The organism is Rhizobium sp. BR 314 (assembly GCF_047445805.1).
Lineage (GTDB): Bacteria > Pseudomonadota > Alphaproteobacteria > Rhizobiales > Rhizobiaceae > Rhizobium > Rhizobium lusitanum_B.
This window is the reverse complement of the sequence record NZ_JARWLA010000027.1, coordinates 1-89,420: the sequence shown is the minus strand read 5'-3', so window position 1 is coordinate 89,420 and position 89,420 is coordinate 1. Positions and strand designations below refer to the sequence as shown.

General features: G+C 56.7%; 63 protein-coding genes and 2 pseudogenes. 34 read left to right on the top strand and 31 right to left on the bottom strand.

Features of this window, described 5'->3' with window-relative positions:
- Positions 1-285, bottom strand: a pseudogene (locus QD461_RS26390) (iron ABC transporter substrate-binding protein); the annotation flags it as partial.
- A 181-nt stretch (positions 286-466) separates the two neighbouring features.
- Here QD461_RS26390 and QD461_RS26385 point away from each other — a divergent pair.
- The 6 genes and pseudogenes from QD461_RS26385 to QD461_RS26360 all read left to right on the top strand — a co-directional run bounded on the left by QD461_RS26385 (position 467) and on the right by QD461_RS26360 (position 7,371).
- On the top strand, positions 467-1,480 hold the full coding sequence (locus QD461_RS26385; protein WP_414090300.1) for a substrate-binding domain-containing protein: 1,014 nt from the start codon (positions 467-469) through the stop codon (positions 1,478-1,480).
- Positions 1,481-1,549: 69 nt separating this feature from the next.
- Positions 1,550-2,079, top strand: a pseudogene (locus QD461_RS26380) (NUDIX hydrolase).
- 337 nt (positions 2,080-2,416) lie between these two features.
- The gene (locus QD461_RS26375) at positions 2,417-3,259 is read left to right on the top strand and encodes an inositol monophosphatase family protein (protein ID WP_414090299.1); all 843 of its coding nucleotides are present in this window, start codon (positions 2,417-2,419) and stop codon (positions 3,257-3,259) included.
- A gap of 65 nt (positions 3,260-3,324) precedes the next feature.
- Positions 3,325-3,930, top strand: a complete 606-nt coding sequence (locus QD461_RS26370; RefSeq protein ID WP_414090298.1) for a protein phosphatase — start codon at positions 3,325-3,327, stop codon at positions 3,928-3,930.
- Entirely contained in the window at positions 3,927-5,615 is a 1,689-nt protein-coding gene (locus QD461_RS26365; protein ID WP_414090297.1) for a metallophosphoesterase, read from the top strand. The genes QD461_RS26370 and QD461_RS26365 overlap by 4 nt, the downstream gene beginning before the upstream one ends.
- A gap of 112 nt (positions 5,616-5,727) precedes the next feature.
- On the top strand, positions 5,728-7,371 hold the full coding sequence (locus QD461_RS26360; protein ID WP_414090296.1) for a Na/Pi cotransporter family protein: 1,644 nt from the start codon (positions 5,728-5,730) through the stop codon (positions 7,369-7,371).
- Here QD461_RS26360 and QD461_RS26355 read toward each other — a convergent pair.
- Complete coding sequence (locus QD461_RS26355; RefSeq protein WP_414090295.1) at positions 7,368-8,351, bottom strand: LacI family DNA-binding transcriptional regulator; 984 nt, start codon at positions 8,349-8,351, stop codon at positions 7,368-7,370. The genes QD461_RS26360 and QD461_RS26355 overlap by 4 nt on opposite strands.
- A 522-nt stretch (positions 8,352-8,873) precedes the next feature.
- On the opposite strand from QD461_RS26355, the gene QD461_RS26350 reads away from it, so the two are divergent.
- The 8 genes from QD461_RS26350 to QD461_RS26315 all read left to right on the top strand — a co-directional run bounded on the left by QD461_RS26350 (position 8,874) and on the right by QD461_RS26315 (position 16,964).
- Complete coding sequence (locus QD461_RS26350) at positions 8,874-10,727, top strand: ABC transporter permease (protein ID WP_414090294.1); 1,854 nt, start codon at positions 8,874-8,876, stop codon at positions 10,725-10,727.
- Positions 10,727-11,860 carry an ABC transporter ATP-binding protein gene (locus QD461_RS26345; RefSeq protein ID WP_414090293.1) on the top strand — a complete coding sequence of 378 codons (1,134 nt, stop codon included), beginning with the start codon at positions 10,727-10,729 and terminating at the stop codon, positions 11,858-11,860. Before QD461_RS26350 ends, QD461_RS26345 begins: the two co-directional genes overlap by 1 nt.
- Before the next feature lie 40 nt (positions 11,861-11,900).
- On the top strand, positions 11,901-13,028 hold the full coding sequence (locus QD461_RS26340; protein WP_414090292.1) for an ABC transporter substrate-binding protein: 1,128 nt from the start codon (positions 11,901-11,903) through the stop codon (positions 13,026-13,028).
- A gap of 43 nt (positions 13,029-13,071) precedes the next feature.
- Entirely contained in the window at positions 13,072-14,196 is a 1,125-nt protein-coding gene (locus QD461_RS26335) for an ABC transporter substrate-binding protein (RefSeq protein ID WP_414090291.1), read from the top strand.
- Between the two features lie 62 nt (positions 14,197-14,258).
- Positions 14,259-15,143, top strand: coding sequence for an inositol monophosphatase family protein (locus QD461_RS26330; protein ID WP_414090290.1), 885 nt, complete (start codon positions 14,259-14,261; stop codon positions 15,141-15,143).
- Between the two features lie 99 nt (positions 15,144-15,242).
- Entirely contained in the window at positions 15,243-15,863 is a 621-nt protein-coding gene (locus tag QD461_RS26325; protein ID WP_414090289.1) for a dual specificity protein phosphatase family protein, read from the top strand.
- Positions 15,850-16,200 (top strand): MurR/RpiR family transcriptional regulator, encoded by a 351-nt coding sequence (locus QD461_RS26320; RefSeq protein ID WP_414090288.1) that lies wholly within the window; start codon positions 15,850-15,852, stop codon positions 16,198-16,200. Before QD461_RS26325 ends, QD461_RS26320 begins: the two co-directional genes overlap by 14 nt.
- 230 nt (positions 16,201-16,430) lie before the next feature.
- On the top strand, positions 16,431-16,964 hold the full coding sequence (locus tag QD461_RS26315; RefSeq protein WP_414090287.1) for an NUDIX hydrolase: 534 nt from the start codon (positions 16,431-16,433) through the stop codon (positions 16,962-16,964).
- Positions 16,965-17,173: 209 nt separating this feature from the next.
- Here the strand turns inward: QD461_RS26315 and QD461_RS26310 are convergent, their stop codons facing one another.
- The 3 genes from QD461_RS26310 to QD461_RS26300 form a co-directional block, all read right to left on the bottom strand.
- The gene (locus tag QD461_RS26310) at positions 17,174-18,268 is read right to left on the bottom strand and encodes a porin (RefSeq protein WP_414090286.1); all 1,095 of its coding nucleotides are present in this window, start codon (positions 18,266-18,268) and stop codon (positions 17,174-17,176) included.
- Positions 18,269-19,254: 986 nt separating this feature from the next.
- Positions 19,255-20,109 (bottom strand): 5'-nucleotidase, lipoprotein e(P4) family, encoded by an 855-nt coding sequence (locus QD461_RS26305; protein ID WP_414090285.1) that lies wholly within the window; start codon positions 20,107-20,109, stop codon positions 19,255-19,257.
- A 653-nt stretch (positions 20,110-20,762) separates the two neighbouring features.
- The gene (locus tag QD461_RS26300; protein ID WP_414090305.1) at positions 20,763-21,758 is read right to left on the bottom strand and encodes a LacI family DNA-binding transcriptional regulator; all 996 of its coding nucleotides are present in this window, start codon (positions 21,756-21,758) and stop codon (positions 20,763-20,765) included.
- 196 nt (positions 21,759-21,954) lie between these two features.
- Between QD461_RS26300 and QD461_RS26295 the strand changes: the two genes are divergently transcribed.
- From QD461_RS26295 to QD461_RS26275, 5 genes are read left to right on the top strand one after another with little or no spacing between them, the layout of a single operon-like run.
- Positions 21,955-23,202 (top strand): ABC transporter substrate-binding protein, encoded by a 1,248-nt coding sequence (locus tag QD461_RS26295; protein ID WP_414090284.1) that lies wholly within the window; start codon positions 21,955-21,957, stop codon positions 23,200-23,202.
- Between the two features lie 58 nt (positions 23,203-23,260).
- Positions 23,261-24,217 carry a carbohydrate ABC transporter permease gene (locus QD461_RS26290; RefSeq protein WP_414090283.1) on the top strand — a complete coding sequence of 319 codons (957 nt, stop codon included), beginning with the start codon at positions 23,261-23,263 and terminating at the stop codon, positions 24,215-24,217.
- Complete coding sequence (locus QD461_RS26285; protein ID WP_414090282.1) at positions 24,217-25,086, top strand: carbohydrate ABC transporter permease; 870 nt, start codon at positions 24,217-24,219, stop codon at positions 25,084-25,086. Before QD461_RS26290 ends, QD461_RS26285 begins: the two co-directional genes overlap by 1 nt.
- Positions 25,087-25,114: 28 nt before the next feature.
- Complete coding sequence (locus QD461_RS26280; RefSeq protein WP_414090281.1) at positions 25,115-27,058, top strand: glycoside hydrolase family 127 protein; 1,944 nt, start codon at positions 25,115-25,117, stop codon at positions 27,056-27,058.
- A gap of 9 nt (positions 27,059-27,067) precedes the next feature.
- The gene (locus tag QD461_RS26275; protein WP_414090280.1) at positions 27,068-28,174 is read left to right on the top strand and encodes an ABC transporter ATP-binding protein; all 1,107 of its coding nucleotides are present in this window, start codon (positions 27,068-27,070) and stop codon (positions 28,172-28,174) included.
- Positions 28,175-28,659: 485 nt separating this feature from the next.
- On the opposite strand, the gene QD461_RS26270 is transcribed toward QD461_RS26275, so the two are convergent.
- The 3 genes from QD461_RS26270 to QD461_RS26260 form a co-directional block, all read right to left on the bottom strand.
- Positions 28,660-29,358, bottom strand: coding sequence for a hypothetical protein (locus QD461_RS26270; RefSeq protein ID WP_414090279.1), 699 nt, complete (start codon positions 29,356-29,358; stop codon positions 28,660-28,662).
- A gap of 173 nt (positions 29,359-29,531) precedes the next feature.
- Positions 29,532-30,347 (bottom strand): hypothetical protein, encoded by an 816-nt coding sequence (locus QD461_RS26265; protein WP_414090278.1) that lies wholly within the window; start codon positions 30,345-30,347, stop codon positions 29,532-29,534.
- Entirely contained in the window at positions 30,344-32,869 is a 2,526-nt protein-coding gene (locus QD461_RS26260; protein ID WP_414090277.1) for a hypothetical protein, read from the bottom strand. Before QD461_RS26260 ends, QD461_RS26265 begins: the two co-directional genes overlap by 4 nt.
- Before the next feature lie 893 nt (positions 32,870-33,762).
- On the opposite strand from QD461_RS26260, the gene QD461_RS26255 reads away from it, so the two are divergent.
- The 4 genes from QD461_RS26255 (at position 33,763) to dhaL (ending at position 39,035) form a co-directional block, all read left to right on the top strand.
- On the top strand, positions 33,763-34,707 hold the full coding sequence (locus QD461_RS26255; protein WP_414090276.1) for a substrate-binding domain-containing protein: 945 nt from the start codon (positions 33,763-33,765) through the stop codon (positions 34,705-34,707).
- A 74-nt stretch (positions 34,708-34,781) separates the two neighbouring features.
- Positions 34,782-36,281 (top strand): sugar ABC transporter ATP-binding protein, encoded by a 1,500-nt coding sequence (locus tag QD461_RS26250; RefSeq protein ID WP_414090275.1) that lies wholly within the window; start codon positions 34,782-34,784, stop codon positions 36,279-36,281.
- Positions 36,271-37,236 carry an ABC transporter permease gene (locus tag QD461_RS26245; RefSeq protein ID WP_414090274.1) on the top strand — a complete coding sequence of 322 codons (966 nt, stop codon included), beginning with the start codon at positions 36,271-36,273 and terminating at the stop codon, positions 37,234-37,236. Before QD461_RS26250 ends, QD461_RS26245 begins: the two co-directional genes overlap by 11 nt.
- 35 nt (positions 37,237-37,271) lie before the next feature.
- Positions 37,272-39,035 carry a dihydroxyacetone kinase subunit DhaL gene (dhaL, locus tag QD461_RS26240; protein ID WP_414090273.1) on the top strand — a complete coding sequence of 588 codons (1,764 nt, stop codon included), beginning with the start codon at positions 37,272-37,274 and terminating at the stop codon, positions 39,033-39,035.
- A gap of 27 nt (positions 39,036-39,062) precedes the next feature.
- On the opposite strand, the gene QD461_RS26235 is transcribed toward dhaL, so the two are convergent.
- The 4 genes from QD461_RS26235 to QD461_RS26220 form a co-directional block, all read right to left on the bottom strand.
- A complete protein-coding gene (locus QD461_RS26235) occupies positions 39,063-40,019 on the bottom strand; it encodes a sugar-binding transcriptional regulator (protein ID WP_414090272.1) in 957 nt (318 codons plus the stop codon).
- A 487-nt stretch (positions 40,020-40,506) separates the two neighbouring features.
- On the bottom strand, positions 40,507-41,469 hold the full coding sequence (locus QD461_RS26230; RefSeq protein ID WP_414090304.1) for an ornithine cyclodeaminase family protein: 963 nt from the start codon (positions 41,467-41,469) through the stop codon (positions 40,507-40,509).
- 118 nt (positions 41,470-41,587) lie between these two features.
- Complete coding sequence (locus tag QD461_RS26225; RefSeq protein ID WP_414090271.1) at positions 41,588-42,640, bottom strand: threonine aldolase family protein; 1,053 nt, start codon at positions 42,638-42,640, stop codon at positions 41,588-41,590.
- 270 nt (positions 42,641-42,910) lie between these two features.
- Positions 42,911-43,831, bottom strand: coding sequence for a LysR family transcriptional regulator (locus QD461_RS26220; protein WP_414090270.1), 921 nt, complete (start codon positions 43,829-43,831; stop codon positions 42,911-42,913).
- Positions 43,832-44,009: 178 nt separating this feature from the next.
- Between QD461_RS26220 and QD461_RS26215 the strand changes: the two genes are divergently transcribed.
- Positions 44,010-45,734 carry an aconitase X gene (locus tag QD461_RS26215; protein ID WP_414090269.1) on the top strand — a complete coding sequence of 575 codons (1,725 nt, stop codon included), beginning with the start codon at positions 44,010-44,012 and terminating at the stop codon, positions 45,732-45,734.
- Positions 45,735-46,252: 518 nt separating this feature from the next.
- Here QD461_RS26215 and QD461_RS26210 read toward each other — a convergent pair.
- From QD461_RS26210 to QD461_RS26185, 6 genes are all read right to left on the bottom strand, one after another.
- Complete coding sequence (locus QD461_RS26210; RefSeq protein ID WP_414090268.1) at positions 46,253-46,618, bottom strand: nuclear transport factor 2 family protein; 366 nt, start codon at positions 46,616-46,618, stop codon at positions 46,253-46,255.
- Positions 46,615-47,655, bottom strand: a complete 1,041-nt coding sequence (locus QD461_RS26205) for a Glu/Leu/Phe/Val dehydrogenase dimerization domain-containing protein (protein WP_414090267.1) — start codon at positions 47,653-47,655, stop codon at positions 46,615-46,617. Before QD461_RS26205 ends, QD461_RS26210 begins: the two co-directional genes overlap by 4 nt.
- Before the next feature lie 118 nt (positions 47,656-47,773).
- Complete coding sequence (locus tag QD461_RS26200) at positions 47,774-48,505, bottom strand: amino acid ABC transporter ATP-binding protein (RefSeq protein WP_414090266.1); 732 nt, start codon at positions 48,503-48,505, stop codon at positions 47,774-47,776.
- Positions 48,483-49,142 carry an amino acid ABC transporter permease gene (locus QD461_RS26195; protein WP_414090265.1) on the bottom strand — a complete coding sequence of 220 codons (660 nt, stop codon included), beginning with the start codon at positions 49,140-49,142 and terminating at the stop codon, positions 48,483-48,485. The genes QD461_RS26200 and QD461_RS26195 overlap by 23 nt, the downstream gene beginning before the upstream one ends.
- Positions 49,139-49,804 carry an amino acid ABC transporter permease gene (locus tag QD461_RS26190; RefSeq protein WP_414090264.1) on the bottom strand — a complete coding sequence of 222 codons (666 nt, stop codon included), beginning with the start codon at positions 49,802-49,804 and terminating at the stop codon, positions 49,139-49,141. The genes QD461_RS26195 and QD461_RS26190 overlap by 4 nt, the downstream gene beginning before the upstream one ends.
- A 41-nt stretch (positions 49,805-49,845) precedes the next feature.
- Positions 49,846-50,751 carry a transporter substrate-binding domain-containing protein gene (locus tag QD461_RS26185; RefSeq protein WP_414090263.1) on the bottom strand — a complete coding sequence of 302 codons (906 nt, stop codon included), beginning with the start codon at positions 50,749-50,751 and terminating at the stop codon, positions 49,846-49,848.
- 423 nt (positions 50,752-51,174) lie between these two features.
- Here QD461_RS26185 and QD461_RS26180 point away from each other — a divergent pair, with 423 nt between their 5' ends.
- Positions 51,175-52,419 (top strand): M20 metallopeptidase family protein, encoded by a 1,245-nt coding sequence (locus QD461_RS26180; protein WP_414090262.1) that lies wholly within the window; start codon positions 51,175-51,177, stop codon positions 52,417-52,419.
- Position 52,420: 1 nt separating this feature from the next.
- On the top strand, positions 52,421-53,239 hold the full coding sequence (proC, locus tag QD461_RS26175) for a pyrroline-5-carboxylate reductase (protein WP_414090261.1): 819 nt from the start codon (positions 52,421-52,423) through the stop codon (positions 53,237-53,239).
- Positions 53,240-53,537: 298 nt separating this feature from the next.
- Here proC and QD461_RS26170 read toward each other — a convergent pair whose 3' ends face one another.
- The 4 genes from QD461_RS26170 to QD461_RS26155 form a co-directional block, all read right to left on the bottom strand.
- A complete protein-coding gene (locus QD461_RS26170; RefSeq protein ID WP_414090260.1) occupies positions 53,538-55,349 on the bottom strand; it encodes an esterase/lipase family protein in 1,812 nt (603 codons plus the stop codon).
- A gap of 82 nt (positions 55,350-55,431) precedes the next feature.
- Entirely contained in the window at positions 55,432-57,159 is a 1,728-nt protein-coding gene (locus QD461_RS26165; RefSeq protein ID WP_414090259.1) for a hypothetical protein, read from the bottom strand.
- A gap of 169 nt (positions 57,160-57,328) precedes the next feature.
- Complete coding sequence (locus QD461_RS26160; RefSeq protein WP_414090258.1) at positions 57,329-59,116, bottom strand: CHAP domain-containing protein; 1,788 nt, start codon at positions 59,114-59,116, stop codon at positions 57,329-57,331.
- Between the two features lie 19 nt (positions 59,117-59,135).
- Positions 59,136-60,392 carry a hypothetical protein gene (locus QD461_RS26155; protein ID WP_414090257.1) on the bottom strand — a complete coding sequence of 419 codons (1,257 nt, stop codon included), beginning with the start codon at positions 60,390-60,392 and terminating at the stop codon, positions 59,136-59,138.
- A gap of 399 nt (positions 60,393-60,791) precedes the next feature.
- On the opposite strand from QD461_RS26155, the gene QD461_RS26150 reads away from it, so the two are divergent.
- On the top strand, positions 60,792-61,496 hold the full coding sequence (locus tag QD461_RS26150; RefSeq protein ID WP_414090256.1) for an outer membrane protein: 705 nt from the start codon (positions 60,792-60,794) through the stop codon (positions 61,494-61,496).
- A gap of 140 nt (positions 61,497-61,636) precedes the next feature.
- A complete protein-coding gene (locus QD461_RS26145) occupies positions 61,637-61,942 on the top strand; it encodes a hypothetical protein (protein WP_414090255.1) in 306 nt (101 codons plus the stop codon).
- Between the two features lie 1,541 nt (positions 61,943-63,483).
- Here the strand turns inward: QD461_RS26145 and QD461_RS26140 are convergent.
- The 8 genes from QD461_RS26140 to QD461_RS26105 all read right to left on the bottom strand — a co-directional run bounded on the left by QD461_RS26140 (position 63,484) and on the right by QD461_RS26105 (position 71,263).
- Complete coding sequence (locus tag QD461_RS26140; protein WP_414090254.1) at positions 63,484-65,403, bottom strand: sensor histidine kinase; 1,920 nt, start codon at positions 65,401-65,403, stop codon at positions 63,484-63,486.
- A gap of 11 nt (positions 65,404-65,414) precedes the next feature.
- Positions 65,415-66,104: a response regulator gene (locus tag QD461_RS26135; protein WP_414090253.1), complete on the bottom strand. Its 690-nt coding sequence runs from the start codon at positions 66,102-66,104 to the stop codon at positions 65,415-65,417.
- A 205-nt stretch (positions 66,105-66,309) separates the two neighbouring features.
- Positions 66,310-66,804, bottom strand: coding sequence for an acyl-CoA thioesterase (locus QD461_RS26130; RefSeq protein WP_414090303.1), 495 nt, complete (start codon positions 66,802-66,804; stop codon positions 66,310-66,312).
- Between the two features lie 26 nt (positions 66,805-66,830).
- Entirely contained in the window at positions 66,831-67,781 is a 951-nt protein-coding gene (locus tag QD461_RS26125) for a class I SAM-dependent methyltransferase (protein ID WP_414090252.1), read from the bottom strand.
- A gap of 228 nt (positions 67,782-68,009) precedes the next feature.
- Complete coding sequence (locus QD461_RS26120) at positions 68,010-68,288, bottom strand: cation transporter (protein WP_414090302.1); 279 nt, start codon at positions 68,286-68,288, stop codon at positions 68,010-68,012.
- Positions 68,289-68,307: 19 nt separating this feature from the next.
- The gene (locus QD461_RS26115) at positions 68,308-69,120 is read right to left on the bottom strand and encodes a DeoR/GlpR family DNA-binding transcription regulator (protein WP_414090251.1); all 813 of its coding nucleotides are present in this window, start codon (positions 69,118-69,120) and stop codon (positions 68,308-68,310) included.
- Complete coding sequence (locus tag QD461_RS26110) at positions 69,117-70,133, bottom strand: hypothetical protein (RefSeq protein ID WP_414090250.1); 1,017 nt, start codon at positions 70,131-70,133, stop codon at positions 69,117-69,119. The genes QD461_RS26115 and QD461_RS26110 overlap by 4 nt, the downstream gene beginning before the upstream one ends.
- A gap of 134 nt (positions 70,134-70,267) precedes the next feature.
- Positions 70,268-71,263 carry an extracellular solute-binding protein gene (locus QD461_RS26105; protein ID WP_414090249.1) on the bottom strand — a complete coding sequence of 332 codons (996 nt, stop codon included), beginning with the start codon at positions 71,261-71,263 and terminating at the stop codon, positions 70,268-70,270.
- 117 nt (positions 71,264-71,380) lie between these two features.
- Here QD461_RS26105 and QD461_RS26100 point away from each other — a divergent pair, with 117 nt between their 5' ends.
- Together QD461_RS26100 and QD461_RS26095 are read left to right on the top strand one after the other, a co-directional pair.
- Positions 71,381-72,436, top strand: a complete 1,056-nt coding sequence (locus QD461_RS26100) for an ABC transporter ATP-binding protein (RefSeq protein ID WP_414090248.1) — start codon at positions 71,381-71,383, stop codon at positions 72,434-72,436.
- A gap of 3 nt (positions 72,437-72,439) precedes the next feature.
- Positions 72,440-74,080: an ABC transporter permease gene (locus QD461_RS26095; RefSeq protein WP_414090247.1), complete on the top strand. Its 1,641-nt coding sequence runs from the start codon at positions 72,440-72,442 to the stop codon at positions 74,078-74,080.
- Positions 74,081-74,424: 344 nt separating this feature from the next.
- Here the strand turns inward: QD461_RS26095 and QD461_RS26090 are convergent, their stop codons facing one another.
- Entirely contained in the window at positions 74,425-75,981 is a 1,557-nt protein-coding gene (locus QD461_RS26090) for an ISL3 family transposase (protein ID WP_414090246.1), read from the bottom strand.
- A 697-nt stretch (positions 75,982-76,678) separates the two neighbouring features.
- On the opposite strand from QD461_RS26090, the gene QD461_RS26085 reads away from it, so the two are divergent.
- The 4 genes from QD461_RS26085 to QD461_RS26070 all read left to right on the top strand — a co-directional run.
- Positions 76,679-77,362 carry an invasion associated locus B family protein gene (locus tag QD461_RS26085; protein ID WP_414090245.1) on the top strand — a complete coding sequence of 228 codons (684 nt, stop codon included), beginning with the start codon at positions 76,679-76,681 and terminating at the stop codon, positions 77,360-77,362.
- A 19-nt stretch (positions 77,363-77,381) separates the two neighbouring features.
- Entirely contained in the window at positions 77,382-79,157 is a 1,776-nt protein-coding gene (locus tag QD461_RS26080) for a ShlB/FhaC/HecB family hemolysin secretion/activation protein (protein ID WP_414090244.1), read from the top strand.
- Between the two features lie 5 nt (positions 79,158-79,162).
- Positions 79,163-79,768, top strand: coding sequence for a hypothetical protein (locus tag QD461_RS26075; RefSeq protein ID WP_414090301.1), 606 nt, complete (start codon positions 79,163-79,165; stop codon positions 79,766-79,768).
- A gap of 67 nt (positions 79,769-79,835) precedes the next feature.
- The coding region (locus tag QD461_RS26070; protein WP_414090243.1) for a filamentous hemagglutinin N-terminal domain-containing protein at positions 79,836-89,420 on the top strand (9,585 nt) is incomplete at its 3' end.

The following is an 89,420-nucleotide window of genomic DNA, read 5'->3' as shown; positions in this document are numbered from 1 at the left end:
GCCCTCGGTTGCCGCCTGCAGGTGGGGATCGCCGGTTCCCGCCCACCAGATGTCCGTCTTCGGATTGCGTGCTTCGGCACGGATCTTGGCATAGGTTTCGCCGGCAGAAAGCCGAACCATGTTGACCTTGATGTCGCTCTGCTGTTCGAAACGCGCTTTCATCAGGTCGCAGACCTCCGGGTCTGCCGAGCAGATTACGTTGAGATCGCCTGCCGCGTGTGCCGACCAGGTAATAGAAGATATCCCCGCGGCAAGGGCTGCCGCGGCCAAACTGACCAATCTCATCATGTCCTCCTGGTTTTGCGACGCCTCCACGCCGCGCGCTTCTTGCAAGCGTGTGCAAATGCTGCATTGGTTATCAGGGCTTGTCAACCGCGACTGTCACAAAAGTGTTATAATGAACTCCTGAACGTGCACTTGCACACAATTGCAAATTTGGGCACAGTGACCGCAAAGGGAGTTGCAAGTGGTTACAAAGGATTTCGTCAGTGCGCAGGAGGTCGCGGAGAAGGCCGGCGTGTCGCGATCGGCCGTCTCGCGAGTTTTTACCCCGGGTGCCAGTGTCTCGGCGGCGACGCGCAGGCGCGTGATGGACGCAGCCGAGGCGCTTGGCTATCATGTCAATCACCTGGCTCGCGGGCTGATGACAAACGAAAGCGGGATCGTCTGCCTCATCGTGTCGGAGCTCGGAACGCCTTACCGATCATCGTTGATCCAAGCCCTTACCCAGCAGCTTCAGCTCGCGGGAAAGATCGCGATGCTGATCAATACGGACCGTTCCGACGGCAGCGTGGATCGAGCGCTGCGCCAGGCGATTCGCTACCGTGCCGATGCATCGATCATCCTGTCCGGGCTGCCCGACAAGTCCATTACCCAACTCTGCCTGAAGAGTGGTCAACGCCTGGTTCTCATCAACCGCGATGACGACCAGCCGGGGCCGCTCCGCATCAATCTCGACGATCAGGAGGCTGCTGGTCGCATTCTGACTGCATTTCTGCGCGCCGGCTGCCGCCAGCTCGCGTTCGCGAATTCCGAGGTTGGCACGCCGAGCCTCATGGCCCGAGAGCGCGGTTTCGTTGCTGCCGCCTCAGCCCTTGGCATCGAGGTAGCTGTCGAGCGTCACGGCTCTACGGGATATGAGGCAGGAAAGGTGGTTGCGCAGAGACTTTTGACGCGCAAGGAGCGGCCAGACGCGATCTTTTGCGCCAATGATCTGATGGCCTGCGGCGTCATGGATGCGGCGCGCCATCAGTTCAACATGTCCATTCCCGATCAGCTTTGTGTGGCCGGCTTCGATGATATCGAGCAGGCTTCGTGGTCTTCCTATGATCTGACGACGTTCGCGCAACCAGTTGAGACGTTGGCGCGCGAGGCAGTTGCCTTTCTTGCTGCTGCCGCTTCCACGATTGACATGGGTGAGGTTGAGACACTCAAACTCCATGCCAAGCTCGTGTGGCGTGGATCGATCCGCGGCGGCTGATGCCTTCCCGCCGTCAAACCTTCGTGCCTGATGAGTTGGAACGGCTTCACAAGCTCGATTGGCAAAGAGATGACGAACAACGACAAGCGGACGAAAGTCAAGGCTCGCGGAGTGTTGCAACAATTGGCACTCGTTCCTGAGACTCTGTTCAAGGGCGCCTTTCCGCACCAATATGGGGCTATCTACTTCCGCTATGTCGGGAATGAGGATCGGGTCGAGATCTTGATGATGACCTCGCGTAGAGGCCGTTGCTGGGTCATTCCCAAGGGTTGGCGATCAAGAAAAAGAGGCCGTTCGATACAGCTGCCATCGAAGCCCTTAAGGAAGCTGGCGTTGAAGGGAGCGTGCACAAGAAACCGATTGGCCGACATACCTACCTCAAAGAACTCGGACCTGATGCAGCGTCTCCCTGCATCGTTGAACTGTTTCAGATTGAGGTCCAAGGCTTGGCAAGCGATTTCAAGGAACGCGGCGAGCGAGTTCTCGCCTGGGTCTCTCCTGATTAGGCCGCCCGGCGTGTACGCGAGCTCGAACTCAAATCGCTCCTCGCATCCTCTCGACCGCATCGGTTGAAGGCAAAGATAATATTCAGGGGATGAGAGGTCAGGGCTCGCGCGGTTCATACACTGATTTGCCGGCATGATGCGGCCGATACAGATTGAACTTGGGTGGATTATTTTCCCCAGACATCGCGTCTGCCAAAGACAGGGAGCGCGAGGTTTTGAGTTCATCTTCGATCGAAAGACGTCTGAACGAGGCATGAGGTCGGGTGAGCAACCCAATGGCGGGTAAAGCGAAAAACCCCCGAGCGCGCTTGCATCTCGAGCGAAATCGCATCGCAGATTGGCAATTCAAATCCAAAGAATACTGGGCTTGACCAGATTGCACGCGCGTGCAATTGTATTCGTGTTTAGAAGGCGCCCAAGGGGGAATCACGTGCGTCCAGCATCCGACGTTGTCTTGCCTGAAACGCGCGCGGAATATTGCGGCGCCATCATCCGCGCTGCCGGAGATCTGGTTCTCGAGGGGTTTCATGCAGGAGTGGGGGCAGGCCTGTCGATGAAGGGTCCACAAGATTACCTGACGGAAACCGACGCCGCATCCGAGGCCCTGATCCGCGAAGGCATCCTGGCTCGCTTTCCGGACGACAGTTTCTTCGGGGAAGAGGGCGGTGGCGCGATCGGTGAGCGTGTCTGGGTCGTCGACCCCGTTGACGGTACCGCCAATTTCGCGCGCGGAATCCCGCATTTCTGCATCTCGATCGCTTATGTCGAGAAGGGGGTGACGGAGTTCGGCGCCGTTTACAATCCAGCACTCAACGAGTTCTATTTTGCAGAGCGAGGCCGTGGCGCCAGCTTGAATGGCAAGGCGATCCGGGTCGCTGCAACAAATCGTTACGATGCCACCACAATCGAAATGGGGTGGTCGACGCGTGTCGCGAATGAAACCTATCTCGACGTGGTAAAGGGGATGCTCAATCTCGGGACCAATGTCCGCAGAGCAGGTTCGGGTGCGCTGGCTTTGGCCTATGTCGCGGACGGCCGTTTGGATGGCTATGTCGAACTGCACATGAATTCCTGGGATTGCCTTGCCGGTCTTCTCCTCGTCAGCGAGGCGGGTGGTGATGTCTGCCCTTTCCTGGACATCGGCAGCCTGGAAAAGGGCGGTCCTGTCCTTGCTGTCGCTCCGGCGATCGCTGCCGGAATCAGTGAAATTGCAAACATCCCGCTCTCTTCAGTCGGCAACCGGATTGAGTCGGCGTGTCGGGCTGGCCAGTAGCGGCCACAAGAACGTGATTATAAGCCGCTCTTGCTGCGACAGGCGTATGCGCGCGGAGGATTGACATGGACGGACCTGTCTACGCTTGCCCGGCGATCACCTTGATTGCACAAGTCCTCGGACCCTTCGAGGCGGCCCTGTTCATTGACGGAGGTGCCAGCGCGAGCGATATCGGTCTTCTGCGCCAGCACCAGATCACGACCGTGTTGAACCGTGCTGTCAATCTCGACATCAATCATGTGCAGGCGCATCGGGCAACCGCCGAGGTACGGGCGTCGGGTTACGGTGACATCCGCATTAACAAGGTTGGTATCATCGACGGCGAGGGCAGCCCTGGCGCAATGGTGCTCGACGCCTGCCATATCCTCGACGGCGCTCTGCGCCAGACCATACCGAAGCGCGAGATCTATCCCTTTCCCGACGGCGGCAATGTCCTCGCCAGTTGTCGAAGCGGGCGCAGACGCTCGGTTTCGCCGGTTGCGTCTCTTCTTCACAAGCAACCGCCGCATTTCTATCAGACCTTGGACCATGCCCTTGCCGCTATTGGAGAGCGGCGCGAGTTGGCTCCGGACGACCGGTTCGAAACGCCGAAGTCGATGCTCTACGATGCGATCAGGCGTGCGTCGGATTGGATCGAGCTAATCGAAGCACGAAAGCAGCGCCATTCATGACACTTCGAGCCTTCCCCGAAATTGCCGTTATCGCGGACGCGCATTTTCACGATATCGACGCCGATTTCGGCTTTTCCGGCATCAGGATCGGCGGCCAGGCGCTGACGATGCGCAGTTGGTCGGACACACGCCACTCCACGCGGGTTTTCAACGAGAGTGGCGGCGCGCTCCATGCAGCGCTCGAAAGTGTACAGAAGCGCGGTATCCGCCATGTCGTGCTGCTTGGTGACTATAGTGACGACGGCCAGCGGGCGACGACACAAAAGCTTGCCGACATTTTGGAGCAACACAGCCGCGATCATGGCACTGCCTTCTTTGCCCTGCCTGGAAATCATGACATTTACGGTTTGCGTGGCCGCCATCACACCAAAGAGTTTCTGACGGACGCCGCTCAGGCGATCCTCGTCTCCAGTGATGCCGGGCTTGCCGGCGACGGCGTTGTCTTCAGCGACAGGATATATTGCGAAGGGTATCCCTACGGACTTCGCCCGATGGCGAATTTTGGCTTCTTTCGCAGGCCGGAGTACATCCATTGGGAAAGCCCCTTTGGATCATCCGATGCTGCTCAGGAGCGGCTCTACGAGGTGACCTCGCCGGATGGCCACAATCGCTATCGACTGACGGATGCCTCCTATCTCGTCGAACCGGTTCCCGGCATCTGGCTGTTGATGATCGACGCGAATGTCTTCGAGCCGCGCGATGGCAGCTTCAGCCATGGGGAAGAGGCCGCCTTCATCGACAGCACTGCCCGCGGCTGGAACGCCATGCTGCGCTTCAAGCCTTTCATCCTTTCGTGGATCGGCGACGTTAAGCGCCGGGCTCGCCGTCTCGGAAAGACCTTGTTGGCGTTTTCCCACTATCCCGCGCTCGACCCGTTCGATGGCGCTTGCGAGGCCGAAAAAGCCCTCTTCGGCGAGACCGATCTGGTGCGTCGCATACCACGGCACGAGGTCGAGGACGCCTTCTTGACGGCAGGTTTGCACGTTCATTTCAGCGGCCATCTGCACGTCGAGGGCGTCACACGGCGAGGTCGCGACGGCGGCTCCTTCACCAATGTTGCGGTCCCGTCACTGGTCGCATTTCCTCCAGCCTTCAAGGTCATCCGGCCTTCGCATGACCGCGTGGCGGTCGATACGGTCGAATTGGCGGCTATGTCCGTCGATCCTCGGCTCCTTGCGGGCTATCGGTTGGAAACCGCCGCCCGCCTCGAACCCGGTGACGCGGCCCACGCGGCAGAAACCTATGGCGGTTTCCTTCGAGCCCACAAGCGGGCGCTTGTCCGCTACCGTTATCTGCCGAAGGAATGGCCAGCCGACCTGGCCGCTGTAGTCGTGCAGATGAGTGTCGCACAGGCGGTGCAATGCGTTGCCGGGGGAGGTGAAGGCCTAAAGCCATCGAGCATGGCCTTGTCCGAGGGGCTCCCGATGGTCGAGCTGATTGCCGATTGGTACTGCCTGCGGCAGGGCGCTCATCTGGCGATCGCGCATATCGAACCGGAACGGCTGGCGCTCTACCGGTTGCTGGCACAGCAATTCGGACTTGCGCCTGGCGCCCACGATGGATCGCGTGAGCGGTTTCTCCGCATTTTCCTTGGAGCGCTCGGAGCGTTTCTCGATCGCGCCGCAGAGGGTCGAAGCAGCGTTGTCGTCCGTCTTGAAGAAGACCTGTGGGATGAACCGGCTTAGCGGAGATATCGACTAGGAACGGCGTTGCATCGGCAAGACGATAGTCTGACGGCGCAACTTGATGACGATGAATGCCGGATGTGCGTCCGGTCAACAGGCAACAGGTGATGGTATGGAATCGACTATCGTCAGCGTCAATCTGTTCGGTGCGATTGCGCTGCTTCTCTTCGGCCTCGCCCAGGTCAAGGATGGAATGACGCGCGCCTTCGGCACGAAACTTCGTGCGGGGCTCGCGAGAAGTACCAGAAGCGGCGCAAGATCAATCTTTGCGGGCTTTGTTGCCACCATCGCTCTGCAAAGTTCAACGGCAACCGCCTTGATTGTCGCCTCCTTCGTGGAGAGAGACATGATCGTACCGGCAATGGCGCAGATCGTGCTTCTCGGAGCAAATGTCGGGACCGCTGCGACTGCGTGGATCGTCGCCCTTGGTCTTGGCTGGCTTTCACCGCTGCTCATCCTTGTCGGGGCGGTGCTGTTGCGTGCAAAGTCCTCCGCGCGCCAGGGTGGGGGCGCCGCCCTTGTGGGCGTCGGTCTGATGCTGCTGTCATTGCATCTGCTTTCCGGCGCGACCGATCCCATACGCCAGTCGCCTGCCCTCAGCCTCTTCATCACCATGCTCGGAAATGCGTGGCCCGTTGCACTGTTTTTTTCGGCCGCTCTGGCGATCGCGGCATCGTCCAGTCTCGCGGTCGTCGTTCTCATCCTGTCGCTCGCCGCCGGTGGCGGCATCGACACAGGGCTTGTGATCGTTCTTGTCCTTGGCGCCAATCTTGGAGGAGCAGTTCCCCCTGTCCTTGCGACCCTGCATTCACCAACGCGCGCCCGCCGCGTCACGCTCGGGAACCTGATCGTGCGAGCGATCGGCGTTTCTATCGCCCTACCGTTTGCAGGTTATGGCGCCGACTTTCTTGAGCTGTCGCCGTTGCCGCATCAGAATTTCGCAGTCGATGCACATCTCGTCTTCAATCTTGTCGTCGCTCTTTTCGCCTGGCCACTGTCGCCATTCGTCCTGTCGCTGACGTCTCGCCTCCTGCCGGAGAAAAAGCAGGATCTTGAGGAGAGCAGCTACCTGGACAACAATGATCTCGCTCGTCCGCTCTCCGCTCTTGCAGGGGCAACTCGCGAGGTCATGGTCGCCGGCGATCTGGTCGAGCGAATGTTGTCACACGCCGCTGACGCAATGAATCGAAACGATTCCTCGGCTCTTACCGATGTCGCAATGCTTGAAGGACGGGTTGATCGGATCCAACACGCAATCAAGGTCTATATTTCCAAGCTCGGTCATAACGGCTTGAGCGCAGAAGAACATCGCCGCTCGATGGACATCGTTGAGTATGCTATCAATCTGGAGCATGTCGGCGACATTATCGAAAAAGGCATTCTCCCGGAAATCACTAAAAAGATCGATCGTGGCCTGCAATTCTCGCGCGATGGGCAAGAGGAAATCGCGGGCCTATTCAATGTGACGCTGGACAGCATCCGCATGGCGCAGACTGTCTTTGCGACACAAGACGCCAAGCTGGCGCGCCAGCTTGTGGAAATCAAGGAGGATGTGCGACGGCTCGAAAAGCAGTCGGCCGAACGGCACCTGCAGCGCCTGCGCGAAGAGCGGCCCGAAAGCATCCAAACGAGCTCGCTGCATCTTGATATTCTGCGCGACCTGAAGCGCGTTCATGCCCATATCGCTGCCGTGGCCCATCCGATCCTTGACCAGAGCGGTCTTCTGATCGAAAGTCGGATCCGCCAGGCGAACTAGCGCGCCGTTGCCCTCTCCACAATTGCAACCGGCACGACCTGAAGCCTTGTCTCGGCTTCGTCGCTGTCGAGGGCCGTCAGTACTTTTTCGGTCAAGTCCTCAAGCGGCTGGGCGATTGTGGTCAACTGGTAGCTCTTCCAGCCCGCCTGCGCGATGTCGTCGAAGCCGACGATCGACAGATCCTCAGGCACGCGGCGGCCCATCTCCAGGCGGGCAGCGTCTAGGAAACCGAGCGCCATGAGGTCTGTGACGCAGAATGCGCCGTCGATGGTTTTGTCCAAGAGCACTTCGCAAGCGGCGCTGTAACCACTGTCGTAGCCCGTCGGACCGCCCAACCAAGTCACGACTTCTACGCCTTCAATCCTCATGCGCTGGCTGAAGGCACTCGCCCGGCGAACCTGTGACGGGGTCTGGCTGCTACTTGAAACGACAGCGACTTTCTTGCAACGGGCTTTGACGAGCCGCGTGGCGGCAAGCTCGGCTCCGTGAGAATCGTCGCTCAAAACCATGCTGGTATCGGTTCTATCGATGCGCTGGTTGATCAAAATGAGACGTACGCCATTGGCAATGCATTGGTCGATGATCGAGGTGGGCGGCTCCCCGGACAGTACGATGATAGCCTGCGCGCGAAACTCGAATAGAAGCTCGATCAGAGGCGCAATGTCCGTGCGCGCATCGGCTGCGTTAAGCAGCAGGCATTGCAGGCCCCTCCGCAACAGGCCGATGCTTAAGAGATCAAGCTGCCTGGAAATAAATGGGGCACTCAGATTGGCGCCGACCACGCCGATGAGATTGGAGCGATCGCTCATCAATCCCTGCGCCAGGCGATTGACGCGATAACCAAGATCGCCTGCGGCTTTCAGCACCTTGTGGCGCACCGATTTCGATACGCTGCCGCCATTGAATGTGCGCGATACGGCTGAGCGCGATACGCCCGCGCGTTTTGCGACTTCCTCTGCCGTCACAAATGTTTGTGCCATCAAACTTCCCACCTGAACCAGATCGCATATCACAGGGCATAAAGCGTAGGTTTTTCCAATCGAAAAATTTCGCGCATCTGCCAGGCGGACTGGATTTGCCGATGTCGATCCTGACGAAGGATGGGAGGAAAAATGCCAGTGATTTCCGCCCTTGGCCAACATGGATGCAATGCTGTTCGAAAAACCGGATGCATTGACAAAAAAGAGATAATAAAAACAATATATTATGATATTGATCGCGCGTGCATTTTGTCGTTGACAAAACTGCCGTTTCGATGAATCATGAATTCCAGAAAGAGGAAAAATGGAATGATTATTCCATTGCTCTTGCTGATGGTAGATGCCGGGAGGAGCCGTCCGTTTGCCAGCACGCCGGGCTGTGAAGGCCTGTCGATGGAGGACTAGTTTTCTTTCTCGCGCTTAATGCGCCAGGGCTGCCTGCTTGGCGGATGCTCCGCCGTGACTGATTTTGCCCGGTTCAAGCACGTCAAGCGCAGAAATGAAGCTCGATTGGGAGGTACGATGGCTCATCTAAGCGATACGGTGAAGGCGCAAGCGCCCGGCGAAAGGAGCGCTGCAAGGCCATCCGGGTGGCAGGCATGGAGGTATCGGCTCAAGGTCGCAATGCGCGAGCCAACGACACTGATCGGTATCATGACGGCGCTGCTCTTTACCTACCTAATCGTCGTCCCCATCATCTCGATCATTTTCGACGCCGTTCGTGTTCAGTTTGGCCACGAGCGACGGCTCGGCAAAGAGGTGGGGGCTTTCACCTTCTACTATCTTGATCGGACATTCTTCTCGCCGGTGGCAACCGACCTCTTCTGGCACCCGCTTCTCAACACGTTGACCGTTGCGTTGGGCGCAATCATTCTTTCTTTAGCGATTGGCACGATCCTGGCCTGGTTGATCAGCCGCACAGACATGTTCGGGCGTCGGTGGTTCGCAACCGCCCTGATCGTTCCCTACATGCTGCCGGCCTGGACCTTTGCGCTTGCCTGGACAACCCTTTTCAAGAACCGCACGATCGGTGGACAACCGGGCTGGTTAGAGGCGATGGGAATGACACCGCCCGACTGGGTCGCTTATGGTCGTTTCCCGATCACAATCATCCTTGCTTTGCACTATACGCCGTTCGTGATCCTGCTTTTCGGGTCGGCGCTCCGCCGCTTCGATTCCCAGCTTGAAGATTCCGCCCGTATCCTTGGCGCCCGGCGTCATCAGGTTGCCCTGCAAGTGATCCTGCCCTTGATGCGGCCGGCGCTCCTGTCGTCGATGGTCCTGATATTCGCAAAGTGCCTTGGCGAATTCGGCGTTCCTTACGTGCTGGGTCTGCCTGTGAACTTCGACGTGCTGTCGACGTCGTTGTTTCGCAGCATCGCATCTCGCCAGACGGGGGTTGCCGGCGTCGTTGCGGCCTCGATCATGGTGATCGGTATCATCACCTTGATAATTGACGCACGGCTGGTACGCGAAGCCCGCCGTTTCGTCACCATCGGTTCGAAGGGCTCGATGAACCGTCAGAACCGCCTGGGCAACATGCGCCTCCCGGCCACGGGCTTTGCAGCGGCGATCTTCCTGCTCAGTGTCGGATTGCCATTGCTGACGCTCGCTTTGTCGACCGTCATGAGAATTCCTGCCCAGTTCACGCTTGACAACTTCACGTTCGATTACTGGATCGGCACGCATCTCGATACGGTCGCGCTGCAGACAGGCATCCTCTTGAGCCCCGATCTTTGGGCGGCGGCCGGCAACACGTTGATGATCGTCGGCCTTGCGTCCTTGACATCGGGAATTCTCGGTCTTTTTGTCGGTTATGTCGTCATCCGCACACCGGTGCGTTCGCTGTCGGTCTATCTCCGTCAGGTGACGTTTCTACCCTATCTCGTGCCGGGTATCGCGTTCGCGGCCGCTTACCTCTCACTGTTTGCCGTTCCGCGTGGGCCTATACCGGCGCTCTACGGCACCGTGACGATCCTTGTGCTCGCCCTCATCGCTGATCAGATGCCCTATGCTTCCCGCGCTGGAATTTCCGCGATGACGCAGCTCGGCAAGGATCCGGAAGAGGCTGCCCAGATCGCTGGGGCAGGGTGGTTGCGCCGCATGATCTCGATTGTGATCCCCATCCAGAAAGGCTCCCTGGTGGCCGGCGTACTTCTGCCCTTCATTGCCGGGATCAAGGGCCTCAGCCTGTTCGCGATCCTCGCCGTCCCGAGCACCGACGTGCTGACCACCTATTCCTTGAGGCTGGTCGATTATCGCTACACCCAGGCGGCCAATGCCGTGGTCCTGATCATCGCCGGCATTGCCTATTTCGGTACGCTGATGGCCCAGAAGCTAACCCGCACAAATCTCGCAGAAGGACTTGGAAGCTGATGCCTACGATCAACCTGCGCGGTGCGCAAAAGAATTATGGTGTGAATTCGGCAAACGCGGTCTCCGACCTCGATCTGGAAATTCGCGACGGTGAATTCATGTGCCTTCTCGGCCCTTCGGGCTGCGGGAAGACGACAACGTTGAGGATGATCGCCGGGTTGGAAAATCTGTCCGGTGGTGAAATTCGCGTCGGAGACAGGTTGATCGATTCCGTCGTCGAAGGCGTTTTCGTTCCACCCGAAAAGCGCGAGATGGGTCTCGTCTTCCAAAGCTACGCGCTCTGGCCTCATCTGACGATCGAGCGCAACACCGATTTCGGTCTGCGGCTGCGCAAGTTGCCGAAAGCGGAACGGGAGGCACGCGTCGAGCGCGTGATGCAAGCGCTCGATATCGCCAAGTACCGTGATCGCTACCCCTCCCAGCTTTCCGGCGGCCAACAGCAACGCGTCGCGCTCGCACGAATGCTCGCCGTCAATCCAGGTGTATTGCTTCTCGATGAGCCCCTGTCCAACCTCGATGCCCGACTTCGGCTGGAAATGCGCGCCGAACTCAAGCGGCTGCACAAGGAGTTCAAGACGACAATCGTCTTCGTCACCCATGATCAATGGGAAGCAATGACGCTCGCGACCACGATTGCTGTCCTGAACGAGGGCACGCTCCAGCAGATGGGCACGCCCAACGATATCTACGACCGTCCGGCCAATCGCTTCGTTGCCGAGTTCGTAGGCAGCCCGCCGATCAACATCCTGACATTCAGACAGCCCGGAATTTCCGATATCGCCGACGAGGCTGAACGGTACTTCTCGTTCCGATTCCCGGCTCTTTCCGGCATCGGCTCGGTCGGCATACGGCCCGAGGCGATGGGCTACGTGTTGAAGCTCGAGGATGTGCCTCAGGGTGACTTCTTCAGCGAGATGACAGTCACCGGTGTTCTGCCGACCGGCGGCAGCTGGATTCTCGAATTGCGCAGCGCAAAACACACCCTGTTTTTGACCACCCACGCTCTGCCGCGGCTCGATGGCTGCGAACGCGTGTTCTTTCATGCGCCGCCCGAGGCGCTGCATGTCTTCGACTTGCATGGAGAGAGAATTTTGGAGGCCGACAGAGTGTTGAGGGCGGAAATCTACAACTGAAGACCACGACGAAGGCGACGTATTCTGACGGAGGAGCAGTATGAGGCGGACTTTGATCGACGGCGTGAGCCGTCTGCTTTGCGCGACCGCGGTTGCGGCCACATTCGGTGGGGCGGTACGGGCCGACGAGCCTTTCGATCTCGAGGGATTGATTGCCGCCGCGAGGAAAGAAAAACCGATCACGGTGTATGACAGCACCGGCAAGATCGTGGAGATGGCAAAGAACTTCGCCAAGAAGTACGGCCTATCCGCGGAAGGCTCCAAGGTCAAAGTGTCCGAACAGATCGAGATGATCATCCGCGAGGCGCGCGCTAACAACGTCCAGGGCGACGTTTCGATCGTCAGCGATGCGCCCGCCGCCGTAGCCCAGCTGATCCCGCAGGGTTTTGCCGAAAGCTGGCTTCCACCGGATCTCTCAGCCAAGATCCCGTCCGAATATCAGGATCCTTTGACGGTCGTCACGAGCGCCAACGTCTGGGCCTATAACACCCAGATCTTCGCCAAGTGCCCCGTCAGTAATATCTGGGAACTGACTGAGCCGAAGTGGAAGGGCAGGGTCGCGATGCAGGATCCGCTCGGAAAGGCGTCCTACGTCGACTGGTTCAATCAGATGGCCAAGCATGGCGACGACAAGGTCGCGCAGGCCTACAAGGAATATTTCGGCAAGGATCTAAATACGAAGGAAGACAGTGCGACTGCCGCATGGGTCAAGGCAATCGCGGCAAACGGCCCCCTCTTGACGGATGCGGATGCGGCTGCAGCGGAAGCTGTCGGTGCGCCTGGTCAGTCCGAACCCTTCATGGGTCTCATCAGCTCGGCCAAATTCCGTGACAACGCCGACAAGGGGATGAAACTCGGTCTCTGCAAGGGCCTGAAGCCCTGGCCCGGCTGGCTCTACCCTGGTGTTGGCCTTATTACAAAGGGAACAGATAGCCCGAACGCCGCCAAGCTTTTCGTGCACTACATCATGACAGAGGAAGGCATCGCTCCCCAGGCGATCGACGGCAAGATGTCGACAAACAAGGACGTCCGCCTTCCGGCAGACGAACCATCCGGTATTGGCAAAGTTCTCGATCAGCTTCTGCCCTACGCGATGACGACCAGCCTCGACGACTGGGATACCCGCGAGACGTGGCAGGACTTTTGGCGCATGAACTACAAAAAGTGAAACGTAGAGACGGGAGCCTTGATGCCATTCCTGGGAGGGAACAATGAACAGAAACGCAGTTTTTTTCGCAGCGTTGGCAACTGCAACCATCGGATCTCTGGCCTTGGTTGCGCCGGCTGTCGCCGATGATGACGCCAGTCTTGACGCACTCGTTAATGCGGCCAAGAGCGAGAGGCCGATCACCGTCTATGACAGCACCGGCAAGATCGTCGAGGTGGCCAAGAATTTCAGCGCCAAATACGGCCTGAAAGCCACCGGGATGAAAGTTTCAGCCAACAGCCAGCTCGAGATGATCATCCGCGAGACCCAGTCGAACAACGTCCAGGGCGATGTCGTCCTGATCACTGACGCTCCGGCTGCGTTGGCGCAGCTTCTGCCGGACAAATTCGTCAAGAACTACCTGCCTGCTGACATGATCACGAAGATTCCGAAGCAGTTTCAGAATCCTCTAGCGATTTCCACCAACGCGAACGTCTGGGCCTATAACACCGAGGCCTACCACAAGTGTCCTATCGCCAATATCTGGGAGCTGACAGAGCCGAAGTGGAAGGGCAAGGTCGCTATCATCGACCCGCTAACGAAGGGCAATTATACCGATTGGTTCAATCAGCTCGAGGCCCATGGCAGCGATGCGCTCGCTGCCGCTTACAAGGCACATTTCGGCAAGTCGCTTGAGACAAACGAAAAGAGCGCTGCGGCCGCCTGGATCAAGGCACTGGCGCAAAATGCTCCCTTGGCGACCGACAGCGACGACCGCATTTCTGAGGCCGTTGGAGCACCGGGGCAGAAGGAGCCGTTTATCGGGCTTTTAAGCTCGGCCAAATTCCGAGACAACAAGGACAAGGGTTATAAGCTCGGCATTTGCACGACCCTCGACCCTTGGGTCGGATGGAACTACATCAAGCTTGGCCTGATCGCGACGAAGTCACAGAGCCCAAATACGGCGAAGCTCTTCATTCATTACATCCTGACTGAAGAGGGTATAGCGCCTCAGATGAAGGACGGCAAATTGCCGACCAATATCGAGATCAAGATGCCCGAAGACGAACCTTCCGGTTTGATGAAGGTTGCTGAGAAACTGGAGGCCTATGACTCTTCGACCGGTCTTGATGACTTCAACCGGCGCGAAGAATGGCAGGATTTCTGGCGCGTGAATTACTCGAAATAAACCACGTCCAATGCGCTTAAGCGCCAGGTCCCATTCCTTGAAACGACAGACTGGACATGTCCATGCAAAGCTCCACCCACCGCAAACGTGAGCATCAGACCGACGAGCTGATCCTGAGCTCTCGCCGACTGATGGATATCGCAAGAGGCGCGGCGCTTGCCGTTCGCGAACCGCTGCTCGCTGCCTTTCGATCCAATATTGCGGTCGATTACAAGGTCGATCTTCACGATGTCGTCACCATTCATGATAAACAGGCCGAGCAAACCATCCGTGCCTTCATCCTCGACCATCAGCCCAATTCGGCCATCATGGGTGAGGAAGGCGGACAGACAGGAAGCGGCAGCATTCAGTGGTATGTCGATCCGATCGACGGGACGGCGAATTTCGCCCGCGGGCTTGCATTCTGGTGCGTGTCCATCGCTGCGGTGATCGAGGGAAAGGTGGTTGCCGGTGCGATCTACGACCCGGTCACCGGAATGATGTTCAGTGCAGACGTCTCGACTTCCAGCTTGAACGACATGCCTATTCGATCGAGATCTGTCGAGAACGAGGTACACGCGACGCTCATCACCAGCTATCCGGTGGCGCGGGATTTCCGCCGCGACGGGCGCGAGATCGCACTCGCCAACATGGGCGAACTGGTCGACACCTTTTCCACACTGCGCCGTCCCGGAAGCGCGGCTCTGAGCATCGCGCATGTCGCTGCAGGTTGGGTGGATGCAACTGCCGGATTTGGTGTCAACGCATGGGATGTCGCCGCGGCGACGCTGATCCTCAAGAACGCCGGTGGGCGATATGAGCCGCTCACTCTTGGCAAGGTTCCAGAAGGGGCGACTGATTTCCTTTGTCCCGGATACATCGCAACAGGCGAGGGCGCTCACTATCCCACCCTGGAACGGGTAGCACGATCCATCAGCGAAGCCAGAAAAGCAAAGGTAGCTGCTTAACAGGATTACTGACAGCGACGCACTAGCCCAGGCGGGAGTTGTCAACGATCAAAGTTTGAGTGGCACGTGCCTGACCGATTGTCGCCTCGGAGAAAACTTATGCAAAAATCTAAAATCGCGATTGAACAACAAGATCGGGATCTGCCCAAACTCAGTCTCATCTATGAAGCGCATCCGCATTATGGGGTTGATATCTTCATTTCTGGAAAGGAAGGGGCGAGTAATCTAGGGCTTTTGCGCCGAAACGACATTACGACCGTGGTCAATTGCGCAGTCAATCTCGACTTCAATTTTGTCCAGCAAGACAAGATCGTTTCCGATCACGAGGGAAGCATCTATGGGCCGGGCGAGATCCGCTACTACAAGATCGGGCTGATAGATGGCGTCGGCAATCCGGAAACACAGATGGTGGCCGCGCATTACATCCTGCGCGCCGCACTCGAACAGATCTTACCAAACAAACCATCCTATCCGTGTCGCGACCGGGGCAGCATTCTCGTCAATTGCCGCGGTGGACGTTCTCGATCCGTCGCGGTCGTCTCCCTATTCCTGCATCTTACGTTGCTGGATGAATTTCCAACACTGGATGATGCGATCGATTTCGTTCGGCGAAAGCGCGCGTTGCCTGTCGGCGAATACTACAAGGCGCCGAAACCGGTTCTCGCCGAGGCGGCGCGCCGTGCAGCCGAGTGGATCAGGATGATCGATGCGGCTCAATGACCCCACTTATTATCGCGAGTGTCGGCCGCAATTTGCCGATGGGTGCATCATGAAACGTCAAACATCGAACAGCAGACCAAGGGATTTGGGCGACCTTAAGAAGTTGATCGCAGCGCGTGCAATCGTTTTCACCCGCCAATCAGAGCGCGTCGCGCGCCTGGCGATTGAGAAGCCGGAAGTGTTCGCCTTCGGCACGCTTCAGTCGATCGCCGCAGAATGTTGCGTAGGACCGACAACAGTGGCAAGGGCGGCCAAAATGGCAGGTTTCGAAAGCTTCGCAGATTTCAAGGATTTGGTTCGAGAACATTTCAAAGCAACGCCGCCGCGGCGATCTTGAGCGCCTTCGAATTTTATTCCCAAATGTTCGCATTTGGATTTGATAGCGCCGCCGCGTGTTCGTCTCTATTCGAGAGAAAAAGTTCCCGTACTCGCCTTAGGTCCCAAGCTAATATGGAAGGCTCATTTATATGATGACAGCTTCGCGTCCCTCTGTTTGCAGTCCAGTGGCGCGACCGCGACGTCAGGATCTGGCGTCGGGTATCGCCCCGGTCGCGCATCCAATCATGGATGGGCATGGCGTCCTCATCGAAAGCAGGTTGGGTGATGTCGATTGAGAAGAGCAAACACTGCAAGACAGCAAAATTGTTACCGACCGAGAAACAATATGCTGCTCTATGTTTCAGGTACGTTGCCGGCTCAGAAGATCCTGTCCAGCTATTGTTGATTACAAGTCGCGATACCGGGCGTTGGGTTGTCCCAAAAGGTTGGGGCGACGCGGAGAGTAAGCCATGTGAGACGGCTCAGCGTGAGGCTTGGGAAGAGGCGGGGGTTGTTGGTCGAGTCCGCAAGAAGCCTTTTGGGTACTATACCCACACCGAAAAGCTTAGCGACGAACACAGTGTAATGGTCGTGGTTCAGGTACACCTACTTCACGTGCTCGACGTCAAAGGAGATTTTCCTGAGAAAGGGCAACGAACATTGCGGTGGTTTTCTCCAACAGCGGCAGCGTCTGCCGTACTGGAGCCGGACCTGAAGTATCTCATTGGGAGACTTCCCGGGGTTGCTATGCAGTTACTAACTTTAACGCCGAGTGTCTGGTAGTGCCACCGGAAGAGCGCACACTCAGCGATCAAAATCCGCCATGTTCGTGCAAACAGTCATGCTGCAATGAGTGGCACTTGCTCTCAACGAAAGACCCGGCAGGGAAACCGGGTCTTCGTTTTTGATCGGAGATCAGCCGGTTAATGAACGAAGCCCGACGGATTGGAGTGTCAGGCCTCGTTGCCCGGCAATTGCCAGATAAGCGATGATTAGAAGCTGCGTTGGAAGCGCAGGATACCGGCCCACTGATCCTGGTTCACAGAATCGAAGTTGGTATAGGTGACTTCCGGCTCGACGAGAAAGCCCTTGACCGGGGTGAACTTGAGGTTCGTGGTTGCTTCGAAGATCTTCGAGTCGGTGTAGGCGAGCTGAACGTTCCACTTCAGCTTTTCATTGATCGGAACGCCAACGCCGCCCCAGACTGCCCAATCGCCCCAGCCGCAGAGATCGCCGTGGCCAGCCGGGCAAGCAGATGCGTTCAGGTTCGAGCCAGCATACTGGTTCAGTTTGCTACCGTCCGTGTTGTAGCCGCCCATCAAAAAGGCCGTGAAGGCGCCGAAGTCAGCGTCGATACGAGCCTTGACTGCACCTTCTTCGACGATCGAGTCATAACCGCCGACGACCTTGAAGCCGAAGCCGCTAGCCTTGTAGCCAACACCAGCAACGAGGTTTGGAGCGTAATGGTCGGCCTTCGACTGAACCCAAGCGCCGCCATAGGTCGTCGTATCGGCACCGGAGTTGCTGTCCTCGAGCGAGACGACAGCCGTAAAGCCGTTGCCTGCATCGTAGTTGTAGGTCAACTGGTTCAGTTCGTACGGACCGTCATAGATCACGTCATCGTTCATGACGTCGCCGGCGTAGCCTGTGAACAAGTTGTATTGCGAGTCCTTTTTGCCAACCGTGAAGCCGCCGAGGCTGATGTTTGCCCAGACCAGTTTTGGGGTGGTAGCGCCGCCATCCTGCCAGTCCCACCGATAGATAGTGTTGGTCTTCAGCGGACCGTATTCGGTATCATTCGCGGTCTCGACACTCAACTGAGCGCGGGTGTGCCACAGCGTGCCATAGTTGCCGCCCGGTCCTGGATTGTAGGCGTTGTACCATTTTCCTTCGGTACGAACCAATCCGCCGACCTTGAGGCAAGTTTCGGTACCCGGGATGAAGAAGTAGCCCGCACCGTATGCGTCACAGATGCGAACGTATTCCAGCGGCTCCGGTTCTGCAGCAACGATCGCGTCGGCTGCATGCGCGCTAGAGACCACACCTAATACCGCAGCTGAACTTAACAGTAATTTTGTAAACTTCACGTGAAATTACTCCCTCATAAGGCAGGTATGATCGGATCAATCCCGCCAACAATGTAACTTGAATAGCTTCAAGCTATAGAACGCTGACAAGAGTGCTGCGATTGTGCAAATGGTGAATTGAATTCAATCGTTATACAAATATCTTTATTCCCAGGTGGCTGCGATCAGCACACACATACACCTCTGTGCGATGCAGGATTGCCACGTTCGCTAACAAAGTGTTACTCGAATATGACACAAAATCAATTTGCAGAGATGCATGTTATGGAGAAGTCGCGCGTGGTAAATTTTGATCTCGCTTTAATAGCGAATCCCTTGCGGTCTGCTGGTCGTGGATTAGACTACTTTGTAGTCAGCTCCTGGAAATCATACTTGTAACATCAGTTGATCGTGAATGCGGAATAGATAACCGAGCTTGCGGCAACTACATTCAATAAGACTTTTACAACAAGGGAGACGAGACTGGGCAGCTATCGACCGGACGGCAGCCAGCAAAGCCGTATTGCGGCGTTCTCTTCCACTTATGATTTGCATCCGGGCCGCGTATGCGTCGTTGGTGTTCAGCAATCCGGGTGATCCGAAGGCAATGTCATGTCTCTGCTCGGCGGTATGACCTTGATGCGGAACTCGAGCGTGTCCTGTCCGAACATATAGCCGACGAAACGCGGCACGAAATTTCGCCGCAGCTCAATCCGGTGGAGCAGTCGCAATAATATATTTCGAGTTGCTGAAATACAAGGTGGGCGATCATCCTCCGGCCGCCCCGATGGGGTCTGGCGAGTTCGACGGCAACGTAATGCCCCCCGTCGCCGATCAGCTTGCCTTCGGCAAGAATCACGGTCGCAGATGCTGGTGGATGAAGGTTAGGTGAAGCTGAAACTCAAGAAGAGCTGAATGGGAGCGACCGCGGCCTCTCAGTTTGAGGAAGCGTTGATACCCTCTGTCGGGTCGCGACAGGGGGTATTGCACCTCCGCGAGTTCAGCCGTCACTTCCCATCCCAAGGCTTCAGGGCATCCTGCTTCATCTTGCGCTGCTCTTCCGGCGGCAGCTTGTAATCGGCCTTGTAGGGCGCACTTTCGAAGGAGCCGTAGGTTGGGTTGGCGATGGCGATCCAGTCGTGGCCGAAATGGGCCGCATTGGCTTCAAATGCCGTTTGCCGTTCCTCGACCGTGCCTTTGTAGTCGTCGGTGAAGTCGCCGAAATTGTCGCCGAACATCAAAAGGATGCGATAGTTCTTGGCGATGAAGGCGCGCCGTGTGCCCTTGGCGGCCCCCCAGTCCGGCTGTTCCTTGACACTCAGGAACGTATCGACATTGTCGCCCATCGGAAAGCCAAACCGCTTCAACTCCTCGACGGTCGGCTTTTCCTCATCGATAATGCGGTTGCTGACGTAGAAGACTTTCACGCCCTTCGAAGCGGCATATTGGGTGAATTCCACAGCGCCTGGGATCGGCTTGCCCTGCTGGGCATTTACAAACCGCGTCCAGGTTTCCGGCCTGAAGCTGATGCCTGTCTTGATGTTGTGCGCCTGGTAAGGTGAGGTGTTGAGAATGGTGTCGTCGACATCGAGAATGACGGCCGGCGGAAAGTCCTGGAAATTGCCGGTTTGCTCGACGGGAGCGGCTGTCCAGTTCTTGTCGGCCAAGGCTTCATCGATGCGGATGCGGCCGAGCGCATAGGCGCCAAGCGCATTGGCCTGGGCTTCGACCGAGGTCTGATCCCAGAGAACGGCGTTGAGGTTGTCGTCAGGCATGGCGGCCGGCAGGTCCGCTGCAAATACCGGCAGGGCCGAGGCAACACCGAGCATCAAAGTCAGGTGTCCAAAATATCTTTTTTGCACTTCTCTCTCCTCCATGAAATTCCCGAGAATCAATCGCGACGTCAACGATTTGAAGCAGGCGTCGAAGTCCTGACCCGGATCAGCACAGCTTGTGTGCGAGTAGAATGTGTCAAGTACTCCCTCGTAGGGCAGGCATGACCGTATCAATCCTGCACAACAATGTAACTTGATTAGCTTCAAGCTATAGAAGGCTGACAAAAGCGCCGTGAATGCACAAATGTTGAATTGAATTCTATCGCTACTCAAATGGCGTTATTCGCTGGTGACTGCAGCCAATACACATATACAGCTATAAATGATGCATGATTGCCACATTCATTTATCAGGTGTTACTGTAATGTAACGCAAGCCCCATTTGCCGACGGCCGGCTCGACGTTTCATGATGTGCGCGACGAATCAACCCAGCTTTGCGTCTCGTCATGACCCGTCCTGATATTCGAACTATCGACCCTATCAAGATGTTAGATCCAGCTCGAGGGTAGTGCGAGATTGCGATTGGAGTCAAAATCTCGCAAAACTCAATATGCTCTGGAACATCGGTTGCAGGTCCTCCCTTATACAAAGTAACGCGACCAAGCTGAGCGGTCTACGAACCAGATGCCGCCGTCTGTCTTCCGAGCGATTTGCCGGGATGGCACGTCCGACGGCCCGGTCAGTCAGGCGTTCCACCGCAGGACTGGCGGACAACCAATCGGCATGGCAAGCGGGTAATTCCTGCAGGAACAGCTTCGCCTTTTGTCAGGCTGAGAATAGCAAGACCCGCTTGATGGCCGATCTCTTTCAGCTCCATATCTATCGTTGTCAGTGGCGGCCTGGTTTGTCGGGAGATGACCTCCCAGTTGTCGAAGCCGACGACTGCGATATCTTTGGGAGCGGCCAGGTCCTTATCGCGCAGTGCGTCTATCACGCCACGGGCAATTTCATCGTTTCCGCAAAAGATGGCGTCGGGTCTTTTTTCCCCGCGTGAAAGTATCTGCTCGATGGCTTCGTGGCCCCATTCTTCCGACCAGTCGCCATAGAAAACCTCAGCGTCAGGGCCGACGCAGTCGCGATAGGCTTTTGCGCGGATGCGCACGGCAAGATAATCCTCCGGCCCAGTTATGTGGAGAATGCGCGAACGGCCCAGAGCCTTGAGATGTTCCACGGCAAGACGCGCGCCTTGAGCATCGTCAGGAAAGAAGCTGATGCTGTCCGCCGGTCCCTCGGCGAAGGCGTAGACGACAGGAATCGAGAGCTTTGCAAGTTCCGGCGGCGGTTCCAGATCAAGCCGCGTTGCCGTAAAGATGATGCCGTCCACCTGTCGGTCCAGCAGCGTCTCCAGATGCAGACGTGCAAGGCGCGGGTCATTGTTGGTGGCGCACAGGAAGACCGACAAGCCGTGATCGACTAGCACCTCGGAAACGCCGGCGGCCATCGGAAGTGTCAGCCTGCCATAGGTATCGTTCGTCAGCATGCCAATGGCGTGACTACGTTTGGTCAAGAGCCCACGCGCAAGCGCATTCGGCCTGAACCCGATCTCTTCGGCCACACGTTTAACGCGCTCTACCGTTTCTGCATTCGTTCGTCCGGTGCCGTTTAATGCGTTTGAAGCGGTCGAAATGCTGACGCCCGCTGCCTTGGCAAGGTCCCGAATAGTCTGTCGGCGCATGGTTCTCTTGGCTCGAATCGGTTCGTTTGAAATCTGCGGATAAAACCTTTTATCAGAAATAACCGTGATGTTAAAAGGTTTTATCAGATTCCCCTCGAAAACATGCATACAGACTGTCGACATCGAAAAAAATGTCGACTAACGTTTCGATCACGCCATCTGGAGGCTGTTGGCGACAAGGAAAAGGGGAACTTCCATGTTCAAGTTAAAGTTGACGATTTCTGCGATCGCGCTGATGGCAAGCGCCACACTCGCCAATGCGGCCGAAATCACCTTGTGGGTGCGCACCTCTTCGGGTGCGGTGCTCCAGGGACTGGCCGACAAGTACAATGCGACCCATTCCGACAAGGTGAACGTCACCCAGATTACCGCAGAACAGATGGTGCCGAAACTTGGTGCCGCTATTGCCGGCGATGCCGCGCCGGATGGTGCCGTCCTCGATCTGATCTATCTTCCGACCTTTGCAGCTGCCGATGGCCTTGAGGACATCACCGATTTCGTCAAGGGGCTGCCGTATGCAGCGGCTCTTAGCCCATCGCATATCCGCCTCGCGACCTATGGCGGTAAGATCTATGGCGTTCCTGCGCTCCCGGATGCCTCGATCATCGCATACAACACCAATCTCTTCTCCAAGGCCGGCCTTGACGCCAACAAGGCGCCTGCTTCGCTCGAAGAGATAGCTGCGGACGCAAAGAAGATCACCGCTCTTGGCAACGATATTCATGGCTTCTACTTCGTCGCCAATTCCGGCAGCTGGCTCATCTATGACTTTCTCCCGCACCTTTGGGCGGCTGGGGCGGATGTCCTGAGTGAAGATGGACGCTCCGCAACCGTCGATACAACGGCGTTGCGCGAAACCATTGCCGCCTATCGCGACATGGCGAAGGCTGACGCGATCCACCCAACGTCCAGATCGGGCAATGGCAATAACGCGGTGGAGGCCTTTGCGTCCGGCAAGGTCGGTATCCTGATGACCGGCTCCTATATCGTTAATCTGCTGACGAGCAAGTATCCGGACGTCAAGTTCAACGTAGCACCTATTCCCGGCCCGAAGGGCGGTGCGTCAAGCTTTGCTGGCGGCGACGCGCTGGCGTTGATGAAAGGGATCAGTGGCGAGAAGAAAAAAGTCGCCCTCGACTTCGTCAACTTCTACATGCAACCCGAGCAACAGGTCTATATTACCCAGGAATCGGGCATGCCTTCGCGGACTGATCTGGCAAACGAGGCATATGCCAAGTTCGACAAGCGCAACCTTGTTGCCTATGACGTGCTGACCAAGGCACGCACACCCTATACGTTCTCTTCAGACGAGCTTTTCGTGAGCCGTACCGGCCCTTTCCTGAACCTGATCCAGGGAACCATCTTCGGTGAAGATGTCGACGGCACGATCGCCAAGACCCAGGCGGACTTTACCCGCATCCTCGAGAGAACCAACCCAAACTAAGTCTTTTTTGCCTCACTCATGACGAAGCGCTGTCGCATGGCGCTTCGTTTCCCATCCCATGCTCATCGATCAACAAAAAAGGAGCAGTGCCGTGAGCTTGTCGCTGCGTTGCGGCAGGAAGCCTGCCGTCATGCATGGCGAGCCCGAGCCAAAAGGCTGGCTCGGTCTTGCTTTCATCTTGCCGGGTTTCCTGTTCATTGTTTTGCTCTTCCTTGTGCCGCTTTTGATGACGGTGTGGATGAGCTTCTATAACTGGCCACTTCTCGGCCGGGCGAAATTCATCGGGCTTGCCAACTATGTCGAGCTGTTTGACGATACCCAGCTTTGGCATTCTCTTGGCTTTACCTTGCTCTATACCGTTTTGGTAACGGCAGCGATTTTCCTTGTTGCTTTTCCGCTGGCGTTGCTTGTTGACCGGCCATTGCGAATTGCAGGCTTCTTCCGGACCATCTACTTCATGCCTGTCGTCATCGGCTTTGGTGCTGCCGCGACATTGTGGATGTGGCTGCTCAACCCTGACAACGGCGTCTTTGCCCAGGTGTTACGTGCCATTGGCCTGATTGATAGTGCACCGCGGCCGCTTGAAAGTTTCTGGTCGGCGCTAGCTGTCATTATCCTCATGGTGGTCTGGAAGACATCCGGCTTTACGATGATCATTCTGCTGACCGGTCTGCAGGGCATTTCGACCGATGTGATCGAAGCAGCGAAGATCGACGGGGCAGGCCTTTGGAGCCGCTTCCGTCGAATCACCCTGCCATTGATGCGCAATTCTGTGGTGCTGGCCCTAGTTCTCAATGTCACATCGTCGATGCTTGCCTTCGACCAGTTCTTCATCATCACGCAGGGCGGACCGTCCAACGGCACGATCTCTGCGGTATTTTCGATCTACCTCGCATCCTTCTCGTCCTATCGGCTCGGCTATGGTTCGGCGATTTCTCTGGCGCTGCTCGTCGTTCTGGTCGCAATCAGTACGGTTCAGTTCGTCTTTCTGCGACAACGCCCGGAGGAAGGCTGATGGAGCGCCTGAATTTCAAAACCCAGCCGAAGCCGGCAAGCGAGCAGCTGGGCTATCTCGCCTTTATCCTGCTCGCCCTTGTCTTCGCACTATTCTTCGTGATGCCGATCGTCTGGTCGTTCGCCAACTCGTTCAAGCCCGCGGCGGAGGCGCTTGCCAACCCGGCTGCGCTATTCTCGAAAGCCTTTTCGCTGGAGAACTATCGCCGCCTCGAGCACGTCGGCGCCGGATGGTATGTCTATGCCGGAAACTCGGTGATGATCGCAGCAGGCACGGTGTTGCTGACGGTTCTGGTATCCATTCCCGCGGGTTATGGCTTCTCGAAATTTCGTTTCCCGGGGCAGGGGCTGCTCTTCGTGCTGATCATGGCGACGATGATGATCCCGTTTCAGTCGATCCTGACACCGCTCTTTCTGATTTTGAAGGCGGTTCGCCTGCAGAACAATCTCTTTGGCCTGGTGCTGATCTATGTGACGTTCCAGCTCCCATTCTCAGTCTTTATGATGCGCAATGCCTTCGACGCGGTGCCCAAGGCTCTCATCGAGGCGGCGCGTATAGACGGCGCATCGCAGGCGACCATTCTGCGGCGGATCATGCTGCCGATTGCCCTTCCCGGTGTTGCAACCGTCGCGATGTTTGCCTTCCTAAATTCCTGGAACGAGTTCCTGGCCGCGCTGATCTTTCTCTCCGATCAGAACAAGTTCACCTTGCCGATCATGCTGGTCAACGTTTCCTCCGGCATTTACGGCATCATCGATTGGGGCGCCCTGCAGGCCGGCATCGCCGTGACAATGGTTCCCTGCATCGCTCTATTTCTTCTCTTGCAACGCTACTACGTGCGCGGTCTGACGGCCGGCGCCGTGAAATGACTGCGGCTTCGCCGCTCAAGGAGTTTCCATGTCTTCGTCCATCCCCAATCAGTCCAATCAGGCGCCGGACATGAAGCGCTATGTCCCAGCCGATCATTCACGCGTCAGTTTCGACGGCGGCTTCTGGGAAAGCTGGACCAAAACCGTGCGCGACGTCACCATCCCAACGCAGCACAAGCGGCTGCAGGAGGAAGGCTTTCTGGAGGTGCTCGACTTCGACAAGCCCGCTGGACCACTTGCCCGGCCGATCCAGCCAAGCGGGCTTTCGATGCAGCACTTCTTCGATTCCGATTTTGGCAAATGGATCGAGGCCGCAAGCTACACCCTAAAGGCACATCCCAACCCTGATATTGAAGCCAAGATCGAAGCCATCGTCGAGAAGCTCGAACACGGTCAGATGGCAGACGGCTACTTGAACAGCTGGTTCATTCGCCGCGAGCCGGACAAGCGTTGGACAAACCTTCGCGACTTGCATGAAATGTACTCCATGGGGCATCTTCTGGAAGGGGCCGTCGCCTATTTCGAAGCAACGGGCAAGCGGCGCTTCCTCGATGTCATGATCCGCGCTGTCGACCATATTATCGATACGTTCGGACGCGAGCCGGGCAAATTGCGCGGCTATGACGCGCATGAAGAGATCGAGCTGGCGCTGGTCAAGCTCTATCGCGTCACGAAGGATCCTCGGCATCTGGCGCTTGCGACCTATTTCGTTGATCAAAGAGGACAGATGCCCTCCTATTACGACGAGGAGGCGATCAAGCGCGGCGAGCGGCCCGAAGACTACGTTTATCAGACCTATGCGTACAGTCAGGCGCATATGCCGGTGCGCGAACAGGAACAGGTTGTCGGCCATGCGGTCCGCGCCATGTATCTTTTTTCCGCAATGGCGGACCTTGCCCATGAAAACAACGATCCGGGCCTGAAGGCTGCCTGCGACAAGCTCTTCGATAATCTGACCAGCAGACAGCTTTATGTGACCGGTGGTCTCGGGCCTTCGGCGTCCAACGAAGGGTTTACCAGGGAATTCGACCTGCCGAACGAAACGGCCTATGCAGAGACCTGCGCTGCGGTTGCTCTCGGGTTCTGGAGCCACCGCATGGCTCAAACCGATCTTGACCGCAAGTTTACCGATAAACTCGAGACGGTTCTCTTCAACGGCGCGCTGTCGGGTATCGCGCGCGACGGCGAGCACTATTTCTACGAAAACGTGCTCGAAAGCCATGGCCAGCACCGCCGCTGGAAGTGGCACTACTGCCCATGCTGCCCAACGAATATTGCCCGTTTCATCACCTCGCTCGGGCAATACTTCTATTCGACGAAACCGGGGGAGCTCGCAGTGCATCTTTATGGGGCGAACGTAGCGGAGCTTTCGTTCGGTGACCGCTTATTGCGACTGCGCCAGGATACGAACTACCCCTGGGATGGCGACATCAGGCTCCAGGTCTCGATCGACCAGCCCAGTCGATTCATCTTGCGTCTGCGCATTCCGGCGTGGTGCCGCGAAGCTTCGGTGTCGGTCAATGGCGAGGTGATCGCTTTGGATGCCTGCACCGTGAAAGGCTACGCAGCGCTTGATCGGGAATGGCGCAATGGCGATGAAGTGCGTATCGCTCTGTCGATGCCAGTGGATCGGCTCTATGCCCATCCTGCCGTCTCGGAGGATGGCGGCCGAGTCGCACTGCAGCGAGGACCGGTTGTCTATTGTGTGGAAGAGACGGACATTGGTCGCGAACCGCAGCGGCTTCGTTTACCCGCCTCCGCAGAACTCGTTGTCCGCTACGATGGGGCGCTGCTCGGTGGCGCTGCCGTCCTGGAAGGAATGGCGCTTGAGGCCGATGCAGCGGATTGGGTGAATGCGCTTTATCGGACCTCGCCGCCGGCGCTGAAGGCGAGAACCTTCCGGGCGATCCCCTACCATCTTTGGGCCAATCGCGAAGTCGGAGCGATGGCAATCTGGCTGCAGGAGGCTTAGGAGCGGATCATGGCACGATTGGAGCTTAAAAACCTCGTCAAATCCTACGGTATCTATGAAGCAGTACGTGGCATCAATCTGGAAATCGAAGATAATGAATTCGTGGTTTTCGTCGGACCTTCCGGCTGCGGGAAGTCGACGACTCTGCGCATGATCGCGGGTCTGGAGCATATTACCGCCGGTGAGATCGTCATCGGCGATCAGGTCGTCAACCGGCTTGGCCCCGGCAAACGCGATATCGCCATGGTATTCCAGAACTATGCGCTTTATCCGCACATGACCGTCAGGGAGAATATTTCCTTCTGCCTCGAGCAGCAGAAGCTTGCCAAGGGCGAAATCGAGACCCGTATCCAGCGTGCGGCCGAAACGCTGCATATCCGCGAACTCCTGGACCGTCGACCCGGTCAACTCTCCGGCGGACAGCGCCAGCGTGTCGCGATGGGTCGCGCTATCGTGCGAAACCCGAAGGTCTTCCTCTTCGATGAGCCGCTTTCCAACCTCGACGCGAAATTGCGCGTTCAGATGCGCACCGAAATCAAGCGCCTGCATCAACTCCTGCCGACGACGACGGTCTATGTCACGCATGATCAGGTCGAAGCCATGACAATGGCTGATCGTGTCGTCGTGATGAATGGCGGCGTGATTGAGCAGGCGGGGCCCCCGCAGGAACTCTATCATCGTCCAGTCAGCCAATTTGTTGCTGGTTTCATCGGCTCGCCCGCGATGAACTTCCTTCCGGCGCAATTGGCGTCGAGGGGCGGGGGGCTTGCGGTCGTTCTGGAAGATGGTACTTCGCTAGCCGTCCCAGACGCGCGCGTCAACGAATACGCCCGTCATGCCGGAAAGTCGGTTGTGTTCGGCATAAGGCCGGAAGCGATCTGCGACCGTCAACAGCGTACGGGCTTCGAAGATGTTACCGCGAAGATTGATCTGGTAGAGCCACTTGGCCCGGAAACCATGGTCTACTTTTCCATCGGTGATGCCAACCTGTGCGCCTGCATCGATCCGGAGTGCAGGCCCAAACCACAGACGACGATGCCACTGTCGTTCAACATGAACCAGATGCATGTATTCGATGCGGGGACAGGAGCGGCTTTGTCTGTTGCAAAAGTGTAAGCAGATGCCTGTTGTCGCACTGGTTTATAGCGAAGGCGATCCGGTTATACCGGAATCAACCAATTCGGTGCTGAAGCACATCTATGGCAACCTTTACAGGCGGGACGAGTTTCAGTGATAACCGCTTGGAGCCGCTGTAACGCCACGACCGATGAGCCATATACGGATCACTGTGTGACTCCGTCTACGATGGCCTTCGTCTTTGTGCGATTTAGAATGAGGTCGTGGACGGTTCGCGAAAAGGATGATCCACGCGACATTGGGTGGGCTTTGTAGAACACGGTAAGTTCGTCTAGTCCTCACCCGAGAAAACTGGGTGTGCCCAAGGCCACATCGCAACTCGCCACGGTATGAGCGCGGATGGCTGCAATTCCAAACTGGGCACGCTCTGTCCGCTCGCCAATCGGGGAGTGCGATATGAACTCGATCGCTTTTCCGGCGCAGCGTATCGTAATGCGCGGCTTTAGTTCTGCAAAGCTATCCGGCTAGAGGCTTGGAAAGCTCTCGGCCTTCAATGGCGCTTCATCTGGTAATCGAACGCTTGCCGCTGCCGAAAACAGCTGCCGAAGTTCGGCGACCGTCGGCATTCCATCCCCGCGACGTCTTGGGAAGCTTGCGCGTGCGCGTAAAAGGACCTTCAGCAGCCAGCCTTTTCGAACGACGAACCAATAGCGGTAGAGGGCAACCAACGCAGTTCGCAGGGCTTCATCTCGAGTTGCGCCGCGAAGCGCGATAAGGTCGTCGCAAAAGAACAGAAAGTCTTCCGTTCCCGCAATCCCCTTTTGCAGCACCGTGCGATCCTCTTTCGGTGTGGCAATTGCTTTGAGGCAGCGCTCCTTGTCCTCGAATGCGATGGAAAGCTGCTCGACATCGATGCCCTCAATCCAAAACCCATCCACCATCTGCAGGAAATAGCGCATATCGCCACCTTCAAAGGTCAGATCGAGTGCGAGCACTCTCCCGAACCAATACGGATCAGCGTTCTCCATCGTCGCCCTGTTCCCGAGCGTTCTTTCCAGGAAGAGATCTGGGAGGATGAGGGGATAGTATTCTCGGAAGTATGTTTGGACCTCTTTCAGTTCCAGAATATGCCGGGCCACTTTCAGCAGCTCCGCGTCATAGGCCAGCACGCCGGACAGGTAGCCGATCTCCAGGATACTGACGCCGTGCAGCAGTTCATCCAAATGTCGCCGCGCGCGGATCTCGCTCTTGTCGTCAACGCTTTTCGTACGATAGTCGCGCAGAAGTTCGGAACGCTTTCGCGCGCTTAGGTCTCTCAGTATTCCGTTCTGCTCTAGCCGCCGTTGAATTTTGTAGCGGCTCATGACCTGTTCGAGGTTCTCCTGCTTCGCATTGCTCATAATAGTTGCCCTACATCGGTCACAGGTCTCATGAAATCAACGGGGACCGGCTTGCAACAGCCGCGGTGACCGACTTTGCCATAGGCCGACGTCGCAGCATCGAATTCAGAGAAAGCGTTGGCGAAGACCACCCGGTCGTCGGCAGCATGGGCAACGAAAGCTGCCATCGCCGCGCTGCGCTTCCCCAGATTGGCTGATCGCCTCTGCAGGTCCTTGAGATAGTCGGAATCAGGCTTGAGGTCTTCAAGAGCCGGGCTCTTCCGAACACCAAGCGCCGCGATAGTCCCCGCGGCGCGAGCAAATCCGCCGGCGAGCGCAGCTATCTTCAGTATGATTGCACCCTTGTGAGCAGGCGCGAACAAGGCCAGGCATACGTCCTCGGCCCAAATCTTCCCGCCATAGGCTGCGGTCACCGCAACGTCTCGGACGAGGGCGCCTCCAAGGGAGTGGCCAACCAGGAGTATCCTCTTATATCTGAAGTCATTGCCGCGCGGTGGTCGGCCAATCGCCTTTGATTCAGAGGTCGCTGATACGAAGGTGTCGATCGCGGGAAGGAGCACAGATGTACTATAGGCCGCAGCCAGAAGACTGTCGTAGCCCAGGAAGAGCAGGTCGGCGTTCGCAAATGCCGGGTCAGTCGTTGCCAGCAAAGGAAAGTCGCCCCAGGTCGTCACCGCTCTGCCGCCATACCCGTGAACGAAGATCACGCATCTATCGGCTTCGCCGCGCGCCCAATACACGCAACTTTCGGCGCTGAGGTATGAACCCAGCCAGCTCGCGGGTTCGGGAAGTTTATGGAACTGTTTACTCATCGTTTTTCATCGAAAGGTTCGAGTTGATAGGGATACCAGCCGACGTGGTTGGGGGGTGGAACAGCGAACAGGCGCTCGCCGCAGAACTCGCCGAGACGCCGATAGGCTTCCCATTGCTCCTCGTCGAAGAACTGGTCGCCCGTCGTTTGTTGAGGAAAATTCCTCCCGCCGGGCATCGCTCGATAGGCAAGGAGCTCCGGCGGTTCGGTAAATGTGAGCCGCGGTTTAATCAGCAAAAGAACTCCGGGATCGCTATCGGGATAGGTGATTTTGGCCAGAGTTGCGATAGGGCCACCGGGATTTTGGATATCTCCGTTCCGCGCAACCTCCTTGAAGGTCCCTATGACACCGATGAGTGGCGAAGAAGGACCGAGTGTCTCCGCTAGGGCTTCATCGGAAAGAAAGGTGATCTCGGCTCCAAGATCAATCCGCGCCCTCTGCAGCAATCGGACGACATCAACCATGTCGTAGTTTGGGTCTGCCCCATTGTCACAAGCGATGATGACCCTCACCCTTCGCTGCAACAGCGCATAAATCCCGGTATTCTCGAAGTGGCCACCGTCCGTCAGATACCAGCGGTCGCGGCGCGTGCCGTCGAATGCTCCCCTGAGCTCGAGAAAAAGGTAGTTCTGCACGGTGTCTTTGAAATTACGCCATAAGAAGTCTCTGTTGTTCTCGGCCCTTCTGGATCTCCACCAATAGCCGAGACGAACGTTCGCCATTGTCGCCAGGATCGATGTCCCGAGCGAGGTTCCAGATCCAATAGCAGCCGAAACCGCGGCACCCGAAATAGCGATCCAATTCGCAAGAGGCAGCTCTTCTCCATCCTCAATGCTAGCGGCTTCGAATGTTCCGGGATGGTCGCCCTCGAAGACGATGCCGCCTGGCGAAAGCTGCATCGGCTTGCCCTTCCGGTCTCTCGCGACGAGGTTGGAAGTCCCTGCTATCGTTTCAGCTATTGTAACATTGATGATGTGTAGCGGTCCCCCATGTTCAATCATGCCCTGGTAGTAGTCCTTGACCCTAATCGAATCTTCAGGATCGTCCTGGCGCACGTTTGTAAATGGTCGGCCATAGCTGGACGCCCCGAGATAGGCGCGACGAAGGCGTGCCGCATAGAAGTGCGAAAGCGAAGACAGGTTGATGAACGAGAAGCAGAGCGACTGAATGATATTGACGGCAATCAATATCAGCCCGAGCACCAGAACTGACCCTCTCAAAGGGCTTTCCGGCTCGAATGGATAGTGTGACACGGCACTCCATAGGATGAGCCAGAGAGCGACGACCGACGAGCCGGCAATAACCAGCAAGGCAGGAAGCGGATCAGAAAGCTTCGTTCCGACTGCCTTCGCTGCCTCCTCGGCCTTCTCCCTCTTCAACTTCTGTCGGGCGATGAAACTCAGCATAGGAGGGGCGGCGGCAACCGCGATTGGCCATGCTTCTTTCATGAGAAGGTAGATGGAGCCGAAGGACCAGTCGAATGGTGGCGGCGAGAGATAGAGGTGCACCAACTGGGACTGGAGTGCGCCACCCATCAGGTCGAGCAGCACGAGGCCGGCCAAAGTCAGAAAGAGGATAAGGCTCGTCGCCATCCAGTTGCTAAGCTTCGTGCGGACGATGTCCTCCGTCATGATCAATGGCTGTATATCATCGCTATCGCTGGCAGATGATTTGGATTCCAGCTTTCCATACCTTAGCTCTGCAACAAGGTATGCGACCAACGCCACCCCCATGAACGCCGCAAAGTGGAGTTCGAGATAACGAAGTGGTGATGGCGCGGACTGGAGATATTCCCGCAGTATGAGGCAAAAGGCGACGGCGAAAGCCCAAAGGAACAGGTTCGTGCCAATGCGCTTGGGTCTCGATTTGGGAATGCGATCGCGCCTCGTGAGCCAATAGGCCGAGCCAAAGCCGAACACGAATACCAGGGACAGCCAGGACAGAAGCGCAAGGCTGGGGCTAATTGCGGGAGTTGATTCGAACCACCAATTGTCGACGGCTCTGACAAACCAGAATGCCATTAGGACGGTGAGCCCGATGACCGTCTGGACCGCTGTCCAATTCCTGATCACGATTGCCCCGGCGTAGAAGGCGTCGCTGGTTCCCGCAGGTGTGAGATATCGACCGGAATCTCGAAGTCGTCGAACGGCTTCCAGTCCGAGGCCGCTTTGCATCGGGCGAGTGTTGTCAAAGTCGGGGCGCTGCTCGTCGCGAGGCGTCCCAGGTCCCCTTAGACTTTGGGGGACAAACAGCGCACCGAAGAAGCCCCCGATATAGCTGCCTCCCGAGACCGTGGACAGGTAATCGATATGCTTGGTCAGCCCGACCTTACTCAGAGATTGCAAGACCCCTAGGCAGAAAGTGGCGCTACGAATGCCGCCACCCGAAAGGGCGAGCCCAATGGTTGGTCCGGTTCCGTGCGGCTCGAAAGTTTCTCTCCGTCTGGCGATGAGTGCCGCCTCGGCAGAGAGGAGTTTTGCATATCCCTGTTTGCTCGACGCAGACTTCATTTGGGACATCATGTATGGATCTCCGCGCTCTTTGTTGCTGCGAATTCGACGCGAGATTGATGCACATGCTACCTAAAAGCGCAAGATTGTGACGGAAGTAAACATCAGCCATTTTGCAGAACACGACAACAAGTACTGAATGTAAAATTGTCCTCGGACCGTGGGCGTCTGGCACGCTTATGTTCGACTTGCGGGTCAGGCGCGAGTTAAACTGTAAAACGTGAGCGATAAGGCGACATCACATATTCGATTTTCAATATGAATTTTGGCTCTGCTTGTTGGTTTGCGATGAGAACCTGGCTCTACCTCAGAATTTCTGCTGCTATGGACGCTGCTCTGCCTGATTCATTGGAAGATCAGCTTATGCGGCGTCGCCCTAGCGCGCCAGCCTTACCCCCGACGCGCTACTGCGGACGAAGTAGAGATTGTCGCGGACGACGCTCAAATTCGGCTGCGATCGCGTCTTCTTCCGGGAGGTTGTCCGGACTGACGCCAGCAAGGCGGGAGGGTTCACAGTCGATATGTGCGGTGACCCGCTGATCTGCCCTGAAGTAGCCGGCGAGTAGAGTAGCCGATCATGGCGCGTCGGTTTTGGTGTGATGCCGTCCTGTGCGGCAGGCGTATTTTCCGCCAGAAGTTCGGTGAACGCGTGTGGGCTCGCTACACGCGGGGGCACCTGACGGCTTGAGACAATCGTCCATCACCTTGGTTTGCCATTCGTTGGTAGGCCGGCCGCGCCCTTTTTTCGTCGAACACGGAGCAAGAATCTTTCGGCAACAATACCGTTGTAAATTTTAAAATACATATGTAAATTGGATATTGGGGATGTCGTCGGGGACGGGGAGTTCACCGCACATTGCTTGGGATGTAGGCGAGGAGGTTTGCCTACAATTGAGGAGGTAATTATGAGAAGACTCGCGATACTCATGGCTTGCGCCGCGTTGGCATTGCCGATAGCAGTCAAGGCGCAGGAAGCAGCAGGAACCACCAAAAAAGACACATATCGATTTGTCATCGTTCCAAAGGTTGTCCATCCTTGGTTCGATAAGGTGAATAATGGCGCACAGGCAGCTGCCGCTGCGCTCAAGGCGCAAACGGGCGCTAACATCGAGGTGACATACTCGGCGCCTCAGGCGGCAGACGTTGTCCAGCAAAATCAGATTCTCGACAGTGCGCTCGCGACCCATCCTGATGGTCTGGCAGTTGATCTTCTTGATCCATCGGGAAATCGGGCATCCTTGGAGGAAGCGCAGTCCCAGAAAATCCCTTTGGTTCTGTTTGACTCCGTGCCACCGGAAGGCATGAAAATTACCTACATAGGATCCGATTTTTGCGAACAAGCCAAAATCGCCGCACGCCGTCTAGTCGACGTTCTGGGCGGGCAGGGCGAGGTCGCCATCATGATGGGCGTGCCCACGGCGCCAAACCATGCCATCCGCGCCGATTGCCATCGAAAGGTGTTCGCTGAGCATCCCGGCATCAAGGTCGTTGCCGAAGGCATCGATAACGATAGCATCGAAACAGCACAGCAGCAGGCCGCTTCAATCATGCAGGCCCACCCCAACCTGAAGGGCTGGGTTGCTTCGGACGCGTCGGGACCTACGGGAATCGGGCAAGCAATCCTCGAAGCTGGTAAGCAAGGAAAAGTTGTCCTTGTCGGTCTCGATAACATGCCCGAAATGCTCGACATGATCAGAAAAGGCATTGCCGATAGCTCTTCCGCCTCGCAGCCGGAGCTCCAAGGCTACTGGTCTGTCATGATGCTCTGGGCTCAAGCTACTGGCGCTCCTGTTCCTGGCTATGTTGACACTGGAAACGCGTTTTTGACCAAGGCGAATGTCGGCGGCTAACGCTCCCACACTTGTATCGCTGGGCGCGGGCAACTGCCCGCGCTCTTGAAAACACCTCCGTTGGCTGGTGGCATATGGCATATCTGGAAATAAAAGGCCTCGGCCGGGACTTCCCGGGAGTGGTTGCGCTCAACAACGTCGATCTGACAATCGAGCTTGGGCGAACGCATATTCTTGCTGGAGAGAATGGTGCCGGTAAATCCACCCTTGTAAAAATTCTGACAGGAACTGATAGGCCATCCCGTGGCCAGGTGATGATCGATGGACATGATCCTGCCGTCGATCCTGCTATATTCCGCAGTGTAGCCTACGTTCCGCAGGAATTGACGCTGTTTCCGAAGATGACTGTGGCGGAAAATTTGTTCATGCCATTCGACCGCACAGGTCACGGCGGCGCGCTGTTTAATCGGCGAGTGCTCATGGAAGAAGCGCAGGCCTACCTTGACCGCTTCGGTATCGAGGCTCGACCTAGTGAACTCGTTGCTCACATCTCGGTTTCGGATCAGCAGCTCCTGCAGATTGCACGCGCCTCCACCAACAGGGAAATGAAGGTCCTGATTTTGGATGAGCCCACCTCGGCGTTGACCGGCGTAGAGGTGGATCGCGTGTTCAAGGTCATCCGTGGATTTCTCGATCGGAACCATGCCGTAGTCTTCATCAGCCACAAGATGGATGAGGTCTTTGAAATTGGCGACGACTACACTGTGCTCAGGAACGGCGAGAAGGTCGATAGCGGCAGGGTATCGGATATTACCGAAGCCGACCTGATCCGCGCCATGTCGGGTCGGCACCTCGCGATGGACGACCACTTCCGCCCGGAAGCGCCTGCTGACGACATAATAATGAAAGTGGAAGGCCTTTCGGGCGCTCGCTTCCAGGACGTGAGTTTTGATTTGTGTCGCGGAGAAATCCTGGGTTTTGCCGGTCTTGTGGGCGCGGGACGCTCGGAAGTCATGCAATCAATATTCGGCTATCTCAAGACGTCTGGCGGGAAGGTAACTGTCGAGGGGATGGACTGGACGCTGAACGACACATGGCGCTCCGTGACTGGTGGTATGCTCTATCTTTCGGAAGAGCGTAAGCATCATGGAATTTTCCCCATGCTGTCCTTGCGAGAAAACATTGGAATTTCGCTTTTTAAAGAGACACTTGGAACGCTCGGGATAAACAAGAGCAAAGAACTCAATGCCGTGCAGAAGATAGTCGATGACCTTGGCATCCGCACCTCAGGAATGGGGAAGCGAATTTCGCATCTCTCAGGCGGTAATCAACAGAAAGCCATTATTGGGCGAGCCATGGCGACGCGTCCTCGCATTTTGATTTTCGACGAGCCGACCAAGGGTATCGACATCAGGGCCAAAGCCGAAATCTACAGAATTATGAAGGAATTGGCGCAGGATGGCGTCGGGGTCATTCTCGTCTCTTCGGAAATCAACGAACTGCGTCGTTGCGCCAGTCGTATCATCACAATGCACACCGGTCGCGTGACCGGTGAATTCAATACTGAGACAACCGACACTGAAGTGCTGGTCGGCGCGATTTTCGGAACGGAGGCGAGAGCCGATGCAATCTAGTTCTTTTTCCATCCTGCTGCGCAATCCGCTTGCAGGCGTCTTCGTCGTGCTGGCCGTAATATTCGCTTTGTCGTCGGTGATTTCTCCTTACTTCCTCACGCCATACAATATGTCGGTGGTGGCGCGCGGCCTTGCCTTCGTCGGGCTAATCACTATCGGGCAATCAATGCTGATGATCCTGGGAGAGTTAGACCTTTCGCTCGGTGTGATCGGAGGGCTCTGCGGTGTGGTGTCCGGGATATTCATGGTGAAGATGGGCATCAGCCCTGCGCTATCCATGGTGCTTGCAATTGCGTTCGGCGCTTGCCTTGGACTGCTGAACGGACTGCTAGTTACCCTTCTCAGGCTTCATTCTCTTGTTTTGACCATCGGAACGGCTGGCATTTTCGGCGGGGCCAATCTGGTGATGACCAGAGGCGTAGCGATCACCGGAATTCCCGTTGAAGTCCAGTTCCTGGGGCGCGGGACCTTTCTGATGGTGCCTGTGCCTTTCCTCATAATGCTCGTAGCGCTTGCCGTTGCTGCCTTTGTTCTTCTGAAGACACCGTTCGGTCGCTACATGTACGCAATTGGCAACAATCCTCCCGCGGCGCGAATGCTAGGTATAAAGGTCGACCGCATTCGCTTGATAGTTTTCGTGGTCGCGGGAGCGTTGTCAGCCCTCGCAGGCGTCCTGATGGTCGCCCGGCTCGGTACCGCGCAGCCCTCAATTGGCGATACCTGGGTGCTTGCTCCCATTGCAGCTGCGGTCATCGGTGGGGTGGCTACAACGGGTGGCATAGGTAGTCCGATCGGCGCGATCTTCGGAGCAGGAATCATCGCAATAATCGAGAACATCATCGTCCTTTTCGGCGTGTCCCCATATTGGCAAGGGATCGTCTCGGGCGCCATCGTCGTGCTCGCAATCTCCTTCGACGCCATATCACGCCGGTACCTTCGTCGCGAAGCGAACTGATATCTCAATCCGGATTGTATCCTGTGGAAAGAAACATGTCACAACAACTCAAGACAAAAAAACTGATTAACGCTCCGGAAAACATCATCGCTGAGATGATCGAAGGAATGGTAGGCGCTCATCCAGATCTGTTGAGGATTGAAGGTGATACAGGCCGAGCCATAGTCGCCGTTGATGGACCAAGAGACGGAAAAGTCGGCATCGTTGTCGGTGGCGGCTCAGGCCACGAGCCCGCCTTTGCCGGATATGTCGGCCGGGGCCTTGCCGATGCTGCCGCCATTGGAAACGTCTTTGCATCTCCTTCGCCTGCTCACATCGCCGATGCTGCGCGCGCTGCAGACGGCGGCGCCGGTGTGTTGCTACTCTATGGAAACTATACCGGCGATGTCCTCAACTTTACGATGGCGGCCGAAGAGCTGGCGGCCGATGGCATGGTGGTGAGGCACGCGGCGGTCGCTGATGACGTGGCGTCTGCTCCGATCGAGCGCCGGAACGAGAGGCGAGGCATAGCAGGCGACTTCTTCGTCTTTAAAATTGCGGGCGCTGCCGCAGATCTGGGGGAGCCTCTCGCAAGGGTGGAGGCGTTGGCTCAGGCTGCCAACGAGGCAACGCGTTCCATGGGGGTGGCGTTGGGCGCATGTTCATTGCCGCAGACCGGTCGGCCGAATTTTATGATCGGCGACGAAGACATGGAAATCGGCATGGGTCTCCACGGCGAACCGGGTATCCGTCGACAAAAGCTCGCTCCAGCCGATGAGGTCACCGACGAGCTGATGGACACGCTCGTTGAGGAGCTAGCCCTGTCCAACGGTAGTCGGGTGGCGGTGCTGGTGAATGGCCTCGGTTCTACGACGTACATTGAGCTATATCTGATGTTTCGCCGCGTTAAGCAGCGGCTCGACGTGTTGGGGGTTGTCATCCACGCGTCATGGGTCGGGGAATACGCCACATCGCTTGAGATGGCGGGAGCATCAATCACTCTGATGAAGTTGGATTCGACGCTTCAATCTCTGCTCGATCACCCTTGCAAAAGCCTTGCTTTGACAATTGGTACGGTTCACGACGGACGAGTGGCAGACTTCCGCAGCCGCAGAGTGGAAAAAGGGGCAGACCCTTTACAGACCTCCGAAGGCAGCCCGGACTTGATCACGGAGGGTGATATTACGCCGCAGATCTTCCGGGCTATGATGAAGAGCGTCGGCGAGGAAATTATAGCTGAGAAGGATTGGCTATCGGATCTCGATGGGATCATCGGAGACGGCGATCATGGTGTCACCATGGAAATTGGCTGGCGAGCTGTTCAAAGTGCAATGGCTGACGCCCCCGAAGGCGAGACAGTTGATGGAACATGCAAGCGCATGGCTAAAGCGTTTCTGGATGCCGTTGGAGCTTCTTCCGGACCTTTATACGCAACGGCATTCCTGCGTGCGGGGAGCGCGGTGGGCAATCGGCTAAATCTCGATAGCAGAGCGGTGGCCGAATGGATTGGCGCAGCCTGCCAGGGAATTCGCGACCGTGGTAGGGCGGAGCCTGGTGACAAGACTATGGTGGATGCTTGGGTACCCGCCGCGGATGCCGCACTGGCCGAGGCTGTCAAGGGCTCGTCCACTCTTGAAACCCTGAGGGCCGCTCGCAACGCCGCGGAAGTCGGAATGAAGGCGACTGCCGCTATGGAATCCAAGCGTGGCCGCTCCGCAAAGCTGGGCGCCCGCTCGGTTGGGCATGTGGATCCTGGTGCGGCATCTACCTACGTCGTGTTGCGTGCCATGAGCAAGGCATTGGAGGCTCAGCTTCGCTGAGGCGCCTGACCTGGCAGGGGCCGTTAGCTAGCGCGGTCCCTGTAGGAGCGCTATCGCAACGGATTGGTTTGTCACCAGCCTGTTTACATAGCCGCCGCGTAAAACGGCCCTGATGATCGGTATCTTGCTTCTTCCGCCCGAAACGAGAACAGAAGCAGGTTTAAGCTTCAATTTGTCCGGGGGTAAAGCCATCAGTGAGTCATTGAGAAAATGCTCGATCGGACGACCGTGCGCATCCAAAAAACAGCCGAGGAATTCGCCGACCGCACCCAATTTCAAAACTGCATCCAGGTGATCCTTTACGACGCGAATATTCGTAAGTGATGTATCTTCTGCTATGGACCCACAAGACACCAAGCCGATGTCGGCAATTTCCGTTCGTGCGAGTACGTCGGTCAATTCATCATTCAGCAAGAGCGCATTGCGGCTTTCGGGGTTTGCGCAGTAGATCGGAGCCGCCAGATAGTGACACTCGACTCCGAGCGCGCGTGCAAAAGCGGTTGCTACTTCAAACGTGTTGGTGCCGGAACCTCTTGTTACTCCGCCCATGAGGCCAACGACCCAGCTCTCGGGCTTGGGTTTCGCTCGTAACGTGCGCACTGCGAAACTCAACGTCCTACCCGATCCCACGCCTATACCCATGTCGTGCTCGTGAATAAGGGTGCTCGCCATCGAGCCGGCAGCCTCACCTATGACCCTTTTCTGCTCGACGAAATCTCCAAGGTCGGGAACAACGATGGCTTCGGCCAAACCATATCGGGCCGATATCGCTTGGGCCAAGTCTACACAGTCGCTAAGTGGCAACGTCACACTGACTTTGACGCTTCCAGAGTCACGAACCGAACCAATGATCTTATTGACCTTCAGTCGTGTGATATTCAATTGCTGCGCAATTTCCTGCTGTGTTTGGCCGCCAATGAAATAAAGCCACGCTACTCGCGCTCGCTCCAACTCTTCATCGAATGGCTCCCACAACTCGGCCATGCTCGTCCCTTTTCAAACTTCGATCGATTAGCAGATTTCTATCAGTTGGGAATAGCCGAGGTTTCAGCCGCGATCTAGTTCAATCAATTGTGTTTTTCAAGTAGCAGATTCAACAACACGGGATTGATCGTGTAATCCAATCATTGTGGCTGGAATTTGGGGGCGGGCCACCTACGCTGAGCGGTTCCAGACTGCGAACATTGTATTTGCCCGCTATCCTCTTCGCCATCCGCGAGACCCGCGCAAATTGTAGTCGCGGGTATCCTTACCGAATTCTCGGTCGGAACTGGCACAACAGCGCGGTTGGTTCTACGGAGAGCTCATGGAATCAACAAGGCGGCGATGGAGGCCCTGCGCGTCGGTCCTTGCCGGCGCACCATACTTGGTCAGAACATCGACGATCTCGGCATCGCTGCCATTCCCGCGTTACATTCGAAAAGGGAATCCGCCCAACTAAAAGGGCGCCATCGACGGTATCCTCGCTTCATCAAGTGATGCGCTGATAAACCATTTGAGCGGTTACAAGGTCAGCCAGAGCACTTCCGACGGATTTGAAATATGTAATCTCATCCGAGGACGTCCTTCCAATCACTTGGCCTTTGACAAGGTCTGTCAGAGTTCCCAGGATATGCGTCTCCGAGATGAGCCCGGATTGAAGTGGCTGAACAATGTCGCCTGCTTCGTGAAGCGCTTCCAGAGTGTCGACAAAAGCGCTCGCGAAAAGCAGTGTCGCGTCATCAGCCTCGCGCATAGTCGGCGTGAAGCCGCCGATAAGATCGACGTGGGTTCCCTTCCGGATCCAGGCTCCCTTAATAAGAGGTATTGTCGAAAGCGTTGCGGCGCTGATGATATCAGCGGTCGCTGCCGCTTGATCGAGATCCATCGCGACCTGAGATGCGAACCCCCGCTCGTTCAGTGAATGAGCGAGGCGACCTGCAGCCGCAGGATCGATATCCCATACCATTACCTTCTGGATGGGTCTGATGGCTCGGTAGGCATCAGGTAGCTGGCTTGCAACCCGGCCTGTGCCGATCACCAGAAGAGACTGGGCATCGTCACGGGCGAGAATCTGCGCCGCTAACGCGGATGTCGCTACGGTTCGCCGCGCAGTGATGACATTGCCGTCCATCAGGGCCAATTGCTGCCCAGTCGCCGCGTCGTAGAGCACGTATGTGGATGTGAGGCCGGGCAATCCACGAGCTGTGTTCCCAGGTACCACCGTCACGAGTTTGATCCCAAGGAACTGATCATGATCCTCGCTGTTAGACCAAGCAGGCATTAGAAGAAGGGTTGCGTCAGGCTCGTGGTTCTTCTGTATCTTATGATGGTGCCGGACGGGCGCGACGCAGCCTGTCTTAAAGCCGCCTCTAAGCACATCGATCAATGCTCGATAGGGCAGACAGGCTGCGGTGGTTTCAGCATCGACAATCGTAAGTTTCGTGTCCGCCATGAGCTTCTCCCTTTTCTTTTTAATCAACCGCAAACATTTTGAGAGCCGCGCCACGTGAACGATCAGCGCTCTCGGTTCACATCCCCCCTTCGCTGGTGGGCTGAGATCTTGTCAGCGCTCAGTCATTTAGGACTTCGCGCATGGCTGCCAGCGCAGCAATAATGTCTGCACGCGTGACCCCGATATGCGTTACAGCGCGCATTGCAGTTGGGCCGAAGAGGCCGCCGCCGCCCACTCCAACGCCTTTTTTCTTCAGAGCAGCGGTGATCTCGGCGGGAGAGCGCCCGGTCGCGGCGACGTCGAAAAAGACGATGTTCGTTTCGATGTTTGACGTCGCGAGCTTGATGCCAGGCAGCTCAGAAAGCCCTCGCGCCAATATTGACGCATTCTCATGATCCTCCGCGAGGCGCTCGACGTGATGATCGAGTGCATAAATGCCGGCGGCGGCGAGAAATCCGGATTGCCGCATGGCTCCGCCCCAACGCTGTTTCAGGCGCCAAGCCTGTTGAATGAAATCGCGCGACCCAGCCAGCACGCCGCCGACAGGAGCTCCCAGACCTTTGCTAAGATCGATCCAGGCAGTATCGAAGGGACCTGCATAGTCCTTCGCGGAGATACCTGAAGCGACGACCGCATTCAGCAGCCGGGCGCCGTCCATGTGAAGGATGAGGCCATTCGATCGTGCAACCGAAACAACCTCGTTTATCGTCGCCTGTGGCCAAATCGTTCCCCCTCCGAAGTTGGAGGTCTGTTCGACGACAACCAGCCGCGATTGCTGTAGATACCGGCTCTCAGGCCGGATCGCATCCTTTAGCATCGTGCCGTCAAAGATCCCGTTTCGACCCCTGATGCCACGAACCATAACGCCGGACAGCGCGGCGGGACCACCGGTCTCCGAAACAAGAACATGTGCGGTTTCGTGAGCTATGATTTCGTCGCCTGGACGGCAGTGAACCGCCAAAGCGATCTCATTGCACATCGTGCCGGAGGGAAGGAAAACGGCGGCCTCTTTGCCCAGCATTTCGGCGACACGTGCACACAAGTCGATGACGTTGTTGTCTTCGTCCTTCTGTTCGTCGCCTACTTCAACGGACATCATGTACTCTCTCATGCCTTTGGTCGGTTTTGATTTTGTATCGCTGTAAAGATCAATGAATGCCGATACGGACATAAGAGGCCTCTCCTTGGCGCCTTCCCGTGATCATTCTGCATCGGGGAAGCAACGGTGACGTTCATGGCGCTCTCTTGAGATCTTACGTTCGCGATTCCTCGAACCCCGAATTGCATAGGGGTCGGAAGCTGACACGGGATCTGTAACGTCCGTCAGTGGTTAGCGAAATATTCTTCTGCAATAGAGCGTCTTCGGGAGCCAACGCTAAATAGAATGCTGCTCGCGATCCAATTAAAAATTACTGCCACTCTATACGAAACTGATATAGGCTCAGGTGCTTAATAGCACCTCGCTGCGTGCAAGATAGTCATCCCGAACAGATTTGAGTTGGGCGACAAACAAATCGATTATCGGTGAGGTTGGTCGATGCTTGGCTCGCAGGAGGGTTGAGAGAAATGGTTCCCCATGGGAAAACCGCCGCATGACCAACCCTGAATTCACATAGTCCAGTGCGGTTAGGGGATTTACGATCGCGACGCCGCAACCACGCACGGCCATCGCGCAGGCCGCCGCGGTGTTTGAGGTCTCCACAACCAGACGCCTGCGAACATCGGCATTGTCGAACACGCGATCCAACCTCTTGCGATAAGGGTCGGCGTTTCCCATAAATATCGAACTTACGCCTTCCAGGTCTTCAGGCTTGATGAGAGCATGCTTGGCCAGGGGGTGATCTGAGGTCATCACGCAGACCTCGCGAGGAGAGCAAAATGTCTCGTAGTCCGCGCCCAACGAGCTTATGTCGTACGCGGCAATTCCGAGATCAAACTTCTGGTCATTGAGGAGCTCGTCAATCCTCCAAGAAAGCTGGGTGTCGATCGTCAGGCTGACATCACCATGCTTTTTCACAAAGGCTGCTGCGACGTCGGCAATAAACCCCTGCGAGAATGCCGGCGCGCACACAATACTGATATTGCCGTTCTGGAAATCCTTGAGGCTCGCGGCCGCTCGGCGCAGATGGTCGAGACCTTTGAATACCTTGTTGACTTCCTCCGAGAGCGCAAATGCATAAGCTGTAGGGACGAGCCTGCCTCGCTTTCGGTCGAATAGTTTCGCGCCGACGGATGACTCCAACTGTTTGATCGATCGGCTGACCGCCGGTTGGGAGGTATAGAGTATCTCGGCCGCTTCGGTGACGGTTCCAGCTGCCATCACGGCCTTGAAGCATTCGACCATTCTCAGATTTAGATCCATGGTTCGGGGGCATCCATATCAATTGTGTATAGCTAGTGGCGGAGTTTGTATTTGCGGCGATCAAGCTCCGGCTGTCAATTGTTCTGAATGCGCGACAAGGTCATCGCGGTTCGATACCTCCATAGATTGGTCAACCGCTGGCCGCCCTATTTACGTCGCCTCGTAAGCACTCTCTGATATGGCAGGCAGAAAAATGAACACCGCTCCTCGCAATGATCCGGCAATCGCAGTCGTCTCTGGAACGGCCGCCGGCGCAGTCGTTGTCATGAACGAAGCCTTGAGCTTTTGGGGAGGTGTAGACCCTCAGACGGGGAAAGTTATCGACGTCCATCATTCTTCGCACGGCACCGCTATTGGCGGAGCGGTTCTGTTGATGCCGGGCAGCCGCGGATCCTGCTCGGGTTCAGGCGTCCTCCTGGAGCTAGCACTTTCTGGTAAGGGGCCAGCCGCTCTGGTTTTTCCTGGCCCTGAGGATACCCTGACACTGGGAGCAATCGTAGCCCAGGAGTTATTCGGCTGTAACATGCCGGTCATCCGACTAGCGCGAGCGGCCTTCGAATTGCTGGCGTCTGCGAAAGAGGCCGCGATCACAACGAAAAGCATAACGGCAGACGGTGGTCGTATTCAGATGCCACTGATCCAACTGTCGAACGAGGCATTAATCCTCACGCCGAATGACCTTCGATTGCTGGGTGACGAGGAGGGGGTCGCCGCGAAAGTCGCCATGCGCATCATCTGCAGCATGGCCAATCAGCAAGGCGCGAAGACGCTTGTGGACGTAACGCGTGCCCATATCGATGGCTGCATCTATGCCGGAAGGGCAAATCTTCTTTTTGCGAAAAGAATGGAGGATCTCGGTGCATCTGTTCGTGTGCCAACAACGATGAACGCGATTTCCGTCGACTACGCCAACTGGCGCCGGCAAGGTGTGCCGCCCGGCTTCGGCGAGGCTGCGGAGGAGCTGGCGAGAACCTATGTTCAGATGGGTTGCCGGGCTTCGTTTACATGTGCTCCTTATTCTCTTCCGGAGCCGCCAAAACTCGGTGAATTGATTGGATGGTCGGAATCGAACGCCGTTATTTTCGCGAATTCCATACTTGGCGCGCGCACAGCAAAGCATCCAGACTTTCTAGATTTCTGCATTGCCGTTACGGGTCGCGCGCCCCTCGCTGGGGCCTTCCTTGATGAAGGTCGCCTTGCGCGCAGAGTGGTCGCCGTGGATCTTCCAGACAATTCGGACGCGTCTGCATGGCCGCTGATCGGATATCTTGCCGGCCTCGCTTCACCCGATCGCGTACCGTTGATCCGCGGCTTGGCAAAGACGCGGCCAACCTTGGATGATCTTAAAGCGCTGTGCGCAGCGTTCGGAACCACGTCTGCGGCAGCTGTTCTCCATATCGAAGGCATCACCCCGGAAGCCGGGAGCGTAGACCCCTTTGCGGATGAAGTCCTAATCACACGCGAGAGTCTGGAAGAGGGGTGGCGGATGTTAAACGACGGAGCGTCAGACATTGATCTTGTTGCTATTGGCAGCCCTCATGCGTCGCTTCATGAATGCAGGGCGGTTGCCGATCTCCTAGGCGAGCGCAAAGTAGCCAAAGGCGTAGCAGTCATCATTACCGCTGGGCGTGAGGCAATTGCTGACGCAGAGGCCGACGGAACGCTGGACAAGCTACAAGCGAGCGGAGTGAATGTTCTTGGCGATCTATGCTGGTGCACAATCTCCCGTCCGGTGTTCCCTGAGCATGCAAAGGTGGTTCTTACAAACTCGGGCAAATATGCGCATTATGGGCCGGGCCTCTCGAGCTGTTCTGTGCGGTTGGGAACTCTTTTGGATTGCGTCGAGGCGGCTTTGACAGGCTCGGTTGAGGCTCGCCTACCGACGTGGCTTATGAGGGCATAAGGAGACGAGCCATCCAATTCAGCCGGACTCACTGGCTCTGCCTGACGACAAAGCTTACTGTGCACCGCGTGCGAAATCGATGATGCTAGTATTGTCTGTCCCTTTGGGCGTGCCGACATGGCTCAGAGCGGCTCGGTTGAATTCCTGCACGCTGCGGTAAGCCTTATCGAAAATGCGACCAGACGTTCAATCGTGCGCCGACGCCATGCCCGGCTAGTGGGCCAAGACAACGCCCGCCGGAATTGGATCCGCTCTGCCAACTGAATCTGAGGTTGCTCGATGAATGACGTTCGCGCCTAGGCCTGCCTGCGAGATCGGCGCAGCTGATTCGCAGACGGGTTTCTCGCTTAGGACGCGACATCCTCTTGACCTGGATGGGCCCGTGCGCAACGGATTAGCGTCTTACGATGAGCGGATCCCAAGCTCACGGACGTACTCGCGCGATCATCTGCAGGCGTAAGACATGAAGCTTGGAAACAAAACAATCATTGGGGCGAAAACCCCGCATACGCTGCTGATCATTCGCGCACGTACTCGTTCCCACGCGCCAAGTAAGTCTGCCGCCTGGTCACCAGTCCGCTTGTGTTGAATGTCCATACGTCAACGAAACCAACGTCGCGGCGGTCTCCCCGGTGACCAACTCCGTGGAACCGACCGACCGCCGTAACGACATTGCCGAGCGTCCCCATGATGATCCGCTCGATTTGATGCCGACCGCGGATCTTTCGCTGTTCACCAAAAAACAGCGCAATGGCATTGCCTCCGATGTACGTGGCGTCGGCGCGAGAGTATGCCGCCCTCGCATCAAAAAGTCTTGTGACCCAGTCTATATCGCAGGCATCAATGCGGCGATAATATTCTCGAACGAGCGCAACACAATTCATCGTCCAGCTCCAAGAGCACTAAATCTCTCTTCAGCGATCCGATCGGCAACCTCTCCGTTGGGAAGCCGCAAAGTCTTTGCCCTTTCCATGATCTCCCCAAAGGTCTCTGCCAAGCGATCTATGTGCTTTCCGAGCGCGACCCGATCCCAGTTTGAGAGCTGATAGTGCAGGTTGATGATCCCGCCGGCATTCGCAAGGTAATCTGGGCAATAGAGAATTCCATAGTGTTTCAAGGCAAGGTCGTCGGCGCTCGTCTCCAACTGGTTGTTTGCTCCACCGACAACGGCTCTGGCCCTGATCTCGGGAATGGTGCGAGAATTAAGTCCACCCCCGAGCGCGTTAGGTGAGAAAATGTCGGCTTCAACGCGATGGATTTCACCGGGCTCAGCAATTTCGCAATGATACTCAGCCGCCACCTGCTCAGCACTTGAGCGATTGATATCGCTCAGGATGACACGTGCTCCGGCCTCATGGAGCCGACGGACAAGCCGTCGTCCGACGCTTCCGACTCCCTGGACCGCGACGGTAATACCCGAAAGACTATCAGTGCCAAGGCCGTTTGCGGCCGCAGCTTTCAGGCAGGCAAAAACGCCATCAGCGGTAGACTCTGAGGCATCGAACGCTTCCTCCGATATTCCAGCGGCAAACGAGGTGGCAGTGGCGATGGTCCGAACGTCATCCAGTGTTGTGCCCGAGTCGAATGAGGTAATGTAAAGTCCGGCTAGGCTCTCGACGAATTCCCCCATTGCCTGAAGCAGGGCCGGGCTTTTTTCGTGCTCCGGATCGGCGATTATGACCGCTTTGCCTCCACCGTATGGAATGTCGGCTATCGCCGTTTTATAGGTCATTCCGCGAGAAAGCCGCAAAACGTCCCGGAGTGCATCCTCACTGCTACCGTAGGGATAGATCCGGCAGCCGCCAATGGCGGGGCCGCGATTGTCATTGTGTACGGCGATAATGGCATTTAACTTGGATGCGCGATCATAGCGAGCGGTCACGAGCTTGTGCTGATCGAACGCCGGATGACTGATAAACATGAGGTTCCTCCTAGTTTGTTGCGCCGCCCTGGAAAGCCTGCAGGCCTGAGGGCTACGCCGTGTCTTGCAGCATCGGTTGTGAGATATTCGCAGGGAGCCCCGGCCGGGGATTGGCCCGCTAGTGCTTCATTGCACTCAGGAACTGCTTAAGTTCAGGCGTCTGCGGGGTCTCAAAGATCTCGCTTGAGGTACCAATCTCGTGAACGATACCGTTGCGCATATAGACAACGCGATCGCAAATCCTTCTTGCGAACTCCATTTCGTGAGTGACCATCATAAGGGTCATGCCTTCAGATGCTAGCGACCGAACAACCGCCAGAACCTCGCCCACGAGCTCAGGATCGAGCGCCGAGGTGATTTCATCACAAAGGAGCGCTTTCGGCGACATGGCGAGCGCGCGAGCAATGGCAACACGTTGTTGCTGGCCACCTGAGAGTTGATGCGGATATTTATCGAATTTCTCCGCGAGGCCGACACGCGCGAGATTCTGCTTTGCGACTTCGTGCGCTTCCACCTTTGGACGGCGAAGCACCACAATCTGAGCAAGAGCAACATTTTCCCCGGCGGTCAGGTGGGGAAACAGATTGAACTGCTGGAAGATCATCCCCACTTCCAGACGCAATGCGCGGAGCTGCTTTGGTTCCCGTGACAACTCCACGCCAGAGACCTTGATCGAGCCGGCGTTGATGGTCTCAAGGCCGTTGACACATCGCAGCAAAGTCGTTTTTCCTGAACCACTCTGGCCGATGATCGAAATGACCTCTCCCTTTTCGACATCCAGATCCACACCGCGGATGACCTTGAAGTCTCCAAAGCTCTTTTCGATGTTACGAAGTTCTATTAGCGACATTGAGCTTCCTCGCCAGGTGTGCTGCCGAAAGCGAAAGCGGCCAACACAATATGAAGTAGATGATTGCAACCAGCCCGTAGGTGAGAAGCGGTTTGTAGGTGGCGTTCGCCACGAATGATGCCGTGCGGGTGAGATCTATAAATCCGATGATCGACGTCAGTGCGGTGGCTTTGATCACCTGAACCGAAAAGCCCACTGTTGCTGGAATGGCAATGCGTATAGCCTGCGGGAAAATGACGTGGCGCAATTGTTGCAACCAGCTCATTCCCAGGCTGGCCGAAGCTTCCCATTGACCGCGGGCAACAGCTTCAACGCAGCCACGCCAGATGTCGCCAAGGAAGGCGCCCGTCCAAATGATAAGCGTCAATGTGGCCGCGACCCAGGCACTTACGTTGAAGCCTAAGGTGGCAACTCCGAAGAACATCAGAAATAGCTGGATGATCAAAGGAGTGCCCTGCACACAAACAATCACGCTCGCAACCACGTAATTTAGAAGCCTTGGAGCTGCCAGTCGCAGAACGAGGAGTAGTCCACCAAGGGTTCCACCGCCAATGAGGGCGATTGCGGATAGAACAATCGTCCACCGCGTTGCAATGATCAGCGTCCATAGGATTTCGAAGAACGAGAACGCAATCATTTCGCCGCCCCCGTACGGAGCACGTAGTGTCCCGCGATTAACAATAGACGCCGCAAGATGAAGGCCATCACGAGATATGTTCCAGCCATGAAGATGTAAGTTTCGAAGGCTCGAAAATTTCGCGACTGGATAAAACTGGCAACAAAAGTCAACTCCTGCACGGCGATCTGCGAGACCACGGATGTCTGGAACATGTCGAGCACAAACTGCGCGACCAATGCGGGCCAAACGCGCTGAATGGACGGGAATAGGATAACGTGGCGAAATGTTTGAAATCCGCTCAGGGCGAGGCTTGATGCAGCCTCAAATTGGCCCTTCGGGGTGGCTTCGATCCCGCCACGAAGGATCTCGCCCATATAAGCACCTGTATTTACGATGAGCGCGATGATCCCAGCGGTTTCGGCCGACAGCCTGAGCCCCAAGGCTGGCAAACCGAAGAAAATGAACAGAAGCTGCACAAGAAATGGAGTATTCCGGATCACTTCTACATAAGCGACGACGATCGTGCGTGGTGCGACGCCGCCATAAAGCCGTACCCACGCGACCATAACACCCAACAGAAAGCCAATACCTCCACCAATGGCGGTCAAGCGTATCGTGACAAGGATGCCGCTTACGATCGCGTCCTGGTACTGTGATATCCAAGAGAAATCTAATTGCATGAACTACGTGCCGCACCTTGGAGGGTGCGGCACCTCCCCGGCTAGTTGGCGATGTCGACCGCAGAGGCGTCCCCAAGATACTTCTTGGCGATCTCCGCAAGCGTGCCGTCTTTCGCGAGTGCCGCAATGGCCTGGTTGATGACGTTCTTCATCTCATCATCGCCTTTCGGTACGCCGACATAGGCCGGCTCGGTGGCCATCTTGATTTTCACGAATAGCTTGCGCGGCGACTTCTCGTTGAACGCGTGGGCGGTTGCCGTGCCGGTGGCGACCAATTCAACTTGGCCGGTCGCATAGGCCGAAAGCGTGGAAGCCGTGTCTTCGAAGCGCTGGATGTCCGCACCAGCCGGTGCGATCTTCGACACCTCCAGATCTTCCGTGCCACCGCGGCTTGCCCCGATCGTATGGCCTGCCAGATCGGCCGGCTTTGAAACGGCAGCGCTTTCTTCGCCAAAAACGCTGTTGTATTCGCCGATATATGGGTTGGAGTAGGTGACGACCTTTTCACGTTCAGCAGTCTTGCCGAGACAGGCAATAATGATGTCTACCTTACCGGTCTGCATGAACGGGATGCGATTTGCACCGGTTACAGGCACCAGTTCAAGGCCAACCCCGAGATGCTTGGCGATTTGGGTCGCGACCTCGATATCGATCCCGGTGGGCTTCATATCGGGGCCCATGGAGCCATAGGGCGGATAATCTTGCAACACAGCCACAACGAGCTTTTGCCTGGCCTTGATGTTCTCGAGTGTGCCAGCCGAGGCAAGACTTCCAGTCAGAGCCAACGCTGCAGTTCCAAGTCCTAGTGTTAGAAAAATACGCCTCAACATAGAAGCAACCTCCCGTCTTTCGAGTTCCCTCAGGTTTAAATTTAGTTTTACCTGCGGCTTCACTTGATAACAGCGGGACGTCGAGGGCAAATAAAAACCCAACGGCACGTCATGCATTTTTGATATAGGTTTCATAGAGCCGTCTGGCGGATGGATGTAATGATATGGCCCGCCGAACCAGATCAGCTTCCGGTAGCGCCCGCACGGTTGCTTCCAAATCGAACCTTGTAAATGCTCGGAAGGACGGCAGAGCACCCATAACATGGATTGGAGATGCGCCCGGAATGCGATGCCAATTCGTCAGCCGAGCATTTATTCGGTAAGGTATATCAAATCTGCATCATATCTGCTCGGCATTGAATTGGATTTTGTCCAACCCGTTTCATAAAAATAACCGCTCAGACAATGCGAAGTCTTCGATATTCACTTTGTAAGCGTGGGGCTGAACTTTGCGTTGGTGTGAGCGTAACGGCCCCGTACATACCATCGGCAACGTCTCGATGATCCTCGAAAACATACCAAACGAGCGGGCAGACTGAAATGAAGACGCGAGAAATGGATAAAATAAGCGGGAAGTCTCTTCGTTCCCTAGCCGGTTATAGCGATCATCTGTTTGAAGCGCAGTCGGTGATCTCACGAGCGGTCAATGTTCGGAAATGGCTGCATGCGCACCCCGAACTTAGCGGAAAAGAGGAGTGCACCGCCGGTCTTATCGCGCATCTGCTGCGGCAATGGGGCTACAAGGTGCACGAGAACATAGGGGGGTGGGGCGTCGTCGGCTGCCTTGACCACGCTTCGGATCTGCCGAGATTGGGTTTTCGGGCGGACATCGATGCTCTTCCGATCGATGAAGCATCCATGTGCACTCACAGGTCGGAGATACCAGGCGCTATGCACGCTTGCGGCCATGACGGGCACACCGCAATACTTCTTGGCTTTGCCGAGCTTGCCTCTCTAAATCGGCCGCACAGCAATCTGGTCCTTGTCTTCCAGCCCGCCGAAGAAAGCGGAACCGGCGCTCGCGATATGTTGGCAGATCAGTCTTTTGGGGATCTGCTTCTTGATGGCATGTTCGGCCTACATAACATGCCGGGAATGTCCGTTGGGTCCGTTTTTGCCCCAGATGGGGCGTTAATGGCCTCGTCTGACCGCTTCACTCTGGAAATCTCTGGATCACCGTCACACCCGGCACTACCGCACCAGGGAAGCGATGTGGTCCTATCCGCCTGTTCTATCGCAGATCTATTGCACCAAACCTTCCTAAGGCGGCGCCTCACATCGGAGCAGGCCGTTATCAGCATAACCGACTTCATTGCGGCGGGCGGCAACGTGACAATTCCATCGCGGGCCGAGCTTCGGGGTACTGCGCGCTGTATGAACGACGCGGCGCGGGCAGAAGCCTGGAATTGGATCATGAAGAAGTCGAAGCAAATTGCAGCAGTCCATGGCACAGAGGTGACCGCCGATGTCGTTGAAGGGTGCCCCGCGACGCACAACGACCGGATGTGTGCGGCAATTGCCAGGCAAGCGGCTTCCAAACTATCTGGCATCGTAGATTTAGTGACTGATCTTCAGCCCACGATGGGTGCAGACGACTTCGCATTTTTTGCCAAGCGTTGGCCCTCAGCTTATTTCTGGCTCGGAGCAGGGCAGAATTCCCCGCAGTTGCACGCACCCGACTTCGATTTTAACGATGATCTAGTTCCACTCGGTGTGGCGATGTTCGAGAGCATCGCCAACCTTTTCGCAAAGTCCGGCGCCCACCCAAATTCGAAAGGAAACTGATATGACCCTGGCATCCTCGCGACTGCTTTTCGTTGGCTGTGGCAATATGGGAGCAGCAATCATCAATGGAATCATCGCGCAGTATCCCGATGCGGAGATTGTCGGCGTGGATCCAACGGTGGATCGCGCCCGTTCACTTCTGAAGCGTCCCGATCGGGTCATGCTGTGTCAAAGTTTGGATGACGTTAAGGGAGAGCGGTTTGACATCGCGGTTCTGGCAATCAAACCGCAAATGTTTGCCCAGGCGGCTGATGAGATTGCGCATCTCACCGGGCAGGCCGTAACAATTTCCATTATGGCTGGTCTGAAGACCACGACGCTCCGGCAGAAACTCGAGAGCGATCGTGTCGTGCGAACGATGCCAAACCTTGCCGCTGAAATCGGTGACGCAATGACGGTTTGTTTTGCGGAACCGCGCTTCATTTCCGAAGAAGACCGAGTGCGGGTCACTGAGCTTCTGGAGTGCATTGGAAGCGTAGAATGGCTGTCCAACGAGGCTGATATTGACAAAGCAACAGCCATATCCGGTAGCGGGCCTGGTTTCGTCTTTGCGATTGCCGAAACTCTCATCGACGCAGCGGTTGCAGAAGGACTGGAACCAGAAGTGGCCGACAGGCTTGTCCGACAAATGCTTTTGGGCTCGGCGAAGCTTTTTGCAGCGACCCGCAAGTCTGCCACTGAACTGAAGGTGGCGGTTGCCAGTCCGAAAGGGACAACCGAAGCCGGCCTCTCCGTGCTTGAAAACGAAAAGGCTCTCGCAAGATTGATGTCGCAAACCGTCAAAGCTGCGCACACGCGAGCGCGTGAACTTGGCGACTGATTTCTGGCCTGCGTGCTGCTGTTGAAATCCGCTATGCGAGCAATCGGCCTCCCGATCTGCTCGTAAGGGTGCGGTCCGGTCTGATGATCAGCGCTCATTCGCGAAGTAGCTGAATCTCATATTAAGTCTAACCCAATTATCATCTTGCAATGTTCCGCAGGATCGAAGGATCTCGTGACCCTGTGTTTGTCTGGGTGGTCTATAGATTCCAGAAGGTCAGGCTATTCGGAATGCAGGAATGTGTTTATCCGACACGATCAATACCGGCTGTTTTGGCTTGGAGGTGGTATCAATCAGCTCAGAAACGCGTGATGAAGAATTTAACAAGCCAAGCGTAGAGAGTGAACGCAACCACGCTGCCAATTGCATTGCTTGCTGAAAGGTCGTTGCTGGTTTCGAAGTGGGCGATTACCGGCTGAAGTATCGCGATGCCCAATATGATCGCCAGAGCCACGATGACCGGTATTCCAAGGCGGAGCTTTGAAAGGACGATCAACCACCCAGGTCGACGCTGAACAAGTCCTTCTTGCCTGTCTTCAGCAGGAATAGTACCAGCTACGATGAAGTTCGCGATCATTTGCCAATATTGTTCACTGACGCCGGCTCCATGCCCACCTTTGACAAAGGCCGAGAGTTCACGAATATCGGGTGTCGAATTCGCCTGGTCAAAGCCATCGAAACCCGCTCCACCCAGATCGATATCCTTCAGATACTCAACACTCTTGGGTAGCAGTGCGACCACCCAGTCGCGTGACGCCCTGACATTCAAAAACCTAGCCACGGCTCCGCGCGCGACGACCTCTTTCCAATCGTAGTCGCGACGGACCACGCTCCCGGCGAAGTAGACCCGCCCGAGTTTCAGAGCTGGATAGTTCGCCAGAGCACCCGCCGCCAGGAAAGTGCCGTTCGAATGGCCAACATAGTGAAAATTCGTCGCTCTCGGATATTGCGCCTTTGCACTAACATATTGGTCCATAAACCATTCAACCTTCTGCCGCCGAATCCAGGGCAGTAGGAACGGCATCATAGCAAAATAACCGTAACTTGGCGTCCACCCGCGAAAGAGCTTTAGAGCATCATCGGTTTGCCTGATCCGCTCGGCAATTCGATGAGTCCAGAAGCCGTCGTCGCGTATGCCATGAATGACAAACACGACGGACTCCGCCGTCAGGTCCTGGGTCGGAACCTGATCGACCAAAAGCGCCGGATCCACAGCGATGTCGTGCAGTTCGCCAGCGGACTTTGTTAGTGCATCTATGAAGAGATCACGACGTATCGTGCACCAACCGGGATCATTGGATTGCTTTCTCGTGAACACGATTGCATCGGAGTGCGCAGTATGAGGCATTTCAAGAAAGAAATAACGCTGCCGCCTGGTGTCGCGACCAGCATCTGCCGTGAACGTTCCATCGACCGCAATATCGACCTGGTCAAATGGAGAAATCAGATTGTCTCGAGTTCCCATGAGTTGGATAACAATCGGATCATTTGCGTCCTCACCCGTACGGCGAAGTTCTCGCCGGTGGGCGAGCCAATGCAGCCGCGTCTGGACGATAAAAGGTGCACCGAGCCTGATATCAAAAACTGTCGGTACCGCGCGTCCGATTGAAAGAATATGACCCAGCAGACCAATCACATTGAAATAGAGTCCATAAAGCCATCCGAGTCGCTCCGAGATCTGCCAGCCGCGATTGAATGTTGCAATCATAACGATTCTGCGAACGGATTTTGCCCACGCTTTCGCCGGTATGTTCAGCAGTTCCTCCTCATTCTGGAAGTCGTTCGGCGTTCCGTGTGCCACGAGAAAGACTCGGCGGGCAACGACTGCTCCGAAGCTGTGGCCGACAAGGACAATGTCGTCGAAACCATGTTCGGCAACTTGCGCGTCAATCAATTCGATGATGTCACGAACGATAGCTGCGGCGCGCTTGAACGAAAACAAGGCTTGATAGGGAAGAGGTGGTGTCAGAACGACTTTTTCTCCAGCGACCGACTGCTCGATCGTCGATTTGATATCGCGGAGCCTTGCAGGGCTGCTGTGCCAACCGTGCAGGACGACAAACAGAGCTTTTCTCGACTCGTACAGATCGGAGGCATATGGAGTGGTCATCGGCTTGTCTCAGCGGTTTGATCTTCTACATCGAATGCTAGCTGCTCGTGTTCAAGCGTACCTCTGGCCTCGGAGCCAAATATTATCTTTCTCGGGGCACCGCTGGCGTTCTGTCGCTCGAATCATGCGCTTTCGCAACAAGATAGGTCGCATGGCTGACGAACAGCAGCGAGGCAAATGTGGCACCAAGATCAGGAAGGCTCCCGAAAACCGGACTGGTGGCGCCGAGGATGGTGGTTGCAGAGATCGTGCTTGCCTGCTCTACCAGTATCGAGAAGAAACCAAATACCAGGACAACCGTAATGACGACGTTCTGGAGTCTCGAAACGTCGACGGTGTCGACGTCGGCCTTTTCTTCGCCCATGAAGATGTCGGCGATGGATGCAGAAGCGGGTGACGTGCGCTTATCAAGACCTTCAGAGGTTGCTCCGAAGAAGGGCATGCCTCTGCTTCGCATGTTGTCGCTATCGCCCGTCGCCAAGGCTAAGCCGCCAGCACGATCCTTTGTAGGCAGGATCAAGGCAGAGATCATCGGCGAGGCGCCGGCTATCCCGAGAGCTATGGCCACTGAAGCGGGGATTTTGGGGAAGACGGCAACATTTTCGAGATTTGTCGCGACGATATCAGCAAAACCAATGTTGAATAGCGCAAATGCGGCGTAGCCGGCCAGCGCGACGATAGTCCACAAGGTAACCTGCGCGCGAGCGAGAGAAACTCGATTTCGCTCATCTATCCAGACGCCGACGATATGTTGTTTCGTTCCCAGGCCAAGTGCTAGGGTGAGGCCTGTTACGCCAGCTGCCAAAAGTAGAAAGGGAACGAGGATCGACGTGGATCCCAGTGGAGAGTTGGTGCCTGTCAGATATGCTGAGAGCGTCTGAGTGAACCCGAGGACACTGGCATTCCAAGCTTCTTCCTGGTCAAGCGCGATAGCGGCGCGCCAGATTGTGTTGCAACCATCTTTCGATGGATCTGTGGGACACGACTTGGCGTCATCAAGCACCGATACGGCCTTTGCCGGATCCGGCCAGACAATTTTTTTTGTTGTGACATTCAGAGGTGGGGTACCGTCACCTATCAGGAGTTTGGCGCACACCTCTGCCTGTTTGCCACTGGGAAACGCTTTCAAGTCCTCGGAGCAGACACTGGCAACTTTGCTGATCAGTCGATACTGCATCGACGGGTTCGTGGTGTTAAGGGTGTTCCTTGCTCCGCTCATTGCGTAGCCTGACCAGGCAGAAAGAGTGGCGCCGGCAACGAAGATGATTGCCGAGGCGATCCCGAGAGCCCAGGAGATCTTGCGGAGCCGATTGGGCGGGATTTGAGCAGGAAGACCGCTGCCACTGACTACTGAGACGAATGGCAATTCTTTCACACCGGTCACTTTGTCGGATTCGAAAAGCCTATAAATGCGTCCGTCGGAACCGTTTCCTATGGTAAAGTCGCCAGTGTTGCTTACGTGACTTTCGAGGATCCAACCTGCGGCCTTGGGCAGGTCTATGAAACCTGGGGTACCAGTCGATGTCACCTCAATGAGCGCTGCACGTGCTGGCAGCTCGCTTCCAGCATAGGTTCCTGCTTCAACCGTGCTTACCGTTGTATTCATGGTCTGGTATCGCGCGGCATCCGGAGTTCCTACGCGAGGCAACAAACGAGATTCGTACTTATTATCAAGTCCGCGCTTTTTCGCGAGCATGACCAGATTGCCAACGACCGCATAGAGCCGCTCCGCGGTCGACACATCGTTGTCTATTGGTGTGAGTGCACCGGTCTCTCCCCATACAACTGCGAGCACTTCATCATCTGGCATGACCCGTCTCCTCGATGTCTTATGTCCAACCGCAAGTCATGAAGAGTAGCGATGCTGTTTGCGAGGTTACATCGCACCCGGCTTGCCTGATCGGTGTGGTTGCACTAAAGCCTTCTGTCGTTGATCGAAGCGAAGTATGATTTCTAGCCCAACTGATAACGGAACGGCGTCAAGCCTTCAGTGCATAGTAATATCCCATCCTGATGCTCAGCTCATTTACTGAATAGGCCGCAATTTCGACCTTCTGGATAAAAATCGTCATCGCATTGGACTCGTTCGCTTCAGTAGCGAAAGCCGGAACGCTCTTGGCCTGTATGAGGATTCGACGAGTGTTGAACTCCGGATCTTGTAACTGCTCAACCGTAAATGCCGCACCTTGACCACCCTTCCTGTTGAGCTGGAAAAGTCCAACACTGTCTTCCTTCGTGGTGTTGTTCCGTTTGTCTGCGATCAGACTGGATTCACGTACCGCATTCGCAACAGCAATGCGCTGGTGCATTTGATCATATCCTGCTTCGGCAAAGAGGCGGACGATCAGCAACGCGGCTTCCTTCTGTGCAGCGCTATATCCCTTCAGGTTCAACTGAACGGGGGATTGCGATCCCGCGATGGCTATAGTGCCTGTTTGATCAAAATCCGGCCAGCGAACAGCCCGGATGTCGGCGAGAGAAAAATCTTCCTCGCGAACCTGATCGTGTTCGTTGCCGCCGAGCAATGTCACTTTTCCGGGAGTGCTGAAACCCGTCAGGAAGCCAACATGCCCACTGCTATTGGCCGCTTGCGGTGACAAAACGACGATTGCTCCAAGCAGTGATTTATCTGTTTGGTTTAATGGGAGCGCGATGCTCCTGCCAAAATCAGTCCAGTTTGCGGCCCGTTCCGGCACTTTCGGAAGCTGTTTTGATGTAATCGCCTTTGATTGTAAGAGGCACCACGCGACAAAGGCGCCGCACCATGGCGTCGCGCCGTTGGCCAGGACCCCAATCGAAGCAAAATAGCTTCTGATTTTGGCATCATCGCTTTCTAGGACGCCAATTTGCGTTTTCGCCACAGCCAGCCAGGGCGCTCCCCCTGTGGTTCGCGCAATGTACTGCGGGGCCAATTGGACAATTAGCTTGTACGCTTCCGTCAAGAGCTCGTCGAGTTTCGTTGTCACTTGCGCGACGACGTCGGAGACAGTCCGGACCGTACCGGTTTGATCAACGAAGAGACTAGCTTGAGCGCCAGCCATCAGAGATTGCAGTTCAGGGTTCTGCGGGCTTACGAGGAACCTATCGATCGGTGTGGTGTTGCCGATGCTCGCGGCCTGACGGCACCTTGCCGCGTCTGCAGTATTGTTCAATATATATGATAGGAAGAGGTCGAGCAGATCAGGCTCGTACGTCGGCTCGTGTTGCTGATTCAGACTACTATAACTTGCAATAAGTCTCCGCCCGGACGTTACCATGTTCCAGGCGGCCGCTTGCGCCTGTTCAGTTACATAGTCCTTGAAGTCCGCTGGAAGATTCTTTCCAAGACTGCAGGCCCTGCAAAAGTCATCCCATTCCTCAGAACGGATCTGGAAAGGGCCAAACGGAGATCCGGCTTGCGGCGGCGGGTAGGAATTGCTCGTTGCAAAATTTGCGCGCGCAAGAATGAAATCGAGGCTGGCATAGTTCGGCGCAGTATCATCCAACTGATTTACGACGGACACGGCGTCAAGGCAGGCAATCATGAAATTCGACAAGGGGGGCATTGCCGGGACGCTTGTATCGACGGCGAGTGCGGATTTCAGCACCCAGCCGACGGCGACTTCGCCGTCGTCGTAGTCGAGTTGGACCTTTCGACTGTCGTCAGTTTCCTCCGGTTCATCGAGGTCGTCGACCAGTTGGTTCCGATAGAGGGTTACGTCTTTGCTCGACGGTTGGGTCCTATCAATTTGAAGTGTCGCAACGGTTTTCGTCACTTTGTAGCGCATATCATTAGCCTCAAAGAGCTCACATATTCTGCACTTCAGTCGGGTTCAGAAGTTTGTTTGTCGTGTCTGGGTCGAGCTCGTCGCCACCACCGTGGTGATAATCATTTCGATACTTAGCTATCGCCGCGCGAATATCGCCTTGGCTAGATTTTGCCGTTAGGGTCGAGCTCGTTTTCTTGTTCAGAGCGTCAAGAAGATCCTGAGCGTCCCCGATTCCGGTCGGGAATCTCTCCTTCTCGAACCAGTTCTTTGAGATCTCGCCGTCGCAAGTCGTCCTCTCTTCAGCCAGTCGCGTAATGTCTGCGCTGTTTAGCTGTCCGGTTCGGCCTGCCGGACCGTCATGCAATTGCTGGAACCAGCCTATACTTGCCTTGGTCCGTGCGTTGCTAACCGTGGTGGCTCCGGTATCGACGCACAAGTGGGAGAGCGCCAGCCGTAGTTTTTCCACCGTGACCCCTTTCTTGGAAACCAGGTCGGGTGCCAGTACCGCGGTGTAACCCTCAAGCCCGGGCGTCAATGGCGTCCGTCCCGGTCGCGAGTGGGACGTTAGCGGCGGGCGAGAGCCCGCCGGCACAGACAAAAGGCTGACGGACGTTGGCGAAGCCCCGAGACCAAGCGCCGACAACTGGGTATTCGCTTCCGTAGCGATCGTGAAAGGCATGCAAGATCGCAGATAAGTTCGCAACTGAGTGAGTGCCTGCGGTTTCGAAGCAACCGGATTTGAGGCGATTTCGGTCCGAAGTCTCCTCTGTACGCCATAGACAACGGATTGAACGGTGCTGTGGTCAAGTTCAAGCAGGAGGCTTGATTGAATATTGGAGAAGGTGTCGGCGGCGTAACCGAATGCAGCCGAAACAATCGTCATGGCGGAAACCGCAGCTCCACTCAGGCCGATGATTTGGCCGGTCAAACGCCCTGTCGCATTGATTTGGTTTGTGATCGGCGCGCGCGTACGTTTCACAACGTCCAGCCATTCCAGATAGGAATCGCATCGCTGATCGATGTCGTACATACCCATTTGGACGAACACATTCCAATCACCGCTGCCGAATTTTGAGTAGTCGCAAACAGGCTGCCTGCTCTGCAACTGATAAGACAAGCTGGCCGCATAGCAAATATTGCCGGCATAGGATTCGATATTAATTGCACGCTGCGGCAAAGTGGACGTGTAGAGGTCGGTCCCGACGCCGTTAAGCATGGCCGGATCCGAGCCCATTATGCTGCACGACGAGACGCAAAAGCCCAGCGCCGCCGAAATAAATCTCGCGACTTTCATTAGAAATACCTTCGATCGAGTATCCCCTTGCTGTCGATAAGGCTTTACCGGGAATTGGCAAATGTAAAGTGCGATATACTGTTATCCTCAGCTATTTGTTCTTGAGTTATGCGCGTCGGACCGCCCATGAGACAAGTCGCTTATTATCGAAAGCTGCTGCTACAAACTCTTTGGAATTCGCGCAGGTAATTCAGTCTTTGATTTTCCTGCTACGGATGCTGTTCCTGAACTATCGCGTTGACGAACAGTGGAGACGTTACATTACACAGCGCAATCCGATGGTGAGATCCCTCAAATGCGGGATGCAAAGACATCCCGTTTTCTCGAACAATAGTCTTGCGAAACATCGCGTGCGTCGCCGTACCGACACTAGGACTTTCTGGCGAATAAGGACCTGCCATGACAAAACATACCATTCTTGCCGCGGCCTTGCTTCTGGTCACCCCGGTGGCTGGTCTCGCGGCTGACCTCACTGCTCAGATTGCCGAGGCAGCTGCGCCAGCTGCTTCACCATTTACTTGGACCGGCTTCTACGTTGGCGGTTACGCTGGTGGCGCCTTTGGAACGAACAAGTTGAAAAGCCTTGGTGGATCGACGAGCGTTTCGCTCTCACCGGACGGCTTCACCGGTGGTGGCTTGCTTGGCTTCAACTATCAGGTCGGATCTGTCGTGTTCGGTGGTGAAGGCGAATTTGGTTATGACGGCTGGAAGGCGGACAAGGACTATCTCAACGCGCGCGGCGGCGCGCGTCATGCCGATTCCGAGGGCTCCTATATCGGCCGAGTTCGTGGCCGTGTCGGCTATGCTGTCGACAATCTGCTTCTGTATACAGCTGGCGGCGTTTCATTTGCGGGTGACAAGGTAACCCAAACCAACCGCTTCGTTGGCGTGTCCAACTCGATGACCAGGGATATGGTCGGCTGGAACATCGGCGCCGGCGCGGAATATGCCTTCAGTCCGAACTGGATCGGGCGCCTGGAATACATCTATGACGGATTTGGCAAGAAGACCTATGATTTCCAGTCGTTGCCAGGAACTTTTGCTGACCGCAAGGTCGGCTTCGGTCAGAGCACCGTCCGCATCGCGCTCTCATATAAATTCTAGAAGCCAGAGGCTGCCGAAGCCACCTCGACATATTCAAAAGCTGGCCGCTGTTCTGGCGTCTCTTCGTTCAGATGTCGGATTTTGGGCCGGCGTTCACCAGTCTCAATCAGGAGTGAGACTGCCAGCAAAGTGGGGAATCTATGAAACGAATATCAATGCTGATCATTGCCGCGCTCACTATTCTTGGAGCAATGCCGTCCGCACAGGCAGGCACGTCTGTGCTTCAGCTCAAGGATACTAAAGTCGACGGGTGTAAGAAATTCACGACACGCAACGGCAAGAACTGGAAGGCCGCCGGGAAGATCGTCGTGCAGGGAGCATCGTGTCCCACGGATTTCAACGGTAAGCCGACGATCCGCGGGCAGATGCTCGACGCCCACTCGGTCAAGTTGTCAAACGGCTCGATCTGCAGGTTCGATGACACCGGCAAGGGGCATTGCAGCTGACGTGTGACCACTAAACCCTGTGATCAGTCCCCGAAATGTGCAGTGGTGAGCGCAAAGGAAGGAGCACGGGCGTGAGCCGCTATGTCGTAGCCGCAAGCACCATCCTGTCGCTCTTGGTGGCGCATGACGCCGCTAAGCAGGTACAACTATCGAACGGAATAATGATCGACGGCTTCAGGGATGTCTCCGCGATCGTCACGCGAAACTGTCCAGATACTCGTTATGACGGAACCCGGATCGGCTCTCTTTAGGAAGTTGTGCGCTCTTGCAAGAGCTTTCTCGATATAGGGTTCGAATTGCGAGCGGGTGGCTTTCCATGGACTGCGAGGGCGCTTCCGGACGTGGAACGTTGCTTGTCAGGAAATGGAAAGGCGCGACCTATTGAAACGAGAATGCGGGCGCCGCCGCAAGCGTGCTACCTGGCCAACAATCGCAATCAGGAGAGATGACCGAACAGGAAAAGGCCGTTTGATGTGAGGCGATCGCGAACCGGGAAAGCGACCCGTTGCTCGCGGGTTTCGACGGCGATGCAACTGCCGAGAGCGGCTCCAAACCGATCGATAGTGCACGACCGCGGCTTAAGTCTGAAGCCGCCGTACCGTGCGTCCGGATCCTTAAAGCCGAGCACGCTTTTCTGATAATGTTCTCGGCAATTCCTGCAATTACAAGGTCAGTGTGTGGCTCTGCTCCCTCAGCCGTCGCGGGACCGGTGCATTTGATTGCAGAAGGAGAAGTTATGGCAATGACATGATCGGATCTGGAAAGACACAAGCTGTGACGGACGGCGGCTTTCCAGAGGCATCCGATGCGTTCGAACTGTTGTATGCCACCCGCAAAGATCCGCGCTTTCCGAAGGTCTCCGGACTTGCCGGGAGCAGATTGGTCTTCTCGTGCCAGTAGTGCGATAGTTGGGGTGAGTTCTCAATGAGGCCCATTGTGCTTCCTACCGGCATGTTTGTCGCCTCCACGTTTGGAGCGCTAGCGAGCGACACCGTGCCGTTTCGGCTCGACAAGATTGCTGACGCCTGCGGTGACGCCGCTTCGGACAATACGCAGTATCGTATGTGCCTAGGCGGTGCGATTGCCAAAGCAATGGTAAAAATGACGGGCATGTCCGTTGCTCTACCCAGACTTGCATCATTCGATTACTATGTGCCGCGGGCGGCAATAGTTGCTCCAACCATGGTTACCTTGTGCGATATGGATCTGACGCGTCGGGGCAAACAATCAAGATCCGACTCGCAACAGGCAAGATCGGCAATTATTTCCGTTGCGGGACGTGCTCTGCGGTCGAATCAGCCAGCGAGGATGAGATGCCGCTAAGGTTGATGGAATCAACCGAAAGGCTCCGTCTTGAAATTCCGAGGGGCGAAAAGGGCAGCTAAGCCGCTCATTCGATCTATTTCAATGCATCGGCCTTTGCTGCGACGCCTGGTGTAATCTAAACCGAAAATACGGCTATGCCCGCCTGATGAGAATGTGACGGGAGCGCGGTAAACGGGGTGCCGCGTCTCGAGATGGGTGTAAAAAGTGCAAAACGTCTATAGCAGGCTAAGGCGTGCGACTGTTCCCGCTGCGTTAGAGTGCAATGTGAATTTGCCGCCGAGCGCATCGGCGCGCGCTTTGATGTTGACCAGGCCACGCCCACCCCCCTTTGTGCCGGCGGTCGCATTGTCGATGCCGATCCCGTCATCAATGACCAGCACGACACACGATGGCAGGTCGGGATTCCGCGATACTTTATTGGGGCACACGAGCTTCAGTGTTACGATCTTTGCTCGTCCATGACGCACGGAATTTGTGATGCATTCCTGAATGATGCGAAGCACGTGCAGCGTGGCTTCGGCAGAGAGCACAAGATCTTCCGCCTCCGGGCCGATTTCCCAACGGGTTTCTACTCCGACCGCCGTCAAGCGTGGGCCAAGCCGATAGCGGAGGTTGGCGACCGCGTCGATCAGTGTCGCGGTGCTTGGGCCGCGTGCGTCGAGAAGCAGATGGAGTTCCTCCAGCGAAGCCCGTACGGCATCCTCAACTTCATTGGCAGAGATTTCACCTTGGGTGAGGCCACTGAGCAGGAGGGACAGGCGGGTGCCGACACCATCATGCATATCGCGCATCAGCCGAAGCCGCTCTTCGGTACCAATGGTTTCACGCTCCGTTTTTCGTCTATTCTCATAGAGCACCTCAAGGTCCTGCCGTGCGGCAGCGACACGCGCTTCAAGCACCTTGTTGACGTTGCTCAGCGCTGCCCTGGTTTTCGCCATGTCGTCAGCGAGCAGCACGCTTGTGAGAATGAGGGTGATCGGAAAGCTCAGTGCCATCCAGAGCACGCTTGAGAAAGATCCAACCCCTCCGATCCAAAGAACATCGTGGACGGCCGGCCCGATCTGTCCCAACACGCCGATCAGTAGAACAACGCGATGGAGCGTCGGTTTGAAGAGCGTGCGGTATGTGAATGTTCCGACGCAAAAGAGACCGACAAGGAGTTGGGGAACGTACCAGATCCAGGGCGATAGAGCCATGAAGCGGTCGGTCGGTACGAGGAACAGAGCGATCGATCCGGCAATCGTGAAGACCGCGAGCGCAGCTTCGAATCTGTGCCAGCGACAGTCAGAGAAGCGCAACAGGAACACCCAAATGAAACAGAGTGACCATCCGAGGCTGGCACTGACGAGTGGCCACCAATATTCGACCGGCATGGGAAGAAAATCGAGAAAGCCGTGAAAGTTTCGCAGCCCGAACAAGATAGATCCGGCACCGAACAAACCATAGTTGGTGGAACCGGTGGGATCGCGAAACCAGCTGAACAACAGTGGGATGGCGAGAACGATGACGGTGAGATTGGCGATACCTAACAGATCGACCTGAAACAGCCATCGCAGGCGATAGGCTTGGTGGAGAGGATTTCGTGGGCCGAAATAGCCTTCCGAAAGCCCGGCTCTGCTGTTTGCTACGCCAGTGACCGATATGATGATCTCATTGTCTCCGGAATGGAGCCTGTCGGGTGGAATCGTGAGATAAAGGGGGCGATTCCAGCGCCACGAAGCACCATCATCACTTGGCAGTTCGGCGAGCGGCGAACCGTTGATCGTGACAGTGCTTCGGTTACTGACACGCGGAACATAAAGAGCCCGGTCGCCAAGCGCATCCTGTCCCAGGTTTACATTGAAGCGGTAACGCCCGGTTCCATCGAACCCTGGATGTGTTTTGTTCCAAGCATCCGGGAGTGTGATCGGCTCCTCCTGTGATGCGGTATCGGAGGCGCGATCCCGGCTTGCGATCGTTTCGCTGGAGAGCAAGGTTACCGTGCCACCATCCAAGCGCCATTGATTGAAGGCGTGTGATGGGATGACCCGCACAATTGCAAACGGAACAAGCGTCACGATGATGATGATGGTGACCACCAAGGCGAGATGCCAGTTGGAGGGTGCTCGGACGCGTGCTGTTGTCTTGATTTCCATCGCCGGCCTGTTCAGATGAGTCCGAGAAGGGAAGCCTCGAAGACCGCTTCACCGCGCGTGCTGACTTCGAGCTTTCTATAGATGGCCTTTGCATGCGAGCGCGTCGTATGCGGCGAAAGGCTAAGAAACCGGGCAACTTCGACCAGCGTAAATCCCTTGGCAACGAGTTGAAGGACTTCCATCTCCCGCGGCGACAGTTTCGGATCCTGGGAACCGCCCGTTCCGATACTCGGAGGCAATGATCGGATATCACCCTTGGGAGCTGGCAGAGTTGCCGAGCCTCGCTGCTGGACAGCACCGAGAATATGACGAGCGATTTTAGGATCGATTGGCGAATGCCCCGCCCGCAGGTCGTCGATCGCGGCGCTCCATTGTGCTGGAGTGCTCTCCTTGAGGAGATATCCCGTAGCACCGGCAAAAATCGCTGCAACAACATTGCCCTCGTCGGCAAAAACCGTTGCAACGAGGATATCAGCCTCGGGTTGGCACTGACGCGCGGCGCGAATGGCCTCAATGCCCGATCCATCCGGTAGACCGAGGTCGACGATCATCAAATCGTAGCTCTCCGTCTGAATACTGTGGAGTGCCTGACGAAGGTTAGCGCACCATGAGACAACGTGATACTCCGGCTGGCCGTTGACGATTGCCTGGATAGCCTGCTGCCAATACGGATCGTCTTCAACGACTAGGAGTCGCACCATTCCCTCCCTAAGGCTCACCCGAGACTGTCGCGCTGTTGCCGGAGCATTTCAACGCAGATTTTTTGCGAAGAGCCGATCTCACTCACATTTTGCATCCTCTTGGGGCTCGACTAGCACCTGCCGAACCACTCGGTTTTTGAAGCCGTCCAAGGAACCGCGAGGGATAGCGCTCTCAATCCATTGGTGCTGGTGCCAACAAGCCTTTTCAATGTAATGCTGCAACGACCTTCGGAAGTAGTTTTTGCGCGAGGCCTTGGAAGCCTTCCGCTGTCAAATGTTGATGATCGGATTGCCGAGGGAACTCTTTGAACCAGCGGTTCGGGATCATGATTAACCGGATATGCCGTTCTGCCAAGACCTGTTTGATCTGACCGATATTTTCCTGCCGGTCGTCTCCGCCGCGCTTGCGACCTGGTTGCAGAATGACCACCTTCGTGTCGGGGTTCAACACGCTTTCGAGCTTGGAGCGCATTGCAGCTGTCGTACTGCCGCCCCAAACTCCCGCGTTCTGGACAGAAACGTTCAGGCCCTTTGCCCGTAGCATTGCCTGAAGCTGTGATGGATAATCTTGCCCCTTCAACACCCCGTGGCCATAGGTCTGGCTGGCTCCCAACGCGATGATTGTTGCCGCTGTCGCAACAGACGGCGTCTGAATTGCCACTACCGTCAGTGCGGAAATAGACAATATCCTGGTTATCATGTGCACGAGGTCCCTCCCTCTACAGCTCATGGCGCGAAGCTGCCGTCTGGACGCGATAATTCCCTTGTCCTGGATAAGCAGAGAAAGAGATTTACGCCCGTCTCGTCGGAAAATACTGAGACCGAGGCCACGTCAGGCTGCACATCGGAGCACAAGGATCGAAGATCTTCGATGTCTCTATGTATGAGGAACCATTGTCCGATGATCTCCATGTACGAACGCGAAGGATTGTTTGAGCTGAAATTGCCGATAACGAGCATCCCTCCTTCCGCCAGCATGGGGAAAAGGCGTCGAATCAACAGCTTCGCCGTTTTGTCGTTGAGATAGTCGAATAATCCGGACGACCATATTAGGTCGAACTTTTCATTTGTTCGGAACCGCAAGGCGTTCTTATGGTGGTAGGTAAGCCGCCGTCCAACTGACAGGTTCTGTAGGTTTTCTGCCGCTCTTTGAAGCGCGTTGAGGTCGTTGTCCAGAAGGTGAATATCTCTCGGAAACTCATTGAGGCGCAGACTCTGCGCAATATCGAGTGCGGGTCCGGCTCCCACCGAAAGGATCGAGGACGGTCGTTTGCGCTCAAGTAAGTCTGAAAGAACCTTGCCGCGGTTACGAACAGCCTGAGTGGCAGGGCTGGCGTGGAAGAATTCATCCCATCTCGACAGTTTCGGATCTCTCGAAACATGCTCGGAATAAATTCGTTCGATAATCTCGAAATCACCGGAATATCCATGAGGTCGACTATAAGCAAAGCCCTGCATGGTCAGCGGCTCGCGAAAAACCTCACGATTAGCGTTGAGCGCACGTTCAAGAACCCCGGTCTTCTCGACCTGCTCTGAAAGGCCACCTTCAACAATGAAGGAGGCCTTATGTAAATGGTCCAAGGCTGTCGATATTGCCGCATACTCGCCCGGATAAGGGCCACAACGATCGACCGCATTGAGTAATATGCTAGCAGCTCTTTGTTCTATCATGTTCATTGAGGTAGACCATCTCGAAATCATGTCTCCGATAGCCGACGGATCATCCTGATCCAGAGCGCGAGGTTGGATAGCGAGCAATCCGGCTAACCATCGCCGCGCCTTCTGCGGCTGAACCTTTGACCTCGATCCCAGTGTGACCTTCGTCGAATTCGTTGATAGTGTTTGAGCCGGACTGAGGCATTTTTCATCGCCCATTTGGGGGAGGGCCACGATTTCATCATGCTGCTAAGCGTCGTGGATGATCGCAAGTGCGGCGGTGACGATCAGCGCGTCCACCAGAACTGCAGAACGATATTCCCCTTTATTATGACCTGAGGGATGGTAGTCGCCCGGAGGATGCGAGACGATCTTCACTGACACGATGACAGCCAGAGCCGACGCAACATTGATGATGCTCTCCAAAGCGTCGCACAGCAGCGCGACGCTTACCGTCATCCGGCAGGCCGTATATTTGACCGCCAGAACCGCGGGACTGACAAAGAAACTTCGAAGTGCGGTTCTCAGTGTCCTGCCGCGGGAACGTTCAATCGACCACGACGGCCTGGAGATGACTTATCAATGTCGAGGACTTTAGCTTGGAGAGCGCGTTCCCGTTGGTGATTAAGACATTAACCGAGTCGAGGGATGTAACCCTGTGCGGTGCGCGCATACCGAATTTCTCACCATGTGCGACCAGGATAACCTGACGTGAATGGCGAAGGACAGACCGGACGAGATCGACCTCCAAGGGATCACTTTCGAGAACGGCGCCGTCTTCGTCGATGGCGCTCGCGCCCAATACAGCGATGTCGAATTTGAACCGGTTGCGGCCCTCATCGGGAACGGTGAGAACCGTGGTATCTTTGGTGCGAACGTAGCCACCATAGACATAGACTGTCGCGTCCGTGTTCAGGGCGCAACGGTATGCGACCTCCAAGTTCGGTGTGGCGACAAAGACATCCGGATGCCGCGCGAGGATCTCATGCAACGAATCGAAGGTTGTGCCGGGGCCAACAAATATTGTCGAGTTTGATTGGATGAAGGGCTCCAGTGCCTGAACGAGCCCCCGTTTCACCGAGACTAAAAGGTTCTGCCGGTCACCGTAGACATGATGCGGGGCGCCCGGAGAGGCGAAAGCCCCGCCAAATCCCTTTTGTAGCAAGCCACTCTCATTCAGGCGTTTGAGGTCGCGGCGGATTGTCTGATGGGTGACACCGAACTCTCTTGCAAGCTCGGCAACAGAAGCCGCACCGTGTTTGCGCACAGCGTCCAAGATTGCCGATTGACGGTTGGGCCGATGAATTGTGTCGGTAGCATCATCAGGATTCTCCCCTGAAGGGACGGCTCTTCTCGTCATCGAAATTTTACACCCAAATATGTTCGGTCGTCGGTCAAAGCGGCTTCGGTAGTACCTTTTGTGCTCATATAGCGGCCAATTTTGTGAGGATCTTCAAATTCGACATTGCGGAAGGACTCTTCCCATGATGCGACGCCGAAGTTTAGTCCCAACTCGAAATATCCGTCGGAAAATAATTCAATCGTGTTTATGTCCGAAAGCGGGTATCGCCTCGTTTCAATATATTTTTCGGGTAAACTGAATCCATCCAATCCCCCGTAGCCGAGCACACGGTCTGTGACATTCTGGAAATCACCTTGTCCATTGGCGATCCCTTTGTGGATCAATTCTCGTAGTTCCCACTCGGGCACCCTTGGCAGGCGCAGCTTGCATGCTGAAAGCACCCTCTCCTCTATGATTTCGACAACATCGGGCGCTGCAGTTTCCGTCCCCGCTTCCTGGTTTTGAGTCCCCCGTAAAAGCAGGGTTGCTGCTAGCCTGTTGCAGTCCTTCGCAGGAACCCCTTTACTTTCGAAGAAGCGCCATGATTCAAGCCGCAGGATCGCGGTTACGTCATCGATCTGCTTCACGGGTTGTAAGATTTCTGAACCGTTGATGCGAATGCCGCTGTCACCGACCGCCACAATTTGCAGATAATCACCGTCATTGAATGCAATCATCAGCGTGCAGCCCGCACGAAGCCTCCAATCAGCTTCGGCTTCAGCCAGCGCGTTGTTCGCCTCATAGCCTCGCCGAATAGCAGAGTTTAGATAGCGGACCAGTGCCCAGGGTCCCCGGTAATGAAAAAAAGGCTGTGAAGGATCTTTATAGCCGAGCAGAAAGTGTTCAAGTGCACGCTTGACTGTTCTTGAGGCGAACTGGCCTGATAGCATGCCGTCGTAGCACGTTCCATTCCGATCCGTTACTCCGTCGATAACCGCATAGCCAAGGCCGGGCATGATTACCATGCTATCCTCGTTTAACTCCGGATGGTCGAACTTTTTCCCAAGCGTAAACGCCTCGATCCGCCTCATGTTGTTTCTCCGCTCTAATACCCGCCAATCCTAGGGCGCCGTTATTTTATGACGTGTTGACGGAGCCGTGAAAGCTCTCCTAAATGTCGGAAGGGCGGCCGAAGCATACGGCCGCCCCTATTGGCGCACCGTAATCATTGCCCGGTGGCGGCCCTCCATTTCGCCATCAGTGCCTCCTGACCGCCCAGCTCGGCGATTGACTTGACGCTGACGGTCTTGAGCTCGGAAAGATTGGGAAGCCCCTTGGGTCCAGCGACATCGGTTCGCACCGAACGGCGGCCGAGTTCCTTAACGAGCATCTCCTGCGTTGTCTTTGAGAGAGCCCAATCGATGAATCTCTTGCCACCATCAGGATTGGGACCTCCCTTCACGAGAGCGATACCGTCCGGAGAGACGATGACCCCGTCACTCATGTGGACGATTGAGACCGGTGCTCCGCCCTGGACATATTGCAAGGCATTGTCTTCCAGCGTCAAACCCAAGGACGTTTCGCCGTCGGCGACGTAACGCGACACCGCCCCGGAGCTATCGGTCAGTACAAAATTCCGAGCGATCTTGTTATAGGTGTCCCACCCCTTGTCCTTGTCGCCGAAGAGAGTGAGCACACCCTGCAACTGCTGCATCGCTGAGCCCGAATTGTCGGCGCGAGCGGAGGCGATCTGGCCTTGCCACTTCGTATCGGTCAAATCGGCCCAGCTTTTCGGCGCCTTCGCGAGCGGGACCATGCCGGTGTTGACGGCAAGCACATAAACGACGCTCGTATAAGGCGTCCATGAAGGGTCTATCACGAAGGTCTTGTTGATCTTGTCGGCGTCTTTTGGTGCATAAGGCTGAAGGATCGGCGCCAGTTCAGTCAAAGCGCTTCCAGAGATGGACAAGATTACGTCGGCAGCCGGCCGGCCGGACTCTGCTTTGGCGCGCTTTGCAACATCGCCGGAACTTAGTTTGACCACTTCGGCTTTGAGCCCCGTTTCCTTCTCGAAGACGGGGATCAGCTTGTCGACGATCGACGAGATATGCGCGGTGTAGACGACCACCGGCTTATCCTGGGCAGACGCAGGGCCGATGAGGGACACACTGGCAACCAATGTCGCCGCCAGGGTCAAAAATGTTCTTTTACGAAAATTCACCAACTTCCTCCTCCTTGAATTTGATCATTTTATGATCGATGAGACACTATTCCCCTGACATTGATGTTGCAATACGAAAATCTATGGTCAATATCGAACATTGGAGGAGGAGCAGATATGGCGTATCTTACTGTTGAAAGGGCGACGAAACAGTTCACAGAGGCGTTCAGGGCCCTCGATGGGGTTTCTATCACTGTGGAGCGGGGCGAGTTTTTTACGTTGCTCGGGCCGAGCGGCTGCGGCAAGACAACACTGTTACGAGCCATTGCAGGTTTTAACGACCTAACTTCAGGCGACATCACGCTGGCGGGCGCGGATCTGCGTAAAATCGCGCCGTATCAACGCGATATCGGCATGGTGTTTCAGGACTATGCGGTCTTTCCGCATCTTAGTGTCTTCGACAACGTCGCATTTGGCCTCAAGCCTAGAAATGTGCCCCATGCGGAAAGAAAGACCCGTGTCGATGAGGCGCTGGCCGCCGTCCGCCTTACTGCGCTGTCCGACCGCATGCCCGCCGCCATGTCCGGCGGCCAACAGCAGCGCATCGGCATTGCCCGTGCTATGGTCATCAAGCCGCGGTTGCTCTTGATGGACGAGCCCCTGTCCAACCTTGACGCAAAACTGCGTATCGAATTGCGCGAAGAAATTCGTGATATTCAGAAGCAGATCGATATCGCTGCGATCTACGTTACGCATGATCAGGAGGAGGCGCTGGCGATTTCAGACCGCATCTGCGTGATGAATGGCGGACATATCGAACAGGTCGGCAGCCCACAAGACATCTATGGCGATCCTCAGACCTTGTTTGTCGGAACCTTCGTCGGCACGCTCAACAAACTCACAAAGGGAAATGGGCTTGAGCGGATGCTGCAGGCCCTCGACTTGAGCGGTGTGGGTGCCGAGACCTGGGCGATCAGGCCCGAGCGCCTACTGCTCTCAGCCGATTGCGCGACCGGTGGCGCCGTCCTCAACGGTATCGTCAGTAAGTACACCTATCTGGGTCGGGAGGCGCACCTGCAACTTGAAACCGAGATTGGTGATCTGGTAATTCACATCTCCAATCCGGGAAGAGGGGCTGGACGAAATCTTGGTGAGCAGGTTGCCGTCACGGTGCCACGTGACGACCTGATGGCCTTCGACGCCGCGGGCAAACGCATGTCCAGGGGAGGTTGAACCATGAGCCGCCTTAACTTCTGGCTTATCATCGCCTGTCTGACCTGGTTGTTGCTCGTGGTCCTGCTGCTGTTGCCTGTCGGCACGGTCCTTGTGTCGAGCTTCTATGATACCACCGGTAGTTTTACACTGGCGAACTACTACACATTCCTGACGGAGCGGCGCTTTCACACAGCCTTGTTGAACACACTCGTCGTCGGCTTCGGCGGGCTAGTCGGGGCTTTGCTGCTTGGCTCTATCATGGCCTTTTGCGTATCCAGATTCGTGATAGTGGGCGGAAAACTCGTAGCACTACTTGCAATCCTTGCGCTTGTGTCGCCACCCTTCATCGGCGCCTATTCCTGGATCGTCCTCTTCGGCGCCGGCGGCATCGTGCGCGCTACCTTACGCGACGTCGGCATCCAGATACCGCCGATCTACGGCCTAGGCGGTATTCTTGTCGTCTTTTCGCTGAAGTTTTATCCTTACGTTTATCTGATGGTCTCGGGAGCGTTGGGAAACGTCAATCGCTCGCTGGAGGAAGCCGCGGAGGGGCTTGGGTTGTCACCCTGGAAGCGGGTCTTTGCAGTTTCTTTTCCGATGGTGCTACCAGCGCTCTCTGCCGGCGGGCTCCTTGCCTTCATCCACGCAATTGCCGATTTCGGCACGCCGCGCCTGCTCGGTCGCGGCTATAACGTTCTGGCCACTGAAGCCTTCACACTCTATTCGGCCGAAATTGGTTCCAACATGTCGATGGCCACAACGATCAGTGTCGTGCTGATCGTCGTGTCGATGTTCTTCGTCTTTCTGCAACGCTACATGTCGCGGCGGAACGTCTATCACGGTAATCTCATCAACAAGCCATCCAAAGTCCAACTGACGGGTTGGCGAAACGTTCTCGCACATGTCGGCGTCTATCTCATCGGCCTATTCGGTGCGCTTCCAGTTTTCATTTCCTTCTTCTACTCGTTCCGCCTGACCAGCGGCCCGGTTTTCCAACCGGGCTTCGGTCTGCAAAGCTATAGCCGCATTCTGTTCAACCTAGGCGATGTCGTTCGCAATTCGCTGACGTTCTCTGTCATTGCCGTGCTGCTTATCGTCCTCATTGGCACGCTAATCGGAGTGCTTGTCGCTCGGCGCACTACGCTGAACACGTCCCTACTTGATGGTGCATTCATGATACCCTACGTGATGCCAGGCATTGTCATTGGCATCGCTTATATTGCGGTCTTCAATACAGGGCCTGTCATTTTGACCGGGACAGCGGCCATTATAATTCTGTCGATCTTTATCAGACGGCTTCCTTATGCGGTGCGAACCACGGCGACGGCGTTGCGACAAATCTCTCCGAGCATGGAGGAGGCCGCAATCTCTCTTGGATACAGCCCGTTTCAAGCCTTTGCCCGCATCACTGTCCCGCTGATCGTGCCCGGTATCATCGCCGGCGGGATGCTGAGTTTCGTGACCGCGATCAATGAACTGTCATCGTCACTCGTGCTCTACGTGGGTAGCACAATGACTATGCCGGTGCGCGTCTATCTTCTGATCTTGGATGGAGATTTCGGGACGGCGGCGGCAATGGCGAGCATCCTGCTTCTGTTGAGCGGTGCCGCCGTCTATATCGCCTTCCGTTTTCTCGGGCGCAACGAACAAGCGCTTCTATAGGCATCTACACGTGATCAGAGATGGCCCCATCACCGTTCCGCAGCACTTGAGCGCATCGACGCAAATTTCGGAGTCTGCCTGAGGAGGGCGATAAACGTTCGCCTTTCGGCAAGACCCGCTTCGGCGAAGCCACTACCTGTCAGGACGATATCTCTCGTCATCTCCGTCAATAGGAGTGAGAAATATGAAATCCAAGTCTAAAATGATGAAGCTAATCCGAGTTGGAAAGAGGCAGGAAGCTCTAGAACTCGCTGAGCTGTTGATTGCCACTGAGAACTGACCCGGCGTGGCCTGATATTTCCATTGAGAATTGGCTCTGACGCACTTTTGCTGACGTGCAGATCCTACGATGCGCCGATCAATCGCGCCTGCAGCAGATCGAGTTTTGCACGTCCGTACATCTGTCGTTTGATGAGCTTTAGTCGTGTGATCTGACCTTCCGTCTGCCCATTTGACCACGGTGAAATGATTGCGTTTCTCACAGCGTTGAGGTCCTTCTCAACGCCACCGGCAAACGATCCGACCAGGCTGTTTTTAGCTGCGTCAAGCCATTCATCAAGCTTTCGAGCTGTCTTCGAGCGGATCATGGATTGGAAGTCGCCAATGGCCGTGCGGGCGACGACCAGTTCCGGAACATTCACTTCGATTGCAGCCACCAGGATCGCCTCGGATTTTGCCAAGTCATCGCGTGCGGTGGTCATTAAGCGGGTGATCACCCGCGCTGATGGCGTTCGTGCAAGCCCGCTCTGGTTTGCTTTCTCCGCCAGACGCCGGCGTTGGGCCCATTGCGAGATGACACCGCTCTGTCCCGCAAAGCCCTTCGCTCTCATCTCGTGCCACAGTGCCAAGGCGTTCCGTGCGCCTTCCTCCCAGCGGCTGTTGAGCCAGGGCAGCCAACTATCCAGAGAACTGGGCCGTGTTCGGAAGACATCGAAGCGCTGGCCACGTAAAACATCTCGAACAAGCTTCCGGCTATGACCGGTCTGCCGGACAATCTGTCGAATTGAGGTTCCCTTCTTCGACAGTTCCCGGATCACCTCATTTGTCTCCTGGCGGCGCAGATACCCCTCGTACTGCAGCCTTTCCGCGTAAGTCAGAAGCTTGGGATCAACGACATTGCTGCCGACCGCCTGCCTGATCTGGCGCATCGACTTGCCGACAGCATCGAGAAACGCTCGGCTGGAATTCTCCATCAGATGCCAGCGGTCGGCAACCTGCTCGGCATAAGGCAAGGCCTTCGCGATTGCCTCGCCATAGCCACCGCCACGGTCGCGAGCGACGATGGAGATCGACTGATGCTCGGCAAGCCATGATCGAGACGTATCCAGCGCACGATCCGGCAACAGGGTGACAGGCTTCCGCCGCTCCAGATCGCAAACGATCGTCCCATAGGTTTGGCCCCGCCTGAAGGCAAAATCATCAATGCCTATGACGGTAAGTTCATCGTTCTGATCGGCAATACGGCGGCGAACCACCCGCAATAGTGTGTCGTTGCTCACTGGCACCATCAGACGATTGGCAAAGGCTGCCGCCGGTCTGCCGCCGAGCGCTAAACCAAGGTGGTGGACGATGGTCTCCAACCGCTGGGTGCGCCGACCGTAACGTGCCAACACGCCATTATCGAACTGTTCGCAGAAGATGCGCCGACCGCACAGAACGGCATCGCACCAGAACCGACGCGCCACGATTGCCAACTCTACTCGCCGACCGCTGAGGGGCAGGTCAGCGGGCCGGCGCAGATATCGGCTTTGAACTCGTCGGCTCTGTCGTCCGCAGTCCGGGCAAGTTCCTGAGGGATAACGTGGTCGCAGACGAACTTGAACGCACTCCGCGACAACCTTCACTTCATCGACTGCAAAGCCCGGCGGCGCGAGGCTCGCGCGCTGAAATCGTTGTTGCATAAGCTGATCCTCCGATGAATCAGCAAAAGCGTCGTCCGCAACAGCAGCAAATGTGAGTCAGAGCCAATTCTCAATGGAAATATCAGGCCACGCCGGGTCAGTTCTCAGTGGCAATCAACACCGTGGTGATAGACAGCCCGATTGTTCCATTCAATCACTGTTTAGCGGGAACCTAACGCGATTGCGTGGCCGCACTCAATCAAAAATTGAGCTGATATGCAAGGTCACTCGATTTTCCAATGATTTCGAGCGTCAAGATCGCCGAGAAGATGTGTGGGTGGTTCGATTCCGCAAGAGCAACAATAGGGCCGTTGTATCCACGCCCCCCGAGCACTTAGACGCCTCGATCGCAGGAGCGCCGCTTCAACGCCACCGTCGAGATCAAATATCCGAGTCCGCGCGGCAATTGCAACTTGCGCCACCGAGGAGATAGGGATCGACCATCTCCGTCGACAATTTTACTCAATTGTTGAACGCGTGTGTTGCAAAGTTTACACGAATATCTGAAAACGAGCGTGTGGCGTGGCGCGCTGACGCTACTTTTCGCTGTACTTTTCTAGAGAACTGGTATTGATCGCAGCAGGCCCATGATCGGCTACACCGCCTTCAGGTGAATCTTCATGAATTTTTGACCGACATGCCGCTTGCGCAAGGTACGCCTTGCTCAAACGACTGGCTTTGACTTTGGGTATTTTGTATGTCCCCCGCCAATAAGACCCTTTCCTTCAAGATCCTGACATCGGCAGTTCTTCTTTCCTCGGCGCTCCCTGCTTTCCCGGCAATGGCGCAGGAGCAGCAGCAGGCACCGGCCACCAACACGACTTCGAGCGGCGGCGCTGCTGCGGAGGCCGCGGCGCCCCAGGCAGGCGAACAGCAACCGGCGTCTCAGGCGCGCGTTCAGAAATTCGATGACTGGTATTACCGTTGCATAGACGGCAAGGCCGCCGATGGCTCGGCAGCTACAAGTTGTGAGGTCGCGCAGATCGCGACCGTCAAGCAGGGTGATCAGGACGTCAACATTCTGACGCTTGCCGTCGCCAAGGCGCCATCGACACCACCGAGCACTAGCCCAAAAGGCGGCAAACAGCCGACAAACGAGCTAATCCTGACGACGCTTGTGCCGCTCAACATGTATCTGCCCGCAGGCATAGGTATTGATGCCAGCGACAAGTCCGTCGTTCAACTTGCCTACCGCAACTGCAATCAGGCGGGCTGCTGGGCGCAGCAGAAGCTGGATGCAAAGATGGTTGCGGCCCTTGCCAAGGCCACAGATGGGATCGGCCACGTGCAGATGATGAATGGCCAGAAGGTCAACATAAAATTCTCGCTCAAAGGCCTGTCTGCTGCCCTCAATGCCCTGCAAAAGCCTGCCTCGAAGTAACCGGCGGTAGGAACAATCCATGACCCTGGCTTTGGGGACGATCCGTTCACGGATCGACCGCGGCTTTTCGAAGTCGCGTTCCGCCGCGCGCATTGTTGCGGTATTGCTGCCGGCAGTTCTGGTTGCGGCTCAGGCTGCTGCGCAATCGCCGAGCGACGATTTTGCGCGACGCCGGGCGCAGCAAGCCGAACAGCAGCGACTTGACGCGCTGCGTGATGCGACGCCGAAACCCGTGGCGGAACCCACGAATGAGAAGCAAGTGCCGGCTGCCACAAAAGGCGGCCCCTGCTTCGAGGTCGCCAGAATCCTCGTGGAGGGGGCGACGCAAATTTCGCCTACCGCCATCGGCAAGGCCACCGCAGCTTACGCCAAACGCTGCATCGGCGTCGGGGACATCAACGTGCTTTTACGCGATCTCACCCATCTCTACCTCGACAGGGGCCTCGTGGGCTCTCGCGTCTACGTGCCCGCGCAAGATATAGCCAAAACCAAGGTGTTACGACTGATCGCCGTCGAGGGCACGCTTGCCGATATCTATATCAACGGCAAGTCCGCTTCCGCTTCCGGCGCAATTGCCACCGCATTTCCTGGCATGCGCGGTGAAGTTACCAATCTCCGCGATATCGAGCAGGGGCTCGACCAGATCAACCGCATGAGCTCCAACAACGCCAAGACCGCCATGCTGCCGGGAAAGAAGGATGGCACATCCATCCTCAATATCGAAAACAAGCCGACCCACCCCTGGCATATCTCCTTCAGTAACAGCAATCTCGGGCAATGGCAGACAGGCTATTCGAAGACCTCGGCTTCGGTCGGTTATGACAGCCTCTTCGACCTGAACGACCAATGGAACTTTGCCTACGAGCACACAGGTCCGGATTATCCTCGGCGCAACGACGGCGTCGGAAAGAGCAACAGTTATTCCGGTAATGTCGGCATTCCCTACGGCTACTGGACGTTTTCGGCAAATGGCTCCTGGTATGAATACAATAGCTCGATACCAGGCAATTTAGGGGCTCTGAACACCTCAGGCAATTCCAGGCAGGCAGGACTTGGCGCCAATCGAGTGATCTTCCGCGACAAAGACTCGATCACCACGTTCAACAGCGGTCTGACCTACAAGGAAAGCAACAACTTCCTGCTTGGCAGCAGGATCGAGGTTGGTAGTCGCAAATATACGGTGGGCGATCTCGGACTATCCCATTCGCGCCGCATGCTGGGCGGCCTGTGGGTTTTCGATCTTTCCTACAGGCAGGGATTGAACATCTTTGACGCTGTTGCGCCGGATGCTCCCGGGGCAGGGGATGCAGACCCACGTTTCTCAAAATTGTCAGGCACGATCACGATGACGCGCCCGTTTGAACTTGCGGATCAGCGTTTCGAACTGAACTCCATCGTGACGGGCCAATATTCTCCGGACAACCTGTTCGGAGCCGAGCAAATATCGATCGGCGGCTATTCTTCCGTGCGCGGCACGCGCGAGTCCGTGGTCTTTGGCAATAACGGCTTTTTCATTCGTAACGATCTTGTCTGGCGCACGCAGCCCTTTGGAGACAACGCGGCGCTTGCAAAGGCGCTGGGTGAATTCCGTCCCTATCTCGGGCTCGACTATGGGCGGATCGCATCGCAGCGGCGCTACCACATCGATGGCGGCGACATGTTTGGCTGGACGGTCGGAGCCAAGCTCGCCGGCGGCAATGTGAATTTCGATATGGGGTATTCGGATGTCTTCGGCGGCGCGATCCGCCGGAGAGATACCGGGCTTTTGTTTGTCAGTGCGTCAGTTAGGTGGTGAAAAAGATGGTGAGTCAGGTATCAACAATTGCATTCAAGAACGCATCAAGGTCGCTTGTGCATGGCGTCAAGCTAATTGCGGCCTTCGCAATGGCGGTGATCGTCAGCGCCTGCCAGACCGCGGATCCACGGCTGGTGACGGCATTGCGGAGTTCGTCCATCACGCAGATTCAGCTCGAGACGGCTCCAGACGTCAACATGGGGGGATTCTTTGACAAGAAGAAGCCCGACCCGCAACTGCCGAAAGTGGTGCAGACGCTCGAGGCTTCGCTCAATCGTGAGCTCAAAGGTCTTCCGGGTGGGAAGACACCCGCAAAGCTTATCGTGACACTGGGCATGGTCGATCTCGCCAGCAACGCCGGTCGTATCATCCTGGACAACCACAGCAGCATGTCAGGATCAGTCCGTCTTCAGGATGCAAGGAGCGGACGGCTCATAGCTGAGACGTCGATCTATGTTTCGGAGCAGGGCATGCGTGGTGAAGGAAACATCGGCGTCTTTGTTGCCATGGCAATTAACGCTGCGCAGGTTTCCAAGAAGAAGGACGCTCTCGCGCATGAACTCTCTGACAAGTTCGTTGCCAGCGTGAAGACGTGGCTCACGCAGAAGTAGGAAATCCTGCTGTCGCAGAAGACAACCGATAGCGGCAAGATCACAAGGCCATGAAGTGGACGAGAAGATGAGCAACGCAAGAAGCGGATTGTCGAAAGGGATCGATCAACTGGGTAGACTTACCCGGCAATCGCTTGCGACGGTACTAAGTGCGTTGCTTGTCCTTCAGCCGATGCTGGCCAATGCGCAAGCCGTTTCTGCAGCCGGATCGGCACCCGTTGCCAATCAACCAGGTGTTGGAGCTGCACCCAATGGTGTGCCGCTCATTGATATCGTGACCCCGAACGGCGCGGGTCTCTCGCACAACAAGTACGACAATTTTAACGTCGGCACGAAGGGCCTCATCCTCAACAACTTCAAGGACGAGCAAGGCAACTCGAACCTGGGTGGTGTAACTCCCGGCAACCCCAACCTGAAGAATTCCGGCCCGGCTTCCGTCATTCTCAACGAGGTTACCTCGGGCAATCGCTCGGCGCTGAACGGCCCGACGGAAGTTTATGGCGGCCGAGCTGATGTAATCGTAGCGAACACTAATGGATTGACGTGCAATGGCTGCGGCTTCATCAACACGCCGCATGTTACGTTGACCACCGGCGTACCCACTATCGGCGCAGACGGAAGTCTGACCGGTTTCACCGTCAATGGTGGTGACGTTACCTTCGAAGGGGCAGGGGGGAACTTCGCGGCTGCTCCCGGCACGGTCGATCTGTTTGACGTCGTTGCCCGCAACATACATGTCAATGCGCCTGTCTATGGCAAGAACATCCGGCTGACGGGCGGCGCCAGCAAGTTTGATTATGCGACAGGAGAGTCTACCGCGCTGACCGCAACCTCCGGTACGCCGGAATATGCGATCGACGGCACCGCGCTCGGCGCCATGCAGGCTGACCGCATCAAGGTGGTCGTCACGGAAAAAGGCGCCGGTGTTAAAATGAGCGGTGACATGGCCGCCAATGCCGGTGAGCTGTCGCTATCGGCCGATGGCAAAATCTCGATCGGCAACGCCTCGGGGCGCGATGGGGCCACCATTACTTCGAAACAGAAGGTCACGGCAGCCAAAGTCAGCTCCCAACAGAAGCTCGTTGTCCGGGCCGATCAGGGCGTCACCCTACAGACGGTCGCAGCCGACAACGACATCGTTCTGGCGAGTGGAGCCGGTCTCCTGAGTGTGTCGGGCGATGTTAACGGTCGTACAACTGTTCGGATGAGCTCGGACGGCGGGATTGCGGTCGGAAGCGTGACGGCTGGCAATGGTGCGGCAACACTTGTCGCCACCACTGGCGACATCGCTATTGCCGGCACGGCCAATGGCACCGGCGACCTCAATCTGACCGCGACGAGTGGCGCGATCACAGCAGCCTTCCTGCAGAGTAGCCAGAATATCGCCTTGAATGCCGCGCTTGGGATTGCCGTTGCCGGCAATGTGCAGGGGCAGGGCAACGTCAACGCGACGGGCCGTTCGATCTCGGCCGGCAAGCTCATCTCCGGCATCAATATTGCTGCCACCAGCGCTGATCCGGGTGGCAATGTGGTGCTCGGCGCCGCCGGCGGTGATCTCGGCCTAACAGCGACCGGCGGCACTATCGCGACCGGCGATCTCCAGTCGGCTGGAAGCCTCAATGCGACGGCGACAGGCAATGTCACGGCCGGCAATATCCAATCGACCAACGGTCTGACAATCACGGCAGCATCCCTTGCGGCAAGCAGCATGACCTCTCATGGCGCGCTGGCGGTCAATGCTGCAGGTGGCCAAGTTGGCGTCAGCGGCCAGATTCTCTCTGCTGGCAACGTCCTGATCTCTGGTTCTGCCCTTCAGGCGGGCGCTGTTGCCGCCGGCGTCGACTTTGTGGCGACCAATGCGAACGGTGGCAGCATCGTTCTTGGTCCGTCAGGCACGCTTGGGCTGAGCGCCACGGCGGGCAATATCGTTGCCGATAAGCTGTTGTCAGCAGGCGATCTGACAGCGCAGGCCAGCCTATTGCAGGCCAATAACATCACCAGCCACGGCGCTGTCGGCATTGCCGGCGGTGTCAACGTCGCCAATCAATTGCTCAGTGCTGGCAATACAAAAATCAATGGCAACGCTAACGGTGTCAGTGTCGGTCTGGTTGCCTCGGGCGTCGACTTTGCCGCCACCAAGGCCGCCGGTGGCAATATCGTGCTGACAAGCAGCGGCGATCTGACGATCAACGACAGCGCGGGCGCCATCCAGGCAGGGACGGTGTTTGCATCCGGTGTGATCAACGCCACCGGCCAGACAATCACCGCCGATACGATCACCGGCCATAGGAACATCACGCTTTCGGGCGCCGCCGGTGCGATGGCCGGAAGCGGCAGCGTGACCACGACGACCGCAAGCGGTCGCGTTGATATCACGGGCCAGGTCCTCAGCGGCGGCAATGTCGGTATTACCGGCTCGAGCATTTCGGCCGATGCTATTGTCTCGGGCATCGATGTCGCCGCTACCGATGCGGCGGGCGGCCGCATCATCCTCGGCCCAACGATAGCGGGAACTGGTAATCTGACATTGACGGCCGCAGGCGCGATCAGCACCGGAATGCTGTTGTCTGCAGGCGATCTTAGTGCCAGCAGTGCAACGATCACCGCCGGCAATATCTCTGCCCATCACGACATGACGCTTGGCGGCGTCATCAGCGTCAGTGGCCAGATCCTCGGTGCCGACAATGTGTCGATTACCGGCCCGAGTTTTGCTGCGCAAACCTTGGTCGCCGGCATCAACTTTGGTGCAACTGATGCTGCCGGTGGAAAGATCGCTTTGGGTCAGGCCGGCGACCTCACGGTCGCTGCCAGCGGCGATGTCTCAGCTGCGACCATAGAGGCCGCCGGCAATCTCACAGCCGGCGGCACGACGATCGCCGCCAATGCTGTTACCGGTCACAAGAATATAGCACTTTCCGGCGCGACCACCGTCACCAATCAGGTTCTCGGCGGCAGCAATGTCAGCATTTCCGGCCCAAGTATCAAGGTCGGTAGCGTCGCTTCTGGGGTCGACTTCGCCAGGACTGCTGCCGCCAATAGCAATATCGTGCTCGCCAGCAGTGGCGATCTGACGCTTTCGGCCTCGAGCGCACTCAACGTCGGCTCGCTGCTGTCGGCTGGCGGTCTCAATGCGACCGCTTCGAATCTCACTGCGAACACTGTGACCGCCCATGGTGACATGACCCTCGGTGGCGCGATCAACGTCAGCGGCCAGATTCTTGGGTCCGACAATGTCTTCATTAGTGGGCAGAGCCTGTCGGCACAGACCGTCGTCGCCGGCCTCGACTTCAATGCCACCGATGCTACCGGCGGCAACATTGTCCTTAGTCAAACCGGCGATCTGACTATATCAGTCAACGCCGCAGTGGCTGCGCCAACTATACAAGCAGCCGGCGTGCTCGATGTCAGCGGCGCATCCGTCGCGGCAGATTCGATCATCGGCCGCAAGGATATCACCCTTGCCGGTACAGCAGCCGGAGGCGTGACGGTTAGCAATCAGGTGCTTGGCGGCGGTAACGTTGGCATCTCAGGCTCGAGCGTCAGGGCCGGCGCGATTATCTCCGGCGTCGACTTCGCTGCCACGGCTGCGGCCAATGGACATATCGTGCAGACGGCAAGCGGTGACATCTCCCTGACATCGCCAGGCACCATCAGCGCCGGCACACTATTAGCGGCCAGCAATCTGAGCGCTTCCGGCGCAACGATCACGGCCGACAAGATCACGGCACACCGCAACATGACGCTCGGTGGTGCGATCAACGTCAGTGGTCAAATCCTTGGCGCCGGCACTGTCCTGATCAGTGGCCAGAGCTTGTCGGCACAGACTGTTGTTGCGGGTCTGGACTTCAATGCCACCAATGGCTCCGGCGGCAACATCGTCCTTGGTCAAACCGGCGACCTGACGGTGTCTGTCAATGGCGCTGTGGCGGCGCCAACCATACAGGCAGCCGGCGTGCTCGATGTCAGCGGTACATCCGTTACGGCAGATTCGATCACCGGTCACAAGGATATCACCCTTGCCGGTACAGCAGCCGGGGGCGTCGCCACGACGACCGCAAGCGGTCGCGTTGATATCAGCAATCAGGTGCTCGGCGGCGGCAACGTCGGCATCTCCGGCGCAACCATCAAGGCCGGCGCGATTATCTCCGGCGTGGATTTCGCCAGGACTGCCGCCGGCAACGGCAATATCGTGCTCGCCAGCAGCGGTGACCTGACGCTAGCCTCGAGCGGCGCTGTCAACGCCGGTACCTTGCTCTCAGCAGGCAATCTCAGTGCAGGCGGAGCGACCATCACAGCCGGTGCCATCACTGCACATGGTGATGTGACTCTCAATGGTGCGACCAGCGTTGCCAGTCAGATTCTTGGCGCCGGCAATGTACTGATCTCAGGCCAGAGCCTGGCGGCGCAGACCGTCGTTGCCGGTATCGACTTCGATGCGACCAATGCCGCCGGCGGCAATATCGTCCTTGGCCAGGTTGGCAATTTGACCGTGTCGGTGAATGGTGCTGTTGCGGCGCCGACTATACAGGCTGCCGGTGTCATCGACGTCAGTGGCGCGTCCGTCGCAGCAGCCTCGATCACCGGTCACAAGGATATTACCGTTTCCGGCGCGGCAGCCGGCGGCGTCGCCACGACGACCGTAAGCGGTCGCGTTGATATCACCAACCAGTTGCTCGGCGGCGGTAACGTCTCGATCTCTGGCTCGAGCATCAAGGCCGGCACCGTAGTCTCGGGTGTCGACTTCGCTGCCACCTCCGCCCGCGGCGGAAACATCATTCAGACGGCCAGTGGCGATCTTACGCTCGCCTCTACTGGGGCGATTAACACCGGCACACTATTGTCGGCGGCAGCACTATCGGCCAGCGGCTCGACCGTGACCGCCGACAGTATTACGGCGCACGGAAACGTGACGCTCGATGGCGCCACCACAGTAGGCGGCCAAATTCTGGGTGCTGGCGACGTGCTGATCAGCGGCCAGAGCCTGGCGGCTCATGCCGTCATTGCCGGTATCGATTTTGACGCGACCAATGCTGCAGGCGGCAATATCGTGCTTGGTAATGCCGGCAAACTCACCGTATCGGTCAGCGGCGATGTGGCGGCTTCGACCGTGCAGGCTGCCGGCGCCGTCGACGCCGGCGGTGCGACCATTACCGCCGACGCCATCACTGGTCATAAAGACGTCACGCTGTCCGGCGCCACGACCGTTCACCACCAGATCCTCGGCGGAGGCAATGTTGCCATCTCCGGCTCCGCCATCAAGGCAGGCGCGATCGTTTCCGGCGTGGATTTTGCCACAACTGCCGCCGCTAACGGTAATATCGTCCTCGCCAGCAGCGGCGATCTGACACTTGCCTCCGCCGGCAATATCGACACTGGCACGCTGCTGTCAGCCGGTGCTCTTTCGGCCGATGGTGCGGCCGTGAACATGGATGCCGTCACCGCGCATGGCGATGTGACGCTTAACGGTGCAACCACGGTCACCGGCCAGATTCTCGGCGCTGGCAATGTACTGATCAGCGGTCAGAGCCTGTCGGCACAGACGGTCGTTGCCGGTACAGACTTTAGCGCCACCAATGCCGCTGGTGGCAATATCGTTCTTGGCAGGATTGGCGACCTGACGGCTCAGCTCCGCGGCGGGCTTTCTGCATCGACATTGCAGGCCGCCGGTGCCATCAACGTCAATGCCGCCACTGTAACTGCCGATACCATCACCGGCCACAAGGATATTGCGCTCGCTGGAGCGACCACAATCAATGGCCAGGTGCTTGGTGGTGGAAATATCAGCGCTTCCGGCGCGAGCATCATGGCAGGGGCGATCGTCTCCGGCGTCGACTTCGCCGGAACAGGTGCCGCTAACGGCAACATCGTCCAGACTGCGAGCGGCGATATCTCGCTCACCTCGACCGGTAATCTCACCGTCGGCACACTTCTGGCGGCCGGCGATCTTGCCGCTCAGGCAATGGATCTGACGGCAAGCAGTATTATCAGCCATGGCGAGACCGATTTGAAGGCGAGTGGCCGCCTTGGCGTCAGCAGCCAAGTGCTATCGGCCAGCAATCTCACGATCAACGCCAACAGCCTCAACGTCGGTCTCCTGATCTCCGGTGTCGATTTCGCGGCGACCAGCAGGGCAGGCGGTAACATTGTCCTCGCCCCGTCCAGCACGACGGATCTCACCATCTCCGGCAACGCCATAGCCGGCACGATCCTCTCGGCAGGCGATTTCACGGCCAATGCTGCCAATCTGCAGGCAAACAGCATCACCAGCCATGGCAAAGTCGGTGTTGTCGGCAACGTCGATGTCGCCAGCCAGATTCTTGCTGCCGGCGACCTCATCATCAGCGGCGGCAGCATCAGCGCACCTACGCTGATCTCGGGCATCGACTTTGCCGCAACCAACATCGCCGGCGGCAATATCGTGCTGGCGCAATCCGGCGCCATGAACCTCACGGCGACGGGCAATATTGCCTCCCAGACGATCTTGTCCGCCGGCGACTTCACGGCGACTGCGGCTGATCTCGTTGCCGACAGCATCACCGCTCATGGCAACGCAGGCATTTCCGGCAATGTCGATGTCGGCAATCAGATCATTGCCGCCGGCAATCTCACGGTCAGCGGCGGCCACATCAACGCGCCCACGCTGATCTCCGGCATCGATTTCGCCGCCACCAATGCCACGGGCGGCGGGATTGTGCTCGGATCGTCCGGCGATACGAATCTGACTGCCTCCGCGGGTATCACCGCGCAGACTATACTGTCGGCAGGCAATATCGACGCGCAGGCCGCCACCATCGCAGCCAACGCTGTGACTGGACATGGCGATATCACCCTTGCCGGTAGCAACAGCGTCAATGTGACCAGCCAGCTCCTCGGTGCGGGCAACGTCTTTCTTTCCGGTCCGACGATCCAGATCAATCAGGCCGTTACCGGCGTCGATTTCGCTGCCACTGCGCGATCATCAAACGGCGCCATCGTTCTCGGACCAAGCGGCGACCTGACCATCAATGCCGGCAGTGCTTCGGCCAGCACGCTGATCGTCGCAGGCAGCCTTAATGTGGCGGCGAGCGCCTTTACCGGCGGCGACATTACAAGCCATGGCGCCGTCTCGATCGGCTCGTCGGCAAATCCCGGTGCGGTTGCGATCAACGGCCAGCTTCTGGGCGCCAGCAATGTCTCGATCACCGGATCGGGCATCAGCGGCAACGTCATTGTCGCCGGCGTCGATTTTGCCGCGACCGGCCAATCAGGCGCCGGGAATGTCATCCTTGGGCCGACGGGCGATTTGACACTCACAGCCACGGCCGGCGACATCTCTTTCAATAGCCTGCTTGCTGTAGGGACCGTCACCGCCAACGCAGCGAACAATGTCAGCGCCAATGCGGTTGCCCATGGCGACCTGGCGCTGAGCGCGGGCAACGCCATTACGCTCCTTGGCCAATCGCTGGGTACCGGCAATATCAATCTTAACGCCCGGTCGATTTCGATCGATACGCTGGTCTCAGGCGTTGACTTTGCCGCCACCAATGCGTCATCCAATGGCAGCCTGATGCTGCGCCACGCCGGTACGATGACGCTTGCCGCCTCCAACGGCGGCGTCAGCGCCAACTCATTGCTCTCGGGCGGCAATCTCGCTGCTACGGCCACGCAGAATATCAGCTACAACAGCCTGCAAAGTCTCGGGAATGCCGCGCTCTCAAGCCCGGGCGCCATTTCCTATACCAGCACCACCCGCGTCGGCGGGAACTTGACGCTGAACACCGGTGTGCTCGATCTATCCGGCAGCAGAGGCAGTCGAATGGCGGGCGGCGGTACGCTGATCGTCAATGCCTCCTCCGCCAATCTCTCGGGCAGCAATCTTGTCTTCGGCGGTCTGAGCCTCAATCTGACCGGCAATGCCGATCTTTCGAACGCACAGGTCAGTACCGTAACCAATGCCGGTGGTTCCGGTGACATCACCGTCTCGGCCGCAGGTTTGACGACAAACGCCAATACCGCGCTGCTTGCCGCACACGACCTGACCCTGAACTTGCCGTCGCTCGGCAATGCCGGGCAGCTGGCGGCCGGCAATAATCTTAACTTCAACATTGCAGGCGATTTCTACAATAGCCCTGGCGGCCTCGTCTTTGCCGGCAACAATGCCAACCTCTTCGTTGGCGGCACGCTGACCAACAATCAGGGCGCGCTCCTTGCTGGCAACGGCCTTGCCATAGCCGGGCCTGGCGGCGGTCGGCGTAACGGCGCCGTGGTCAACTCCGCCGGTCTCATTCAGTCCGGCGGCACCATGTCGATCCTGACCAACGGCCTGAGCAACGTCACGACCTCGGCGCCGGCAATCCAGCGCAACGTGCTGATTTCCAACGCCATCCTCAGCGCCTATGATGTGATAACCGAGACATCCCGATGCGTTTCGCGATGCAATGGCTCTGGTGATCATGACGGACCAACGTACCAAACTGTCCAGACCATCGAACACCTAGTCAGCCAACTCATTTACCAGGATCAGTTGATCAGCGGCGCCGGTGCCTCCGCACAGGTTCGCGCGGGCCGGGATCTGACCATCAATGCGACGAACCTGTGGAATTCCTACAGCTCGATCAAATCAGACGGCAACATGCTGCTGACCGTCGCGGGCACACTTACCAATGACGGCGCGACGCTGAACCGTGTCACTCAAACGAACTGCAACAGCTCGACGCCGTGTCAATATTATCCGGACGTCATCACGCCGGGCACGAGTGGCGACTGCGTCTATCACGGCGCCGGCGGCGGCGGTGCCGGTTGCCAGCCGGTTGGCGGAACCGGCAGCGGCGCGACATCGCCCAATCCCAACGGCACGCGCGATCCCTCCCGGGATCTGAACCCCGGCTCCACGGTCGGCGTGCAGGTGGTCGGTGCGATCTCGGGCGTTATCCAGGCACGCGGAGGCCTTGCCATCAATGGTGGCGGTGCCGTCAACAATGTCGCGTCCAACGGTTCGATCAACGGTGGCGTTGTGATCGACGCCCCTGCGACTTCAAACAGCCCGCTCGGTGCGCTGAACAGCATGACGGCAGGCGGTGCGCTGTTCAGCGTCAGCGCGGCGCTTTCAAACGTAGCAGTCAATGGTGGTGCCAACGCAAACAGCGGCCCATCGCTTGCAGGGAACGGTCCCACGATCGGTTCGGGACCTGCGATTGGCGGCAACACACTGATGGCTGCCCGCGGTGCTTCGATCAGCAACGGAAGTTTGGCGGCAAATAATGGCGCCTCGGCAAGTGTTAATGGCGTAACCGCCGCGACCGGTCCCGCGGTCAATGCCAGCAGCCTAGCGGCGGCGGGCAATGCCAATGTTAGCGGCAACGGCCCAACTGTGGCGGCAGGTCCCACGATCAGTGGCAACACCCTGAAGGCAGGCAGCGCTTCGGTTAGTCCGAACAGCCTCATGGGCAAGCTTACCGCCGCGATCGGTACTAGCGGCAATCTCACCCAGATTCTTCAGACGAATGGCGCTCAACTCGCCTCGCTTGCAAAACCGCAATCCGGCGGCGTTGGCGGGACGGTTCCGGGTCAGGTCTTCCTGTTCGAAACACGGGCAGCCTTCCTTGATGTCTCGAAGTTCTATGGTTCGGCCTATTTCATAGACCGGATCGGCTATACGCCGGAGACGAACGAA

What these genes read in the sequence shown, in the direction of transcription:
- QD461_RS26100 (WP_414090248.1), top strand. Translation starts at nt 71,381, where the DNA reads ATGGCGTATCTTACTGTTGAAAGGGCGACGAAACAGTTCACAGAGGCG.
- QD461_RS26360 (WP_414090296.1), top strand. Translation starts at nt 5,728, where the DNA reads ATGGAATCGACTATCGTCAGCGTCAATCTGTTCGGTGCGATTGCGCTG.
- QD461_RS26345 (WP_414090293.1), top strand. Translation starts at nt 10,727, where the DNA reads ATGCCTACGATCAACCTGCGCGGTGCGCAAAAGAATTATGGTGTGAAT.
- QD461_RS26265 (WP_414090278.1), bottom strand. Translation starts at nt 30,347, where the DNA reads ATGAGTAAACAGTTCCATAAACTTCCCGAACCCGCGAGCTGGCTGGGT.
- dhaL (WP_414090273.1), top strand. Translation starts at nt 37,272, where the DNA reads ATGTCACAACAACTCAAGACAAAAAAACTGATTAACGCTCCGGAAAAC.
- QD461_RS26285 (WP_414090282.1), top strand. Translation starts at nt 24,217, where the DNA reads ATGGAGCGCCTGAATTTCAAAACCCAGCCGAAGCCGGCAAGCGAGCAG.
- QD461_RS26340 (WP_414090292.1), top strand. Translation starts at nt 11,901, where the DNA reads ATGAGGCGGACTTTGATCGACGGCGTGAGCCGTCTGCTTTGCGCGACC.
- QD461_RS26290 (WP_414090283.1), top strand. Translation starts at nt 23,261, where the DNA reads ATGCTCATCGATCAACAAAAAAGGAGCAGTGCCGTGAGCTTGTCGCTG.
- QD461_RS26215 (WP_414090269.1), top strand. Translation starts at nt 44,010, where the DNA reads ATGGCAGGCAGAAAAATGAACACCGCTCCTCGCAATGATCCGGCAATC.
- QD461_RS26190 (WP_414090264.1), bottom strand. Translation starts at nt 49,804, where the DNA reads ATGCAATTAGATTTCTCTTGGATATCACAGTACCAGGACGCGATCGTA.
- QD461_RS26275 (WP_414090280.1), top strand. Translation starts at nt 27,068, where the DNA reads ATGGCACGATTGGAGCTTAAAAACCTCGTCAAATCCTACGGTATCTAT.
- QD461_RS26080 (WP_414090244.1), top strand. Translation starts at nt 77,382, where the DNA reads ATGACCCTGGCTTTGGGGACGATCCGTTCACGGATCGACCGCGGCTTT.
- QD461_RS26195 (WP_414090265.1), bottom strand. Translation starts at nt 49,142, where the DNA reads ATGATTGCGTTCTCGTTCTTCGAAATCCTATGGACGCTGATCATTGCA.
- proC (WP_414090261.1), top strand. Translation starts at nt 52,421, where the DNA reads ATGACCCTGGCATCCTCGCGACTGCTTTTCGTTGGCTGTGGCAATATG.
- QD461_RS26295 (WP_414090284.1), top strand. Translation starts at nt 21,955, where the DNA reads ATGTTCAAGTTAAAGTTGACGATTTCTGCGATCGCGCTGATGGCAAGC.
- QD461_RS26165 (WP_414090259.1), bottom strand. Translation starts at nt 57,159, where the DNA reads ATGCCAGATGATGAAGTGCTCGCAGTTGTATGGGGAGAGACCGGTGCA.
- QD461_RS26280 (WP_414090281.1), top strand. Translation starts at nt 25,115, where the DNA reads ATGTCTTCGTCCATCCCCAATCAGTCCAATCAGGCGCCGGACATGAAG.
- QD461_RS26125 (WP_414090252.1), bottom strand. Translation starts at nt 67,781, where the DNA reads ATGAACATGATAGAACAAAGAGCTGCTAGCATATTACTCAATGCGGTC.
- QD461_RS26110 (WP_414090250.1), bottom strand. Translation starts at nt 70,133, where the DNA reads ATGAGGCGGATCGAGGCGTTTACGCTTGGGAAAAAGTTCGACCATCCG.
- QD461_RS26350 (WP_414090294.1), top strand. Translation starts at nt 8,874, where the DNA reads ATGGCTCATCTAAGCGATACGGTGAAGGCGCAAGCGCCCGGCGAAAGG.
- QD461_RS26315 (WP_414090287.1), top strand. Translation starts at nt 16,431, where the DNA reads ATGGGCATGGCGTCCTCATCGAAAGCAGGTTGGGTGATGTCGATTGAG.
- QD461_RS26170 (WP_414090260.1), bottom strand. Translation starts at nt 55,349, where the DNA reads ATGACCACTCCATATGCCTCCGATCTGTACGAGTCGAGAAAAGCTCTG.
- QD461_RS26235 (WP_414090272.1), bottom strand. Translation starts at nt 40,019, where the DNA reads ATGGCCGAGTTGTGGGAGCCATTCGATGAAGAGTTGGAGCGAGCGCGA.
- QD461_RS26260 (WP_414090277.1), bottom strand. Translation starts at nt 32,869, where the DNA reads ATGATGTCCCAAATGAAGTCTGCGTCGAGCAAACAGGGATATGCAAAA.
- QD461_RS26130 (WP_414090303.1), bottom strand. Translation starts at nt 66,804, where the DNA reads ATGATAACCAGGATATTGTCTATTTCCGCACTGACGGTAGTGGCAATT.
- QD461_RS26185 (WP_414090263.1), bottom strand. Translation starts at nt 50,751, where the DNA reads ATGCATGACGTGCCGTTGGGTTTTTATTTGCCCTCGACGTCCCGCTGT.
- QD461_RS26075 (WP_414090301.1), top strand. Translation starts at nt 79,163, where the DNA reads ATGGTGAGTCAGGTATCAACAATTGCATTCAAGAACGCATCAAGGTCG.
- QD461_RS26155 (WP_414090257.1), bottom strand. Translation starts at nt 60,392, where the DNA reads ATGAAAGTCGCGAGATTTATTTCGGCGGCGCTGGGCTTTTGCGTCTCG.
- QD461_RS26335 (WP_414090291.1), top strand. Translation starts at nt 13,072, where the DNA reads ATGAACAGAAACGCAGTTTTTTTCGCAGCGTTGGCAACTGCAACCATC.
- QD461_RS26095 (WP_414090247.1), top strand. Translation starts at nt 72,440, where the DNA reads ATGAGCCGCCTTAACTTCTGGCTTATCATCGCCTGTCTGACCTGGTTG.
- QD461_RS26230 (WP_414090304.1), bottom strand. Translation starts at nt 41,469, where the DNA reads ATGGCGGACACGAAACTTACGATTGTCGATGCTGAAACCACCGCAGCC.
- QD461_RS26180 (WP_414090262.1), top strand. Translation starts at nt 51,175, where the DNA reads ATGAAGACGCGAGAAATGGATAAAATAAGCGGGAAGTCTCTTCGTTCC.
- QD461_RS26135 (WP_414090253.1), bottom strand. Translation starts at nt 66,104, where the DNA reads ATGGTGCGACTCCTAGTCGTTGAAGACGATCCGTATTGGCAGCAGGCT.
- QD461_RS26145 (WP_414090255.1), top strand. Translation starts at nt 61,637, where the DNA reads ATGAAACGAATATCAATGCTGATCATTGCCGCGCTCACTATTCTTGGA.
- QD461_RS26245 (WP_414090274.1), top strand. Translation starts at nt 36,271, where the DNA reads ATGCAATCTAGTTCTTTTTCCATCCTGCTGCGCAATCCGCTTGCAGGC.
- QD461_RS26115 (WP_414090251.1), bottom strand. Translation starts at nt 69,120, where the DNA reads ATGACGAGAAGAGCCGTCCCTTCAGGGGAGAATCCTGATGATGCTACC.
- QD461_RS26210 (WP_414090268.1), bottom strand. Translation starts at nt 46,618, where the DNA reads ATGAATTGTGTTGCGCTCGTTCGAGAATATTATCGCCGCATTGATGCC.
- QD461_RS26160 (WP_414090258.1), bottom strand. Translation starts at nt 59,116, where the DNA reads ATGCGCTACAAAGTGACGAAAACCGTTGCGACACTTCAAATTGATAGG.
- QD461_RS26225 (WP_414090271.1), bottom strand. Translation starts at nt 42,640, where the DNA reads ATGTCCGTATCGGCATTCATTGATCTTTACAGCGATACAAAATCAAAA.
- QD461_RS26320 (WP_414090288.1), top strand. Translation starts at nt 15,850, where the DNA reads ATGCGGCTCAATGACCCCACTTATTATCGCGAGTGTCGGCCGCAATTT.
- QD461_RS26330 (WP_414090290.1), top strand. Translation starts at nt 14,259, where the DNA reads ATGCAAAGCTCCACCCACCGCAAACGTGAGCATCAGACCGACGAGCTG.
- QD461_RS26255 (WP_414090276.1), top strand. Translation starts at nt 33,763, where the DNA reads ATGAGAAGACTCGCGATACTCATGGCTTGCGCCGCGTTGGCATTGCCG.
- QD461_RS26355 (WP_414090295.1), bottom strand. Translation starts at nt 8,351, where the DNA reads ATGGCACAAACATTTGTGACGGCAGAGGAAGTCGCAAAACGCGCGGGC.
- QD461_RS26150 (WP_414090256.1), top strand. Translation starts at nt 60,792, where the DNA reads ATGACAAAACATACCATTCTTGCCGCGGCCTTGCTTCTGGTCACCCCG.
- QD461_RS26325 (WP_414090289.1), top strand. Translation starts at nt 15,243, where the DNA reads ATGCAAAAATCTAAAATCGCGATTGAACAACAAGATCGGGATCTGCCC.
- QD461_RS26300 (WP_414090305.1), bottom strand. Translation starts at nt 21,758, where the DNA reads ATGCGCCGACAGACTATTCGGGACCTTGCCAAGGCAGCGGGCGTCAGC.
- QD461_RS26200 (WP_414090266.1), bottom strand. Translation starts at nt 48,505, where the DNA reads ATGTCGCTAATAGAACTTCGTAACATCGAAAAGAGCTTTGGAGACTTC.
- QD461_RS26205 (WP_414090267.1), bottom strand. Translation starts at nt 47,655, where the DNA reads ATGTTTATCAGTCATCCGGCGTTCGATCAGCACAAGCTCGTGACCGCT.
- QD461_RS26140 (WP_414090254.1), bottom strand. Translation starts at nt 65,403, where the DNA reads ATGGAAATCAAGACAACAGCACGCGTCCGAGCACCCTCCAACTGGCAT.
- QD461_RS26250 (WP_414090275.1), top strand. Translation starts at nt 34,782, where the DNA reads ATGGCATATCTGGAAATAAAAGGCCTCGGCCGGGACTTCCCGGGAGTG.
- QD461_RS26090 (WP_414090246.1), bottom strand. Translation starts at nt 75,981, where the DNA reads ATGCAACAACGATTTCAGCGCGCGAGCCTCGCGCCGCCGGGCTTTGCA.
- QD461_RS26370 (WP_414090298.1), top strand. Translation starts at nt 3,325, where the DNA reads ATGGACGGACCTGTCTACGCTTGCCCGGCGATCACCTTGATTGCACAA.
- QD461_RS26365 (WP_414090297.1), top strand. Translation starts at nt 3,927, where the DNA reads ATGACACTTCGAGCCTTCCCCGAAATTGCCGTTATCGCGGACGCGCAT.
- QD461_RS26220 (WP_414090270.1), bottom strand. Translation starts at nt 43,831, where the DNA reads ATGGATCTAAATCTGAGAATGGTCGAATGCTTCAAGGCCGTGATGGCA.
- QD461_RS26085 (WP_414090245.1), top strand. Translation starts at nt 76,679, where the DNA reads ATGTCCCCCGCCAATAAGACCCTTTCCTTCAAGATCCTGACATCGGCA.